This window comes from Roseateles sp. SL47 (genome assembly GCF_026625885.1).
GTDB lineage: Bacteria > Pseudomonadota > Gammaproteobacteria > Burkholderiales > Burkholderiaceae_C > Roseateles.
Window position 1 is genome coordinate 2,399,626 of sequence record NZ_CP113068.1, and the last position, 115,343, is coordinate 2,514,968.

A 115,343-nucleotide genomic window follows, 5' to 3' on the forward strand; every position below is an offset into this window, starting at 1 on the left:
AGGCCGGCCCAGACACCGGGCGCTGGATCGTGCTGCCCATCCTGATGGCGGGGGCGATGGGCGGCCTGATGTGGGCTGGGCTCACCGCCTGGCTGCGGGACCGCTTCCACGCCAATGAGATCCTGGTGAGCCTGATGCTGGTGTACGTGGCCGAGCTGCTGCTGCAATACCTGGTCTATGGGCCGTGGAAAGACCCGGCGGGCTACAACTTTCCCCAGACCATCACCTTCCTGCCTGCCACCCAGGTGCCTCGGTTGTTCCCCGGGACGCGGCTGCATATCGGGGTGTGGATCGCGCTGGCATCGGTGGTGGGGGTGTGGTGGCTGATGTTCCGCTCCATGGCGGGCTTCTCGTGGCAGGTGGGCGGGCTGGCACCCGCTGCGGCACGGTATGCGGGCTTTTCCTCGCGCGCGGCGCTGTGGGGCACCCTGGCGCTGTCCGGCGGGCTGGCCGGCCTGGCGGGCGGGCTGGAAGCGGCCGGGCCGCTGCGGCAGCTCACGCCCTATGTGCCGATGGGGTATGGGTTCGCCGCCATCATTGTTGCTTTTGTGGGGCGGCTGCATCCGGTGGGCATCGTGTTGTCCGGCATTCTGATGAGCATGTTCTACATCGGCGGTGAACTCGCCCAATCCCGGCTGGGTCTGCCCAAGGCCATCACCGGCGTGTTCCAGGGCCTGCTGCTGTTCTGCCTGCTGGCCAGCGACACCCTCATCCACTACCGCCTGCGCCGGAGTGCGCCGCAGGAGGCCCGCTGATGGACGCCCTGGCCTTGCTGGTGGCTTCCACCTTGAATGCCGGCACCCTGGTGGCGCTGGCCGCCCTGGGTCTGCTGATCAATGAACGGGCCGGGGTGGTGAACCTGGGCGCCGAGGGCCTGATGCTGATGGCCGCCATCGCCGGCTTTGCTGCCACCGTCCACACCGGCAGTGATGGCCTGGGATTCCTCGCCGGCATGGGCGCGGGTGCGTTGATGGCGCTGGCCTTCGGCGTGCTGGTGGTGATGCTCAATACCAACCAATATGCCACCGGGCTGGCGTTGAGCCTGTTTGGTGCCGGGTTTTCTGCGTTTGTCGGCCAGTCCTACACCCGGGCCACCCTGGGGCCCCGTCCGACGTTTGCGGTGCCAGGCCTTGCCGACCTGCCATGGATCGGACCGGCCTTGTTCCGCCAGCATCCCTGGGTGTATGCCGCGATGGCGCTGGCCGCAGGGCTTTCCTGGTGGCTGGCCCGGTCCCGTTCGGGGCTGGTGCTGCGAGCCGTGGGCGAATCGCCGGAGGCCGCCCATGCCTTGGGTTATCCGGTGCGGCGCATCCGGCTGCTGGCGGTGATGGCGGGCGGGGCGTTGTGCGGCCTGGCTGGCGCCTATTGCTCGGTGGTGTACACACCGCTGTGGGTGGAAGGCATGATCGCCGGCAAGGGGTGGATTGCGTTGGCACTGACCAGCTTTGCCACCTGGCGGCCCGGCCGTGTGCTGCTGGGGGCCTACTTGTTTGGTGGCGTGACCATGCTGCAATTCCACCTGCAAGGGCAGGGCGTTCAGGTGGCCAGCCAGTTCCTGAGCATGCTGCCTTACCTGGCCACCATCGTGGTGCTGGTGCTGATCTCGCGCAACGAGAGCTTCATCCGCGCCAACATGCCGGCGGCCCTGGGCAAGCCTTTCCATCCCGGCGCGTAATGTCGCAAAGCCGCAAAGCCGAAGAACCGAAGGCCCGGCTCGCCCCGTTCGGGCCGCCCCAGTTGTTGAAACCACGGAGTGTCCATGTCTGTCCCTTCCTTGAGGAGCGCTTCCACGATGATCCCCACGATGTCTGCTTGCACGATGCCCATGGCGATGATCCGCACAGGCCTGCGGCGCGCGCCGCTGCTGCTGGCCACCGCCGCTGTGGTGCTGCTGTCGGCCTGCGGCAGGAAGGATGACGCACCCGCAGGTGCTGCGAGCCCCGCCGCCGCCTCAGGCACGGCCGCCGCCAGCGCGCCCCTGCAGGTGGCCTTTGCCTACGTCGGCCCGGTGGGTGACGGCGGGTGGACCTTCGCTCACGACAACGCCCGACAAGCCGTGGAGAAGGAATTCGGGGACCGTATCAAGACCACGTTTGTGGAGAAGGTGCCGGAAGGCGCCGATGCAGCGCGGGTGTTCCGCGACCTGGTGCAGCAAGGCAACACGCTGGTGTTCGGCACCACCTTTGGCTACATGGAGCCGATGCTGCAGGTGGCCGCGGACAGCCCGGAGGTGAAGTTCGAGCATGCCACCGGCTACAAGCAGGCCGCCAACCTGCGTACCTATGACTCCCGCACCTATGAAGGCGCCTATCTCGCCGGCGTGGTGGCCGGGGCGATGACCAAGACCAACACGCTCGGCGTGGTGGGGTCCATCGCGATTCCGGAGGTCATTCGCAACATCAACAGCTTTGCGCTGGGGGCGCGTTCGAGCAATCCCAAGGCGACCGTCAAGGTGGTGTGGGTGAATGAATGGTTCAACCCGCCGCAGGAAACCAATGCGGCCCAGACGCTGATCAATGCGGGTGCGGACGTGTTGATGCAGAACACCGATTCCAGCGCGGTGCTGCAGACTGCCGAGAAGAATGGCAAGTACGCCTTCGGCTGGGATTCGGACATGAGCAGCTACGGCCCCAAGGCACACCTGGCGTCGGCGGTGGTGAACTGGGCGCCGTATTACAGCGCCAGCATCAAGGCGGCCCTGGACGGCAGTTGGAAGGCCGGCGCCGGCCAGCACAGCTGGTGGGGCGTGAAGGAAGGGGCGATTGATCTGGTGGCCGTGAACGACGTGGTGCCGGCCGACGTGAAGGCCCGGGTGGAGAAGATCAAGGCCGGGCTGAAAGATGGCAGCTTTGTGATCTGGAAGGGCCCGGTGGTGAGCCAGGACGGCAAGGAGGTGCTGGCGAAGGACCAGGTCGCGGACGACAAGTTCCTGCAAGGCATCAAGTTCTATGTGCAGGGTGTGGAAGGCCAGTTGCCGCTGAGCAAATAAGCGGCCATCTTCCCTGAAGCGGCCGATCTTCCCTGCGAGCCGCTGAGTGCCCCCGTGGGTCGGACAGACCCCGGGGGCCTTTGTTTTTTCAGCCCGGATGTCGAGCGACAGAGGGCGCTATTACCGTAGCTTTGCAATGGTCAACGGCCCTTCATATGAGGGGGAAGGCGGGTGGCGTTGCAGCGCTTACAGGCTGTTGCCCCGGTGCTGGCCAGTGAGCGCAGGATGCACTCCGTTCCCGGACGTGAGACACCCGGGACTTTCTAGTCTTTGTGAGGGGGAAGGTCACCATGCGATTTGAAGGTACTTTGAACAGTTGGTATGGGGAGCGGGGCCACGGCCTCGTCATGCCGGAGCAGGGGGGTGAAGCCCTGTTCGTGCATGTGTCCGCATTCCCGATGGATGGGCAAGCGCCTCAGGAAGGTGAGCGCGTGAGCTTCGAGGTTGTGTCCAGAAGTGACGGCAGCAAACAAGCGGTCCGTCTGCAGCGGCTCTCGGGGTTCAAGGTGCCGCCCCAATTGCGCGCAGCTCGCACGTCGTCGCGTCCACGGCCGATTGGTCGTCGCCGCCGCATCACACCGCTGATGTGGATGGTGATGGGTGTGATGGTGCTGGGGCTGAGCGCCACGTTGTGGTCCCCGTCCGGCTCGGCGATGGCCAAGCAACGGACCACGGCGATCGGCCGATAGAGCGATATGCAGCCGGGCTGGTTGCCCCGCCCCGGCTGCCCCGTGACGATTCTCGTGGGGGACCGACGCTGGTCGGTCCCGTCGCCCAGATGGATGTCGCCCTCGATGTCCGTCTTTTATGCCACCCGATGGGTGGCTTTTTTTTGCCCCCGGTTGGCTGTGCCTAGGGCACAGCCAACACGCCCCCCGAGGGGGCAGTGGGCCGCCTTGGGAGCGGCCCGGCGGCGGCCCTTTCGTGTAGCGGCAGCCCCGCTTGGACGGCGCTGCGCGCGTCCTCGCGACTAAGTGCCCCCGGTTGGCTGTGCCTAGGGCACAGCAAACACGCCCCCCGAGGGGGCTGGGGCCGCCTTGGGAGCGGCCCGGCGGCGGCCCCTTTCGGCATAGCTGCAGCCCCGCTCGGACGGCGCTGCGCGCGTCCAAGCGACTGTGTGCCCATAGGAGCACACAGCGGGGAGGCTGCTGGTTGCGGCCCGGCAGGGGTCAGATCTTCATTTCGAGGCGGACTTGCCAGAGCGTGAAGCTGCGGCCCGTGCTTTCACCTGTGATGATCTTGGCAGGACTCAGGAAAGTGCCGTCAGCAGCGTAGCGCGCGGGCACGACAGAAACACTGCCGGTGCCATAACTCAGCGGCGCCAGGTTGGTCGCAGATACACGCACCGCCGTGCTGGCAGAGAAGTTCCACATGGCGAAGATGTCAAAGACGCGCTTCTTGTCGCTCGTGATTTCCGTCAGCGTGGTCTGCTGGATGGTGTTGGACGGGGTGTAGTTGAGCGACCCCCCCAAGGTCAGCGGCAGACTGCGCAGCCGGTAGTCCGCCCCCAGGTTGGCCGTGTAGCGCGGCTGCTGGTCCAGCTTGTTGTTGGGCCCCTGGATGCCCTCCACCTCGGAATGAAAGAGTGACAGGTTGCTGCGGATGTTCACCGGCAGCGCTGTTTCAAAATACTCATCCAGCCGGAATTTGGCCTCCAGCTCCACCCCATACGTCTGCGCCGTGCCAATGTTCCGGGGCTTGGATACCCACCGCTGCTCACTGGACCAGCTCACATCCTCCAACACCGTGACCGTGCGGATCAGGTCGTTGATGTGCCGGTAGAAGAGGTTGGCACTGATCAGCCCCCCCTTGGTCATGTACTTCTCCCAGCCCAACTCCACACCCGTGGCCATCTCCGGCTTGAGCTCCGGATTGCCCATGCGGTCCGGGTAGTTGATGGCATTGGTGCCACACGGCACGCCGTTCAGGCACGGATACTGGGAGTTGACGGAGGGCCGCGCAATCAGGTCGTTGAGTTGGGGGGACCGGTAGCTGCGCGTCAGGCTGGCCCGAATCTGCTCCCGGCTCTTTTCGTCCAGCTTGTAGACCGCATGCAGCAACGGCGTCCAGACACTGGAACTGTTGCTGACGTTGTAGTTGGTGGCCTTGCTCTCCGTCTGGATGCCTTCCCACCGTAAGCCGGCATAAAAGCCCCACTGCTTGCCCACGCTCCACTCGTCCTGCGCATACGCAGCCAGCCGGCGGGTGGACGCATCCACGTCATCCCCAAAATCCAGCAGGTAGGCGCAGCTGCTGCCGTTTTGCAGGCAGTCGCGGTTCTGGGTGCGCCCCGTGCCTTCCCCTTCCAGCCCCGCCACCAGGTTGTGCTCGCCCTCCAACTGATGGCTGTATTTGCTGTTGAAGTTCCACGAGGTGTCGCGGCTCTTGGTCTGGTCGTCCTGAGTGCGGGTGAGCGTGCTGTCTTGGAACTCGCTGCGATGGCTGTTGGTGGTCATGGTCATGCGGCCCACGCCTGCACGCACCTCCAGCCGGCTGACATCACTCAGCCGCTTGTTCCACTGCGCATTCAGCCGCGCCATCACCGAATGGTTGTCGCCCAGGGTGTCCACGTGGTTGAAGTTGTAGTGGTCCGGGCCCGATTCCACTTCCGGCGTTTGTGTCTGATCGAAATAGCTGCGACTGTGCCCACTGTTGACCACCACAAAGGGCTGTACAGCCAGCGTGTCTCCCCCCTCCAGCCGGAATTGCAGGCGGCCGGTCATGTTGAGGGATTTGCGGGTGTTGCTGGTGTGGCCCAGCGTCTGCAGCACGGTCTGCTCGCCTGTGTCCGGCACCAGCGTGACGGTGCGGCTGTTCACGTCGTCCTGCTGCCGGTTCTGCATGGCATTGACGGTGAAGTTGTAGGCACTGCCCTGGTCGTCCAGCTTGTCGTTGCGGGTCCAGCTGAGGTGCGGACGGACCTGGCCGTTCTCCGACGACAGGGCCGCACGGACCTCATTCAGCCGCCGTTGCAAGGCCTCACGCAACACCACGTTGATGGTGCCGGCCACCGCTCGTGCACCAAACTCCGCCGTGGGCGCACGCATGACTTCAATGCGCTCGATCTGGTCCGGTGGCAGTTCATCCAGCGAGAAGCCCGGTGGCATGCGCTCGCCGTTGACCAGGATCTGCGTATAGCCGCTCCCCATGCCGCGCATGCGGACCTCTCCGCCTCGGCCCGGGCGCCCGCCCGTGGTCACGCCAGGCAGACGTTTGAGAACTTCGCCGATGGTGCTGTCACCATACCGCTCGATCTCTTCACGACCAATGATGATCTTGGAAGCGGTGGAGGCGCGCCGCTGCGCATCGTCGCTGGAGCGGCCCTGCACTTCCACACGGTTCAACTGCTGAGGGTCTTCGCCGGTCCGCTGCGATGGCGGGGGCGACGGCGCCTTTGCCGGGGCCGGGGTGGGTGCGGGGCCAGGGGCCTTGGCAGGCGCAGGGGCCGGAGCGGGCGCCTGCGTGGGGGCAGCGGCAGGCGCCGGAGCAGGTGCAGGTGCAGGTGCAGGTGCAGGCGCCGTTGCAGGTGCGGGGGCTGGTGGCGGAGCCGGAGGTGACGTATCGGCGCGCAACGGGCCGGTGGGCAGGGCGGACAAGCCGATCAAAAGGCCAAGGGCCAGGGGATGCAAGGCGGGGCGGCAGGTGCGTGTCATCGGGGCAGGCAAGAGCAACGGCGATGCAACGTGGTCCGGACTTGGCGGCGGCTGGGACGCGGGACGCGGCGTACTTCGTGTCAGAGTTGAAATGAGGGCGAAGGATCGCACGGCGTACGCTGACCGCCCATGTGCCGCCCTCGGGTTTCATTGTTCTTTACATGCAGTGATGGCTCTGCGCGACGCGCCGTCTAAACGTACGCGCACGACAACTTTCACAGGCCGACCGAGAAACGAACAAGCAACATCGTGCGCCATTCGGCAAAGACCCAAGAAAAAAGCCACCGGCCTGGGAGGACGGTGGCTTTCAGGAATAGGTATCCGGACGCTGGTGACGGGTTCCAGCTTTCTGCCCTATGTCGCAGCCGGTTGTTTGTCTCGGATGCCTTGCATTGTGCCCGCCATTTATGACGGTGAATTGACGAAAAGCAGGGTTCTGATCGGTCAGTCCTCACGCCACCTCGAAGACGTCAACAGAGCGCCATCGCCTCTCAGCATGCCGGGGCTCAACCGCCTGGAACGGCCCCTGCCGGACTGGCCGCAGTCCCCCTCCACCGTCGCAGGCAACGGTCCGTCAGCGCCATGCCTGGCATTTCCACAAAGCGGTGGCAGAGATGACTCAGCGCAACGGCCACGGGTGTCATCAGCCAGATCGCCACCCAGTGTTGACTGCTGCTCAGCCCTGCTGCGGCCGGGCCAATCACCCAGCGAAAGCCGATGAACAACACCACCCCATGCAGCAGATACAGGCTGTAGGTGGGTTCGCCGAAGGTGCGTGACAACTTGGCGGACAGAACACCAAACAGGTCGTTGCCAGCGGCGATCAGCACAAAGGCCAGGGCCTGGAACGCTTGTGGCAGAGGCGACAGGGCGCGCATGTCCAGCGCGAAGCCGCCAATCAGGCTCAGCAATACGGCAACAGATCCATACCGTGATCCGGACCCTCGCTGCAGACGCGGCCAGCGCGCCGCATAAGCCGCCAGCATGCCCACCGCAAACGGCACCAGGTTGCCCAGGCTGGGGCGCCAGCACACAAAGGCGATGCAGGAGACGGCAGTGACGCCCAGTGCGCCTGGGCTGGGGCGTCTTCCCGCCAGCAACGCCAGCAGCGGCAGCGCGGCATACAGCATCCATTCATAGGGAAGGGACCAGGTCACACCCGCCACCATCATTTGGGTGCCCCTCAGTCCATTGATGTCGGACGGCCCCGGGATGGTGAACAGAAGCCAGTCCCCGATCTGGCGCAGCAAGTCAGCACCGCTCACCCGCCACTGCCCCCCGGTCTGCACCCCCACCATAACGAGCAGCAGGGCCAGCATGACCAGATAAGCCGGTGTCAGGCGGAACCATCGCCCCAGAAACAATCGGGTCCAATCGATCGGTCGCTCACGGGCCTCCAGCAGGCGTCCGTAGAACAGGAACGCGGTGATCATGAAGAAGAGCGCCACGCTGCCCTTGCCGGCATTGGTGTAGAACGCGGAATCCGAGGAGGCCCACACGCCGGTGCTGCGATAGCCTTGCCAGACGGTGGCGTGATGGAGGAAGACCCCCAGCGCCAGGTACCCGCGCAGGCCGTCAATGCTGCGGTGGCGGGCGCCGTCGGTGTGGAGCGGCCACCGGCCCGCCACGCTCTGCGAGGTCATCAAGGCCAGGCCCGCAGCGACCAACGCGGGCCAGAGGTCGGTCGGGTTCATGGTTCTCCCCCAATGAGGCGGGTGCCGGGCTTGTCGGACGCCTGTGTGGTTCGGCGCCGCCAGGATGAGCGAGCAAGGCTGGACACTACACACATTGGGGCGCTCTGTGCGCGGCCGGTCCCCCAGTTGGGTGGGCCGGGGCGCTTTACCGGCCTTGCGCCAAGCTCCATTAGAGTGTGGCGTGTTGATGCATTGACCTTGTTCCCATGAGCCGCCTCCACGAAGAGTTCCAACGTCTGTTCGCCCTCCTCCCGTTACCGTCCGGTGCGGCAGGCGTGGACGACCCTCTGCGGGTTGGCGCGGACGGCAGCGTGAGGGCCCTCGTGCTGGATATCGGCCGCCCTGCGGACGGGGCGCTGGTGGCGCCGTTGTGGCAGGCCGTGCAGCAGGACCTCGGTCTGCCGGCGCCGGCGATTGCGATTTCTGGTGGGCCCAGCTTCCAGCTCTGGTGGTCGCTGGCACAGGCCATACCGGCGAAAGAGGGGGCCGATTTTTTGGCCGCCCTGCGGCATCGCTACCTTCGAGAACTGCCGGCGGGTCGGGTGCAGCTCTTCCCCTCAGCTGCTGGGGATGAGGGCACCGGAGGCCATGGAGCGCCTTCATGGACCTCTGCCGCCCCCGTGCCCGCCCAGGTGGTGCCCGATAAGTGGTCCGCTTTCGTGGCCCCCGGGCTGGTGCCAGTGTTTGAGGAGACACCGTGGTTGGACTTCCCGCCCAATGAAGAAGGTCAGGCGGAACTGCTGCGGGGGCTGAGAAGCCTGTCAGTCGCAGAGTGGCGGGAAGCGCAACTGCGGTTGGGGATCGGTGGTGACACGGGTTCCGCTGTTACCACGGGCTCGTCTCAGACGTCGGCGGAGCCTGTGGCGCTGACCACACTTCAGGCGACCGACCCAAGCCGTCTGCAGAACCCCCGTAGCTTCTTGCTGCAGGTGATGAATGACGAGCGTGTGGCGCTAGCGCTTCGCATCGAGGCTGCCAAGGCCTTGCTGCCGTATACCGTGGAGCGTTGAGGGCGCTACGGGCAAGGCCGGGGGCTGCGTCCTCAGTGCAAACCTGCGAGCACCTCGCAGAGTTCGGTGAGATGCGCAACCCGCAGATGCGGCACTGAATCAGCACCAGGGGCCGAGGCGGATGCCGACAACGACGCGGACGCGTTGGACGCTGCCGATGCCGATGCCGATGCCGATGCCGCAGCCGCCAGGTCCTCCCGCACCATCCATACGGCCTGTGCACCGGCCGCCACGGCGCCGACCACATCCAGATGCCAGTCATCCCCCACGTGCAGCACTTCGGAGGGATGGACGCCGGCCAGGGCCGCAGCGGCATGGAAAGCCTGCTGTTCCGGCTTCGCCACACCAAGCGACGCCGCGCTGAGCGCTCCCTTGAAAAAATGACCAATGCCCGCCTTGTGGATGCAGGCGTTGCCATTCGTCAGGGCCACCAAGGGCAGGCGCTCGCTCAACTGTGTCAGGGCCTGCAGCACTTCGGGGTACAGCTCCACCCGCTGCCGCTCCTCGAAGAACACCTCAAAGGCGGGCTCGACCAAGGCGATGTCCTCCTGGCTGGCTTCCAACAACGCGCGGATGGATGCTCGGCGCAGGCCGCTCAGGTCCGTACGCAGCGCTGGAAACTGTTGCTGAGCCTGCGCCCGATAGGTCATCAATGCGGACGGGTCGCTCAACAAGGGCTGCGTGCCGGGCGCATGGGTGCGGAGCCACGTCAGCAGGGCGGCTTCAGCACGCACCAGACAGGGGCGGAAGGGCCAGAGGGTGTCGTCCAGATCGAACGAAAGGGCGCGGATACGGTTCAACTGCATGCCGCATTCTGACCAATTTTGAAAGGACGGATGACCGGCCTTCTTTCGGGGGCACCCGCGCGGGCCATTATCGGCGCCAGGCCCCGGCGCCGATAATGGCCACAACCTGGAGACCCCCGATGCAAGACCCCATTCGACCGCAGCAAATCAGCAGCTTCTGGCGCTGGCTGGTGGACCATCAGGCAGACCTGAACGCCCTGGAATCCCCTGAGCATCCGTTCTGGGATGTGCTGCTGTCCCGCCTGCAGGAACTGGATGAAGGCTTGTGGTTCGAAGTGTCGATGCCCGGGGATGACGTCCGGGAACTGGTCATTACCGCCGAGGGCGACTGGGAGTTGTTCCCTCTGGTGGAGGCCATGGTGTCGGTGGCACCGGACGTCCCCGGCTGGGACTTCGTGGCGCTGAAACCGGCCATGGGTTTCGACTTCAGCATCCGTTATGAGGGCCTGGACCTGGAGCCCCGCCAGATGTGGTTTGAGCCGCTGGTGGATGAGGATGCACCCGAGGTGCTGGGGCTGCGCATTGCCATTCCCGGATTCAACGATGATCAGGAGCAGGCCTTTGCCAATGGCTTGCTGGTGATTCTGGATACGGCACTGGGGGAGAAGTCGGCAGCGACCGATGTGGATGTGGTGGAGCTCTGCGAGCTGCCGGAAGATCCCCAGGAAGAGGGTTTCCTGCCGCTGCCGGAGTTGAGCAGCTATGTGGAGTGGCGCAGGAGCCGCACCACCCACTGAGGGCGCGGGCCGCGCGTCATGCGTGAAACCGCTCTCAGGTCAACACAGGTTTTGCGAAGCTGCACCCCGGTAGTTTCGAGATGTCTGTTGGCGGGACACGGTCGTACAGTGCCCGCATGACCATCGAGCCCAATCCCAGGACGGCCGCCGCCGCAGGCGTGTGGGCAGCCATTGGCGGCATGTCCTTCGAAACCTGGCACGCCGCGCAAACCTCCTTGACGCCGCTGACCTCCAATCTGATGTGGGGCGGTTTCATGCTGATCTTCGTGCTGTTGCCGCTGTACTTCCTCGTCATCGGCCGGCAGGCGCCTTTTGGCCGTGACTGGGTGAAGGACCCGGCGGAACGGGCGCGTTACGCGGTGAGCGTGAAGCGAATGTTGGTGTGGCTGGGTTCAGGGGCCCTGGTGGCTGTCCTGTGGACCGTGGTGAGCCGCCATCTCGCCGGCTGAGCGCCGATGTGGGGGGGCTGAGCCCGAGCGGCCCGATCGCCGTGGATGAGCTGCGCGCCCTGTCCGCCCGCAGCACCACGCTGTTGAAGGGATTGATGGGCTTCAAGTTGCCGTCAGCGCGCCCCTTCGTCATGGAGGCCACGACTTCACGCTGACCTCACAGGCCTTCTCAACAATGGGCTGACCGTCAGGGCAGGCCCACGGCTTGCCGCTGACAAAGATCAAGTGATATCCGAATGTCGATCGATACATTGATCGACATCCCGTGCCACTGCCCGGCAAACGAGAAAGGCCTTTTCATGACATCGTCCGATTCCAGCCGTCCTGCCCCTCAACCCACCGACGTGCCGGTGGAGGCCGATGCTGGCCAGCGCTTCTGGCACAAGGGGCCGCAGGACACGCTGCCGCCGCCGGACATGATGGGCCCCTACATGCGCAACCACCCGGTGACCACACCGGTGGCGGGGCGCAAGGCCTGGATCATCGGCAGCGGCATTGCCGGCATGGCGGCGGCTTTCTACATGATCCGCGACGGCCGCATGAAGGGCGAGGACATCACCATCCTCGACACCATGAGCATTGCCGGCGGCTCGCTGGATGGTGCCGGCAACCCGGAGGAGGGCTACCTCATTCGCGGCGGCCGGGAAATGAACTGGAACTACGACAACTTCTGGGACCTCTTCCAGGACGTGCAGGCGCTGGAGCTTCCGAAGGGCTACAGCGTGCTGGACGAATACCGTCTGGTGAATGACCAGGACCCCAACTGGTCCAAGGCCCGCCTGATGCACCAGCAGGGCCAGATCCGCGATTTCTCCACCCTGGGCCTGAGCCGCTCGCACCAGTTGGAAATCATCAAGCTGCTGCTCAAGCGCAAGGAAGATCTGGACGACATCACGATTGAGGACTACTTCAGCAGCAGCTTCCTGGAGACCAACTTCTGGTACTTGTGGCGCTCCATGTTTGCCTTCGAGAACTGGCAGAGCCTCTTGGAGATGAAGCTCTACATGCATCGCTTCCTCGATGCCATCGATGGTCTGACCGACATGTCGGCGCTGGTGTTCCCCAAATACAACCAGTACGACAGCTTTGTGGTGCCGCTGATGCGGCATCTGAAAGAGCAGGGGGTGCAGGTGCGATTCGGCACCCGGGCCACGGACCTGGACCTGGTGGAGGAGGGCGGGCGCCGCACGGTCACCGGCATCCATTGCAAGGTGGAGGGCCGCCCGGAGCTCATTCCGGTGGGGCCGGCGGATGTGGTGTTTGCACTCACCGGCTCCATGACGGAAGGGACGGCCTATGGCGACATGGACACCGTGCCGGTGCTGGCCCGCGGCAATGAAGAGCCCGGGGAGGACAGTGACTGGATGCTGTGGAAGAACCTGGCGAAGAAATCCCCCGTGTTTGGCAAGCCGGAGAAGTTCTACGGAAATGTGGCTGGCTCCATGTGGGAGTCCGCCACACTGACCTGCCGGCCGTCGCCGCTGGTGGATCGCCTCAAGGAGCTGTCCGTCAATGACCCGTACTCCGGCAAGACCGTGACCGGCGGCATCATCACCTTCACCGATTCCAATTGGGTGCTGAGCTTCACCTGCAACCGTCAACCGCATTTCCCGACCCAGCCCAAGGATGTGCTGGTGCTGTGGGTCTACGCCTTGTTGATGGACAAGGAGGGCAACTACGTCAAGAAACCGATGCCGCAGTGCACCGGGCGCGAGGTGCTGGCGGAGCTTTGTCATCACCTGGGCATTGCGGACCAGCTCGACGCCGTGGCCGCGCAGACCCAGGTGCGGCTGGCCCTCATGCCCTACATCACCGCGCAGTTCATGCCCCGCGCCGCCGGTGACCGGCCGCACGTGGTGCCCCAAGGCTGCACCAACCTGGCGCTGCTGGGGCAGTTTGTGGAGACCAGCAACGACATCATCTTCACCATGGAGGCGTCGGTGCGCACTGCCCGCATCGGCGTCTACACGCTGCTGGGCTTGCGCAAGCAGGTGCCGGACATCAGCCCGACCCAATACGACATTCGCAACCTGCTGAAGGGGGCGCGGGCACTCAACAACAACGAGCCATTCCCGGGTGAGCGCCTGCTGCATCGGGTGCTGGGCAAGAGCTACTTTGCCCACATCCTGCCGCCTCTGCCCGACCGGGATGAATCGCTGAAGGAGCGTGCAGAGGCCGAGCTGGTTGCCTTGCTGGGCAAGGGCAGCCAGGCGCTGGGGGTGGCGTCCGGATGGCTGGATCGATGGCGTGAGGGCCTGCAGCGGCGGGGCCGTTGAGACCCGACGCAGACGCCACCGTGCCGCCGCCCGTCCCTCGCAAGACTCGGGAGCAAAGCCGGCTGGAGACGCGCCAGCGCCTGCTGGCATCGGCCCATGCGGCGATCGTGCGGGACGGCATCGGCAGTTTGTCCCTGCGCGGCCTGTGTGACCAGGCGGGGTTTTCGCAGGGCGCCTTCTACTCCAACTTCTCCAGCCGGGACGACCTGCTGCTGGCGCTGATGCAGCGCCATGTCCAGGACGAGGTGGCGGCGTTGCGGCGGCTGGTGGAGGCGTCGGAGGGACAAGCGCTGGCGCAGATGCTGGACCACCTGGCGCTGCACCTGGCGTTATTGGCCAAAGCTTCGCACTGGTCCTTGCTGGCGGCGGAGTTGCAGTTGCATGCTCAGCGGGATGCAGCGTTCGCCGAGCTCTACAACCTGGCGAAGTTGGGCTACCACAGAGAGTTTGCTCTGCTCGTGGAAGACCTCGTGCGCCGCCATGGGCTGGCACCGGTGATGGACCCTCTGCAAATTGCAGTGGGTCTGTACGGGCTCTGGCTGGGGCTGGTGATTCAGGGAACGGTGCCTGGGGCGCAGACCCGTGACGAGATCTTGCTCGGCTTCTTTCGTGCGGTCATCGGAGCCCCCGCAGCCACCAGCGCCGGCCCGTCCGCTTGATGGGGTGCCCGGATGCAGTGCTTGGCCCGTTGGCGGGATGACAGTGGCTGAGGGGCGACGACAGCAGTTGACCGGAGGCGCTGTCGGTCAACGAGCCGAAGCCGTCTTCCGTCGGGCTTGAAGACGCTCGAAGGCCGCCAGGTCTCCGTCGTCCGCGGAATCCGCATCGAATTCGACCATCTGGCGGATGCCCTCGCAGAACTGCCGGCCTTCTGCGCCGGTCACCATGGAAGATCGCCAGTTTCCGATCGCCTCCACCTTGGTTTTGAGCTCCGCCACGGTGTGAGGCAATTGCTCGGCCTTGGCGCCCCAACGTTCAGCCAGGCGTGTTGCAATCAGCTTGCCAATGGCAGAGGGCTCCAGGCGCACTGCGTCCAGCGCAAAGCCCAGACAGGCGGCGCTTCGTTCAGGGTCCGTGGAGGGGGTGGATCCACAGGCCCTGGTGAAACCTGCGGTCGAAGGCGACAACTCCAGCGAATCCAGGTGGATGGTTTTCATCAACACCGGGAACATGGCTTCGCGAGTCGCTTCGTCTGTCTGAGCCGCACGCTTGAGCCACTGGTTTCTCAGTGGAAGGGCGTGGGTCGCGGTGGAGGCGGATGTGAGCGCGCGGAATGCATCGGCCTGGTTCTGCGAAGAGGCCGCCACCATCCACCACGCGGAGGCGTTGGACTCGTCCAACTCCGCCCAGCGCTGAGGCGTCAGCGCCGTGCAACCCGGTACACGCTGTGAGGGGCAGGCACGCAGGGCCAACCCATACACCAAGGGGTCCGACGTGGTTTGTCCGACCTGGATCAGGGTGGCGTAGTCGTCGGCGAGCATGGCGCCCGTTAAACGCCCCAAGGCGTCCGGCGCCATGCGCAGGCGCGCTGCATGTTGTTCAATCACGACCTGGGCGTGCAGCGCGGACAGGCGGTTGATGTCCACTTCACTGAGGTGAGGATCCCGCAGGAAGCCGGTTTGGCAGGCGTCAGATTCTGAGGCCTTGAGCTCATCGGCTTGACGCGATGCACCATCCACCAGCGTCCACAGGTCGAAACCACGCTGTGCATGTTCGGACGGGGCCGAAGCGGCCTCGGCAATCTGCGCCTGGACCTCGGACCTGGAGGGTTCCGCCGACCGTGTCTGGTGCCAGCCGATCACCATCCCCACCATGACACCGACGGTGACTGGAAGGATGATCTTCTTGCTGAGCGAGTCAGTGGCACGCGACACGAGTCAAAGCGCGGCGCAACGAGAGGTCGGCACGCGGGAGGGCTGCAGTGGACGCGAATTCTGAACGTCATGGGCAGCCGAGAACGTTCGCGATGGTGCCAGGCGGTAAGGATTTGCGTCCGCGACTTCGGGGATGTCGGCGACTTCAGCGGGTTTGGCGGGTTCAGCAGGTTCAGCGCACCCGGCCCTGTGGCAAGGCGCGCGAGGACCGCTCCGCCAGGTGTGCTTTACTGCTCTGGCTTGGCATAACGGGTCGCCGTCCACCGATCCGACACCCCGGTGATCTTGTGATCCTTGTAGCCCAATTCCCGCATGGCCACGCGGATCCGGCTGTCGGGCAGCGGCGCGTTGGCTCCCTTTTCATGCACCAGCCAGAGGCCTCTGCACGGCATCTGGGCATGTGCCGCCACGGCCGCCTGCAGGTCGGCGATGGTGCGCACCATGGTGACCAGCACCACCGCCGCCACCGGCTGGGTGGTGGTGGTGCCTTGCAACGCTTGTGACAGTGTTTCATCCGTCACATCGCCCAGCACAAATGCCCGCTGTGAGGCGCTGATGCCCAATTTGGCGGCCAAGGACGGGGGTGGGGTCTGAATCTTCTTCAGCCATTTGTTGGCCAGCACCTCGCCCAGGTGCAGCGAGACGGTGTCGCCCTCGGTGGATTCAAACATCAAGGCGCCGCTCTGCACCCGAGGGGCCGCCATCCCGGTGATCAGGAATCTGCGGCGCAGGGCACCGCGCAGCACCAGTTCCTGCGACTCGAGAAATGCGCGAACGAGCCGACGTTCCTCGCCCAGCTCGCAGAGGACCTGTACCTCATCGCCCATGGCCACCTCCCTGTGGATGGACCCGCTCAGGCGGCTTTTTGCCGTTCAAGGCGAGTTTGATCCAGTTTAGAAACAGATGGGGTCCGCTTTCAAGCGTTAAATCATGATCCGTTCATCGCGCATGGTGGGATCAAGGCCCGGCGCCATGCCTGGGCGAGCTTCAGCACCGGCTCAAAAACCTGATGGTGGCAGCCGTCGAGAATAGGGCGGCTGCGGGCGCTTGCCTGCGATGATGATTTTTCGGAGAAACGTGAATGCCGCTGGCTCCCTACCTTGAGACCTTTCCTCAGTTGGCAGAAGGTGTCTTTGTCCATGCCTCCGCGCAGGTCATTGGCGACGTGACGCTTGGGCCCGACAGTTCCATCTGGTGCAACACCGTGCTGCGGGGCGACGTCAACCGGATCGTGGTGGGCCGATGCAGTAACGTTCAGGACATGGCCATGGGGCATGTGTCCCACCGGCATCCCGGGAAACCCGACGGTTCGCCGCTGGTGATCGGCGACTTTGTGACCATCGGTCACTCTGCCATTCTTCATGGCTGCCAAATCGGAGATGAATGCCTGATCGGCATGGGCGCGATCATCATGGACGACGTGGTGGTTCAGCCGCAGGTGATGGTGGGCGCGGGCAGCCTGGTCTCACCGGGCAAGGTGCTGGAGACGGGGTGGCTTTACATGGGTCGGCCAGCCGTTCCGGTGCGCCGCCTGACGGAGGCGGAGGTCGCGTATTTGCGCTATTCGGCAGAACATTACGTCCGGGTGAAGGACAACCACGTGAAGTCGGCCGGCGCTCCTCAATAATGGGGCTTCCACGAATTGGAGAACGTCATGCGTCTGGGCACATGGAACCTCGCCTGTAGGATCGGAGCGGCGGCATGACGGCGGGTCTGAGCATTCAGCCGCTGTCCGAAGGGGACGTTGAGGAACTGCGGCAGTTCGAGTTCCTGAATCGGACTTTTTTTGAGTCCCGCATCAATGCCCGTCCGCCGAAGTTCTACGAGGCTGGCGGGGTGGAAGCGGCCGTGGCGGAGGCGCTGCGTGAAGTGGCGGAGGACCGGGGGTATCAATACCTGATCCGCAACGCGGCCGGTCGTCTGGTGGGCCGGATCAATCTGAGCCATGTCCGCCGCCAGCATTTCCATTCCTGCGAACTGGGCTACCGGATCGGGGAATCCGAAAACGGCAAGGGGTATGCCAGTGCGGCGGTGAAGCTGATGCTGGCCCAGGCCTTTGGGCCGCTAGGCCTCATGCGCGTGGAGGCCCGCGCGCGCGCCGACAACATGGGTTCCGTCAGGGTGCTGCAACGCAACGGCTTTACTCAGTTTGGCCGGTCCCAACGCAGCTTCGAAATCGGCGGCGAGTGGTTTGACGTGCTGTGTTTCGAGGTCCACGCCCTCAACTGACCTTCCTGACGAATTCCGACTTCAATCCCATCGCTCCGATGCCGTCGATCTTGCAGTCGATGTCGTGATCGCCGTCAGCCAGACGGATGTTCTTGACCTTGGTGCCCACCTTCACCACCGAGGAGGAGCCTTTGATCTTGAGATCCTTGATGACGGTCACGGTATCGCCGTCCTGCAGCACATTGCCGACGGCGTCGCGGATGACCCGGACTTCGTCGCCCGCAGCCTTGTCGGTTCCGGCCGCGGCGGACCATTCGTGCCCGCACTCCGGGCAGACGAGTTGCGTGCCATCTTCATAGGTGAACGCGGATTGGCACTGGGGGCAAGCGGGCAGGGCGGACATCAAACACCTCAATACATTGGAAAGAACCCTGCACGCGCCCGCGTGCGAGATCTGATGGGGCCAGGGGGCTGAAGGCCCGGGCGGCCAGTTCGAGGCTGGTGGTCAGGCCAGTCTCTGCAAGCCTGCAAGAATAACGGACAGCGATCTGCGCTGCACATCATGGGAGCTCGCCAATGACGTCAAGACGCCGCCTGATGGCGCTGCTGTTGATGGTTTCGGCCACAGGGCCCGTGTGGGCCATGAGTTGCGCCCGTCAGCCTTTGCCGGGCCGGGTGGCGGACCATGAGCACATCTTTGTGGCGCAGGTGACCTCTGCCAGGCTGGTGGCCGACAAGCAGGCCATCGAAGCCACCTTCGAGGTGGAAGAGGTGCTGAAGGGCCACCCGGAGCAACTGCAGGTCATCCGGTCCAGCTTCACGGACCACAACTATGCGACGCAGGGTGCCTTGATCGCGATGTATCAGCCGGATCTGGCGCCGGGCATGCATGTCCTGGCGTTCGCCAATGGCAAGGGCCCGGTGGTGTTTGGGGCTTGCTCCGCGACGGTGCGCCTGCAGCGGCATGACGAGAAGGTCCTGCAGGAGACTCGATCACTCATCGGTCTGCCGATGCAAGGGAAGTCGGAGGACGGTGGGCGGTGAGCTCTGGTCGGCAGCATTGCCCAAACCGCCCGGACTGCCTGTATCGCCGGCCATCTACGCCGGGCGAGTCCCTGGCGACAGCATGAGCGTTGAGACGCTCAGCGCCGTGCAGCGGCCACAGCTTGCCGCCAGCGTGTGAGCGCTTCCTGGTCGGTCCAGTCCTGCGCGGCAACACCGACCGCCACTTCGACCATCGAGCCGTCGAGGGGCCGGGTGGAGGGGCTGGTCCGTGTGCCCAAGCCAGGCATGGAAGCGATTAGAGCATCCAGACGCTACCGGTGATCCGTGCCACCAGCACGGTGATTCTCAGGCGGGAGTGATCAGGGTCAACTTAGCGACGGTGTAGCGGGCCATCACTTCACCGTCCCATAAATGAAGTCCCGACAACCGCGTAATCCGTTGAAATGGGAGGGCCCTTTTTCCCTCAGGCGGATTCTGTCCAGTGCCTGCTCGCTGGAAGACGTGACCTTGAGGCTGACATGGAGACCCATGTCCGGGCAGGCTGTCAGTTCTGGCGCTTGCCCTGAGCCGCGAAGCGCCTTGTAGGCGGCCTGGGGATCCGCCGTGCAGCTTGCAACCGCTGCATCGCGCCAGATGTCAATGTACTTCTCCAGTTTGTCCGGCCGGTCGATCCGTGCACGGACTGTCGTGTTGGGCAACTGCACGAAGGTTGACCAGTTCCGGCTCGGATGCTCGATGGAGCCTTGGTAGATGGGCCGCTCTGTCGTCGTGAAGCCGACGAGATCGAGATACGACCCGGACACGGTCGTGCCGTCTGCCACGGTCTGGATGGAAAGGCTCTTCGGTGCCTGGTCACCCTCCAGTCCGTCCAAACACAGTTGCACCAGCGTCGTGTCGGTGCGTCTCCAGGACGATGCCGACAGGTCTTGGGCGACGGTGGGTGATGCGGCCGTTAATGCAGCGATGAATGCAGCGGCCGATGTGGCGGCCGATGTGGCCGTTCGTGCGGCCGGGCGGGCAGTTTTGAATGCCGTTGCCATCGGTGAGGAGCGGGTGACAGTTCGGTTCTCCATCGGCGTGTCCAGCATGGAGGAGCTCATCACCGTCTCGGAATCCACCACCCCACCACCCTTTGCATGCTTGAACTGGGGGCACCTACGCCTACGCAGCGCAAGGCTGATCAATTGATTGAACGACCGATGCTTGTTGCGTTGTCTCTGCATGCGCTTCATACAGGGCAGCGTAGCACGGTGTCCGCAGCCTCGGCGAAGGTGCCCATCGTGGCCACGAAGGTGCTGCTTCCGATCAGCTTCCGCACCCGCTGCCACAGCTGCTTCCGCAACCCCCGTCGCCCCCACATCCGGCATCTCCGCTGCCCGTGCCGCAGTCACTTCCCCCGCTGCCGCAACTGCTGCCGCCGCTGTCGCCGTCCCGTGCCGCAGCGCGCCTCTGCAGGTGGCCGGCTTCCATGGCACCGATGAGGCCGAAACCCAGCAAGGCTGCGGGCCGCAGTTCGTCGTGGCGCCATGCGTGTGGATGGGGGTGCCCCAGGGAGTCCAGGTCGTGGTGAACGATTGTTCGGTGGCGTCGTCGGGCGTAGGCCCAGCCTTCAGGCGCGCGAAGCAACTGATCGACGCGGAACAGCAGCGGCAGGGGGCCCCTGACGGGTGACCGCTGCTCCATCCGGCAGGCCCGCACCAGGCAGCGCGCCAGCGCCTCCCTGGCATCCTCGCCGGGGGCGTGCTCGCGGTGTGGCAGCGTCTGGCCGTACCGCGCTTTCTGCCAGGCCGCGAGTCCTTCGGGGTCCAGATCCAGCCAGAGATGCCACACCAGGTCAGCCGCTCGGGATGGCAAGGCGCAGGGCAGCGGTGCGGCGGCCGCGCTGGCATCGAAGAACTGCACCAGCGCGTGGCTGGCGAGCTTCCATCCTTCCTGGCCAGGGTGCCAGTGCGGATGCTCCAGGGCGACACTCTGGAGCCAGGCCCTCTGAAGGACGTCGGGGAGAGGGGGGGGAGGGGAGGCCTGGCGGCGACGCGCAAGCCAGCGCAGCCGACCCTCATGCGCGCGAAGCTGCCGCGCCCATCGAAGCTGGCGCAAGCGCCTGCAGAACCGGGTGAAAACGCCTTGGCGTTCGGGGAGGCGGCTGTGGGTCGTCGGGGACGTGCCGCTCTTGTTGCTTGGGTTGTCTCGGATGTTTGTCTCTTCTTGTTGTTTTGGTGCTTTGGAGTATGTGTCGCGTCCATGACGGAACTGTGACAGCCGAGGTGCTTTCCCATTGGCCGTCGGGTGCTCGATGACGTCCACCAAGCCTGCGTGGCGCGGCGTGACCACTGGATGGCAGCGATCCATGTGAGCGCCGCCTTTGTCCTCACCCGGCGCGATCAAGGCGGCAGTGCATGTCCGCCACAGCAGTTTTTGGCGAGCAGCAAAAGATGGGATCATCTGCCGACGCTTGAACCACCTGAACTGCCATGTCTCTGACATTCGATCCCGAAGGCTTTGCCCAACGTCAACTCGACGCCTACAACGCGCGTGACCTCGAACGTTTCGCCGCCGAGTACACGGAAAACGTTGAGGTCTACACCCTGCCGAATCCTCAACCGACCATCGTGGGGCGGGAGGCGCTCAAGAAACACTACCGGGACAATCGCTTCAACTTGCCGGAGTTGCACGCCAAGCTGGTGAACCGGATGGTGTTCGGCAACAAGGTGATTGACCAGGAGTTGATCACCGGCATCCCGGAGGCGCCCGTGCAGGCTGCCGCCATTTACGAGGTCACAGAGCAAGGGATTTCGAAGGTCTGGTTCCTGCGGGGATAGTCGGTTCGCGCGGTCCATCATCAGACCTATGTGGTTCTGCGCTTCGCCTTGTGAATGGGATCAACAGACGATCCAGCACGAGCTCGAGGTGGCTGTGACCTGCTCTGGGGCCAAGCTTGCGCAATGTTAAAGGGCGCGCGCCAAATCGTCCGCGCTCGGGCGCTGCGCTGGATCGGGATGCAGACAGGCGTCTCGCAACGCGCTGAGTCGCGCATGGTCATCGGGAGCCAGCGGTTCTCCGTGTTCCAGCAGCTCCTCGAAGAGACAGCCTAATGCCCGGACATCCAGCCGTTTGAGACGCTTCACTTGATCGAGCGGTGCCGCGCCCAGGAAGGAGGCCGCACCGAAATCGCCGAGCAAAGTCGCACCCTTGTTGTCGTGCAGGACGTTGTGGGCATACAGGTCGCCATGCAGCAGTCCGCGCGCATGCAGGTGCTGCAGCGCGGACGCCAGCCCGGCGGCCATTCGCATCACCGCCTGAGCGGGCAATCGCTGATCGTCTGAATAGACATCTCGCGTGCAGGACAAAAGGCTCGGGGGGCCGGCGAGCGTGCGAAACGACGGGCCGATCAGTGGCATCAGCAGGCCTTGCGTCTGGTTCGGATGATCGCTCAGGCGGGCCTGGACGGAGATCAGTTGCGGATGGGCACCTGCCTGCAGACACGCGGCCAGTTCGCTGTCGGGCAGGCCGTCGCTGGTCAGCCCGCCCTTGAACAGTTTGAGCGCGACGGGAGTGCCATCGTCTTGGTGGGCGCGATAGATGTGGCCGGAGGCGCCCTCACCAAGCAACTCGTCGAGCGACAGGCGAGACCACGGAACCGCCGGGATCGGCGCCTGCGCCAGCGCCGTCGCCTCTCGCTTCAAAGTCAAGGGGTTGCCTCCGAAGGCCAGCCAGGTCAGCCTTGGCATCGTGCACAGCCACTCGGGCAGGGCGTTGAGCTGATTGGCTGAGATGCGCAGCAACTCCAGCCGCTCGCATTGCGAGAGGCTGCGCGGCAATTCCCGCAGCTGGTTGCCCGCCAGCGCGAGCTTTTGCAGGCGGGAGCATTGCCCCAGCGCCTCTGGCAGCGACTCGATCTGGTTGTCCGTGAGGATGAGCCAACGCAATCGCGGCGGCAGGGCCGCCTCAGGCACGTGACGGATGTGATTCGTCTTGAAACCAATCATCTCCAACCGCGCGCAGCGCCCCAGCACGGCGGGCAGTTCGGTGAACTGGTTGTTGGAGCAGAACAGGATGCGCAACTTGTGCAGGCGCGGGAGATCTTCCGGCAGCGTGTGCAGCGCATTGCCGCTCAGGTCCAGGATCTCCAGCGATTCCGCTAAGTCGTAGATCTCGTCGGGAAAGGCGGTCAGCCCGGCGCCGGTGAGGGTGAGGCGCTGCACGCCCTTCAGGGTGCCAGCGCGCAGTTGCTCCAGAGTGTTCAAGCGATGCGTGTTGTGTGCCGCATCCGGAGGGCAATGCGGCGGTGGAAGGGGCCCGGTCCGGGGCTCTGACGCGCCAGTGTAAGACTGTGGGGAAGGCGACATTTCGAGCAACGCATGGCCTGGGATTCATCGCGCTCTCGCCGGCGGTAATCGGCATGCCGACGCAGGCGGCGCGCAGTCACTCATGACTGGATGGGTCGCCCGATCGAGACTCGACATACACGTGTAGTTCGACGAGCCAGCAGGGCACTTCTCATAACCTCGTTCTCGCCGCACCTGAAGGCGCGAGCATGTCCGCAGCCTCGGATTGAGGCCGCACAAGCCCGTTTCAGCCATCGAAGCTGGCCGCCAGGCCCCTCATCTCCCGCTTTGCGGGCTCAGCGGGCGCACCTCGCCCTTGGCGGCGCTCAATGCGCCGGCTCATGGGCGGCCAGCCACACCAGCCGCTTGACGTTGTAGGCCGCGCACTGGAGCGTCACCGCCAGTTCATTGCGAGCCAGCGTCGTGGCCCGCACGACCTTGCCACCCAACTGCTGCAGGCCCGCGAACACGTGCTCGCCTCTGGCCCGGATGCGGTTGATGGCCGTGTTGCGCGCATCCAGTCGCTGACGCTTCTGCTGCCCAGGCCGCGCTCTTCTGCCGATGCCGTCTCGCAGTTGCTGCTCTCGCAGCAGGTCCCGGTTGGCCTGGCTGTCATAGCCCCGGTCGGCCAGCACGCGTTTGCCGGTGTTGCTGGGGTCCAGCACGTCCTTCAAGGTCTGGCCGTCGTCCACATTGGCCGGCGTGACCTTGATCTTGCGGATGAGCTTGTAGCGCGCGTCGCTGTTGGCATGCACCTTGTAGCCGTAGTGGCTCTTGCCGTGCTTCTTCGTCCAGCGGGCGGCGCGGTCGGTGTGGCGCAGCTTCTTGGAGGACCAGCCCTCAGGGGCCTGCCCTTCATTGAGCGCTTCGCGCTCCTCGCTCTTGGTGTGCGTGACCGGCGCCTGCACGATGCTGGCGTCCACGATCTGCCCGCCTCGCGGGATGTAGCCGTGAGCCTGCAGTTGCTGGCTCACCGCGGCCTCGAAGATGGCCCTCCCGCCCAGGCCACCCTGGGCCAGTTGCTGCTTGAAGCGCCACAGCGTGCGTGCGTCCGGGATGTGCAGCTCGCCTGCAAGCCGGCAAAAGTGCTGGAAGCTCATGCGGCCCAGCACCTGGTACTCGCACTCCTCGTCGCTCAAGTTGTACAGCGACTGGATGAACACCAGCCGCACCATGATCTCGGTGGAGTACGGCGGGCGACCACCCTTGCTGCGGTCGGGCCGTGGGCAGGCGCCTCCACCTGAGCTGCAACTGCTGCGAAGTCCACCAGTTCGTCCATCGCCGCGAGGTTGGCGATGAAGCTGCCCATCTTCTCCTGACGTCGGTCCTGAACGAATAGGTCAGATGAAGCCTGGCGGCGCCAGAAGGCCGAGGGCTTGATGCGGGGTGTGATCATGGCCTGTATGGTGACCGATTCCGGTGTCAGGTGTGAGAGAGGTTTTGAGAAGTGCCCAGCAGGGGACATGCCTTGCTCAAGCGCGGACGGTCCATTTCCTTCCGACTCGGAAGCCAATGATCGCTCCCGCAATCAGACACACCAGCATGAAGCCCAAGGACCACATGTAGGCCTGGCTGGGCCGCATTCTCTGATTTCAGCAGTCTACTTGGTGGGGGAGCTTACGCATCGGCTAGAGCAATGCCTTGAACTCGCAGAAACCTTCTAAGCTGAGTTGTGACTTGGCAGAGGGATATGAACTGCGATTTGTCGCTATGAGAGCGCTTCTATCTGCTCTTGATCGAATCTGGTGAGACCTTGGCTGGCGTCCCAAGCCGAAGATAGAAGATCGTCGATAGGTCGGTCCGTGTTTGCAGCGAATCCCCTCGACTTCCCTATGCGTATAGCTGTTTCACGTGGAAGACCGTATTCAATCAATCGGCGCAAAGCTATCTGATACGCGCCCGATTCTATTATTCCGATGACCCCGTTTTCGGAGTCCTGAATGGCTACGAGAGGTTTGAGTATCTTTGGCAGATCGTACGCGGCCTCTTGTTGAACGCGCTTAACACGTCTATCTATTTCGCTCGCCGTTTCACTCCCACTTTTCCATGTGATGATCTCTCTTAAAGTGGATTGTGTTGCCCATTTTTGCGCGCTGGAGACAATTGATTTAACTGTGGGCTCGTGTGCTTCTTTGAAATATTTAAAATAATAATGAGTCGACCCTGAAAAACTCCGCCAACCCGCATGAATGCTGGGGTTTTGGGGTGAATGCCGATGGTGTGATTTGCAGGATTGAGGTCGAATCGATATCAATTCCTTGCAAACTGCACTGAGGTATTCATGGGTCCCAAGCCTGCCGACGAACGCGCCGATCAGGACTTGTTCCGCACTGAGTTGCTGAACCTGATCAACCAGCGTCACGAACTGGTTCGTTTGGCGGCGCTGATTGACTGGCAGGCGTTTGAAGCCGAGTGGAGTCCCCAATTTGTCTCCACCACTGGCCGCCCTGCGTTGCCCACACGGCTGATGGCCGCCCTGCTGTACCTCAAGCACATGTACGCGCTGAGCGACGAGGACGTGTGTGAGGGCTGGCGTGAGAACCCGTACTGGCAGCATTTCAGCGGTGAGCGTTATTTCCAGCACGAGTTGCCTTGCGATCCCTCCAGCCTGGTGCGCTGGCGCCAGCGCATCGGCGAGGCCGGCTGCGAATGGCTACTGGCCCACTCCATTGAAGCTGCACGCAAGGGCGGCGTGATCAAGCGCCAGAGCCTGGACCACGTGGTGCTGGACACCACGGTGCAACCCAAGGCGATTGCGCACCCGACCGATAGCCGACTGCTCAACCGCGCGCGTGAGCAACTCGTCGAGGCTGCGCAAGACGCCAGGATCGAGTTGCGCCAGAGCTACGCCCGGGTCGGCAAAGCAGCCGAGCACCAGGCCGGGCGTTACGCCCATGCCAAGCAATACCGGCGCATGCAGCGCGAGATCAGGAAGCTGAGAACTTGGCTGGGCCGTGTCATCCGCGACGTGCAACGCAAGGCTGGTGAGATCGGGCCCGAACTGAAGGCCAAACTCGACATTGCGACTCGACTGCACGCCCAAAAGCGTGGCGACAAGAACAAGCTGTATGCGCTGCACGCGCCCGAGGCGGAATGCATCGCCAAGGGCAAGGCCAGAACGCCCTACGAGTTCGGCGTGAAAGTGTCCATCGCAGTGACGGCCCAAGAAGGGCTCGTCGTGGGAATGCGATCGATGCCGGGCAATCCGTATGACGGACACACGGTGGGCAGCCAGTTGGAGCAGGTGGGCATCCTCACGGGGCAAGCACCCAAGATCGTGTTGGCGGATCGGGGCTACCGCGGCGTGGAGCCGCCCGAGGGCACGCGGCTGCTGATCAGCCACACGCGCAGACTGCCCAAGCGTTTGAAGAAGTTGCTCAAGCGCAGACAAGTCGTGGAGCCCATGATCGGGCACATGAAGTCCGACGGGCTGCTGGCCAAGAACTGGCTCAAGGGCGCGAGTGGCGATGCGCTGCACGCGATCCTGTGTGGCGCTGGGCACAACCTGAGGATGATCCTGGCGCACCTGCGGGTGCTTTATTGCGCCCTGTTGGGGCTGATCGCGACGGCGGCCACGCTGGCCCTGCGTAAGGCCGCCCCAATATCAGCACCCAAAGCCTTCATCGCACGGCGCGCCGTGCTGGCTCAGGGCTGAAAACGAGTTGTTCAGGGCCGACTAATGAGGTGCAAGATCTTGAAGCGACTGAAGTGCGGAAATTATGTTGGTTTGGAAATCGTGCGAAAACGGCGTGTTGGGAATGAGGGCAATCTCGTTCCGTGCGTGACTAAGATAAATCTTGTTGAGAACCAATGGGTCCCAATAGGGATGTTTTAGGCAAATTTCAAGGGGAATCCGGAGCGCCCTGAGACCGGCCTGAACCTGTTCTAGCTCCCGCAATGAAAGGGCTATCCCTACTGCAGCTAAGCGTTGCTGAGCTAGATCTCCGTGGCGAAGCAATGTCTGACGAATCCGCGTGATCAAATCTTGATTGCTCTCAAGGTGAGAGATGTCGGCGTTGTTTCGCAGGCCTTCAATTATCTGAGACCGTCCACTCTCAAAGCGCTCTTTGAATCCGAACTCGACATCCTTCTCCGGGAACGAGAGATCCAATTCCTCTTGTTCAAATGCGGTCTCATCTAATACAATCGCCCTGCCCACGAAATCTTTAAGCAGACGCCCGGCTCGACCTCGTAGATTGCCGAACTCGTATGGTGTCAGGCTCTTGCTATGTGCGCTCTTCTTTGTGAATAGGTTCGGATTCCTGGCAATTAAATTCTTTGCAGGAAGGTTTATTCCTTGCATCAGGGTGGTTGTGCAAACCATCAGTTTAACTGCGCGATCAGAAAAAGCCCTTTCAACGGCAACCCTAATGTGCATTGGCATTTTGCCGTGATGGTACGCCACGCCGAATTCTAACGAAGCGCACAATCCGTAGTCCGGATGCACGGTATCGGCGGCATATTTGCTTAGCTCATGCAGAATGCCGGCCTCTGCTCTCTTTTTCCTGCGACCAGCGAGATTTATGGCTGCACTCGTTGCTTCATTCGAAGTTGGCGAAAATACGAGTGTGCCATCTTGAGGATCAAGCTTGGCGATCAGCCAATGCAGGAATTCATAAAATTCATCGGAATACATCTTCTTCCCGAAGAGCGCCTTCCGGGATTCTTCCTTCAGTGAAACCTCAATCTCTCGTGTGGTGGAATCAAAGGGGTTGTATTGCCTCAGGTAAGTTTTCTTGTTGGTATGTGTAAATGAATAGGTGACATTTACTACTGGCGGCAGATCCTGCGAGATCGTTTCAGCTTCTGCACGAAAGAATCCGGCACTGATGTCCTTCAGATTGTTTAGGCGAGGGCCACTGATCACGGTTCGAGCCGGCCGCCTCTCCAAGATCAACGTCATCACCACATCAAGCAGAGTCTGAGCGCGTTCATCATCGCTATCAACAGATGCCCGCTCAATGTTTTGTACTTCGTCAACTATGACTAGGGACAGCCGACGCAGCGCCTTTTTGTCAGAGAGGGCAGAGTGGGCCCGCTCTTGGGTCAGAACGAATACGCAATTTATATCTGTGTCATGCTCATTGGTAAAGGATGGCCGTACAGCTATGTGATTTAAATTCTGCTCTGACAAGCAGGCTCTGAAATCATTGCACACTTGTTGGATGAGGCTAAGCGTAGGGACTATATATAGAACACTCCCCTGTTCCTTTGCCAGAATGTCTACTGCCTTATGCAATAGAACAAATGACTTCCCCGCTGAAGTTGGTGCTGAAATGCCGAGATTTCCTGAGCTTTGCAAAGCCATCCAGACTTTGTGCTGAAATTCTGACAAAACTACATGGTCACCATTTGGCATTCGCACCTCGAAGGCGATGGTGCGGGCCGTTGCGGCAACTTGCTGAAGCAGACTACCCCAGCCATCAAAAATGCCTTCAGAGAACTTGCTGTCGAGCATCTGCATCGACGGTGCTAAGCCTATCCGGCTTAAAAGATTCATGGCAAATGGGGGAAGTCCGTCCCATTCGTCGTCACGATGTTCCCAAAGAAGCCCACAGACTACCAAGCATAAGATGTGATCTTTGCTTGATACTGATCGGGATAATCTCTCGGAGTGATTGAGAAGTTGTGACGCAAGTTTCGAAGGCAGCGGATCTGGCTGTGATTTCAAGCCGAGTCGAGCCGCAAACGCTTGCAAATCATATTGAAGCAGCGCTTCGAACGCCTTTGAGAGGTCGCCGTCCATCATCCCCCCAATTCTTCACTGAATTCTTCGATTAACTTGGTCATTTCCTGAATTGGAAATATTATGTAGTTTAGTCGTGGAATTACATCGGCATCTACGCCGGCTAAGACGGTTTCCATCTTGATGGCCTTGGTCTCCGTCTTGAGAAAATCGATGATTGACTTGATGCGATCGTTTCTGCTTCGGCCAACCGGAACATGGTCTTGGTTGTAGCAGACGATGCAAACGAGGTGTACTTCTGCATCAACTTCTTTGCCGGCGAGGAAGTCTCTCGCCAGTGCTTCCAATTCAGGAGGGATGAAGTCCTCAAACGTGTACAAATCCAATTCATTTGCATAGTTGGAATAGTGTTTGTGAACGACATCTTGCACAGCGTCCTTGAGCGCGCTGTGAAGCGAGCCGGAAACCCTGTTATAGGTCTTTGCTTCCCCAATATAGAGAAGATACTTTCCAGGATTTCCTGCTATGTGGATCGCGTCGGCACCATTCCTCTCCATGTTTGGATTGGTGGTTATTGATGCCTTCCTTACTAACGGGGCCGCTCGAAACCGATGCTGTAATAGAATGCTTAGAATCAGTTCAGCGAGTTGACCTTGAACATGCTTGGGCCTGAACTTCTTGCGGGCTCGGACAAACAATGCACGGTGAGCGGAGGCGTCAGTGCGACCTTCTCCACGCAACGCCTCGATGAGCTCAATCTGCTTCTGAGGTGAATAGACATAAGGAACCAGCATACTCACAAGCTCGCGGACAAAGTCGGCGCGCATCTGTTGAATATCGCGGAAATTTATGAATGTCGCGAGATGCTGTTTCTGGGGTTCAAGATCGAAATGATCTTCAACGAGATGGACAGTCCTAAAAAATGCATCAGCCGTTGATAGCAGCTTTTCTATATCCATTGAGCGCCTTGTGGATATTCGTTGCTTAGTGCGACATATGCATAAGACACTACTTCTTTTCGATCAAATGTAGCTCTACGCTGTAGTTGGGGATATGAAGGCGGCTTACTACCGCTCTAAGGGCCACTTTGCTAAAAAATGGAATGTCCAACTTCCCACTACCAAAGTAGGCGCGCCGCATGACACCGAAAATTATCGGAAAATCTGTGGCGTTTGGACGCGTAGTAGCTGCTGGCAACAGCGGTAAAAATCCGGTCCGGCCATATTTACTTTGCCGTGCCTTGACTTCCTCTCTAAGTGTCCTCCTAAAACCGTCATCCTGAATGAAGCTCTCCGCAGAAACCAGGGCTTGATTCCATAGGTGGCTCAGCGAGTCAGAGCCATGCCCATCTTTTAAATGAATGAACTGCCGCGATTTTGAAAAGAAATCGCATGCCTCCAATTCGCGCTTGGCGCCCTTTGGCGCTGAATGGGTTTGGTCGAGGCAAAGCAAAGCTGGATCTTTAGAAAGCTCCGCGATCAGTTCTTTCTCATTCTTGCATGTCGTTGATGCGAGGAAACTAGTGGGCGCTAAAATCCGCTGATAGAAGTTCTCAATATCGTTAAAGTATCCATCGCTAATGCGATACCACTGGCTGTCGTAGAGAACGTAGGTCTTGCTGCGATGATTGACGTGATATACCAAGCAGCTATAGATTTTTCTTTTGTGGGGCTTGTCCCCCTCGCCATCTGTGACAACCCTAATCTCATGGCTGGAGCGAAGCGTGTGTATATCAAGCTTCGAAAAGTCGCCCTGCTGTAGTTCTTTCACGTAGTCATCGATTGCGACTTCTGGATAGGCGTCCTTGGGGCCGGAGTGCAAGCATGCACCGTAGTAACTTATTTGAAAGGAGCTTTCAGGAGTTAATATTTCTGGAATGCAGATATGGAGATCAGATGCCGACCCGGCGACCAATGAACTGAGCTCCTTAAACGCAAGATTATCCAGTTCATCTATTCGTGACGAATCCTCTTCCGGTTCTATGTGGTCGATAAATCCAAAATCTTTCTTGTACGTGTTTTCTTGGTAGAGCTTCAATGCCCTTGCACAAAACGCTGGCAGGTCTTGCGGAAATACCTTGATTCGCACGTGTAGTGCATCTTTGCCTGCCGCTGCTTTCGCAAAGGTTAGGTCGTCGGGAAGGCCTGATGCAAGCCGAAGAAGCTCTCGGTTTGAATCGACTCCGAACTCCTTGAGATCACTAACGCGACTTGCCTGCACACGCTTTTGAAATAGTGTTGCGTCCAGAGTGGCGCTATCTAGTGTGCGTAGTTGATTTCTTGAGACACTATTAAGTACAACCTTCAGACCGAATCGACGCTCGATTCTGTCGCTGTCCAGGGCATGGTGCCCTTGGCCAAAGCAAATGGCAAAAAGTCGAGGCTTCGAACCAGTGTTTTCAACGAATAGCACTGCTGAGCAGCTTTGATTGCTAAGCTTATTTTTGATCGACGGTGCTGCTGAATGGAGAAATTTGGCCCAGTCGGGTGTTTCTGCGTCCCGTTGTCCAATGTAGAGAGTTCCGATCGAGGAAGGCTCTTGTGCTAAGCCGTGATCGGGCTTCAGTGCCGAGGTGGTTGTTGTTCCTCGCTTTAGAAGCCGAATTGATACCTCAATAGTTTGAGGCTTTGGAGTTCCAGTAGACATCTGTGCTCTGTATTGGAAAATCTAATTCTTGGGTGTTATTTTTTATAACCCAAGCCTCCTGCCGCTCTTGCCTAAGGTACCAAGACGCAGCCTGTGCTCAAATATGCCATTTCATGTATCAAGTTGCAACGCCGCAAGGGCAGGTTTTGGCGCTACTCTCACGGTGGCAGATCCTTATGTCTGCATAAGCGTGGACTGAATTCGGTGGCGGGCCACTGTGCAACTGCAAAAAAATCCTCGCCCGCTTTCACGGATGAGGCTCGATCAGTTGCTGCCTGGCTGCGGAGTCGCGGGGGGGGGGGGCTGCTATTGCGTGAGGTGTGGCAGGTCAACAGGCGAGACAACGTAGGTAATGCCGTTGTTGCTCTGCTTGATGACGAAGCCGAAGTCGAACTAACTTTCAGCCGGCACCCAGAAGACGACCGGCGCAGTCCGGAAGTCGCCGTCACATCCAGCATCATGCGCGGCGTGTTGGGCGGTTTGCCAAGCACGTTCAAATGTGGATAGGTCGAAAGTATGCAACTCGGCCTCGCCGGATGAGCGCTCGGCTGTCAGCTCCGCTTTGATTTGATCGACTGTCTTCAGGCGCTCCCAGCGCAGGTCGATGGGGCCGGTCTCATGCACGTTCCACTGCATAGTTGTTCACCTCTTTACTCCGAGCATACCGGCCGGAACAGCCTCCACAATCGCCGCATCATGACGAGCGCCCCCTCCATTTCCCATGGCCCGACGCGAAGTCGGCAGCACCGAGGCGCTGCAGGTGATCAGAAGCTGTTTGCTCAGGAGTTCATTGCCGCGCGCATGGCGGGCTGCAAGAAGGGCATCGATATCTGCCTTGCGGGTGCCCCCCCGCGTCACAATACTTGTCGCCCCAATAGAACCGAGGAACCCGGGGGCGCAGTGAGAACGAGTTGGCAAGGTACGGACAAGCATTCAAGGACAGAGCGATAGCACGCATGCTGCCGCCGGAGAGCGCATCGCCCGAGTTGGTGTCGCGTGAGATTGGGATTGGCGTGGACACGCTGGAGCGCTGGCGTGCCGAGTCGTTGACCAAGCCGTTGGATCGGCGCGAGTGGACGGCTGCCGCGCGACTGGAAGCTGTGATTGCGACCGCGGCGATGGACGAGGCCACGCGCAGTGCCTGGTGCCGGGAGAACGGCGTGTATCCGCAGCAACTGCTGGACTGGCGCGCGAGTGCCATGCAGGCATTGGCGGCACCGGAAGAGGCCCGCGCGAGCCCATCGCAGACCCGGGAGGACCGCAAGCGCATCAAAGAGCTTGAGCGCGAAGTGCGGCGCAAGGACAAGGCCCTGGCGGAGACGGCAGCGCTGCTGGTGCTGTCAAAAAAATGCGAGGCGATCTTCAGAAGGAACATGGAGGGCGAGGACGAATGATCGTCCTTGAAGATCGCCAAGAGCACGCCCGAGACATCCAGGCGGCCCGCGAAGCCGGAGCCCGCTTGCACCAGGCCTGCGCGGTGGCGGGCATCACCGCACGCACCCTGCAGCGCTGGAATGCTGGCCAAGGCCTTGAATCGGGCGATGGCAGGCCTGGGGCCGTGCGGCCGACGCCCTCCCATGCGCTGACCGAATCCGAGCGCGCAGAGGTGCTGCGCGTGGCCAACGAGCCGCGCTTCGCCGATATGCCGCCGGCGCGCATCGTGCCGATGTTGGCCGACGAGGGCGTGTACATCGCCAGCGAGTCCACCTTCGCTCGCGTGCTGCGCGCCCAGGGCCAGATGCACCACCGTGGTCGCGCCAAGGCGCCTCGGCAGCTGTGGTGCTGGGACATGACGTTCCTACCCACGCAAGTTGCCGGGCGTTGGTTCTTCCTGTACCTGATCCTGGACGTCTACAGCCGCAAGATCGTGGGCTTCGAGGTGCATGAGGACGACGACAGTGATCACGCCGCCCGGCTCGTGCAGCGCACGGCGCTGTCGGAGGGCATCCATGCCCTGCCACGCGAGCAGCGGCCCGTGCTGCACGGCGACAACGGCGCCACGCTCAAGGCCACGACGGTGCTGGCGATGCTGTGGTGGCTGGGCGTGAAGCCCTCGTACTCGCGCCCTCGCGTGAGTGACGACAACGCCTTCGTGGAATCGCTTTTCCGCACGGCCAAGTACCGGCCGGAGTTCCCGGACAAGGGCTTCGCTGACCTCGGTGGCGCGCGCGAATGGGCGTGCAAGTTCGCGCATTGGTACAACCACGATCACCGCCACAGCGGCATTCGCTACGTGAGCCCGGCGCAGCGGCACGACGGCGCGGATGTCGCGATCCTGGCGGCCCGGCACGACGTGTATCTCACGGCCCGGCAGCGCAACCCGGCGCGCTGGTCACGCCATACGCGGGATTGGTCGCACGTCACGACCGTCACGCTCAACCCGGAGCGCGAATCGGTCGTCACCGCAGCCTCGCGTTGCCGAAATACTCAGCCATTGGCTGCATAAATGAGGCGACAGGTAGCTTGACGCGCACCGGTGCTGCGGCTGACATCCGTGTCGGGCGGCAAGAAAAAAGCCCCATCCGCTTACGCGAATGAGGCTTCGATTTTGGCTCCCCGACCTGGGCTCGAACCAGGGACCTACGGATTAACAGTCCGGCGCTCTACCGACTGAGCTATCGGGGAAAAGTCTTTTCAGATCCTATCGACCTGATTCTGGTGCCGCTGCCTTCGGTCGGGCATCGGCTTTAAATGAAACGAAGGTCCGAAGACCTTCGTTTACTTCATTGGGCTCCCTCTGGCTCCCCGACCTGGGCTCGAACCAGGGACCTACGGATTAACAGTCCGGCGCTCTACCGACTGAGCTATCGGGGAAGGGAGACCAAGAGTATACACAGAAATTTCAGCGCATCACAAGACCCACTCCACAGACGCACGCCATGTGCGCGGAGCGAGCGGATACAAATACACGTGCTGATATTGGTAGGGCGACTCTCGCCACGCGCGGCGGTCCGTGACGTTGTCCACACCCACGCGCCACACCAGCGTCTGGCGGCCGATGGCCTGCTCATAACGGGCGCCCAGATCCAGCCGCGTCCAGCTCGGGATGCTCAGGCTGTTGTCCGGCAGCACCATGCGGCGGCCCTCATAAATCACACCCGCCTGCAGTTCCAGCCCCGGGATCCACACCCGCTGGCGGCCCAGCAGCTTGGCCGTGGTTTCCGGCACGTTCACCGGCTTCAGCCCATTCAGGCTGGTGTCGCTGCTGCCATTGCGCCTGGCATGCAGCTTCATCGCGCTGGCCTGCAGCCCGCCGTCCTGCCACTTGAAGTCCGCCTGAGCCTCCAGCCCGCGATGATCCTGTGTGCCATCCAGCCGGCGCAGCAATTGCCCAGCCGTGCCAACCTCCACATCCCGGGTCGTGGGTTTGCTGATGTCGAAGTAATTGACCGACCAATCCACCGACCGGTGGCCCGCCTTCAGGCCCACTTCCCACTGGTGGCTGCGCATCGCAGGCAAGGACTGGCCCTGGTTTGCATAATCCGTGCGGTTGGGTACCACGTCCGATTCCACGCCTTCGCCCCAGCTGGCATAGGCCATCAGCTCCGGATCCATGGCGTAACTCAAGCCCAGCCAAGGGGTGGTGACGGACTGGCGGTAGTGGGTGCGCGCTTCTTCACCTGGCGCCACGTTGACCTGGAAGCTGCCACGGTTCAATCGGGTGTGGCGCACCCCCAGCCAGCCCTGCCACCGGGGGCTCAACTGGATGGCATCGCGCAGATACAACTCAGTGTTGTGCTCATCCCGATCGGTATTGGATCCGGTCAGGCTGGGGTCGGCCACCGTCGGCAGGGAGCCGGTGATGTCGCCCGTACCAGCGTAGTTATAAGCCTGCCCCTGAAGACGGCTGTAGAAGCGGCTGAACAACACGCCCGTCGTCACGTCGTGGCGCATGCCTGCCAGCATCACCCGGCCCTGCGCGGACAGGTCCAGGGCGGTGCTGTTGCGGTGCTCGTTGTCGCTGCGGAAGTCGTACTGGTCAAAGGTGCCGTCCGGGCAATAGCTGCTGGCCCAGTAGGTGCCGTCCGCCCCGGTGCAGCCGAATGGGTAGGCCAGGCGGTCATCGTTGACCAGCCGCTGAATGGCGCCATGCGCCTGCAATTTCCAGTCGGCATTCAGCTGATGCTGCACCCGCAGGGAGGCGGTGCGGCCCTCAAAGACAACCGGCTGGCTCCAGGATTGGTTGTTCAGATTTGTGCGCGGATCAATGCTGTGCGCATCGGGCAAGGTGGTGCCCAGCAGACTGAAAGCTGCCTGGGACGGTTGGCTCTGGCGGCTCAACTCCACTTCCGCCTCGATGGTCGTGGCCGATGTCAGGCGCCAGTCGCCGGCCACCGCCATCAACCACCGGTCGCCCTTGGCGCTGCGCACTTCAGGGTCCAGGTGGGCGGCCGCCAGATTCACACGCAGGCCGAAGGCGTTGTTATTGCCGTAGCTGTCCGCAAACCGGCGGCTCCAGTCCAGGGCACCTTCCACCGTGCCACGCTCGCTCACCCCCAAGGTGACGCTGGTGAGTTCCACCGTGGGCCGCTTCACCACCAGGTTCACCAGGCCCCCGGGGGCGCTGGTGCCGGCCTGGATGCCGCTGGTGCCTTTGAGCACTTCCAGGCTGCTCTTGTTGGCCAGGGGCAGGGCTGTTTCCGCATTGATCGGCAGCCCGTCGCGGCGATAGTTGAAGCGGTTGTCCAGGTCGTAACCGCGGATCTTCAGGTAAGAGACATAACCCTCGGAGTTGTAGCTGTCACCCACGCTGGCATCCATCGAGGCCAGGCCAGCCAGGGAATGCAGGCCTCGGTCGGCCAGTTGGTCGCTGGTGATCACGCTGGCCTGCAGCGGCAGCTTGGCGACCGGGGTGTCACCAAACCCGCCCACCGATAGGGCCGCTTGGGCGTTGCTGCCGCGCACGGTGACCTGGGGCAGGGCGGTGTTCGGTTCGGCAGCGCCGGGACTGGTGGCAGTTGTTGCGGGCGCCGAGGTGGCCGAGGTGGCGGCGGGTGTCGCGGACTTCTCAGCGGCCACCTGCGCCCAGGCGTTGGCGCACAGGCCACCAGCCAGCAGGGCCGCACACAGAGAGTTCAGCCGGGGCGTGGCGGCTGCGGGCGAAATCGAGGGAAATGGAGATGCCATCGTGAGGACACATTCGATGGCAGGTGGGCAGACCGCGCGCGTCCCGGAGGCGCCTTCAAGGCCGCCGTGGGCTGAGGGGCCCGAGGACACGAAAGACCCGAAGGTCGGTTGGCTTGCTTCCCTGCGCGAGGATTAACTCGGACTGCGGATCTCTCCGCAGCCTGGCGGCCGAAGCCACCAATCAGGTTCAAAGGGACTTTCTCAGCCGACCCGGTCTCCCGGGTCAGCACCCCTAGCGAACGTCGGTGGGATCACCACCGACCGGGCGGATTCTAGCGTGGTGGTCCCAGCAGGCATTCCTGAAGCCCGAAATCCGCAGAATGCCGATGGCGCCGACGGTGCGGGGCCATGGACACTGCCCGACCTGTTGGGGTGAGCACGTGGCTTTTGTCCGCTGGAGGATCGCGGCGACGCAGGCCACCCAATCGACCCCACGCAGGCCATGCAAGACGGAGGTGTTGTCACGATGAGGTCGCCCCTGCCAAACACCAAGTCGATCGGCGAGCCGAAGTCCGAGGGCGCGGCCGCAACCCAAGAGGCTGGGTCCGTAGGAGGGCGGGTTGAAAGCGTTTGGCAACGCTGCCTGGAGCTCAGCCCCCGACTTGCCGCGCAGCGGCGGCAGATTGAAGCCACCTTTGGCTTCTCGCACCAGCCAGAAGCGGCATTGTTGCCGCTTGCCGAATCCCCCGGGCCTCTGTCCGCCCAAGGCTACGCTGGCGGGGCGTCCGTTGAGCCCGGCCGCGTTGCACAGAGGGTGAAAGCTCCCTCGCAACGAGGAGATCCACCGCCAGTGCAACGGGTTTTCGAATACCAGACACCGATCTCAGAGCACCACCATGTCTGGATCGATAAAGACACCAATGAGCATTACCGACTTATTCGTGGGCAGTCGTCTGATGGCCGCCCGTGGTGCTGTGTCGAGCGCCTGGACGGATTCAGGCTGATCATCCGTCAAGGCTCAAACGGCCAATGGAACCACGATCCCCTCGATGATGAGGAGGAGTTCACCCGATTGAACCCCGGCAGCTATGCGCCTCCGGAACTCGAGCACGAACCGATGCTGATCACTTCCGAAGGGTTTGATCTGATGGTGGATGAGGAAGAGCCGATCAAGGAGCTCAAGTTCTCCAAGGGTGAGGTCACTGAGCCGAGCTACCAGAATCAAGCGTCGAGTCAAATCAAAAATTTCCATTCGACGCGCATTCACAACCCGCTGGTGTCGCACTTTTATCTGGTGCCGATCAAACAGGGAAGCTTTGCCGAGCAGTCCTATCGCTACCGACCTGACGCTGTCGGCATCAGAGATGCCCAGATGGGCAACGAAGACCGGACGCAGGTCGGCACGCATCTCGAACCCACCAAACGTGGATCGGCAACGCCGCAGGGGCGCCATATCGTCCCGTGGATGCTGGTGCGCCGATCCATCGAAGCACTTCGAGGGCACACGGTCGCGTCAGCGCTGAGCCACCTGAAGTCGGAAATCAACACCCTTCTTCCGCTCCTGAGCAAGGTGAAGGAGGTGCCGTTTCTACTCAAACGGATGGGCTCGCCGTCCGCGGTGGACGCATTCACCACGGCAGAGCTTCCGATGGACGTTTGGCAGGGCGTGCTTTCTGAACTGGTGAGCGTCTACATCCAGCTCTACCATCTGAGTGAAGGTGCGCTCTTCAAAGGAAAATCGGAAAACCGAGATGAGGGAGGCGCTGCAGAAGAGTTCACGTTTGCAGAGGAGCAAATGGAGACCGAAGGGAAGACGAGCGTCCCACTGGATTCGCTGAGAAGCAATGCGGAGAAACTGATCGACGCCCCGCTGGGGACGCTGCCACCAAAAACGCTTGCATATGCAGTGCGACATTGGGTGTCCATGTTGACGATCACCTGGCCGAGGCTGATGAAGGCTCACGGACAGTACATCATCGGCGGCCTGCTCGGTCAGTCATGCGCTTCATCCGAATTTCTCCCTAAGGGTGGAACCATGGCTGAGTTGCTCACGGCCGCTGGATACCCCCTTTCCGATGGGACGAAATTCGCCTCCCCTTTGAAAATCAAGGGCGAGCAGCCGGACACCGCCATTGACTTGGGTGCTCTGCGGTCCGAGTTCGTTTCGAATGTCACGGTCTACTCAACCAGCCAAGGCCAGCCGACGGACTATGTTTCGTCGCCGGGCGAATCATCGGTCACGCTCAAGGAGTTGAGTTTCGCAGTCACCCAAGTGGGTGTCAGTCGCGTGGACGTGTCGGACCGCGACCGTCCCCCGACGCAATTCCTGAACGAGGGACAGAAGTCGCACACAGTGGCCTGGACGCTTTTCCGCGCGAGCCTGATGTCCTATGCAGGCAGGCCTTTGAGCGAACTGCTGGACGACCTGGAAGTTCGCCTCACCCAGTTGAAAAAGGAAGTAAAGCTTTCTGACGCCATCAGAGTCGCTGACCATGCGATGGATCAGTTGACGGGCCGCAATGCCCTTCGGCTGACGATTTTTGACTGGCATGCGTACGCCAGCCAATTGGTGAAGCACTATGTGCACGTCCACCAAGCAGCCCCTTCCACCTCCTATGCCGACCCTCGTGCCCTCGGTCGAGCGCTACCGAATGCCGAGGGGTCCCATATGCACGTGCTTCGAATCAACGAGCATCAGCTCATGGAGACCGGCAAACTTGTCAGTGGAAGGGAGCGAGTGATTGAGGCGGCACTGGCGCTATTCGATATCTGCATCCCCAAGAAGCCGCTTGCCGAAAAAGATCTCGAGAAGACCTTCATGTACGCATACGATATTTGGAAGGAGCTACTGTCTCTCGCCTTCCCGACCGTCATGAAGGCGGGTTGGACGACGATCTTCGAAGCGGTGAAGGAGATGGACGTCGGCCACGTCGGCAAGGACGTGATTGAGATGTATCGGAATCAGGAAACGGGTTATGGCATCAGCCACCGTCTGGGGGACATCCTGAAACGCCATGGCCGGGATAATTGATCTCTCGCATGCTGCGGCACACGATGGAGATCCAGGCGCCTCGTGGCACCTCGCGAAACCTCGCGAAACCTCGTTTAGGGCTGTGACTCCAGCGTGATTTCCCCGCGCAGATCGCTCACCATCTGCACCTTGATCTCCGCCGGCGCCAGGCCCTGGGCCCGCAAATAGATCAGCTTGGCCAACGAGGCTTCAGGCGTCATGTCATAGGCTGAAATGGCCCCAGCCTTGGCCAGTCCTTCTCCGGTGGCGTAAGCGTCGATGCTCACCGTTCCGGCAAGCACCTGGGTGTTGTCCATCAGCACCACGCCGCCGGCATTGGCCCTGGACAGCGCCCCCAAAAACGCTGGATTGGATGGCCCATTGCCCGCACCGAAGGCGAGCAGAACCAGGCCGCTGACGGGGGGGCGGGTGCCGTTCACAATCGCTTCGACCGTACTGGCATTGATGCCGGGGTACAGACTCATGATGGGCACCGAAAATTCGGTCACTGCCGCAGAGAAGCGTTGGAGCTGTTCCTTCAGGGCCTGGAGGCGGCCAGGCGATGACAGGGCCTGGGCCGCTGGAGGCGGAGGCAATGCCAGTGCAGTCTGTACGGTCAACTGCGTGCCCAGCGCCGCCAGAGCTGGAAAGTTGGGCGAGTCAAATGCATGCACGGCATTGGCATTGACCTTCACCGCGCGGTTGCCCCGGAACAGCAGGAAGTCGAAGTACAGCGTCACTTCAGGAATACCAGTCTTCGCCGCCATCACCAGGGCGCCGGAAAGATTGGCCAGGGCGTCGTTCACCGTGTAGGACAGCGGTAGTTGCGAGCCGGTAATGACCACCGTCTTGTCCAGCCCTTGAAACAGGAAGGAGAGGGCGGATGCGGTGTAACCCATGGTGTCGGTGCCATGAAGCACCACGAATCCGTCGTAGTCGGCATAGACGCCAGCCAGCTGCTGCGCAATGGCCACCCAGTCGCTGGGTGTCATGTTGGAACTGTCCAGCGGCTGGGGCGTGCCGTCGATCACATATCGGATCTGCTCCCCCTGCACCAGTCCATCGCTCAGGCCTGGCATCTGGTTCACCAGGGCTCTGAATTGCGCCGTGGACATTGGCGCCAATGGATCCCCGGCGGAACCAATGGTGCCGCCGGTATAAAGCACGTAGATGGATTTCATCCCGACTCCTGTTGAGCGCTCAGATCACGGTCTCGATGCCGTGAAAGTTCTCGTAGAAAGATACTTCAAACGTCTCGCCAGCGGCCGGTTTGAACTCTTGTTCCAGCCAGGACTGCAGGCGCTCAGCCTGGGACGTTGACCCTTCCCAGCGCAGACGCGTGATTCGCTGATGGCGTTTGGGCTTGACGATGAACGTCAGGCTGCGATGGCCCCGGCGGACCCCGATCGTGACGGCTTCGGCGCGGTTGCCCACCCAGTTCAGTGCGGCAGGACTGAAGTTGAAACCATTGATCGTCGTGATGACGTCATCCGGCGCCAGTCCACTGTGTCCGGCGGGGCTGTTGTCCAGCACGTTGTAAATGGTTGGTGCGCCGTCATTGAGGAACATCAAACCCAGTTGGTATCCTTCTTCCAGCACGGGTTGAAAGCCCAATTGCTGCAGCAAGCGATCCGTGGTGAGCCCGCCGGGTAAACGTACCGTGGCGTCCAGCATGTCGCCGATGGCCGGCTGCAACTGCCGAAAATAGGCAATCGCCTCCTGGGTGCTGTAACCCTTGCCGCTGGGGCCGCCCTCAACATATTCCTCGTAGAAGCCTCGGAAGGCCTTGTCCAAGGTGCGAGCAGGTGATTCCAAGCGCAGCATTGCATCCACACCAAAAGCGATGAGCATGCCCTTGTCGTAGTAATCGATGCAATTGCAGGCACGGCCCGCATACTTGGGCGAATGATTCAGGTAGGTGGCCAGCGAGGAGTCGGCAGCGCTGACCCGCTGATAGGCCGGCGTTACCTCCAGGTGCTGCAGGTAGCCCACCAGATTGCTGAAGAACTGGGCTGGCGTGTAGACACCGGCCCGCGTGCAGGACAGAAACTCGTAATAACGGGTGAAACCTTCGGCCATCCACAGACCCTCTGTGAAACTGCCGCTGTCTAGTTGTTCAGCCACCTCCTTCAAGGGCGCAGGCCGAAGCCGACGCACATTCCAGGCATGGAACAGCTCGTGAGCGCAGACACGCACCCCAATGGCCCGCTGGTCTGGATCGGTGAAGACGTCCGGGCCCAAGCCGCACATGGTGCTGGTCAGATGCTCGAGGCCCCAGGAAGACTGCGGATTCAAGCTGAGCACAAAGGTGTAGTCGTCAAACGGAAAACTGCCGAACTGCTGCCGAAAGCCGGCGGCCACCTTGCAGACCTGGTCGACAAAACCCTGGACTTCCGCGTCAAAGCCAACCCCTCGGTCCACGAACGCAAAGAAGATGGGGGTCCCTTCCACCTCCCGGCGGATTAAGTCGTAGTGACCCATCACCACCGGGGTGTCCAGCAGCACTTCGTAGCTGGGATAACGCCATGTCAGGGGACCGATCTTCTGCGCGCCACTGGGATGATGGACCGACCCTCGCCAATCTGGCGGGAGGTCGTAGGTCACCGTGCAAGCACCCAGATACTGGCGGGTGTAGAGATAGCGAGTCCCCAACAACACGGCAAACTGGCTGTCCAGGATGCCGGAGGGCTCGCCGAGATCCGTGGCGTAGGCCCAGGCACGGTAGCTGACGGTCACATCCCCATCGCCGCCTTCGATGCGATAAGCCTGCCAGCCCTCCCGATGGACCGCCAGAGGCCGCCCGTCTTTCCGGCTGACCGCATGCACGTCAAACAGGTCGCGGCCCAACTGCGTAAAGGTGTAGTTGCCTGGCACCCAGCTGGGGGTCTGGAGATGCAGCGTGCCTTGCGCAACGGGGCCGGTCAACTGCAGCGTCACCTGCAGTTCATGCGAAACCGGGTCGACGTGAACCTGATAGCTCACCTCGGACGTCGAGGTCTTGCTCATGGCGGATGCCTCCTCGTCTTGTTGTTACATCACGGTGGGCGGAATGGCTTCAAACATGGTGGCATCGGCGCTGGCCTTGGCAGTAGGCTCGATCTCCAGCGCGGCGCGTATGCCCGATTCGATCGCGCCTTCAATCCACGCATGCCGCAAGGTGGTCCAATCCCCGGCGAAGTGCAGGTTGCCCACCGGGTTTGAGGTGAGTGGCTGAAGTTCGCTCAACTGGCCCGGAGCAAACATGGCGGCTTCGCCCATGGCAAACGGGCTTTCGTCCCAGAAGACGGACGTGCCGCTGATGAAGAGGTCGCGGATGTATTCACCATGCAGGCTGGCCAGGCCATCCAGGGCCCGTTGCACACGCTGTTCATTGGTCAATGAACCCCAGCCGCGCGCTTCGGTTTCCCAGGTGTAGCTGGCCAGGACCACGCCCGCTTTGTCACCGAAACCATGGCTGGGGTAATACACCATGCGATTGGCCAGATCCGTCACTGATCCGCCACCCCAGATGTCATCCCGCGTCTCCCAGAAGCGTTCGCTGAAGGCCAGCAACACCTTGGCGGCCGAGTCGTAATAGAGATTTCGGATCATCAAGCGCTTGTCTTGAGGCAGCATTGGAGAGAAATCAATGGTGCGCATGCAAGGGACGGGCACCGTCAGGATCACCTCGTCCGCCTCGAACTCCGGGATGAATCCGGGGCCTTTCAATTCACCACCGAACTCAACGTCGCCTTTCCAGTTCTTGTCAAAGGCCGAGAACGTCAGCTTGGCTTGCCCGCCATCCGGGGCGTAATCCACCCGGTCAATCCATTGATTGAAGTACACCTTGACGCCAGCGCTCTTCAGGGGATCGAACCAGGCCTTCACCAGGTTGTCGGTGCCGCCGGTGATCTCCCAGTAGGTGTTTCCGGAGTTGATCAAGGAGATCTCGATCAGGTTCTGAACGAAGCTCAAAGCACTCCGACTCTCCAGGTTCTGGAGAACCTCCACATACTCGATGGCGTCACGCGGGAACAACGAGAACTGACGCAGGAACCCCTGCACTGAATAGTTGTCGTAGCGATCAATGGCGATGGGCCAGTTCGCACGTGGATCCTGGTTCACAAAGTCGCGCACCGGCCCGGTGACCGTGTCCAGAAGATCGGCTGCCGTCAGCTTTTGCTGTGCTTCTGGAAGCGTGGAGATGTCATACCGCAGGCTGTGGGCGGGCAACTCCGCCGACATGTATTCCCAGGTCCGCACCTTGACCCCGTTGACATAGGTCCAGGCGTTGTAGGCCTTGGTGGTCGGTTTGGCCTTGACCGAGTCGCAGATCACCTCGTTCTGATTCTGCGAATTGATGGAGTCCTTCTTCACATCCACCTGGAAGAAGGTGTTCACCGGCACCCGGTATTTGCAGATGTAGGCGCGAAGCATCTCGTGATAAACGAGCGGCAAGCGCATGGCGCCCGCCTCGCCGTACAGATCTTCACGGCCGAAGTATTTGCTGCCGCGGAGGGTGTGAATGCGCCCCCCCACGCGCGTGTTGCCCTCGAAGATCGTCACCTGATGGCCGGCCTCGGCCAACAACTGGGCTGCTACAAAACCCGCCATGCCAGCGCCGACGATGGCCACTTTCTTGGGGTTCTGGGTCTTTGGAAGCCCCTTTCTGATGATCTCCAGGTAGTGTTGCACCACCGGGTCCTCAGACTCCGGTTGCAGGTCATGGAAGTCACTGCTCATCTTTTTAGCTCCAATAAGCGCACGCCGAATCGGCATGGTCGATGGTCAATCCCTACCGCGTGTGGTCCTTACCCCAGCTTCCATCGGGTATTGCTTGGCAGGTCGTTGCAGACATTACGGACCGCCACCAGCGTGAAGGTCGACGGTCGAACGTCAGGGGTGGCGTCGGGCGCGAACGTGCAGCACCCCGGTGCCGGGCTCCCGCTGCAGGGGCCGTTGGGCTGCGCAGGCTGCGGGGGGCCGGCCTTGATCTTCTCCAGCACATCCGCCAGTTCAGCATTGGTGGTGACCTCATAGCCCACGCCGCCAAATCCTTCTGCCAGCTTGACCCACTGCCACAGCGAGGTCTCCGGCACGCGGGTGAATGGTGCGAAAGCGGTCTTCGATTGGGGATTGAAGGCCTGGGCATTGATCAGGAACTGCTCAATGGCAAACACCCCATTCGCCATCACAAAGACCACGTTGTCCAACCCCAGGGCCGCGATGGTGCCGATGGCATTGGAGCTCTGGCTGAAGGCACCGTCGCCGGAAACGCTGATCACCCGACGCCGACTTCCGAGGGCCATTTGGGCCAGCTTCACCCCATAGCTTGCTGCCGGCGAATAGCCGATGGCGCCCCAGGCCAGCTGGGCGATGAAGCCGTTCTGTGGCACCTTGACGTTGTTGAGGTTGTAGAAGGTGAGTCCGGTGTCCGCGAGCAGTACCGGTGCGTCCTGGTTCTCATCATTGCCGAAGCTGGTCAGATAGTTGTGGTGCAGCAAGGACTTGAAGCTGTCCCAGGTGATCTGATCCCGGTATTGCTCCGGCGTGAGCTTGGGAATGCTCCAGATGTCACCGCTCAGTCCGGGGAAGGGCGCATTCGGCAACTGGCCATTCGCAGCCTGCAAGGCGGCCTGCACAGGTGCCAAGGCCGGGAATTGACTCACCAGCGACTGCATGGCGGGGCCGGAGGGTTCGCACACCACTTCCTGCAAGAGACCGACGAACGCCTCCAGCTGGATGTCGCCCCAATAGAGTTCGCCCTGATCCTGAAGCGTCAGACCGGCATTGATTCGGGCCGCCCCCATGCGCACCTCGATGCTGCCTTGAAGGGGCAGCCCAGGCGGTTGCAGAGGATTGAAATCCGCGCTCGCGACGCCGGAGAAATTGAAGTCCGTCTCCTGCACACCCAGGCTCAGGATGACGTCGGCCGCATTGACGAGATCCTGCACATTCTGCTGCGAGTTCCGGCCGTTGTAGGTGCCGCTGAAATAGGGCGTGTCGTATTCGCTCAGAATGCTTTTGCCGAGCAGGCTGGAGAGGAAAGGCGCTTTCAGCACCTTGAGCATTTGCCGGAATCGATCCTGGATCCCGAAGCGCGCCACCTCCACGCCGCCCAGCACCACCAGCCGCTTGGAATCGACCAGGATCGGCAGCACCATGCTCATCGCTTCATCCAGCGAGAGTGTGTTCTGCGGGATCGGCGATTTCTTCAGCTTCGCACGGCCAGAGACGGGGGCGACTGCATAGCCCTCCAGGGTGTTGGCGATTTCGATGTAGACCGGACGCGAGTCGGTAATGCAGGCGGTCAAGGCAGCATCGATCAAGTCTGGCGCGAGGGCCGGATTGTCGATCCGTATGGCCATCCGCGTGATTTGTTCGTAGATGCGCAGGTCGGTCAATGAGCCATCAAACATGTGATGCCACAGCACGCCTTGGTCGCGCTGGGAATTGAACTGCGCCACTGAGGGCGAGCCATTCACCAGCACCAGCGGCACATGCTCCACATAGGCACCTGCAACAGCTTGCACTGCATTGAGCGCTCCCACCCCGTAGGTGGTGGATACGCAGCCCACGGTCTTCCCACCGCCGGCGCGTCCAAATCCGTCTGCCGCATAGGTGGCGCACATTTCATTGTTGGGATGCACACGCACCAGGCCGGCATTGACTTCCGGATCGTCGAGTGTTTCCACCCAATCGCTGATGTAATCGCCGGGGATGGCCATGACGTATCGGACGCCGATCTCGGCAAGGCGCTTGTTGAGGTAGCTCGCGATGGTTTCCGTGGCTGGCCCGGCGGCAGCAGAAGCCCGCAATGGGCGGACCGCAGAGGAGGACTCGGTCCCCGGCGTGCGGAAATGGCGCCGGAACATGGATTGGGTCATGAGGCCGCTTTGAGGCATGGTGACAGCTCCGAGGCAAAGTGGGAGTGCCGTGGCACCTTGCAGGTGGTGCCACGGAACAGAGGGGCGAGGCCGGTCAGATCTGAATCTGGTTCATGACCGGAGCATTCAGATAGGCCGGGGCAGTCCACGGGCTCAAGGCGGCACTGAGGTAGTAGTAACTCAGGCTGTTGGGCGCTGGCTGAGCACCTGTCCATGAGGCCAGCCGCGCACGCTGGTTGTTGGTGATCTGGCTGTTCACCGAGTTCGACCCCGTCCAGATGGCATTCCAGAAGTTCTTCACGGCCTGCTGTTGCGCTGAACCCGCCGCGTAGGGGAACACCTGCAGCATGCCGTTGACGCTGCTGCTGTCTTGCGCGAGCGTGTCTGGCGGAACCACCACGGCGGTGCCGTTCATCACGAAGCTGATCTGGTTCTTGATCAGTGCCAGGCCATCGGCCGACTGGGGATTGGGAAGGGATGCCAGCACCGTTGCCTGCGTCACACTGGCGGCATCCGTCGGAGGCGCCAACTGCATGGCAAACGGGCCATTCGGCGTGAATCCCCAGCCATTGAGCATCGTGTCGTTCACTGCAGTGTGCTGGACGGAGCAGGTAAACAACAGATTGGTCCACGTGCTTTGCAGGGCGCTCAGTGAGGGCGTCCATGTGAAGCGGGTGGCCCCGTCGTGATTAAAAGCCGCCTGCACGGTCTTCATCCAGCCGTTCAGGCCGGCATCCGCAGCGACAGCGGCGTCGTTGGCATAGGTGGCTTGCACAACGTCTGACACAAAGGCGGAAATCGCGTTCCACCACACCAGGCCATCGTCCCGGTAGGGGTAGGTCAGCTGGGCGATCGCACCGGTTTGCAGACCCCGATTGGCCAACTGGGCAGGGAACGCGGCAGCATCGAAGCTGTAGTGGGTGAAAAGGTCACTCACCACTTGGTAAAGACCGATCCGTCCCGTGGGCAGCACGGCATCACAGAAGTTCTGGTTGGGCGCGGCTGCCTTTTGGTAGATGCCACTTTCTCCGCTGCCCGGCGCGCTGATCACCACGTTGTTGATGTCGAAGACCTGGGTCAGGAAGGGCTGAGCCAGCACCAGCATCGGGTGGGTGGGCGAGAGCTGACCCAACTGGATCTGGTTGAGCGCCGCGACACCGAACTGCATGTCGATGGTGTGGGTGTTGAAGAGGTGGGATCCGCTGAACCACCACTGCTGATCGGCGGAAGCCGTCCACAGCTTGGCGAGTAGCCAGGCGTCGCCCTTGGGATCGGCGGGATCACCAGGCGTAAAGATGTAGGACTTGGGGTCGGTCCCCTGGATCTGGATGGCCAACGGACGCAACTGGTTGCTGGAGGTGTCCACCTGGAAGAAGCAGATGGGTGCCGCCAGATATCGCCCCTTCACGACCAACTGCTGTTTCACCGCGTTGCCCAGCACGGGGGTGTAGTCGCACACATACAGCGTGCCGTTGGCCTGAGCTGCCGCCAGCGTGCTGGCCAACGCAGTCAACTGACTGCCGTTCTGCGCACTGTTGACCCATTGGTTGACGGGATAGTTGGCCGCTGTGGCCTGCCGAAGAACATCCGGATTCGCTCCGCCCAGACGCTGCCGGGCGAACTCCTGGTCGTCGTTGATCCAGTAGCCGGTGAGTGCCGTGACCTGATCGGGAGCGAAATCTGCGCTCCACATGCCCTGCGTGTACCACTGCTGGATCAATTGCGCTGTGGTGCTGCCGTTGTAGGTCTGCTTGGGAACGTTCGCGTCGATGTAGGCGTTCTCCGTGTTGACCTGGGCCACGCGCTGGGGGTTGTAGTCCCACCAGACGGAACTCCACAGCCAGGTGGAGGGAACCAGCGACAGGTCGTTCAACCACGGCGGCATGACGCCGTCAAAGCTACCGGCGACCGGATATTGAGTGGTGTCGTAGTTCAGGTCTGTGGAGCTCAGTCCGCTGTAGACATAGTCGACCACGGTGGTGCTGGTTGCGCTGGCGGCCAGTGTCGGATGCGGCACCTGCCCGGCCGTCTGATAGCGGCTGTCTGTGTGGCGGCTGAGTCCTGCCATGTAGCGCTGGATGGGCGCCGGCACGGAAGGGGAAAAGGTGGGCTGCTTGGATGTCATGATGTGTCTCCTTGTTGAATCAACCGTCGCGCGGACCCCATCGGCAGCTGCGACGCGGACGCGGCCCCTCCGTCACCAGGGGGGCGTGGATCCGCTCGCGGCAATGCCACACCAGCGATCGTGCGAGGCGGGCTTAAGCGCAGAGAAACCTGCGTGGGGGTGGAGTCATTGGCTCGGCGTCAGCAGAACGCTGTGCGCCATGTCTTCGATGTCGGCGCGGCCGAAGTAGGGAAGCATCGTCGGCAGGATCAGCCCGCCGCCGAGGGAGGAACGCAGTTGTTCCATCGTGTGGCGGTTCATGCGTCCCTCAAGGATCAGCACCTCCCACACGGTGCGGAAGGCGGAGTCATAGGCGCCCGCGATCCAGTAATGCACCATGTCCAGATGCTCACCGGCAAAGTGGAACAGCCCCTGCGGCTCGCGCGCATCCAGGAACTTCTGCAAGAACTGGCCGGGCGCGAAGAACTCGAAGCCACCCCCCGCCAAAGGGTCCTGGTTCCAGACGATGGACGCACCGTGGCCGAGGTATTCCTGCCGGGCCACCTCGCCATGAAGCCGCACAACATGCTGGAGGCAGGCGTCCAGCATCTGCTGATGCGTCAGATGGGAGAACTTGTCGGCGTCGTTCTGCCAACAGTAGCTGGCCAGAATGTAGGCAGGCCCTGGCTCACCAATTCCGAAAGATGGATACACCACGCTGCGGACCGGCAGGTCGGTGTTGCTCTGCCCGCCAGCCATCCCCTGGCTGTAGGGGCCCGCCTGCTCCCAGAACCTGGAGCGGAAGCCCAGGGACACCTTCACCGCATTGGTCATCTTCAGGAGGCGGATGGCCTCGTATTTGCGCAATGACCAGGACGAGGGGGTCTCAATGAACCTCAGGACCGAGAACGGAACGGTGATGATGACCCGGTCGAATTCGGCCGTCTTGGTGAGGTTGCCCTGTCCCATCCGGTAATGCACGATGGCCCGACCGTCCTTCTCCTCCAGGCGAAACACCGTGGCGCCCATCGTGATGCGCTCCTGTGGAATGCGCTGCTGCATTTCCTGGGCAATGCGGTCGGTGCCGCCATCCATGGCGGACCAATGTTCGGTGTCATCGAAGGAGTAGTTGTCCAGCAGAATTTCCAGGAAGGCAAGGTCGTAGACCCCGCTATAGCTGAGAACGGTCTCCATGTAATCAACGATGCGTACGGGATAGGGGCGGACCCCGTCGCCGACGAGTTGCAGATAGCTTCGGCCAGAGTAGCCGTCGTACTGCAGCAGCTTGGCCCAGGCCTCGTCCACATGCCCGCTGTTGAGCAGATCCATGAAGGGCTGGATGGCCAGGTCCAGCAAGGTCTGTGCGGGCTTGAGCTTGCCGTTGGAGTCCTTGAAGTAATCGAATTCCGGGCCTTCAAAGAGGGAATCGAATCCCAGCAGGCTGTTGTCCAGAGTCGCCTGGTTGCGGGTGACGGGGGGGCGGCCGTTGAAGCAGAGCAGGTTGCCCGCCTGGAGGTCGGTGCTGGCGTCGTAAAGGATGTAGGGAATGCGCTTGATTTCCCTGGCACCTGGAACGTTCGGCGCGGTTTCATTCAGGTAGTCCCAGAATGCAAACAGTCGTGACTGCAGCCAGGACTCGGGGAACCGCATGGCGCCCAACTCGGCGTATTGGTGCGGTTCATTGTTGAAGTAGTGGGTGCGCACTCGCCCGCCAACCCGCTCGCCAGACGCTTCGAAAATCTGGTGCTCGATGCCGAACTGGTCCAAGAGCAGTGCCGCATACATGCCCGCCATGCCGCCGCCGACAATGCCCACTCGAAGTGGCGCTGCTGCGGCGGAAGCCTTGCCCGTGATGGGCGCTGCCGTCGCGGGGGCGGGGTGGCGGAGTTCTTCCTGAGTCTTGAGGTGGGCACCGATCCGCTGCATCAACTTCACGCGTGCATCACTCACCTTCTGGTTTCTCTGGCCACGCTGAACGTGCGCGGCCTTGATCCGATCAGATGACATGACGGTCTCCCTGTTTTCAACTATGAAGCCCGAGGATTGATCTTTTGTGGCTTTGGATGAAGTGTCGGACTTGCGTCAAAAATGTGGCGAGTGGCTATCGTTGAAGTTGATGAAGAGCTGGGAATGCAGTCCTCTCGCTGTAAAAAGCTACAGTCGGTTCAGTGCAAGTTCTTTGTCATTCATCGTGAGGAATTGAAATGGTCCGTCGAGTCAAGCCGTATCTGCTTCACGCCTCCTTCAAGCCAGACGTCGAATTCGATTTCGATTCCTACCCATTCAGCGTTCCAGCCGTCCGTGAATTGGAGAACATCAAATTTCATCCGAATGTCACGTTCTTTGTCGGCGAAAACGGCTCCGGCAAGTCAACCGTGCTGGAGGCCCTGGCCGTGGCCTTGGGTTTCGGGCCGGAGGGAGGGACGAAGAATGTCCGCTTCAGCACCGTGGATTCCGTGTCTCCCCTGCATGACGCGCTGCGGATCGCCAAGGGTGTGCCGCAGCCGAAGGACGGCTACTTTCTCCGTGCTGAAAGCTTCTTCAACGTGGCGTCCTACATGGACAGCACCGGCTACGTGAGCGGCTATGGTGGGTCGCTGCACGAGCGCTCCCATGGGGAAGCCTTCATGGCGGCATTTATCTGCTCGATGAACCGGAGGCGGCACTGTCACCCAACCGGCAACTGGCGGCGCTCAGCGCCATCCACCAGCTGGTGGAGGATCAGTCGCAGTTCATCATTGCCACGCATTCACCGATTCTGCTGTCCTACCCCCATGCCAAGATCATTCAGTTCGACAGTTCCGGTTTGAGTGAGGTGGCTTATGAAGACACGGAACACTACGCCATCACGCAGGACTTCCTGAACAACTATCCGCGCCGCCTGCAGCAACTTCTTGCGGATGAAGACGATGCGTGAGGATCCTTGTCGTCTCCGCATGTGAATCACTGCGGAGACCCATCGTCTGGAATCGCCTTTCGCTTTGGCGGGCACAATCCGGAGAAATTTCCGTTCAGGTGATCGTTGATGGGAGGACGTCTGAATGTTGTTAATCCGTGCAGTGGTCTTGACCGCGCTCGAGACCTTGAATCCGAACCCAAGGGGACGGCAATGACAATCCTGTCGGCGGGGCATTTGAGTTGGGGAAGGCCGACCGTCACCATCGATACGCCAGCTTCGCCGCATACTGTCGGCCATTAAAGCCAAACGGCGAGAAGCTGCTGTAGCGCAGGATGCCCCCCACCGAATTGGCGGCCAGCACCTCGTCGGGGTAGCGATTGTTCAGGTTGTCTACTCCCAGCTGGGCCGTCCAGGGGCCCTGGCTCCATGCCACGGAGGCATCCAGCAGCCAGGCTGCACTGAAGCGCTGGTCATTGACGGCGCTGCTCTGGCGCACTTCATAACTGCCGTAGCGTGTGGCCGCCAATCGCAGGCTCCAGGCGCCCCATTGGTGCTGCGCGGACAGCAGCAGCTTGGAGGACGGCGAACTGATGGTGGCGCGGGCCAACGTCACACGGTCGATCAGCAGGAGGCTGTTCTCGGTCAGCACCGCCGGGTTGTCCGCCACCTGCCGGATGCTGTTCTTGTTGTGGTTGAAGGCCAGGGTGTAGTCGCCACGCCCGCAGGCGCCCCAGTCCTGCCGCAGGCTGCTGACCAGGTCCAGGCCACGGGTGCGGGTGTCCAGCGCATTGGTGAAATAACGCCCCGCGCTCACCAGCACGCCCTGGGCGGCCAACTGATTGCGCAGCGCCGTGGGCAGGCTGAGATTGGCGGACAGCAGAATGCGGTCGTCGATGTCGATCTGATAGAGGTCCAGCGTTGTCTGCCAATCCCGGCTGGCCTGCCATTGCAGACCCAGGCTGGCCTGGCGGGATTTCTCGGCCTTCAGCGGTTTTGCACCCAGGGCCTGCGCGGCGGCGGACGCCACCGGGAAGGTGCCGGCCTCCACCAGCGCGCCGTTGATCAGATTGGTGGAGGTGGTGGCGAAATACTGCTGGGCCAGGGAGGGCGCGCGGAATCCGCTGGACACCGTGCCCCGCACCGACAGGCTGGACGCCACCACATAACGGCCCGACAGCTTCAGGGCGGTGGCCCGGCCGAAGTCGCTGTAGTCCTCCAGGCGCAGGGCCGCCGAGGCACTCAGGTCGCGCGTCAGTTGGCTCTCCAGGCCGCTGTAGATCGACACGTTGTGGCGGCGATGGCTGCCCGCATTGCTCGGCTGGAAGCCCGGAAAGCCGGAGGCGCCGCCGTTGCTGTAGGAATCGGGCTCACCCGCCGTGATGGCGTACCGCTCCTGGCGCAGCTCTGCGCCGAGGGACCAGACCGCCGGGCTGATGCCGCCCCAGTCGATCTCGCGCGACACGTCCGCATTCAGCAGCGTTTGCTGATTGCTGAGGCCGCCGGCATCAAATCGTGTGGGGCTCGCGGCGCCGAGCGAGTAGTTGGCGGTGTTGGCCACGGCCATGTCGAAGTCATTGCGGCCATGGTTGAGGCTCAGGTCCCACTGCCAATCCAGCGCCTGGCCGCGCAGCCCCAGCACCAGGCTGGCATCCCGGCTGCGGCTGTCCTCCAGCGGCAGGAAACCTTCCGGATACAGGCTGTCCACGTTGTTGGCCACGGCGGTGGCACGGGTGCGCCAGAAGGCGGCGCTGAGCGTGTTTCGCTCGCTGTAGCTGGCCACGGTGTAGGCCTGCGCGCCGGCCACGTCGAGCTGGCCGTTGACGATCAACGCCCGTTGCGTGCTGTCCGGGTCGCCCAGGCGGTTGTTGACCAGGCCCTTGCGCGGCTCGGTGGCCGCATCCCGGGTATCCACCCCGGCCCGATTGGTGTGTTGCTGGTGGCGGGTTTCCGCTGCGAGGCGCAGCCAGCCGCCAGTGCCCAGCGCGATGCCCAGGTCGGCGGCAAGGCTGGCCCGTCCGCCGTCGCCTGCATCGGTCTGGCCCAGTTCACCGGCCACACCGCCGCCGGCCGCCCCTTTCTTCAGCACGATGTTGATCACCCCGGCAATCGCGTCGGAGCCATATTGCGCTGCCGCACCATCCCGCAGCACTTCCACCCGTTCAATCGCGGCCATCGGAATGGCATTCAGGTCCACCGGCGCGGACCCTCGCCCCTGGCTGCCATTGATGTTGACCACCGCGCTGCTGTGGCGCCGCTTGCCGTCGATCAACACCAGGGTCTGATCGGGAGACAGTCCACGCAACTGGGCCGGACGCACCGCGTCGGACGCATCGGTGAGCGAGGGCCGTGGGAAGTTGAGTGAGGGCAGCCATTGAGCCAGCGCGGTGGCGAGTTCCGTGCTGCCGCTGCGCTGGAGCTGGGCGGCACTGATGACATCCACCGGTGATTCCGATTGCGCCAGGCTGCGATCCGTGCGGCGGGTGCCGGTGACCACCACCTGTTGGAGTTGGGTGGATGTGGTGGATGTGGTGGTGGAAGGGGAGGTCGGGGATGTCTGTCCCAGTGCAGGCAGGGCCAGCGGTGCCAGGGCAGCACCGGCCAATGTCAGGACGGCGGGCTTGAACGGAGTCGGAAGCATGGGTGGGTAGCGTGATGCAGTTCAAAGCGATGAGCGTGCCCTCAGCTTCACGTGCCGGCAATGAAGCAAACTGAGGAAGTTCATAACCTGGATGAACGATTGTTAGCCCCAAGAGAACGACAGCTTTGCGAAGTGAGCGGAGAATCCCAGGCTGGTCTTTCCACCCCGCTGCCGCGGCAGACGGCTGAAGCCCCACGTCGGGTCCTGGAGTGCCTATGCAAAAACCTCTTGTGAATCTCGCGGACCTTGAGTTCACCGACATGGAAGAGAGCGGCTACTACACCTCCCGGCGTGCCCAGTTCAGCGCTGGCATCGGAGCGAAGAAGCTTGGCCACAACCTCACCGAGCTGCCGCCCGGCCGTGACGCCTGAGTCCGCGACTGGTAGTAGAGTGCAGCCCATTGATCCGGCTGTTTGAGAAGGAGCCACCATGCCCAAAGGCGTACAACGCAATGACAAGTCCAGCAAGAAGCCCAAGAAGGACACCGGGACGGTGAAGGAGTCGTCCTCCGTCTCCGACCGGCCCATTGCACCCACCACTTCGGTGCTGCCCAAGGGCAAGCTGAAGAACAAGGCCGGCTGAGCGGCCGTACCGGCATGAAAAAGGGGTCGGCAGTGTGAACTGCCGACCCCTTTCCTCTGAGGATCGCTGACGCTTACTGGCCGAGCAGCGACTTGACCGCCGCTTCCAGCTGCTGGTCTTCGCCCTTGTCCAGGCGGCTCTTGTTGTTGGGCACCACGATGTCCGGGGTGATCAGCGCGCGTTCCATGAAGTCACCGTTCTGCGCCCGGAAGCCGACCTGCGGAATGCCGAAGTAGGTGGCGCCGTCCTGCATGGTTTCCCACCACACCGCCGTGCCGGTGCCCGCCACCGGCATGCCGATCAGCTTGCCAATGCCCAGGTGCTTGTAGGTCCACGGGAACAGGTGGGCATCCGAGTAGTTGCTTTCGCTGATCAGCACCGCCGAGGGCTTGACCCATTTCGCCGTGGGTTCCCAGCCCAGGCTCTGGCCACGCGGCAGGAACTCCAGGTACTTCTTGCCTGACAGCAGCGTCGCCAACTCGTCATGCAGATTGCCGCCGCCATTAAAGCGGGTGTCCACGATCAGGGCTTCCTTGCCACTGGCACGGCCCAGGGCGTCGGCGTAGGTCTGGCGGAAACTGGCGTCATTCATGCCCCGCACGTGGACGTAGCCCAGGCGGCCGCCGGAGAGCTTGTCCACCAGCGCACGTTCACGGCGCACCCAGCGCTTGTAGAGCAACTCACGCTCCGCCCCGATGCTGATGGCCTTGAGCGACTGTTCGAAGCGCTGGCCGGACGCCGGGTCCAGCACCGACAGCACCACCTGCTTGCCGGCCTTCAGGTTGAGCAGGGAATCAAATTCCGCGCCCGCAGCAATCGTCTCGCCGTCGATGGCTTCGATCACCATGCCGGCCTTGAGCTTGTTCTGCGCCGTGTCCAGCGGGCCGCCTTCGATGACCTCGATCACCTTGATGCCGGCGCCTGACCAGGCCGGGTCGTAGAACACGCCAAGAGAGGCGGTGGCATCACCGGACGGTGCCGGGCGATAACCGCTGCCGGTGTGGGAGACGTTGAGTTCACCCAGCATTTCGCTCATCAGCTCGGCGAAGTCCACACCATCGGCCACAAAGGGCAGCTGACGTTCATAGACCTTGCGGTAGTAGGCCCAGTCGACGCCGCCCATGTCGGTGACATAGAGCTTTTCCTGGGTCTGGCGCCAGGCGTGGTCGAACATCTGCGCCCGTTCGGCCGCCCGGTCGATGCGCAGCTCGGCGGTGAAGTTCACCGGCTCGGTGCGGATGTCCCCCTTGCCGCCTTCCGGCACCTTGAACTTCTGCACCCGGCCACCGGTCATCACAAAGCCGTTGGCGCCCTTGGCGTCCAGCCACAGCGCCACCGATTCCACCCGCCCGCCCGGCAGGGGGCCGACGCGGTGGTTGTCCTTGTCGCGCAGCCGGCTGTGCCAGAGCTCGTAGCCGTCGCCTTCCTTCACCACATAGAACAGCTGCTCGCCATCCGGAGTGACCGCGAAGTCGCGGATATCGCCGGATGAGGCGGTCAGGCGGGCGACGCGGTCGTCCATGCCTTCCATCTCGAACACCACCGGCTTGGCCGGCGGCTGCTTGTCCTCGGCCTTCTTGTCCTCGGCCTTCTTGTCGTCGGACTTGGCGTCCTTCGAGTCCTTGCCGTCTTTCTTGGCGTCCTTGGCGTCGTCCTTCTTGCCTTCGTCCTTCTTGTCCTCGTCTTCCCGCTTCTTCAGCTGCGCATATTCCGCCTTGTCCAGCTTGTAGCGGTCGAAGGCTGCGCGGGTCAGGAACATCGCAAAGACGTCGGCATCCACGCGGGCACCGCCGCCGCTGCCGTGCAGGCCCTGGCGGTCGGTCAGCCACACCATCATCTGGCCCTGGCGGGCAAACAGCGGATGCAGGTCTTCATAACCGCTGTGGGTGAGGTTCACCAGCTTGCCGGAGCCATCGGCCGGCACCACACCGACTTCCTGGCTCCAGCGGTTGCGGTCCACAAACTGCACCAGCAGGCTCTTGCCGTCCGGCGCCCAGTCAAACCACTGGTCGCCATCCTCATAGGAATAGCTGTTCTCGGCCGCCATCACCACACGGGTCTTTCCGGTGGCGATGTCCAGCACATGCAGGGCCGCACGGTCCTGCAGATACGCCACCTGCTTGCCGTCCGGCGAATAGCGGGGCTGGAAGTTCTGATGGGCATTCTTCAACAGCACACGCGTCTCCACCCGCGGGGCATTGAAGAAGCTGGGCACGGCCTTTTTATCGCCCACCAGGCTGCTCTCGCACAGGCTCCACTGGCCGTCCTGCTCGCAGGCATACAGCAGCTTGCGGCCATCCGGGCTGAAGCTCACCGAGCGCTTCTGGCCCGGGCCGTTGGTGATGTGGCGGGTGTTGCCGAATTCGGCCGAGGTGACAAACACCTGGCCCCGCACCACCACCGCCACTTCGCTACCGTCCGGGCTGACCGCCATGTCGGTGGCGCCGTCGCTGAGCTTCAGGTTTTCCACGGTCGGCACCAGCGCGTCCGCCGCAATGCTCACCCCGACCTTGCGGGGCTGGGCCTCATCGCCGGCCTGGGTGTAGAGCTCACCGTCATAGCCATAGGACAAAGTGCCGTCCGCCGCGACCGAGAGGAAGCGCACCGGGTTTTTGGTGAAATGGGTGATCTGGCGGGTGGCCGACGGATTGTCCACCGGCATCTTCCACACATTGAAGGAGCCGCTCTGCTCGCTCAGGTAGTAGATGGCTGATTCGTCGGCGGACCACACCGGATTGCGGTTTTCACCGCCGCTGCTGGTGAGCTTGCGATGCTGGCCGGTTTTGGCATCCCACAGCCAGATGTCCCGGGCCACCGGCGAGAGGTGGTGTTTGCGGAACGCGTTTTCATAGCCCTTCCAGTCCTCGTAGACCAGCTGGGTGCCTGCCTTGTTGTAGCGGCCGGCCAGCGCCGGCTCACTGAAGAGCTGGGTGGGACGGCGGCCACCGTCCACGCTGACTTGATAGGTCTCGCTCAGCGCCGGGGAGGGAAAGCCGATGTTGAGGCGGGCGTCCTGCCGCTGGGCGGAGAACAGCACCGACTTGCCGTCCGGCGTGAAGGCAAAGGGCGTCTCCGGGGCCGAGTTGAAGGTCAGCCGACGGGACGGGCCGCCATCGGCAGACACCACAAACACGTCGTCATTGCCATAGACATCGGCCGCATAGGCCAGCAGCTTGCCGTCCGGCGACCACACCGGGGCGGCGTTGTGCTTGCCGTTGGACACCAGCAGCCGGGCCGTACCACCGGCCGTTGGCACCAGATAGAGATTGCCCTGGAAGGTGAAGGCGATCTGACGACCGTCCGGCGAGATGCTGGACTGGCGCAGCCACAGCGGCTGCGTCACCGGCCCCAGGCTGGGCACGGGGCCCTGGGCCTGTACTGCGGGGAAAGCCATCATCAGCGCCAGCGCGGCGCCCGCGAGTTTGAATCTCATGACATGAACCGGACGGGTTGGAAAACGCCGAGTCTAGAAGCCTTCACCCCCAGGTGTCCTTAGACACCCCGTGCCTGGGGCCCGGATCCGCTTCCATCGGTCCACAAGGTGTGCGATGCAGGGATGGCGCATCCGTTGCAGACATTGTCGAAACGGAACGGACATGGACCGGAAACGTCGTTGCACGAGGGAAGGTCTGCATGCGGTGTCTCTGGGCGACGGTTTACGATCAGGGTGACCAGGCCCCATCACAGTGAGCCGCCGGGTGCCGGTGGCCGGGCACCCCCCCAGTCATTCATGAAGCGAGGCAGCGATGAGTCCGGACAAGGTGGATCGAGCACGCGTGCGTGGATTAACGGACCTGCCGAATGTCGGGTCGGCCACCGCCAAGGATCTGGAGCGCCTGGGCATCCGGTCGCCGGAACAGCTGGTGGGGGCTGATCCTCTGGTCTTGTTCCGGCAGTTGTGCGAGGTCACCGGCGTCCGTCACGATCCCTGCACGCTGGACGTGTTCATGTCGGCCGTGTCCTTCATGGACGGCGGCCAGGCGCGCGCGTGGTGGGCGTTCACTGAGCACCGCAAGCGGTTGCTCGCGGCACGCAGCTGAGATGGGGCCATCCCCGGCCCTGCTGTGCCCCCTCAAGCGCCCCTATCCACACCCGGTCACACCCGGTCACACCCGGTGAACCCGGTGAACCCGGGCAAGAAAAAAGCCCGCCGGCAAGGCCAGGCGGGCTTGGTGCAAGGTCAGCCCGAGGGCTGCGGTGCGCTGATGCGGATGGACCTGCACCGATGGGACGGTACGCCCCTCAGTCGAAGACCGGCGTTTCCACGCCCAGCACCTTGTGCAGCTTGGGGCTGGTGGTGGTGTATTGCAGGTGGACGCGCTTGTCCGGGTTGATGATGGGCATCGCGCCGAAAGCGGCCAGAGCGGCCTCGTGGAAGCCGGAGAGAATCAGCTTCTTCTTGCCGGGGTAGGTGTTGATGTCACCCACCGCAAAGATGCCAGGCACGCTGGTCTGGAACTTCTCGGTGTCGACGACGATCTGCTTGCGTTCCAGCGCCAGACCCCATTCGGCGATCGGGCCGAGCTTGGGGGACAGGCCAAAGAACACCAGCACCTGGTCGGCCGGCACCACGCGGGTCACGCCGTCGCCGCCGGTGACCTTCACGCCCTTGAGCAGGTCGTCGCCTTCGTCAATGTCGCTGACCTGGCCGACGATGAACTGCATTTCGTAGGCGTCGCACAGTTCCTTCATCTTGGCGACCGAGGCCGGGGCGGCACGGAAGCCGTCACGGCGGTGCACCAGGATCACGCTTTCCGCCTTGTGCGGGTTGCCGTCCGCATTGCCGCCGCAGAAGTTCAGCGCCCAGTCCAGGGCCGAATCCCCACCGCCGACGATCACCAGGTTCTTGCCGGCAAACTGCGCCGGGTTGCGCACCCGGTAGTGCACCTGCGAACCCTCGTACTTGTCGATGCCCTCGACCTTCAGCGTGCGCGGCTGGAACGAGCCCACGCCGCCGGCGATGAAGATGGTCTTGGTCAGGAATTGCGTGCCCTTGCTGGTGGCGACGAAGAAACGACCGTCGTCCTGCTTTTCCACCGTGGTGACTTCCTGACCCAGATGGAAGGTCGCGCCAAAGGGCTCGATCTGCTTCATCAGGTTGTCCGTCAGTTCCTTGCCGGTCACGACCGGCAGGGCCGGGATGTCGTAGATCGGCTTGTCGGGATAGAGCTCGATGCACTGGCCACCGGGGTAGGCCAGCGAGTCGATGATGTGGGCCTTGATCTCCAGCAGGCCCAGCTCAAACACCTGGAACAGGCCCACCGGGCCAGCGCCCACGATGACGGCATCGGTTTCGATCACGCCCGCGTGCGGGGCCGAGGTCGCTTCAGTCACTTGCTTTTCCATTCAATAAGAGGGGGTGCCCGCCCGCCGGCGGCGGAAGGACGCCGGGGCGGCGAATCAGCGAATCAGCTGATCCAGCTTGCCGGTCTTGTCCTTCCACTCCTCGGCGTCGGGGAGGGAGGCTTTGCGCTTGGTGATGCTCGGCCACTTCTTGGCCAGGTCCGCATTGAGCTTGATCATCATCTGCTGATCGCCCGGGACATCTTCCTCCGGCATGATCGCGTTGACCGGGCACTCGGGAATGCAGACGGCGCAGTCAATGCACTCGTCGGGATCGATGGCCAGGAAGTTGGGGCCTTCGCGGAAGCAATCGACGGGGCAGACATCGACGCAGTCGGTGTATTTGCAGCGGATGCAGGCTTCGGTGACAACGTGGGTCATGGAGCGGCTCTTGTGGTGACGGGGCCCGCCAGGACAGACAGGCCCGTGAAAATCAGTGCGGCCAGCACGGAAATCAGGCGCGCTCTGACGGAAAACAGCGGATTTTAATCGTTCAGGGTTTGTGCCACGGGTTCGAACGCGTCAATCCCGGGGATTTGCGTCTTTCCTTGACTCGGCTCGGTGGTTGCGGCGGGGGCCTGCGTGGCGGCTGACGGCACCGGCGCGGCCCCCGCGCCGACCACCACCACGGTGGGACGGCCTCGGTGCAACATGGCGGCGGCGGCCAGGTCCTGCACCTGATGCTCGCTGGACAAAGCGTCCGGGCAGCCCGCGCGGGACACGACGCTCACCGGCGTTCCCACTGGCCAGCCGGCCTGCAGCAGCCGCCGGGAGAGGGCGGCGAGCTGGCGCCCGGCCATGTAGAACACCTCGGTGTCGGCGGTGCGGGAGGCCCGCAGTTCGCCTTCCTGGGTCATGGCGGTGGTCAGGCTGACGCTGCGGCCCTGGCCCCGGCGGGTCAGCGGCCGGCCGGTCTGGGCCGCCGCCGCCAGGGCAGCGGTGACGCCTGGCACCACCTCCCAGGCGATGTCGGCCCCGGACAAGGCCTGCAGTTCTTCCTCCAGGCGACCCAGGACGCTGGCGTCTCCGCCCTTGAGCCGCACCACCACGCCATGCTGTTGCGCTTCCCGCACCAGAATGGCATTGATGGCGGTCTGCCGGGTGGAATGGCAGAAACCGCGTTTGCCCACATCCACCCAGCGGGCCTGGGGCGCCAGTTCACGCAGGGCGGGGTCGGTCAGCGCGTCGAACAGCACCACCTCCGCCTGGGCCAGCGCGCGTGCGCCTCGCAGCGTGATGAGATCGGCGGCCCCGGGGCCCGCGCTCACAAAGATCACCTTGCCCATCGTTGTCCTTCGGCAGTTCTGGCGGGGGCCGGGTCAACGCACCAGCAAGGCACCACTGGTGCGGTTGCTGGTGGGGTCGACCACGATCAGGGCACCGCCCACGCGGTTCTCGGCATAGGGCTGCAGCGGCAGTTCGGCTTGCAGCTCCACGGTGACACGACCGATTTCATTGACGTTCAACTCACTGGCTTCAATCTCTGCCAGCGTCTGCACATCCAGGCGGTGGTCGATGGCGGTGATGCGGGCCTGCACCCAGCGGTTGCCGTGACGCACCCAATATTTGCGGCCGACCACGGCCGCTTCGGTATCCAGCCAGGCCAGTGTGGCCTGGAAACTGCGGGTGGGCTGGGCGGCGCCCGGCGCCACGATCCAGTCGCCGCGCGACACATCGATCTGCTGGTCCAGCACCACGCCCGCCGATTCCCCGGCCACGCAAGCCTGCACGGTTTCACCGGCATGGCGCAGCCCGGCCACCACGGCCGTCTGGCCGCTCGGCAGGATCTGCACCGTATCGCCCGGCCGCACCTGGCCCTGGGCAATGCGGCCCCACAAGGTGCGGGGCTGATTGCCGGTGCCTTCGCCTTCCCGGGCCACATACTGCACCGGCAGCATCAGCTGGGCTTCCACCGTTTCCTGCACCGTCGGCAGGCCTTCCAGCACCTGCAGCAGCGAGGGGCCGTCATACCAGTCGGCGTCCAGCGGCTGGGTCACGTTGTCACCCCGCAGGGCCGAAACCGGCACGATGGCGGTGACCTGGATGCCGGCCGCATCCGCAAATTGCTGCAGCGCGGCGCTGACCTTGCGGAAGGCGTCGCCCGGCTGCGCGGCCGCATCGATCTTGTTGATGGCAAACACGATGCTGGGCAGGCGCAGCAGATGGGCCAGCAGGCTGTGGCGGCGGGTCTGCGGCAGCAGCACCACATCTTCCACCGACAGGTCCAGCTTGGTCACATCCACCAGCACCACGGCGGCGTCGCTGCCGGCGGCGGCGGTGACCATGTTGCGGGTGTACTGCTCATGGCCGGGCGCATCGGCAATGATGAATTTGCGTTGCTTGGTGGCGAAGTAGCGGTAGGCCACATCAATGGTGATGCCCTGTTCACGTTCGGCCTCCAGGCCGTCGGTGAGCAGGCTCAGGTCGATGGGCTGGCCGGCCGCACGCTTGGCCAGGGTGTCGAGCTGGTCGGCCAGGATGGCGCGGCTGTCATACAGCAGCCGACCGATCAGGGTGCTTTTGCCATCGTCCACGCTGCCGGCGGTGAGGAATCGCAGCGCGCGGTGGGTGGTGTCGACATCCGACTGATGGATGGTGTGTGCGGTGGAGGTGGTCATCGGAACTCCTGGCGGGCGGCCCTGAGGCCGGCCCACGCCCCCGCAGGGGCTGATTCAATGGGGAGCAAAACCCGGCGTCTCAAGCGGCTTGCCAGTCGGCCTGCCAAGCGGTCCGGAAGCGCCAGAAAACGCCTGCGCTCTGCGCTCAGAAATAGCCTTCTTTCTTGCGACGCTCCATCGAGGCATCGGAGGTACGGTCATCCATCCGGGTGGCGCCGCGCTCGCTCACCGTCACCGTCAGGGTTTCAGCGACGATGTCGGCGGCATTGGCGGCCGGGCTTTCCACCGGGCAGGTGCAGGTCATGTCGCCCACGGTGCGGAAACGCACCTGTGCGGTCTCGATCTGTTCATCGGCCTCGGGCGGCGTGACGTCGGTCACCGGCACCAGCAGGCCCTTGCGGCGGATGACCTGACGGTCATGGGCGTAATAGAGCGAAGGCAGCGGGATGTTCTCGCGGGCGATGTAGAGCCACACATCCAGCTCGGTCCAGTTGCTGATCGGGAAGGCCCGGAAATGCTCGCCCGGACGGATGCGGGTGTTGAACAGGTTCCACAGCTCGGGACGCTGCTCCTTCGGCTGCCATTGGCCGAAGCTGTCGCGGTGGCTGAAGATGCGTTCCTTGGCCCGTGCCTTTTCTTCGTCGCGGCGGGCGCCGCCGATGAGCACATCGAAGCGATGTTCTTCGATGGTTTCCAGCAGCGTCACGGTCTGGTGCCCATTGCGGGATTCCAGCGGATGCGCCAGGCGAATGGTGCCCTTGCGCATGGAGTCTTCCAGATGGCCGACCACCAGGCGTTCACCCATTTCAGCCACGCGGCGATCGCGGAACTCGATCACTTCGGGGAAGTTGTGGCCGGTGTCCACATGCACCAGCGGGAAGGGCAGCTTGCCCTTGAACTCCTGGCTGGGGCCGGTGCCGCCGCGCGGGTCGGGTGTCACGCGCTGCTTGAAGGCCTTTTCAGCCAGGCGCAGCACCACGCAGGAATCCTTGCCGCCGGAGAACAGCAGCGCCGGGCGCTCGAATGCGGCAGCCACCTCACGCAGGATGAAGATGGCTTCTTCTTCAAGGTGGTCCAGATGGCGGTGATCGGCCAGCGGCAGCAGTTGTTCCAGGTTCACGGGGGCGTTCATGCCGGGGCTCCGGTGGTGGGGGAGGAGGAAAGGGCGGAGGCAGCGGTGTCCGAGGCGCCATGCGACTTGTGCAGTCCGCATTCTTTGGCGTCGTCGGATTCCCACCACCAGCGGCCGGCGCGGAAGTCTTCACCGACCGAGATGGCGCGGGTGCAGGGCGCGCAGCCGATGCTGGGCATGAAATGGTCATGCAGCGGGTTGTAGGCCACCTGATGCAGTTGCACGTAATGCCACACGTCCGCCCAGCTCCATTCCGCCAGCGGGTTGACCTTGGTGCGGCCCTGGCCGTCCGGTTCACGGAAGGGCACGTCCGCACGGTTGTTGCTCTGTTCACGGCGCAGGCCGGTGATCCAGGCCTGCTTGCCGGCCAGCATGCGCGACAGCGGCTCCAGCTTGCGCAGGCCACAGCAGCTCTTGCGCAACTCGATGCTGCGGTACATCGCATCCTCGCCATGGGTACGCACGAAATGCAGCACCTGCTCCTCCACTGGGCGGAACACCTCCACCTTCAATCCATAGCGGGATTCGATGGCGGGGATCAAGCCCAGAGTTTCCTCATGCAGCTTGCCGGTGTCCAGCGTGGACAGCGCGATCGGCAGCTGATGGCGGGCGATCAGGTCGGTGACGATCATGTCTTCCACCCCCAACGAGGTGGACTGCACCGCCGCCGGGCCGAAATCTGCCGCCACCTGGCGCAGCACGTCGACGGTTCGGGCCAGCCGCTCGTCAAAGCCCGCCGTGGCCCGGGCATACAGCCCGATGGCGCTGCCGTTGGCCTGGGCCGGCCCGGGGGCCGGGGGGGCACCGTCCAGTGGCAGGGCCGAGGCAGATGCAGAAGCCGGGTCGGGCCAGGAGGCGTCGCTCATGCTCAGGCTCCGGGACGCGCGAACGCCGGGCGATGCTCCTGGACATCCCCCTGGTAATGACCGGGGAAGAAGCTCAGGGCCCGTTCGGCGGCGGCCTGGGACTGGTCCGCCCGCAGCTGCACCGCATTCACGCCGCAGCGCTGCAGCAGCGGCATCATGTCCACCAGCACTTCGCCCACGGCGCGGATTTCGCCGGTGAAGTGATGGCGCACGCGCAGCAGCCGGGCCTGGGTGTAGGCCCGTCCATCCACCCATTTCGGGAACTGCACCACCACCAGCGACAGGCGCGGCAGGTCGGCGGCCAGGTCGGCGACATCGGCATCATTGGGCAGCAGGACGCCGGTGCTCAGGCCGGTCGGCCAGGTGTCCCGCACGGCGTGCCACTGTTCCAGCGTCAGCAGCTTGTGGTGGCCAGCCGCCGGATGCGGTTGAGGGCCGTCCTCGCCAGCGCACAGGTGCCAGGGGTCTTGGGCTTTGATCACGAACTTCATGGCGGTGGCGGCGGTCAGTGGGCGGCGGTGGTGCGGCGGATGGCGTTGGCAGCCTGCTTGAAGGCGTCCAGGCCGATGCGTCGCACGGTGGCGATGAAGCGTTCGCCGGCCAGGCGTTCGCGACGGTAGGTGGCGATCACGGCTTCCACAGCGTCGGCAGCTTCATCCGCTGCAAACGAAGGGCCGATGACCTTGCCGGCGACAGACGGGCCCGACAGCGTGGAGCCATCCGAGCCGCCCAGGGTGATCTGGTACCACTCGGTGCCGTCCTTGTCGACGCCCAGCACGCCGATGTGGCCGCTGTGGTGATGGCCGCAGCTGTTGATGCAGCCGCTGATGTGCAGGTCGATGTCGCCGATGTCCCAGAGTTCATCCAGATCCTGGAAGCGTTCGGTGATCTCGCTGGCCAGCGGAATGGAGCGGGCATTGGCCAGCGCGCAGAAGTCGCCGCCCGGGCAGGTGATCATGTCGGTCAGCAGGCCGATGTTGGGCGTGGCAAAGCCATGCTCCTTGGCGGCGGCATACAGCGCCGGCAAGTCGCTTTCTTTCACCCAGGGCAGCAGCAGGTTCTGGTCATGGCTGACCCGCAGCTCACCGTGGCTGAACCGGTCGGACAGGTCGGCGGCGGCGTCCATCTGCGCATCGGTGGCATCGCCCGGCGGCAGGCCCACGCGCTTGAGCGACAGGGTGACTGAACGGTAGCCGCTGACACGGTGGGGCAGCACATTGCGCTCCAGCCAGCGGCGGTAGCCCGGCTCGGCACCTGCAAAGAGGTCGGTGGCCGGCAGCGGCGTCACGCCGGCCGGTTCCACAAAGCTCGCGGCCACGCGGGCCAGTTCCGCCTCGGGAATGATCTGCTCATGGCCACCTTCGTCGGTGGACAGGATCTGCTGGTACTCCTGGTTCACCGCATCAAAGAAGGCCTGGCCTTCGGCCTTCACCAGAATCTTGATGCGGGCCTTGTACATGTTGTCCCGGCGGCCAAAGCGGTTGTAGACCCGCACGATGGCCTCGAGGTAGACGAGGATGTGCTGCCACGGCACAAAGGCATTGATCTCCTGGCCCACGATCGGCGTGCGGCCCATGCCGCCGCCGACCAGCACCTGGAAGCCGACTTCGCCAGCCTCATTGCGGCGCAATTGCAGGCCGATGTCATGCCAGCCGATGGCCGCACGGTCTTCGGCAGCGCCGGAGATGGCGATCTTGAACTTGCGGGGCAGGAAGGCGAATTCCGGATGCAAGGTGCTCCACTGGCGCAGCACTTCCGCATAGGGGCGCGGGTCCACCAGCTCGTCGGCGGCCACACCGGCCGTCACATCGCTGGTGATGTTGCGGATGCAGTTGCCGCTGGTCTGGATGCCGTGCATGTCGACATCGGCCAGCAGATCCATCACATCCGCGCCCTGGGCCAGCGGAATCCAGTTGAACTGCAGGTTCTGCCGGGTGGTGAAGTGGCCATAACCGCGGTCGTACTCGCGGGCGATACGGGCCAACTGCCGCATCTGGCGGCTGGACAACACGCCATACGGCACGGCGATGCGCAGCATGGGCGCATGGCGCTGGATATACCAGCCGTTCTGCAACCGCAGCGCACGGAAGTCGTCGTCGGGCAACTGGCCCGCGAGATGGCGTTCGAGCTGGTCCCGGAACTGGGCCGCACGGGCGTGGACGAACTGGCGGTCGAAATCGGTATAGGCGTACATGGCAGCGATGTCAGCGCCGGCCTGGGACACACACCGCTGCGTCATCTGACACCGCTGCTGGCCCAGGGCTGGCCGGGAATCGTGACTCTATGAATGCTTTATATATATGGGAACTACAAAATCGTAGATTGCTTATTCTTGAATAAGCATATGAAGAATCCTGCAAAGCGCGATGCGGCGAGGCGCGGGGGGAGGGGAGCCCCCTCTAGTCCCGCGCCAGCCGCATCAGGGCGGCCACCTGGGCCTGGATCCGATCGGGGAGGGGCACATCACCCGCCAGCATGTCCTGGATCAGCGCCGCGTTGTCGGCCGGCTCGCAGGCGGTGGACAGCGGGACGTCCAGATCTTCATTGGGGGACGGCTGGAGATCCCACACTTGCCCATCGACGAAGCCTTGCAGGTGAGCTTTGCGGCGCAGGTGGAGATAAGCCTCGCCTTCGCTGGCTCGCATCAAAAGTGCCCGGCTGCCGGCCTGGCTGAGCAGCGGCAGGGCCGTTGCCATGCTGTCCACATATTCCGGATGGGTCACGGCCACCACGCGCACGCTGCGGCCCGGCGCGGGGTCCAGCAGCTTGGCCACGCTGTGGCTGCTGTTGCGCAGGCCCATGCGGGGGCGCAAGGCCATCAAAGCGTCCAGACCGGGGTTCAGGCGAGCCAGAGGCAGCACCGTGAGCCGCCGCTCGGTGAGTTGGGCCTCGGCCTGAGCCAGGGTGTCGGCCGTGGGCAGGTGCAGGGCGTCCAGCAGTTCAAACGGGCTGATGCGGCTGTCGAAGTCGTGACGCCCGTGGATCAGCACCGGGATGCCGGCGCGCGCCAGCAGCAGCGCCACCAGCGGCATCAGATTGGCCTGCTTTCGGGCGCCGTTGAACGCGGGCAGCAGCACCAGGCGTGGGCCGGGCGGCACGGTCAGGCGTGTGGTGCGGGCCTTCATGGCGGCTTCAAAGCCCAGCAGTTCATCCAGGCTTTCCCCCTTGATACGCATCGCGATCAGGATGGCACCCAACTCCAGGTCCGGCACGGTGCCGTCCAGCAGTTGGCCGAACAGGCGCTCGGCCTGGTCACGGGTGAGGTCACGGGCGCCGCGGGTGCCGCGGCCGATCTCTTTGAGGAGCGGCGCAAAGTCCATGGGTGCAGGCAGGAGAGGAGGGGACCGGCCAACAGGCCGGCGCCCATCTTACTGACCGCTGGTGCAACCGGCTGGGTCGTGGGCGGAGGTCGCGCCGGTGGGGGGCGCGCTGGCGGGGGCACTCACCGGTGCTGCCGGAAATGGGGCCGGGGTGGCCAGCGCCTGGGTCGGCGGCGGTGCACGGCGCTCACGGGCCCATTGGGGCAGGGCGGCCGCCGGCATGGGTTTGCCGATCAGATACCCCTGCAGCACCTCGCAGCGGTGGCTGAGCAGCCACTGCGCTTGCGCCTGCGTTTCCACACCCTCGGCCACACAGATCATGCCGAGCTGGCGGCCCAGGTCCAGCATGGTGCGGGCCAGCAACTGGCCGTGGGGGCTGTCCAGCGCGCGGATGAAGCTGCGGTCCAGCTTGAGGGTACGGGCGGGCAGCGTCTGAAGGCGGGCAAAGGAGGAATAACCGGTGCCGAAGTCGTCGATGGCCATCTCGAAGCCTTCGCTCGACAGCCGCTCCACCTGGTCTGGCGCCTGGCTGTCCGGGTCCATGATGGCGGATTCGGTGATTTCCAGCTCCAGGTCGGCCGGTGTCAGGCCGACCGCATGGAGATGGGTGAGCAGGTGCTGGGTGAGCTGGGGGTCGGCCAGTTGCTGCGCCGACAGATTGATGGAGATGGTGGGCACCGACACACCCTGGCGGCGCAGCGCCACCAGATCACGGCAGGCATGGCCCACCACCGCCATCCCCAGCGTGCCGATGAGACCGGAGGACTCCGCCAGCGGGATGAACACATCGGGCGGGATCGGACCGAGCGTCGGGTGATTCCAGCGGGCCAACGCTTCCAGGCTGTGCAACTGACCACTGGCGGTCACCAGCGGCTGGTAGGCCACCTGCAGTTCGTCCCGTGCCAGCGCACTGCGCAGGTCCATGCGCAGGCGGTAGTCCTGCTGGCGGGCGACGTCCTGGCTGGCATCAAACACGGCGGCCTGGTTGCGACCCCGCCGTTTGGCTTCATACATGGCGATGTCGGCACGGCGCTGCGCTTCTGCGGCGGATAGGACGTCCAAGCCCAGCCGGGCCACGCCCACGCTACCGCCGACCTTGAGGAAGAGGCGATGCGCCGCCACAGGGGACTCCAGGGCATCAAAGACCGAGCGCACCACCGCATCCACCGGCCGCAAGGGCGTGCCGGTGACGAGGATGCCGAATTCATCGCCCCCCAGGCGGGCCACCTGGCCGTCCTGCTTGAAGGCATTCCGCAGCCGGCCGCCGACGGCCACGATCACCGCGTCCCCGATGGGATGGCCATGCTGGTCGTTGATGCTCTTGAAGCCGTCGAGGTCCAGGTAAAGGATCCAGCCATCGCGGGAGGGCGCTTGCAGCGCCTGCTCGATGATGTCGTCAAAGGCGCCGCGATTGAGCAGGCCGGTGAGGGGATCGCTGTTGGCGGCCAGCCGCAGGCGGTGCTCGGTCTCCCGCAATTGGTGGCGCTGCCGGCGCGAACTGAGCAGCCAGACCAGCATGCCGATGAACTGGGCAGCAAAGAGCACGCTGAGGTCGCGGGCCAGGTCGGCATAGACATCCCGGGGATTCAGCCGCATCTGCAGCGAAACGCCCGGTTCGCGGTCGGAATGGACTTCCACACACAGCGCCAAGGTGCTGGTGGAGCAACTCGGCCGGGGCACGATCTGGCCGGACTCGCGGCTGCAGGTCATGTTGCGGCAGAGCGTGAGACCGCCCAGCGAAGGGTAATGCTCCAGCGCCCCACGCAAGGCGGCGGGCCGGTCCGATTCTGCAGTGAAGGCCACCCGCTCGAGCAGAGCCCGGCCCATGCCCTGGGCCTGCGCCGTCTTCTCAAGAAGACCGAAGTGCAGATTGATCAGGCACATCAGCAGGCCGGCAACGGCGGTGGTGACGGAGAACTGGAGCCAGTGGCCCTTCTCCGCCGAGGGCACACCCCGAGTGTTGTTCGACATGGATGAGGGCACTCAAGCCCCGGACGGTCCGGGGCACATGCCGCATCATCAGGCGCCGCGACCAGCGCTGGCAACGACCGGTGGTCTGCGGACTCCGGCCTGTGCAAGCAATTCACGAAAAATTTGACTATTACCAAGCCGGCTGCGGGCGCGGACGATGACACGTCAGCGCCCGCAGCGGTGGCTTGAGAGGGCGCCAGAGGCCTCCAGAGTTGCCAAGAGGCCTCAAGAACCTCAAGAGGGCTTCCGTCAGTCTCGACCGGGGGCGGGCGCTCTCGACCTGGATCGTGACGTGTTATGCAGCCAGGGGGTGGCGTGGCCCGGACGCCTGACGGACGTCCTGGAGCGGGATGGCCGGCGACGTCATCGGCGTACGGTTTGGCGAACGTTCCGGCGAACGGTCCTGCGTCAGGACCTGCGCCGGGTCCAGCGTGAGTTGGCCGAACAGGTCGCGAGGGTCGTCCAGGGCCGGAATCAGCGACACGGGTTGGCCAATGCCCAGTGCCAGCGACTGCTCATTCAGCCAGCGCAGCGTGGAGAAATCTTCCAGCGCAAAACCCACGGAGTCGAAGACCGTGACCTCGTCCGCCGAGACGCGGCCTGGGGCTTCTCCGCTGAGCACCCGGTGCAGTTCGGTGACCATGAAGTCGGCCGGCATCTGCTGCAGGTCGCCTTCGATCCGTGTTTGCGGTTCGAATTCCACCACCACACGGGCGCGGGCCAGCACCTCGGCATGCAGCTCGGTCTTGCCCGGGCAGTCGCCGCCCACGCCGTTGATGTGCATGCCGGGTTCCAGCATGTCGGGCGTCAGGATGGTGGCGTTGCGTTTGTCGGCGGTGACGGTGGTCACGATGTCTGCTCCACGCACGGCCTCGGCGGTGCTGGCGCAGCGCACCAGGCGCAATCCGGGCACCGTGCGCAGATGGCGCTCCAGCTTGTTGGTGGCGACGGGGTCGATGTCGTAGAGACGGATCTCGGTGATGCCCAGCAGGTGATGGAAGGCCAGGGCCTGGAATTCGCTCTGGGCGCCATTGCCGATCAGCGCCATCACCCGCGCATCCGGGCTGGCCATGTGCCGGGCGGCCAGGGCCGAGGTGGCGGCGGTGCGCAGCGCCGTGCTGAGCGTCAATTCCGACAGCAGGGCCGGAGCGCCGGTGTCCACGTCGGCGAGCACGCCGAAAGCCATCACGGTGGGCAGACCCACCTGGTGGTTTTTGGGGTGGCCGTTGACGTATTTGAAGCTGTAGAGCTGACCGTCGGAGATGGGCATCAGCTCAATCACCCCGTCTTGGGAGTGATGGGCTACACGGGCGCTTTTGTCGAAGGCGGACCATCGACCGTAATCCCGGGCAATGGCCTGGGCCAGTTGTTCCAGCGTGGTGGCGAGGCTGTGGTGGTGGACGATGCGGGCAACGTCCCGGGGGGTGAGCAGGCGGGTCATCGGCAGACACAGGTAGTGGCGATGACTGGATCTTGAAGACGGAGGCTGCCAACCGGAAGGCAGAAACCTGATCAAGAATGCAGATAGATTGCGCAAAACGTCAGAGCAAAATATCGTTTTGCAGGGAACTAGGGGTTAACCCGGGCGCTTGGCGCGCGGACGCCCCAACTTGGGACTACGGCAGCCTATGGACACACTGGACCACCAACTCATTGCCCTGCTGCGGCAGAACGCGCGCGACAGCATTGCGACGCTGGCGCATAAGCTGAAGGTGTCGCGCGGGACGGTCACCAACCGGCTGTCCCGGCTGGAATCCAGCGGGCAGATCGTCGGCTACACGGTGCGGCTGCGGGCGGATGTGGCGCCCAAGCAGATCACTGCCTGGATGAGCATCGCCGTCGAGGGCAACCGCACCCGGGAGGTGGTGGGCATCTTGCTGGGGGAGCCCGGGGTGGTGGGCTTGTTCGACACCAACGGGCGCTGGGATCTGCTGGCAGAACTGCGGGCCGACACGCTCAACGAACTCGCCGACATCCTGGAGCGGGTGCGGCTGATCAAGGGCATCGGCGCCACTGAAACCAGCATCCATCTGCAGACCTACAAGCTGCCTTGACCGGGGTCTTCCAGCTCGAACTGTCCGTCGCGCAAGATCAGGCGCTGGCGTTGCACCCGAGGATCGGGCCGGGGGCAGCGCCCTTCGTTGAACCGCAGCACCACCTCCACCCGCGGGCCGAGGCCGGGGCTCAGCACGCTCAGGCCGGTGGCCTGGGGCGCCGCGCCGGAACCGCAGGCGGCCGGTCCCGGCTTGTCCTTGAACCCTTCATTCAGGGCCAGGCGCAATTGGTCGCCTTGTTCCAGCACCAGGCGTTCACTGCGGCTTTCCCATCCGGCGGCGCTGTCGGCGCGCCGGCTGCGCAGGGCCCAGCGGTCATCGGCCAACTGCAGCAATTGCAGGTCTTCCGGGCCTGCACCCGGCGCGCCTTCCATCAGCAATGGGCCGCGTGCCCGCAACTGCCAGCGGCCTCGCTCGTCGGCGGCGAACAGCGCCGCGCCCAGGGCCGGCACGCAGGCGGCGCACTGGAACTGCTCGCGGGGGCCTGGGGTGAGCTGATAGACCACCATCAGCTTCTCGGTGCTCAGGTCGGTGTAGCGCTGGCGCCAGACCTCGGTGACTGAAGCGCGGATGCTCACGCGCGAGCCGCCGCCAAAAAAGTCGTTGACCCTGGGATCCTGCCAGACCGCGCCCCCATACAGCAGGCGGCGCGCGGTGGCCATGTCCGGTGGTGGGGCAATGGCCACGGGGACCTGGGCGAGGGCGGAGGAGGTCAGGCTGCAGAGGCCGATCGCTGCAATGATGGTGCTGGTGCTGGCTCGGATGAACGAGCAGAAGCCGGTGAGGGCCTCGCGCGCCGCTCCTGCGACCTTGCCCCTTGGGCTCAGTGGCCGGTGCCCACGCACCAGCGTCTGCCTATCCAGCGCCCCCAATTCCAGCTCGCGCAGTTCCAGCTCGCGCAGTTCCAGCTCGCGCAGTTGCAGTGCCCGCAGCGCCAGCACATCCAGCGGCCCCGCTGGCTGCCGCTGCTGCAGATGGGTGGGAAGAAGCTGCAATCGGGTCATCGTGAATGAGGGGTGATGTCTCTCTCTTCTGGACAGTATCGGGCATGGATGGCGGCTCCTGCGAGGGTCAGGCTTCACGGGTACAGTGGCAGCCATCTCAAGACGCCAGAGGGCCGGGCATCACCGGCCTTGGAGACGACCGCATGACGGCCCCAGTGATCCGCAGCCTGCTAGAAACCGATCTCTACAAGTTCACGATGTGGCAGGCCATGCTGCATCGGCATTCCGAGGCCCAGGCCGAATATCGCTTCGCGTGCCGCAACACCCCCCAATATCCGCTGGCCGATCTGGTGCAGGATCTTTCTCGCGAGCTGGACCATCTCTGCGCGCTGAGCTTCACCGCCGACGAGCTGGCCTACCTGCGCACGCTGCGGTTCATCAAGACGGACTTCATCGACTTCCTGCGCATCTTCCGCTTCCAGCGTGATTTCGTTTCCATTTGCGCCGACGGGGACCGCCTCGACATCGTGGTGCGGGGCCCGCAGGTCCACGTGATGGGCTTTGAGATCTTCCTGCTGGCGATGGTCAACGAGCTGTATTTCCGCCGCTTCGATCCCGTGCCAGCCCTGGCGGAAGGCCGTCGGCGCCTGCACGACAAGATCGAGCTGCTGCGCAGCTTTGTGCGGGACGAGCCGCCGCGCCGCCATCCCTTCCAGTTCTTTGATTTCGGCCTGCGCCGCCGCTTCTCGGGCGATTGGCATCGCGAGGTGCTGTCCACGCTGAAGACCAAGCTGCCGACGCAGTTCCGTGGCACCTCCAACGTGCTGCTGGCCAAAGAGCTGGACCTGGTGCCCATCGGCACCATGGCCCATGAATACCTGCAGAGCTACCAGGCCACCGGCGTGCGCCTGCGGGACCACCAAAAGGCCGCGCTGGAAGACTGGGTGCAGGAGTACCGGGGCGACCTGGGCATTGCGCTGACCGATGTGATCAGCATGGATGCCTTCCTGGCCGACTTCGACCTGTATTTCGCCAAGCTGTTCGACGGCCTGCGCCACGACTCCGGTGATCCGGTGGTGTGGGGCGAAAAGGCCCTGGCGCATTACGAGAAGCTGCGCATCGACCCGCACACCAAGCGTCTGGTGTTCTCGGACGCGCTGGACATGCCCAAGGCCATCTCGCTGTATCGCCACTTCGCGGACCGCACCCAGCTGGGCTTTGGCATCGGCACCAAGCTCAGCAACGACATGGGCCTGCAGACGCTGAACATCGTGGTGAAGCTGACGCATGTGGATGGCCAGCCGGTGGCCAAGCTGTCGGACAGCCCCGGCAAGACCATGTGTGAAGACCAGACCTTCCTGGCCTATCTGCGGCAGGTGTTCAAGGTGCCGGCGGTCTGAGCCGGGGCGGCGGCCAGCCGCTCAGGGCGCAAGCGCCTTGAGCCGGTGCTGCGCCGGCCCGGCCAGCAGCGGCGTCGGCTTGCCCAGCACCCAGTCCTCATGCCCGGCCCCGTAGTAGGGCGACAGCGGATGCCCGCTCTGCCCGCCCGGCATGCTCAGCCAGCCGCGTTCCTCCCGGCCCGGTGACACCACCAGGCGCTCCGATTGGCCAAATGCCGGCCCCGCCACATGGGGCAGGTTGCTGTCCCCGCTCTGTGGCACCGACGGCATGTCCAGCCAGCGGGACAGCGGCGGAATCGCCTTGGCCAGCACATGCTGGATGTGGCTGGCGTTCACCCGTCCCCAGGTGGCCGCCTTCAGTGAACCTGGACCGCGCGTGTCCTTGGGCAGGTCCTGGGACATCTCCTTCGCTGCTTCGTCCAGTTGCGCCAGCAGCAGAGCATCCCAGTTGGCATGCTCGATGGGCAACAGATGGGCCGGTGTCTCGTCCAGGGCCTGGACCACGGCATATTCAAACTGGTTGCGCCAGCGGATGCGCTGCTTTGCATCGTCCTGGCGCTCGCCCAGGAAAGGCCGTGTCCACGACACCCACAGCAGGTTCAGCGTGTTCAGCCGGGCGGTCCGCACCAGCCGGTAGGCCGCCTGGTCCGCATCGGCACGGCCATTCCAGCCGGCCAGCAACTGCGCCAGCTCGGTTCGGTCCGGATGGGCCTTGAGCAAGGCCTGGAAGCGGACCGCCCAGGTCTTGATGAAGCGGGCCTCGTCATCGAAATGGATCTCGCCGATGCTGGCTTCGTCATGTTTGGGCCGTTCCGCCAGACGGTCGCGGATCTGCTGGCCGCGCGCGCCGAGGTCAAAACCGCCATCCCCGATCAGCTCGGCCCGGTCCCCACCCAACTGGCGGCTGTTGGCCGTCCACAGCTGGCCCTGCGCGGGCGATAGCACCTGTGGATATTGATCCGGCGTGAGCCAGGTGTGACGCATGCCGGCCACATCGGTGAAATGACCCTGGCTATTGGCGATGCCGCGCTGGGACCACAATCGGCCCGCGATGGTCCAGCCGATCTGGCCGTCTCGGTCCGCCGCCACCAGGTTCTGGTGGGGCATGCCGGCGCGCTGAGCCACGGCCAGCGCATCGCTCACATGGCGTGTCTGCAGCATCTCATCCAGCGCCAGGCTGTAGGCCTCGCCTTCATGTGCCACCCAGTGCAGCGCAAACCGGCGCTGGCCTTCGGTGACCACCACAGGGGCGCCGGCCAGCTCTTCCACCTTGAAGGGCTGCGCCGTGCCGCCGTGGACCTGCAGGGTCTCGTTGTGGGTGGTCAGCTTCGCATCGGCCGGCACTTCCACCCAGTCAAACCACTGGCCATAGGCGTTGGTGAAGCCCCAGGCCACATGGCCATTGCTGCCCACCACCAGCGCCGGAAGGCCGGGCAGGGTGACACCTGCCGCGCGCAGGGCGTTGCTGCCCTGGCCGATCTGGAACTGGGCGCGGAACCAGATGCTGGGCACGCCCAGGCCCAGGTGCATGTCGTCGGCCAGGATGGCGCCGCCATGGTGGGTCCGGCCGCCCGAGACCGCCCAGTTGTTGCTGCCGATCACCGGCGGCGCATCCAGGGCGGCCAGGCGCTCGGTGATCCAGGTGTCCATCGGGGAGAAGCTGGCTGGGGAGGTTTGCCCCTGAGCGGACGACCCCTGAGCGGACGGCCCATGAGCGGGCGGTTCATGAGCGGGCGGTTCATGTGCGGACGGCCCATGTGCGGCCGGCATCCAGGCGGCCTGTGCTTCTTGGGAGGGCTCCGTCGTCGGGGTCGCCCGTACCAACTGGCCACCCGTGGCCAGGTCCGTGGTGCCGGTGGCACCCTTGCGGCCGGCACGCAGGTCCAGGTCGGCGGGCGTGGGCAGTGGCGCCGCAGGCACCGTGCTGCCATCCAGCGGAGCATCCCAGCGGCCGCCGCGTGGATACAGCCATTCATACATCGCATCGCCGGCTTTTTCACGCACGAGGATGCGTTCCAGTCCGGCGTCGTAGCTGCCCGACTGCAGCATGAAGTACATCTCGCTGATCACCAGCAGCGAGTCCACGGGGGTCCAGTCCTCGGGCGTGGCGCGCAGCAACAGGTATTGCCAACTGCGAACCGGTAGCGCATGCAAACCGTTATTCACGCCTTCGGTATAGGCCTGCAGCAGGGCGCGCTCGGGGGCGGGCAGGGTGTTGAAGCGCTCCGTCAGACGCGCCCGCAGCCGGTGGACGCGTCGCTGGCGGTCCCGCTCCAGCGCCTTGGCGCCGAACAGGGCGGACAACTCGCCGGACGCCGAACGGCGGGTCAGGTCCATCTCGAAGAAGCGTTCCTGGGCGTGTACCCATCCCAGGCCTCGGGCCAGGTCCAGGCGGTTCTGTCCAGCGAGGGTGACAGTCCCGCGTTCGTCGCGGCTGATGTCCAGAGGGCCGGTGAGGCCGGGGAGGCGGATCTCCCCATCCAGCTGCGGCACGCTGGCACGCACCAGCATCCAGACCGCCAGCACGGCTGCCAGCAGCAACACCAGCACACCGGCCAGGCTGCGGAACACCCAGCGCCGCCAGGGACGCGCCATTGACTTGTTCATGAACTCACTTCCTCGGATGGGTTGGGCCCGGCATGGTTGCTGTTGAGAACGGCATGACGGACCGGGATTGTGCCCGCGGCCGACACCTCACATTCCGCACACAGGGCTCCCCTAGAATCGCGCGCCATGTCTTCAGTCTCTGTCGAGTCCGGCCAGCGCCGGCGGTGGCTGCGCGGGCTTGCCGCGCTGTGCGTGTCGGGCCTGTCGGCCTGTTCGGTGATGACCCCGGCCCCAACGCCCACACCGGCGCCGGTGGCGCCACCGCCCGTGGAAGCCGAGTTGCCGGCGCCGATCACCCCCAAGCCGCCCCCCAAGCCGCCACGCATCGGCCTGGCCCTGGGCGGGGGAGCCGCCCGCGGGTTTGCGCATGTTGGTGTCATCCAGGTGCTGGAGGAGCAAGGCATCAAGGTGGACCTGGTGGCCGGCACCTCGGCGGGCAGTCTGGTGGGGGCCTTGTACGCCTCCGGTCGGAACGGCAAGGAACTGGCCACGCTGGCCGAGACCATGGACGAAGGCGCCATCACTGACTGGACCTTCCCGATGCGCGGCCTCATCCGCGGCGAGGCGCTCGCGCGGTTCATCCGCGAGAAAACGGGCAACCGCAATATTGAACAACTGCCGATTCCGCTGGGCATCGTGGCGACCGACCTGGGCGATGGCACGGCCATCATGTTCCGTCAGGGCGATGTGGGCACGGCCGTGCGGGCGTCGAGCGCAGTGCCGGCGGTGTTCCAGCCGGTGAAGATCGGCACTCGTGAATATGTCGATGGCGGTCTGGTGGCGCCGGTGCCGGTGCGTTTTGCCCGGCAGATGGGCGCGGATCTTGTGATTGCGGTGGACATCAGCGAGGCGCCGGATCCCAAGGTGCCCGGTGACGCCGTGCGGATGCTGCTGCAAACCTTCTCCATCATGGGCCGGTCCATCAGCCAATATGAGCTGAAGGAGGCGGATGTGGTGCTGCGCCCGCGTCTGGAGGGTGTGAGCGGGTCGGACTTCACCGTGCGCCGCCGGGCCATCCAGGTGGGGCGAGACGCGGCGACGGCGATGCTGCCGCAGATCCGTCGGGCGATTGCGGCCAAGACCCGCTGACTCCGCTGACTCCGCTGACCCCGCTGACTCCGCTGATCCCGCTGACGGCAAGCAATGCGCTCGCGGTGCGGCGCGGGCTGAGGGCGTTCCAGCCTTTCAAAGCTGCAAGGCCGGGTGGTTCACGCCTGCCTGGGCGGCCAGCGGGTGGCATCCATGCTGCTGGCCCGCCCTGGGGTCGTCGTGTTCCCAGGCCCTAAAGCCGTTCGCCCCGGGCCGAGGCTTCGATCAGCCGGTTCAATCGGGTGATCTGGGTGTCGGCCTTTTTGGCGCTCAGCACATGCCAGATGCTGCTGCGCTGATAACTCGGCGCCTGCGCGCGAAAAAACTCCCAGGCAGCCGGATGGTGACGGAAGGCCACTTCCTGGGCGGGGGTGAACTCCACCTCGTCCTGCTCATGCGAATACACGCGGGAGCGTGCGTCGCTGCGGGCTTCAAAAGCGGCCAGACCGGCCTCGCGCACCCGTCCTTCCTTGATCAGCGCTTCCATCCTGGCGATGTTGACGGCGCTCCAGATGGAGTTCGCCTTACGCGGGCTGAAGCGGATCTTGTAGGACTTGTCATCGATGCGGGTGCGGACCCCATCGATCCATCCATGGCACAAGGCTTCGTCCACTGACTCCGGCCAGTCCAGGCTCGGCAAGCCGCTGCCCCGTTTGTAGAAACCCACCACCAGGTCGGTCGCGGTGGATGCATGTTGGTCCAGCCAGTCACGGAAATCCGCTGCGGTCGGGAAGAAGTGAGGGGTGCGAGTGGCCATGGCCCGCAAGTATGCGCTGTTGGGCCGGGGTGGATCACCGATTGCCCACTGGAAGTTGCGCATGCGTGACTCGGGTATGCCGACTGCCAGCGGTGTCGTACATGTACGGACGGAGTTTCCTCGGTGCTGAAGGCCGCCCAACCAAGGGTTGTTGAGGATTCAAAGCGGTCTTTCCATCGGGTTAACGTACAGCGACACTAAATCTGTCATCGAGTAGGCAGCATTTTTGTGCGAGTCAAGGGAGAAGATTCTGGAAGCGAATAAACAGGAAGAGCGGACGACGACGCGTCTGCGACGGGGCCCTGCAGAAATGGCGGCCTTGAAGCGCGAAATGATGGAGCGTGCGCGCAAGATCTATCGCGAAGAAGGGGTGGAGGCCTTGAGCATGCGCCGGCTGGCCAATGAGCTGGGCATTTCCACCATGGCCATCTACAGCTACTTCGCCAACAAGCAGGCCTTGTTGGACGGGTTGTGGATCGAAATCTTCGAGGCACTGACGGCCGAATTGCTGGATGCGTCCAGCGAACAGCGGGGGCCACGCAAGGTGCTGGAAGCCCATGTTCGCAGGTCGATGGATTTTTGGGAGCGGCATCCGGAGCAGTTCCGGATGATCTATCTCTCGCAGAGCAGCGCGTCGCTGGTGGAGATCGGCGAAGCCCAGCGGCCGGTGTACAACCGCCTGCTCGGGCTGGTGAGAGAGCGGGTGGCTGCTTGCGCCCCGGACGGCGTGGAGCCGGACGAGACCGCGATCCGGCTGCAGTGCGACCTGCTCACCGCCAAGACCATGGGCTATCTGCTGCTGGTGGTGGGGCTGCAGCGCTACCCCCTGCACGATCGCGAGGCATTACGCGAGCAGATCGTGCATGAGGTGGTGCGTGATGCGGTGGACGGCTTGAGTGCCGGTGCCGCAAAGGCGGCGGCCTCTACGCCGGAGGCGCGCAACGACGCGAGCACCGCGAGGTCCAGCGCCAGCGCCAGCGCCGGTTGATCGGCTTGGCCAAGCCCGCCTGAACCGCAGCGGCGGACACGGGAACCAAAAAAAAGCCCAGCATACGCTGGGCTTGAAGGGCACTTGGGAAGCCGAGCTTCCTTGGGTACCGAGGAGACAAAAGGTACGTGACCTCAGGCAGTGGCGCGCTTCGGGGCGCGGGCGGCCTGGCCGGTCTTCAACGCCGTGTTGGTCACGGTGTTGACGTTGTTCTCGACGATTTCGCTGGCTTGCTTGACGGCCTTCTGGACGCTTTCATAAGCGTTGTTGGCAGCCGCCACCGCAGACTTCACCAAAGCTACAGCATTTTCCGTGCCAGCTGGCGCGTTCTTGGTGACGTTCTCGACGGCGCTGCCGAACTTGTCTTGGGCATCGGCCACTTGGGCTTCCGCCAGCTTGCTGAATTCAGCGCCGGTGGAGGTGGCAATGTCGTACACATGGCGGCTGTAAGCCACGGCCTTTTCAGCGGTGGGCTGCAGCAGCGAGGCTTGCAGGGCCAGGAATTCCTGCGCGTCCTTCACCGACAGGGCCGCTTGCGTGGTTTCAGCGGCTTCGCTCAGCGCGGTCTTGGCGGTCTGGATGTTCAGCTCGGCCAGCTTCTCCCAGCTTTCGAAGACCTTGCCGGTCAGGCCGAACACGGCGTTCAGGTTGCTACGGTGGGCGGCCAGCAGTTGTTCAGCAGTCAGCATGCAAATCTCCTAGATATGGATGGAAGCAGTCTCAGCCACCAACGAACGGCAGGCTGAAGGCCGGTTGCGGTGCCCATTTGCTTCATGGTGCGCTGCAACATGAAATGAAGTATAGGGTGGGCCTGGAGGATTGCAAGCCCTTTTTGTTGCACTGCACAAGAAATGTGGGAATGGCAGTCAGGCGCCTAGCCATGGGGGATGTACAGGCTTGGTTGACGCCGCAGGGAGGGGCTGAAACTCACATCGGCGACAGTTGTGCTGCGCAGCAGCATGCCCCTGCGCGCGAGCGGCCCCGCTGCGGGCGGTATGGTTCAGCTCATGCTCGCCTTCCATTACGACCACCTCACGCTGGCGCTGCCGCAGGGCCATCGTTTCCCTCAGAGCAAGTACCAGATGCTGCGGGAGCGCCTGGCGCAAGACCCGGGCCGCTTGCGCCTGCAGGTGGCCACCCCGGCCACGCGTGAGGAACTGCTGGTGGTTCACACGCCGGACTATGTGGACGCCGTGCTTCACGGCACGCTCAGCGCCGCCGCCCAGCGCGAGATCGGCTTTCCGTGGGGCGAGAGCCTGCCCAGGCGTTCGTTGTTCTCCGTGGGCGCCACCGTCCAGGCCGCCCGCGCCGCACTGAAAGAGGGCGTGGCCGCCAGTCTGGCGGGCGGCACGCACCACGCCTATGCGGACAAGGGCAGTGGCTTCTGCGTCTTTAATGATGTGGCCGTGGCCGCCCGGCTGATGCAGGCTGAATACCATCGTGCGAACAACGCACGGCGCGGCTTGCGTGTGGTGGTGATCGATCTGGACGTCCACCAGGGCAACGGCACGGCCAGCATCTTTGCTGACGATGCCAGTGTGTTCACCCTGTCCCTGCATGGCGAAAAGAACTTTCCGTTCCGCAAGGAGGCCAGCGACCTGGATGTCGGGTTGGCGGACCAGTGTGGAGACGACTGTTATTTGGAGGCCCTGGAAGACGCCCTGCAGCAGGTGTGGCTGCGCACGGCCGATCATCCGCCCTCACTGGCGTTCTACCTTGCGGGGGCGGACGCGCACGAAGGAGACCGCCTGGGTCGGCTCAAGCTGAGCGCCGAGGCCTTGCATCGCCGTGACCAGATGGTGCTGGAGGCGCTGCATCGGCGGCATATTCCGGTGGCCATCAGCATGGCCGGGGGCTATGGGGAGGATCTGTCGGTGACGGTGGACATCCAGCAGCGGACCCTGGCCACAGCGGCTGAGTTCTGGAGTCGCTGGGCCGTGCAGACGGGGCCCGAGGCAGGGGCGGGTGAGGACTGAAGCCACACCTCATCAACCAAAGCGCTTCAAGGTGCCACTCATAGGCCACCACCCACAGCGGCAGGAGGCTTCGCCATGATCCCGGTTCTTCCCCCCGATCTCTGCATGCATCACACCGTCGCCATGACGGACCTTCCCCCGGCGCAGACCGTGCAGGTGCCCTTGGCGCCGATGGGTGCGGCGGCGGTCGTCACGCGTCTGGTCGATGCCACGGAGACGGTGGCAGGCAAGCCGGTGCGTTTGCCCCCGCAGCCGGAACTGGAGGTTCAGGAGGTGACACTGGCGGCGGGGGAGACCTTGCCCGTTCCACCGGGGCTGGTCCAGCGTCATGCGCTGGTGCGCAGCGGAGCGCTGGAGGTGGGTACCACCAGCGCCAGGGCGCCGCAGCGCTTCACCGCCGGGCAATGGGTGCTGGACGATGGCCTCACGCCCTGGCGGGCCCCCGGCACGCCAGGGGCCGAGCCTGCCCGCCTCCTGGTGGTCAGCCATGTTCAACGTGGGCGGGGCGGGCAGGGGGCCCAGGCGCTATTGCCAACAGCGTTGCCAACGCCGTCGCCAACGCTTTTGCCCACGCCATCGCCGACATCCTTGCAGGCATCCGTTCGGAAACCGGGGGGAGAGTCCTTGAACGAGTCCATGAAGGAGTCCCTGAAAGAACCCCTGAAGGACCCGTCGAACGAGTCTTCCCCCAGGACTTCGATTCAGCCGTTGCTTCATACCGGATCGGACTACACCGGCCACCCCATCCAGATGCCGGATGGTCCCCTTCGGGTGATGGTTCACCGTTACGAGATCCCGGAGAACGCCACGCTGCCCTGGCACTTCCACCCCTATCAACGGTATGCCTACGTGGAAAGGGGTCGTTTGCAGGTGGAGGACCGGAACGGCCTCCGCCAGGTATTTCAGGCCGCAGACGTGCTGGTGGAGCAGCGCCAGGTGGTGCATCGCGGCACGAACCTCGGTCAGGAGCCCGTGGTCCTGCTGGTCTTTGATTACCTGCCCGAGAACACCCGCAACCACACCACCCTGGCCGAACCCATCTGAGTCCATCTGAGGCGATCCAGGCGCCGCCGGGGCCATCACCGACGGCGTTGCGCAGGCGACAGCGCCGCGCCCCGGTCCGGTGGAAGAATCGCCGCATGAGCACCGACCGCCCCAGCCCCGAGCCTCGCAGCGCATACGCCTGCTTTGTCCCGGTCCCGACCCGCTGGATGGACAACGACATCTACGGCCATCTCAACAATGTCGTCTACTACAGCCTGTTCGACACGGCGGTGAACCGCTATCTCATCGAACAGGGCGCCCTGGATATCCACCAGGGCGAGGTCATCGGCCTGGTGGTGGAAACTCATTGCAACTTTTTCGCCTCTCTGGCCTTCCCGCAGCAGGTGGAGGCCGGTTTGCGGGTCGCCCACCGGGGACGGTCGAGTGTGCGTTACGACATCGGCCTGTTTGCGCAAGGCGAGCCGCTGTGCGCTGCCGCCGGCCATTTTGTGCATGTCTATGTGGACCGCGGCTCGCGCCGCCCGGTGGCGGCGCTGCCGCCGGCCTATCAACAGGCCTTGCGGCCGCTGGAGTGTTCATGAGTGTTCCGTCCTCTCTTCCGTCCTCTTTTGTGGCGCCCTCCCCGGACCAGACGGCGGCGGTGGAAGCCGCCATCCAGACCCGCCATTCCATGCGGGCCTTTCTTCCCACCCCGGTGCCACGTGAGCTGCTGGAGCGCATTCTGGAAGTGGCCGCCCGGGCACCCTCCGGCACCAACACGCAGCCCTGGCAGGTGCATGTGCTCACCGGCCAGGCCCGCGAGCGGCTGGTGCAGCGCCTGCAGGCGGCCTACAACAACCCGGAAGCACTGGCCACCCATGCCGAGGAATATGCCTACTACCCGCAGGAGTGGGTCTCGCCCTATATCGACCGCCGCCGCAAGGTGGGCTGGGATTTGTACGGGCTGCTGGGCATCACCAAGGGCGACAAGGACCGCATGCACGCCCAGCATGGCCGCAACTACCGCTTCTTTGATGCGCCCGTGGGACTGATGTTCACCATCGACCGGGTGATGCAGCAGGGCAGTTGGCTGGACTACGGCATGTTTTTGCAGAATGTGATGGTGGCGGCGCGGGCCCATGGCCTTCACACCTGCCCCCAGGCGGCCTTCACCCAATTCCACCGCCTGATCGCCGACGAGCTGAAGCTGGCACCCGAACAGATGCTGGTCTGCGGCATGGCCCTGGGTTATGCGGATCCCGAAGCCATCGAAAACACATTGGTCACCCAGCGGGAACCGGTCAGCGGATTTGTGCGCTTCCTCGATTGATGCGGCTCAAGCGGCGGCCCGTTGGCGGGCGATTGGTTGAGAATGGGCTTGAATGGCCGCCAGGTGCATCGAGCATTCTTCCAACCGCCCTGCGTCCCGATGGAGACCCGACATGAGCAAACCCCAGGTGCTGGTGGCCGTGAAGACCTTCAGCGATGTCGTCGACCGGCTTCGCCCCCACTTCGACGTCGAGACCCATGACACCGACCAGCCGCTGTCGCAGGAGGAGCTGATCCGCCGCCTGCAAGGCAAGGCCGGTGTCTACATCAGCGGCAGCAACAAGATCGACGCTGCGCTGCTGGCGGCCTGTCCGGACCTGCGGGCCATCTGCACCATGGCGGTGGGCTACAACAACATCGATGTTCCCGCCTGCACGGCCCGCAGCGTGCTGGTGAGCAATGCCCCGGATGTCCTCACCGAAACCACGGCGGACTTCGGTTTCGCGCTGATGATGGCCACGGCCCGCCGCATCACCGAAAGCGAGCAATTCCTGCGGCGCGGGGAATGGAAACACTGGTCGGTCACCCTGTTTGCGGGGGCCGACATCCATGGCGCCACCCTGGGCGTGCTGGGCATGGGGCGCATCGGTGCGGCCATTGCACGGCGCGGCCACCTGGGCTTTGGCATGCCCGTGCTTTATCACAACCGCAGCCGGTTGCCGGCGGCGCAGGAAGCGCCGCTGGGCGCGCAATGGGTGGAAAAGGACGAACTGCTGCGCCGGGCCGACCACCTGGTCATCGTCGTGCCCTACAGCCCGTCCTCGCATCACATGGTGGCCGAGCGCGAACTCGCACTGATGAAGCCGACGGCCACGCTCACCAACATCGCCCGAGGCGGCGTGGTGGACGATGCCGCCCTGGCGCGGGCGCTGCAGGCCGGCCAGCTGGCCGCTGCGGGCCTGGACGTGTTTGAAGGCGAACCCCAGGTGCATCCGGCGCTGCTGGCGTGTTCCAACGTTGTGCTGACGCCCCACATCGCCAGTGCCACCGTCGCCACCCGCCGCGCCATGAGCCATCTGGCAGTGGACAACCTGATTGCAGCGCTGACCGGCGGCACACCACCCACAGCGCTCAACCCCGAGGTGCTGAAGTCCTGAGCCGACACTGCTGACATGCGGTGGCTGCCAGACTGGCCGAGGCTGAGACAATCGACCCATGACGCTTGTTGACGCTTTGCTGATCGGCCTGGTGGCCTTGTCCCTCCTCACGCTGATCCTTCTGGTGCTGCTGTGGCGCCGCTCCACCGAGCCCGCGCTGGCACCTGAACCGGTCGGCCCTTTGATCCAGCAGTCCAGCGAACGGCTGGACCGGTCCCTGCGGGACGAACTGAACCGGGTGAACAGCGCCCTGCGGCAGGACACGCTGGCCACGCTGTCGCAATTCCAGCAGTCGCTGCTGACGCAGGGTGGCGATGTCGCCCGCACCCAGAACGAGCAGATCGACAGTTTCCGGGTGCAACTGGGCCATTTGCAGCAGTCGCTGGCCCAGCAGGCCGCCACGGCCCGGGAAGCCCAGGACACCGCTGCGGCCCGTCTGGGCAGCCTGCTCACCGAACAGCTCCAGGCTTTGGCCCAACGCAATGAAGCCGGCCTGGCCGAGACCCGCCGCACGGTGGAAGCTCGTCTGCAGAGCATCCAGCAGGACAATGAAAAGAAGCTGGAGCAGATGCGGGCCACCGTGGATGAAAAGCTTCATGCCACGCTGGAGCAGCGGCTGGGCGAAAGTTTCAAGCAGGTGGCCGAGCGGCTGGAGCAGGTCTATCGCGGCCTGGGAGAAATGCAGACGCTGGCCCGGGACGTGGGCTCACTCAACCGGGTGCTGACCAACGTCAAGACACGCGGCATCTTCGGCGAAGTGCAACTGGCCGGTTTGCTGGAGCAGGTGTTCACCCCCGAACAATATGCCTCCAACGTCGAAACGGTGCCCGGCACCGGCGCCCGTGTGGAATTCGCCCTGAAGCTGCCCGGTCAGCGTGATGACGGCCAGCCGCTGTGGCTGCCGATCGACGCGAAGTTTCCCCGGGAGGACTATGAGCGGCTGCTGGAAGCGCAGGAGCGCGCCGACGCGCCGGCCGCAGACCAGGCCGGCCGGGCCATCGAGACCCGCCTGCGGCTGGAGGCCAAGACCATCCGCGAGAAATACCTCGGCCCGCCCCACACCACCGACTTCGCCCTGCTGTTCCTGCCCACCGAGGGGCTTTATGCCGAAGCGCTCCGGCGCCCCGGCCTGACCGAATCCCTGCAGCGGGACTACAAGGTCATGCTGGTGGGCCCCACCACGCTGCTGGCGACCCTGTCCAGCCTGCAGATGGGCTTCCGCACCCTGGCGCTGGAAAAGCGCTCGGCCGAGGTCTGGGAAGTGCTGTCCGCCGTGAAGACGGAATTCGGCAAGTTTGGTGAAGTGCTGGCCAAGACCAAGAAGAAGCTGGAAGAAGCGAGCAACACCATTGATGCGGCGGAAGTGCGCACCCGTGCCATGACCCGTCGTCTCAAGACGGTGGAAGCCTTGCCGGACGACCAGATGTCCCGGGTGTTGCAACTCGGTCAGGCGGACGAGGAGGGCGCGGCCGGATGACGCCTGGGCCCGCCCCGCAGCCTGGGCCGTCGTCGAACCAACCTGGTGTGGACGGCGAGGCCGGTGTGCCCGGCCCTTCCGGCGTCAGCCGCGCCTTCCCGGCGGTGATTGCCACCCTGGTGGCGGTGCATGCCTGCATGGCGGTCACCCGGGTGACCGCCAGCCTCTGGGTGCTGGATCGCGGCTTCGGCGAATGGACCGTCGGACTGCTGCAAAGCCTGTTTGCGGTGGCCCCGGTGGGCCTGTCCCTGTGGGCCGGCCGACTGGCGGACCGGTTTGGTTTTCATCGTCCGGTGGGTGTTGGGGCCGTGATGGGCTTCGCCGGCGCGGTAGCGGCCTTGCTCGCTTCCTTGTTCCAGCTCCTGCCGCTGATGGCGCTGAGCTGCCTGCTGTGCGGCGGCGCGGTGGCGGTGGCCGCCGTGGCGATCCAGCGCGAAGCCGGGCTGATGGCGGCCGACGCCTCGCAACTGAAGCGGGTGTTCAGCTGGGTGGCCCTGGGGCCCGCGCTGTCCAATGCGGTGGCGCCGGTGGCGGCGGGGCTGCTGATGGATCATGCCGGCTTCAGTTCGGCATTTGCCTTGGGCGTGCTGCTGCCGGTCGCGGCCTGGGCCCTCGCGCTCCGCGTGCCGCGCCACACCCCCCCACCGTCGCGTTTGTCCGGTGGCAAACCGCTTCCGGCCTGGGACCTGCTGCGGGATCCGGCCCTGCGCCATCTGCTGGTCATCAACGTGGCCATGTCGGCCTGCTGGGATGCTCACAGCTTTGTGGTGCCGGTCATCGGCCATGCGAAGGCCTTGTCGGCCTCCGGCATCGGCCTGGTGCTGGGCAGCTTCGCGGCGGCCGCCACGCTGGTGCGGCTGGCCATCGTGCGCTGGGCTCACCGGCTGGATGAGATGAAGGCGCTGCGTTCGGCCATTACCGTCGCCATGGCGGTGCTGCTGATCTATGCCTGGTTGCCCGGCATGGTGGGGCTGATGGTGGGATCGGCCATTCTGGGCATGGCGCTGGGCTCGGTGCAGCCGATGGTGCTTGCCAAGCTGCATCAGGTCACCCCGCCCGACCGGCACGGTCAGGCGCTGGGCCTGAGAGGCCTGGCCAGCAACAGCGCCACGGTCGCCATGCCGATGGGCTTTGGCATGCTGGCCTCCGCCAGTGTCCCGTTTGCGCCGTTGTGGCTGATGGCGTCCATTTTGGTCGGCGCGCAATGGAGTGCGCGGCAGGTGAGCCCCTCCCTGCTGTCGGGCCCGCCGGATCAGAAATAGGCATTTGAATGCTTGCTCCCCGCATATGCGGGACCCGTGTCATTGCATTTGAAACACGGTTGCAGACAATGACCTGGGGATGGATTGGCATTGAATGCGAGCGTTGGGAAACGCGACATTGGCCACACGGAGCCTTTTTGTCCTTGTTGCTCTTTGGGCCCCATTGCAATGACACCGGGCGTTGAGGCGCTGGCCGAATAGTCTGATTTTTGTGCCGCTCCTGTCTCATTGACCGGCCATTCGGTCATCTCTCCCGCTTCTCTGTGGCACGCCTTTCAGGGGCTGTCACATTTGTGAACAAAAGACTTCTAAGGGATTTCCTTTCCTGTCAGGTCTTGCAGGTGGAGGTGCCAACTCTGTGAAGTCATTCCTACACTGCGTCACACGCCGTGAATGAATCCACAAACGGCGCGGTGTCGATCCAGGCTGCGCGTTGCAACCGGACGATGGGAATGGAAACCATGGAGATCATCAGCATGATGCGTTTGACCAAGCTCAGCCGTGCGCTTGCCCTGGGACTCTTTGCAGTTAGCTCCACCGCCTTTGCCGGCGTTCCTTCCGTCGATGTGAACAGTGCGCGTCAGGCGCAGCCCGAGCAGACGGACCGTCTGATCGTGAAGTACAAGGATGGCAGCGTGGCCGTGCAGCAAAAGCTGGGGGTGGCCGTGCAGGCGCATCCCGTGGCCAGCGATGCGCTGGGCACACGCACCCAGACCCTGCAACAGCTGGCCGCGCCCTGGGGCGCACGGGTCAGCCTGCTGCGCCAGACCGGTACCGGCGCCCACGTCTTCAAGCTGGACCGTGAGCTGAGCCTGACGCAACTGCGTGACCTCGCCACGCAGATCAAGGCGAACGACGCCAACGTGGAATATGTCGAGCCTGATCGCAAGATGTATGCGATGGCCACGCCCACCGACCCGAGCTACAGCAACCAGTGGGACCTGTTTGAAACCACCGGCGGTATCCGCGCTCCGGCGGCCTGGGACCAGGCCACCGGCACCGGTGTGGTGGTGGCGGTGATCGATACCGGTTACCGCCCCCATGCGGACCTGAGTGGCCAGTTTGCCGTCACCAGCGGCACGACCACGGTCGCGGGTTACGACTTCATCGCCGACACGGCCGTGTCGGTGGACGGCAATGGCCGAGACAACGATGCCCTGGACCCCGGTGACTATTACGCGGCCAATGCCTGCGGTTCCGGCGTTCCCGGCTCCAATTCCAGCTGGCACGGCACGCACGTGGCCGGCACGATCGCAGCCAAGGCCAACAACGGCCAGGGTATCGCGGGGATTGCCTACAACGCCAAGATCCTGCCGGTGCGGGTGCTGGGCAAGTGCGGCGGCTACACCTCCGACATTGCGGACGGCATCACCTGGGCTTCGGGCGGCACCGTGTCCGGGATTCCCGCCAACGCCAATCCGGCCAAGGTGCTGAATCTGTCGCTGGGCGGCAGCGGCAGCTGCGACACCACCACGCAGACGGCGGTGAACGGCGCCCGTTCCCGCGGGTCCAGCGTCATCGTCGCCGCCGGCAACTCGGCCGCCAATGCGGCCAACTACAGCCCGGCCAGTTGCTCCGGGGTGGTGACCGTGGCGGCGACCAACCGCAGCGGTGGCCGTGCCTCGTATTCCAACTACGGCTCCATCGTGGCGCTGGCCGCCCCAGGCGGGGACTCCGGCACCGGCAACGGCATCTACTCCACACTCAATGCCGGCACCACCACCCCGGGCGCCGACAGCTACGCCTACTACTCCGGCACCTCGATGGCCACGCCCCACGTGGCAGCCGTGGCGGCGCTGATGTATAGCGTGCAGCCTACAGCCACGCCGGACCAGATCACGGCCGCCCTCAAGAGCAGTGCCCGCGCCTTCCCGGCCACCTGCAGCCAGTGCGGCACCGGCATCCTGGACGCCAATGCCGCCATCACGGCCATCCTGAGTGGCACCGGCGGTGGCGGTGGCACAGCCATCTCCGAAACCACGGCCTCCAATGACACCCGTGCCACTGCACAAGTCATTGCCTCGCCGGGCGGCACGATCAGCGGCAGCCTGTCCACGACCACGGACACCGACTACTACGCGGTCTCCCTGCCCGCAGGGGCCACGCTGTCGGCCTCGCTGCCCAATGCCAGCGGCGTGGATTACGACCTCTATCTCTACAGCAGCACCGGCAGCACCCTGAAGTCCAGCACGCTGAGCGCAGGCAATACCGACAGCTTCACCTATTCCAACACCACCACGGCCGCAATCACCGTCTATGTACGGGTGGCCTACTACAGCGGCGGAGCAGGCACTTATGCACTGACGCTTGGGTGGTGATGGCCCTTCTTGCCAATCACCTCGCTTGGTAAGCCGGGTGCCCTGGGCCCGAACGGGGCACCTGTTGATTCCCGCCGACGCGAGTCGGCGGGTTTTTTTTCGTCCGCCCGCTACACTCGTCCCCTTATTGCATTACTGAACAGCGTCCGACCGCCGCTGCTCCGCCACGTCCATGGCCGGCCTCGACTCTTCCTCCCCGCTTCCCACCGACATCGTCGTCCACCAGCAGTCCAAGGTGCTGGAGCTGGCGTTTACGGACGGTGCGCGTTTTCGTATCCCCTTCGAGCTGATGCGCGTCTGCAGCCCCTCGGCGGAAGTGCAGGGCCATGGCCCCGGCCAGGAAGTGCTGCAGACCGGCAAACGCGACGTGCAGATCGTTGCGGTGCAGCAGGTCGGTCACTACGCCTTGCAGCCGCTGTTCTCCGACGGCCATGAAAGCGGCCTGTTCACCTGGGCCTATCTCTATCAGCTGGGGCGGGACCAGGATCAACTGATGCGCGACTATGAAGCGCGCCTGGCCGCCGCCGGCCTGGACCGTGACGCGCCCATGCCCGAGAAGAGCGGCCACGGCTGCAGCAGCCACTGATCTCCCCAGCACATTTCCAGCAGGATCCGCCATGAGCTCCACCCACTTCGGTTTCGAGACCGTTGACGAAACCCAGAAGGCCCGCCGTGTGCGCGGCGTTTTCGATTCGGTCGCGTCGCGCTACGACGTGATGAACGACCTGATGTCCATGGGCCTGCACCGCGCCTGGAAGGCCTACACCGTGGCCGTGGCCAACCTCAAGGCTGGCGACAAGGTGCTGGACATTGCCGGTGGCACCGGTGACCTGGCCCGCGCATTCGCCAAGAAGGTGGGCGAGCGCGGCATGGTGGTGCATACCGACATCAACGAGGCGATGTTGCGCACCGGTCGCGAGCGTCTGCTGGATGAAGGTCTGGTGTTGCCCACCAACCTGTGCGACGCCGAGGCGCTGCCCTACAAGGACAACACCTTCGACCTCGTCTCGGTGGCCTTCGGCCTGCGCAACATGACCCACAAGGACAAGGCCCTGGCCGAAATGTGCCGCGTGCTGCGTCCGGGGGGCCGCCTGCTGGTGCTGGAGTTCTCGCGCGTGGCCGAGCCGCTGCGCAAGCCCTACGACTGGTATTCGTTCAAGGTGCTGCCGCGCCTGGGCCAGCTCATCGCCGGTGATGCGGACAGCTACCGCTACCTGGCCGAGTCCATTCGCATGCACCCGGCCCAGGCCGAGCTCAAGGCCCTGATGAAGACGGCAGGGTTCGGGCATGTGGACGTCCACAACCTGACCGGCGGCGTGGTCGCCTTGCATGTCGGTATCAAATGCTGATGGCTTGTCGCAGTCGTAAATAAACGCGACTGCTGTTTCCTGGCGCGGGAGCGCCAGCAAGCGCCCACCACCGGTCGGCGCCATCCCCCAGAAGGCGGTCCCCGACGACATTTCGGGCGCTGTGCAACCCCCGTTCTTCCTCTTGCCCGCTCGGGCCCCCCTCGATCAAGGGGGCCTTTGGCTGGTACCCGGCGGGGGCGGGAGTCATTCTTGCTATGGACCCACCTAGTCTCGGGAGTGAGGGGGTCCGATCCGCATGGAATCAGGGTTTTCCGTCATGGCGCACGGCTACACTCGCCGCTCACGTGAGAGCGTGGGTCGCCCCGTGAGGGTCGCCGGGACTTGCATAACAACGAGAGTCGAAGCCATGAACTTGAAGAGAAAGCGGTTCAACTGCAACGGATTTCGGATGGCGGGCCTGACGGCCGCCACCGTGGTGGCGATCGGGCTCGCCGCCTGTGGCGGCGGCAGTGGCGCAAAGGCATCGCAGACCGCTGCGAAGGTGAACAAGGAAGAGATTACCGTTCATCAGATCAACTATGTTCTGCAGCGTCAGCCCAATCTGAAGAAGGAGCAGGTGGAGCCGGCTTCGCGCCAGATTCTGGAGCGTCTGATTGATCAGGAATTGCTGGTGCAAAAGGCCCAGGACCTGAAGCTCGATCGGGACCCCCGCGTGGTGCAACAGATCGAAACCGCCAAGCGCGAAATCATCGCGCGGGCCTATGCTGAACGCATCGGTGAAAAGGCGGCCAAGCCGACCGATGCGGACATCAGCAAATACTTCAATGAGAACCCGGCACTCTTTACCGAACGCCGTGTCTACAACGTCCAGGAACTGAACATCGAGGTCAAGCCGGAGCAGGTGGCGGATGTCCGCGCCCGTCTGGAAGAGGCCAAGACCCTGACCGACTTTGTGGAGTACCTCAAGAGCAGCGACATCAAGTTCGTGGGCACGCAATCGGTGCGTGCCGCCGAACAGGTGGCGGCCAACAGCCTGCGGGTGCTGTCCCAGATGAAGGATGGCCAGCACTTCGCGGCCCCCACGCCCAACGGGTTGATGGTGATCTATCTGGCGGGGTCGCGTCTGCAACCGGTCACGCTGGAGCAGGCGCGTCCGGCCATCGAGAGCTTCCTGCTGGGCCAGCGCCGCATGGAGCTGATTTCGCGCGATGTGAAGACCATGCGCGAGAACGCCAAGATTGAATACGTGGGCAAGTTCGCCGAAGCCGCCGCTTCGTCGCCGACGCCCACGCCGGCGCTGACGCCAGACCCCGTCACCGAGCCGGCCTCCAGCGCCACGGGCTTGGACCACAACAGCATTTCGAAGGGCTTGGGTATCAAATGAGCAAGATCCAGACGCGCAATTTCCTGAAGCCCCTGGCCGTCGGCACCCTGGCGGTGCTGCTGTCGGTGAGCGCCCTGGCGCAGACGGGCGGCGCCGGCCGCGTGGCGCCGGCCTCACCCGCCACAGTGCAACCGGCGCCGGTGGGCCTGGTCTCGGGCGCCACGGCGGAATACCGCCTCGGTTCCGGTGATGCCATCCGCATCAGCGTCTTCCAGAACCCGGACATGACCCTGGAGACCCGGGTGTCTGAAGCCGGCACCATTTCCTTCCCGCTGCTGGGCACGGTGCGCGTGGGGGGGCTGTCCATCAGCGAAGCCGAGAACCGCATTGCCGAAGGCCTGCGCAAGGGCAACTTCGTCAAGCAGCCGCAGGTCAGCATCCTGGTGATGAAGGTCACCGGCAACCAGGCCAGCGTGCTGGGCGCGGTGAACCAGCCGGGCCGGTATCCGCTGGAACTGGCCGACACCCGCCTGACCGACCTGCTGGCCAACGCCCGCGGCGTGGCCGCCTCGGGCGGTGACCTGCTGGTGGTGTCCGGCCAGCGCGGCGGCAAGCCCTTCCGCATGGAAGTGGACCTGCCCACGCTGTTCGGCCCGAATGGCCGCGAACAGGACATCATCATCCAGAACGGCGATGTGCTGTGGGTGGACCGCTTCCCTCTGGTCTACATCTATGGTGAAGTTCAGAAACCGGGGCAGATCCGCCTGGAGCGCGGCATGACGCTGCTGCAGGGCCTGGCCGCAGGGGGCGGCTTGACGCTGCGCGGCACCGACCGTGGCATCCGTGTGCACCGCAAGGGGCCGGACGGCAAGGTGCAGGAACTGAAGCCCGCCATGGATGAAGCGCTGAAGGACGGCGACGTCATCTTCGTGCGCGAAAGCCTGTTCTGATTCGGTGACCCGGCGAAGGAGTGAGTCGTGACGCCCAGCAAGTTGATTTCCATCATCCGGGCTCGTTGGTCGCTGGTGCTGTTGGTGGTGGTTCTGACCACGCTGACCGCGCTCGGCGTCAGCCTGTCGATGAAGCCGAAGTATGTGGCCGCTGCGTCGGTGCTCATCGACGCCAAGCCTGATCCGATTTCGGCGCTGATCTATCCCGGCCTGGCTTCGCCGTCCTACATGAACACCCAGGTGGACGTGATTGCCAGCGATCGTGTGGCGCTGCGGGTGGTGAAGGACATGAAGCTGGCCGACAACCCGGACGTGCGCCAGCAATGGATGGCGGCCACCAACGGGCAGGGCACCATCGAGCAGTGGCTGGCGGCCGGCCTGCGCGGCAACATGGAGGTCAAGCCCTCCAAAGAAAGCAACGTGCTGGAGGTGAGCTACAAGTCACCGCAGGCGGATACCGCTGCGCTGCTGGCCAATGCCTTTGTCCGGGCCTATGTGGGCACCACGCTGGAACTGCGTGTGGACCCGGCCCGTCAGTACGCCGGTTATTTCGAGCAGCAGTCCAAGGCCGCATTGGACAAGCTGGAGTCCGCCAAGACCAAGCTCTCCGCCTATGAGCGCGAGCACGGCATCCTGGCCACCGATGAGCGCATGGATATTGAAAGCAGCCGGCTCTCCGAGCTGTCCTCGCAGCTGGTGGCCGTGCAGTCGGTGACCGCCGAGTCCAACAGCCGCCAGGGCGCCGCCGCCCGAGGCAGCGACACGCTGCCGGACGTGCTGGCCAACCCGGTGGTGTCGTCGCTCAAGGGTGAACTGAGCCGTTCGGAAGCACGGCTGCAGGAACTCAGCACCCGATATGGGGACGCCCACCCGCAGGTGATCGAAGCCAAGGCGTCGGTGGCGGATCTGCGCGCCAAGATGGCGACGGAAATCCGCCGTGTCACCGGTGCCGTCGGTGTCACCAACACCATCAACCGCCAGCGGGAATCGGACATCCGCAACGCCCTGGAAGCCCAACGCCAGAAGGTGATGAAGCTCAAGGAAGCGCGTGACGAAGCCGCCGGCCTGATCCGTGAAGTCGACAGCGCCCAGCGCGCCTACGACAGCATCGCCGCCCGCCTGACCCAGACCAATCTGGAAAGCCAGAGCACGCAGAGCAATGTGAGCATCCTCACCGAGGCCACCGCACCTCTGCGGCCAGCCTCGCCCCGTGTTGGCCTGAACACCGCCCTGGCCTTTGTGGCCGGCCTGGTGCTGGCCATCGGCATGGCGCTGCTGCTGGAAATGCGTGACCGCAAGATCCGCGATGCCGACGACGTCATGGCCTTGCTGCAGATTCCGATGCTGGGTGTGCTGCCGGCGCCCAACAAGCGGCCCCACAAGGCACTGCCGGCGGCTGAACGCCGCCTGCTGGGCCATGCCACCAGCAGAGGAGCGGCTTGATGTCTGACCTGAAGGAACCCCTCCACTACGCCTCCAGCAAACCCGTGGACGCCCAGACGACCAAACCCAGCGCCGGCCTGCATGACCGGTCCATCGGCGCGATCATTGCCGAAACCCGCAACCTCAGCGCCGATCAGGTGGAACGCGTGCTGCAGTACCAGCGCGAGCGCGGCATCCGCTTCGGCGAAGCTGCCGTGGCACTGGGGTATGCAAATGCGGAAGATGTGCTGGAAGCGCTGTCCAAGCAGTTCCACTATCCCTACGCCGCCAGCGAGCGCAAGACCCGCAGCCCGGAGCTGGTGGCCCTGAACCAGCCGTTTTCGTCCCAGGCGGAAGTCTTCCGCGGCATCCGCAGCCAGATCATGATGCGGCTGTACCGGGAAGGGGAGCCGCGCCGGGCGCTGGCCGTCATCAGCCCGGACACCATGGACGGCAAGAGCTACTTCACCGCCAACCTGGCCGTCACGCTGGCGCAACTGGGTGGCCGTACGCTGCTGGTGGATGCGGACCTGCGCCGCCCCCGCCAGCATGAGATTTTTGACGTCACCAACCAGGCCGGTTTGTCGTCGATCCTGTCGGGACGCAGCGAACCTCGTGTCATCCAGCAGGTCGAGGGCATGAACAGCCTGTTCGTGCTGCCGGTGGGCGCGGTGCCGCCCAACCCGGTGGAACTGCTGGAACGTCCGGCCTTCGGCATGCTGATGCGTGAGCTGGCCGGCAAGTTCGACCATGTGGTGGTGGACACCTCCGCCGCCCTGTATGGCGCGGACGCCTCCATCGTGGCATCCCGCTGCGGCGCGGCGCTGGTGCTGGCCCGTCAGGACCGCTCGCGTGTGCTGGCCCTGCAGGAACTCACCGACAGCCTGGACGGTATCAACACCACGCTGTTGGGCACCGTCATGAACCAGTACTGATCAAGGGCCGGAGAGCCGCAACGCTTGCCGAGGGGCCTCACCCGTGGGGGGCGGTCCGGTCTTGTCGCCTTTGCAGGGATTCCAGTGAAAGTCATGTCGCGTAATGTCCTCCCCGGCGACCCGGGCCGGTTGGTGCTCCGGTTCGGGCCGTTCTGGGCTGCCAATCGCCTGGTGCTGGTGCTGCTGGCCCTGGGGCTGGCGGCCATGTATGTCCCCACCATCGTGGACTTCATGCACGGCCCCTGGCGCGGTGACCGCAACAGCCACGGGCCGATCGTGATGGCGCTGTCGGCCTGGTACTTCTACTTCCAGACCCGCCGTCTGGCGCAGCAGGGGGAGCGCTTCGAGCCGCGGCCCGCACCGGTGCTGGGCTGGCTGGTGCTGCTGAGCGGTGCGGCGCTGTATGTGCTGGGACGTTCGCAATCCCTGGCGCTGCTGGAAATGGGTTCGCTGCTGCCGGTGCTGCTGGGTGTCGCCCTGCTGCTGCTCGGGCCGGCCATTGCCAAGCGCTACTGGTTTGCGTTTTTCCTGCTGCTGTTTGCGGTGCCGCTGCCCGCGTCCATCGTGGACGTGATCACCCAGCCGATGAAGCTGGCGGCGTCCTGGGGCGCGGAACAGCTGATGTACCACCTGGGCTATCCGGTGGCGCGGTCGGGCGTGATCCTGCAGATCGGTTCTTATCAACTGATGGTGGCCGATGCCTGCGCCGGCCTGAATTCCCTGTTCACGCTGGAAGCGCTTGGCCTGCTCTACATGAATGTGGTGCGCCATGAATCGGTGTTCCGCAACTTCACGCTGGCCGTGCTGATCGTGCCGATCTCCTTTTCGTCCAACGTGATCCGCATCCTGATCCTGGCCTTGCTCACCTACTACTTCGGCGACGACGTGGGGCAGGGCTTCATGCACGAGTTCTCGGGCATGGCGCTGTTCCTGACGGCGCTGATGCTGATCGTGCTCACGGACAGCCTGCTGCGCGTGCTGTCGCAGCGGGTGGAACGCCTGCGTGGCAAGGAGGCCGCATGAACACGTCCAGCGCTCATCTGCCCGGTCCGGCCGCGCGCGTGCCGCATCTGTCGCTGTACTCGGCCCTCATGGGCCTGGTGGTGATGGTGGCGGCTGCCGCCTGCGCCTGGCTGGCCACGCCCCGTCTGCAGGCCATCAGTGCCGCTCCCAGCCTGGACGCCACCGTGCCCAAGGCCTTTGGCGACTGGCGTGTGGTGGCGGACGCCACCACCCAGGTGGATGTGTCGCAGGGTGTGGAGACGGTGCAGGAGCAGCCTTATGACCAGACGGTCATGCGCACCTATGCCAACAGCCGTGGCGACCAGATCATGGTGGCCCTGGCCTGGGGCGAACGCCAGCGCCAGGATGTGAAGGTGCACCGGCCGGAGGTCTGTTACCCCGCCCAGGGGTTTGCCATCCGCCAGATTGGCGACGGCCCTGCCATCAGCACCAGCGGCCGCGCGTCGCCGGTGCCCACGACACAGATCCTCACCGAGGCCCGGGGCGGCGGTTTCGAGGCGGTTCGTTACTGGATCCGCATCGGCAACAGGTATGGTGGCGATGGTCTGCAGGCCCGCTGGTACATCCTCCAGGAAGGCTTCCAAGGCCGCATTCCGGATGGTGTGCTGGTGCGTGTGTCGCAGCGCCTGTCGCGCGAGGATGCGGCACCGGCCTCGCAGGCCTTGATGGAAGCCTTCCTGCAGGAGATGGTGGCGGCGGTGCCGGCAGGCTCGCGCGGCCTGCTGGTGCGCTGAGGCCGGCCGGGACAGACGGATGGACGGAACGACGGGCAGTGACGGGAAGCGACGGGAAGTGAAGGATCTCTCTTTGCGTTGGTGGAACAACGGCCTGCGGATGTGGCGCAGCCTGATGTTCGGCATGGACGGCGCGGGCTTCCTGGGTCTGGTCGGCCTCAGCGTGGGCGCCGTGGGCATCGGGTGGGCCAGCGTGATGATCGGCGGCGTGGCCGGCGACAAGCCCGTGATGCTGGCGGTGATGCCGCTGGTGCTGCTCACGGCCTTCCTGTTCATCTACAGCCGCGAAGCCTTCCTGATCGTCGTGCTGCTGATCCGCGCCGGGGCCAACCCGATCTTCGAGCAGGCCCGCATGGCGGCGGTGGGCGGCCTGGGCGGGCTGCTCAATGCGCTGGTCATCCTGCTGGCGGCGCTCATCATTTCGCGGGACCCCAAGCGGATTCCCAAGGCCGCCTGGTGGGTGTGGGGGCCGTTGCTGGCCATGCAGGCCATCGGCTTGGTGTATTCGCCGGAGAAGGTCGCGGCCATCCGGCTCTACCTCGGTTACCTGTCGGTGGTGGCGCTGTTTCTGGTGAGCTTCTATCTGGTCCAGGACGAATTCGACTTCAACAAGATGCTGAAGATCATCACCTGGTCTTCGGTACCCGTGGCCCTGGTCAGCCTGGCCTACATCGCCATGGGTCGCACCGCCGGCGGCGGTGATGCGCTGGAGAACTCCGGGCTGCGTTATGGGGGGCCGTTTCCGCATGCCAACATCCTGGCCTTCTACCTGGTGATGTCGCTGGGGGTGCTGTTCTATCGCTGGAAGAGCCGGCAGATCGGCCAGACCGTGTTCACGGCCGCCGTGGTGGTGGGCTACATGCTGCTGCTGCTGGGCCTGCTCTACACCACCAAGACCCGCAGTGCCTGGATCTCGGTGCTTTTCATCTTTGCGATGTATGGGCTGGTGAAGGAGCGGCGGTATCTGCTCTATCTCGTGATGATGGGGGCGGCCGGTTTCCTGGCGCTGCCGGAGTTGCGAGAGCGGGTGATGGGCCTGACCGAAGGCAATGAGGTGGTGCAGTACGCCAAGCTCAACTCATTTGCCTGGCGCAAGCTGCTCTGGACCGATGCGCTGGCGTGGATGTCGCCCACCCGCTACCTGATGGGCTATGGGGCCGAGTCGTTTTTTGCCTTGTCTCCCACCTTCTTCTCGATGGCAGGGCCGGCCAAGTGGGGTGCCCACAGCGCGGTGGTGCAGACCTTCTTTGAACTCGGTGCGCTGGGCCTGGGGGCCTACCTGTGGCTGTACTACAGCACGGCCCGCATGATCCGCAGGCTGTTTGCGGTGAAGCCGCTGCTGGCGCTGATCGGCATGTGCCTGCTGGTGGCCAACTTCATGGTGTCCAGCTCGGACAACATGTTCGCTTATCTGATCTACAACTGGTACTTCTGGTTCTGCATGGGCTGCTTGTGTTCACTGGCCATGCGCCTGGTGCCGGATGGGGCGCTGGAAGGCCGCTATCGACGCACCTGGGGCATCCGCCCCAGCCCGCAGGCGCGAGCCCGGGGGGAGGCGTCCGCCGCAGCAGAACGGTCCATGAGTGCCACCGCCTGGCTGAACACCGTGCCCATGGGGCTCACAGCCACCGCAGGCAACTCCTCCGCCATCACCGGCTCGGGCAGCCTGAAGGGCCCTGGCCGTGGTGGCCCGCGAGGCCCCGGACGGGGGCCCGGCAAAGCGGGCGGACGAGGGACGGATGGGCGCCCGCCCGATGGCCCCCCCGATCGCCCCCCCGGAGTACCCGGTCGATGAGCGCGCCCGACGCGTCGGCTACCGGCTCCCACACGCCTTCGGAGCGTTCACCGGTCCTCGATGGAGTGCGCGCGGTCAGCATCCTGGCGGTGCTGTGGACGCACCTGATGCCGTTCCGGGTGGCGGGCGTGCCGCTGAATGAATCGCTGGGCCTGTTCGGCATGGCCCTGTTTTTCATCCTGTCCGGCTACCTCATCACCGGGCAGTTGCTGAAGCGGCCTCCCGTCACCAACTTCCTGGCCCGTCGCCTGCTGCGGGTCGTGCCGGCCGCCTGGATCGCCTTGACGGTGGTGTGGTGGTTCCGCCCGGTGGACCTGGACACCGCGCTCAGCTATTTGTTCTTCTATGCCAACCTGCCGCCGCAGCGTTTGGTGCCGCCGATCGACCATTTCTGGAGCCTGTGTGTCGAAGTGCAGTTCTACATGCTGGCCGGGCTGATGCTGTGGCTGCGGGTGCGCGCCATCTGGTGGCTGTTCCCGGTGCTGCTGCTGACCTTCACCGGCCTGCGTATCTCCCACGAGATCACTGCCTCCAGCGTGACCTGGTTCCGCGCCGACGACCTGCTGGCCGGTGCCTGCCTCGCGCTGCTGGTGCATTCGCGCTTTTGGCCGATGGCGCGGGACCTGCTGGCCCGCCGGGGCGTGGTGCCTTCGTTGCTACTGTTACTCCTTGCAGGTAGCTTCATTGGCCATGAGGTGCACAATCCTCTCACCTACCTGCGTCCTTATGCAGCGGCTGCATTTGTGGGTTCGCTTTTGGCGCAACCGCGGCATCGGCTTTCCATGGCTTTGGGAGCACCCGTATTTGCCTATATTGCTTCAATTTCCTATGCACTTTATGTGTGGCACTTGCCCCTGGCGGCCACCTGGCTGGGAAGCGGCGATGACCTCTGGACCAAGTATCTGAAGCGGCCGCTGTTGTTGCTGGTGGTCTTCGGTATTGCGCACGTCTCCACCTTCCAGGTGGAGCGGCGTTTCAACGAGCTGGCCAAGCGTGTCGGGGCAGGGCGCGGTCGGCGGTTGAAGGAGGTCTGACCATGACGTCAACATCGCTGTCATCGCTGTTTGCCTGGGCTTCACGCCCATGCCCTGCATCCCCGGTTTGCCCTGAAACGGTGGCGGGTCATGCTGCCCTGAAGCGGCGAAGCCGGAGACGGGCTTCCGTCCTGGCGGCTGGTGCGCTCGCCGGAGCCTTGTGTGTCGCAGACCTCGGTCTCATGCCCGAGGCCTGGGCCCAGACGAATCTGCCGGCCCGCACCTTCGGGACCTTTGATACGCCCTTTGCCGCGTTCTCCCCCTGGTACATGCTGCCGGTGGCGCCGGTGCTGGGCAGCTTCGCCATCCCCACGTCGACCTACTACCCCACCGTCGCGGAGGGCACCTGGTCCACGGGCGTATTCAAAGCGTTGTCCACCGACCCTGGCGTCACCGTGTATCCGCCCACCGGCAATACCAATGGCATCTGGGATCCCGATGCGGAGGCCTACCGCGCCACCGTGGTGATTCCGCGCTGGCCGGCCAATGTGGTGCCAGCCTCTGGCTCCGACGGGCATGCGGACATCATCGACGAGGCCATGGGCATCGTGCATTCGTTCTTCCAGCTCAAGCTGGAGAATGGCACCTGGCGGGCCGGCCAGTACGCCTGGGCACCGCTGGCCGGGCGCGGCTTCGGTGAGGGCGGTCACTACTACCAGGGCGCGCGCGCGGTGGGGGTGCCCGCCATCGGCGGGGTGATCCGCAAGGCGGAGGTGGATGATGGGCTGGCGTATTACCGTCATGCGCTGGCCATGTCGCTCACCTACAACGCGCTGAGTGCCGCCACCACCTATGTCTATCCGGCCACGTCGGCCGACAGCAATGCCGCCACCACCAACAGCGGCAACATCCCCGAAGGCGCGCTGCTGATGCTGCCGCCCACTTTCGACACGTCCACCATCACCAACCTCAAGCTGCGCAAGGTGGCCGAGACGCTCAAGCGCTACGGGGCTTATGTGGTGGACCGCAACACCGGCACCCCGTTTGTCATCTACGCCGAAAACGGCAGCAACTTCAACCTGATGCCCAACGGCTGGGACAACACCACCGCCAACGAGCTTCAGGCCATCCGGGCCGAGTTGCGGCAGGTGGTGAGTGTCTCGAGCTGGCTGGACGGCAATGGTGCCTCCATCGTGCCCGAGCAGCGCTTGAACATCCTGTCGCTGCGGGGCCAGTGGTATTTGCAGCGCAGTTCACCGCTGGGCACGTTCGACACCTGGAAACAGGCGGTGGTGTTTCCCAGCAACGCGGTGGATGTCATGCAGGTGAACTACAGCCTGCGCACCATCAGCAACGTTGCCTGGGCCAAGCCGGTGGCGGGCACGCCCTACAAGCTGACATCCCGTTGCAGCGGCGGCGGCCGGCTGCGTCTGGCGCTCTATGACAACAGCGGCACCAAGCTGTATGACAGCGGCGAACTGGCGGATGGCGCCGTGGCCAGCTTCAACTGGCCGGCCAACTACGGCCGGGTGGCGGTCTACGCCTACAGCGGCAATGCCGGCACCGTGTCCACCGTTGGGGGCAGCCTGATCTCTGACGCTCCTCTGAACTCGCTTTCCGGAAAGATCCTGATGAAATGACCCAAGGGCATGCGGACATCGACTGGTTGGCCGACCTGGCGCGTTGCGGCGACACACGCGCCTGGCGGCGCGAACAATCGCTCTGGGCCTTGTGGGTCTACCGCTTCGGACGGCGGGTGGACGCGATGCCCGAGGGTTTGGGCCGCCGCTGGCGGACCAAGGCCTACTGGCTGATGTTCCGGGTGGTGGAAACCGTCACCGGCATCAGCCTGCCCAAGGAATGCCGCATTGGCCCGGGATTGCGCATCTGGCATTTCGGCGGCATTTTCATCAACCCGGCCACGGTCATCGGCGCCCACTGCACCTTGCGACAAGGTGTGACGCTGGGTAACCGTGAGCCGGATGGCCCCTGCCCGGTGCTGGAAGACGGCGTTGAGCTGGGCGCCTATGCCCAGGTGCTGGGGGGCGTGCGGCTGGGGGCGGGTTGCCGCATCGGCGCGATGGCCGTGGTGTTGCAAAACGTGCCGGCCGGAGCGACCGCCGTGGGCAACCCGGCACGAATCCTGCCCTTGCCGTCAGCCAGCGCCCAAGAGGCCGGCAATGGCACCGCCGTGGTGCCGACGCCGGCGATGCCGGGGGCGGCGGCACCGGTGCCGGATGCCGCCATCACCACATCGTCGGCGTCGGTCGGCGATTAAGAAGAAACCGGGGTGGCCACCCGCATGGCCTGTGGCGACTGGCGGCATAACGGGCCGGCAGTGCGCTGGATCGAGCGAAGTACGGAAGGGAAGCCAGACATGACGATGCAGTGGGATCGACGCCAATGGTGCGGCGCCAGCCTGGGGCTGGTGGCCGGCGCAGTGGCGCCAGGCTTCGCGTCCGCACAGGCGGATCGACCGTCGGACAAGCAGGGTGACAAGCAAGATAAGCGCCCTGGTCGTGGTGGCGACCGTCCTGGTGAGGGGCCCTTCGGCACGGCGGAACGTCCGTTCTCGGCGCAGTCGCCGTGGAACTGCCGCCCGGTGGATCCGGTGCTGGATGGGTGGACGATTCCCAAGGACGCCTATTTCCCCGCCATCGAAAGCGGCAAGTATTCGGTTGGCGTGTTCCTGTGCAGCCCGGACGACAAGCCGCAGCGTGTGCTGGGCCCGCTCAACCAGAAGGGCGTCTGGGACCCGGATGCCGAAGCCATGGTGCCGGAGGTGCTGATTCCGCGCTGGCCTGCCGGCGTGTTGCCGGCCAGCGGGTCGGACGGGCACGCGGACCTGGTGGATCCGCAGGCGGGCATCATCCATTCGTTCTTCCAGCTCAAGAAGGTGGGCGACGAATGGCGGGCCCAGCAATATGCCTGGACCCGGCTGGATGGCCGCGGCTGGGGCGACCCGGCCCACTACTTCCAGGGCGCCCGCGCGGCGGCGGTGCCCACCATGGGCGGCCTGATCCGCAGCCATGAAATCGAGGACGGTGACAGTGTCTACCGCCATGCGCTGGCGCTCTCTCTCACCTTCTCCGGCCTGAGTCCGGCGCCGGGCTACATCTTCCCGGCGACTTCGGCCGACCGAGGGGTGGAGCAGAACAAGGGCCAGATTCCCGAAGGCGCGCTGCTGATGCTGCCGCCGGATTTCGAGATCCGCTCCCTGGGCGACCTGAGCATGCGCAAGATCGGCGAGACGCTCAAGCGGTATGGCGGCTATGTGGTGGACCGCAATCACGGCACGCCGTTCTGCATCTACGCCGAGATCGGCGCGCGCTTCCCGATCGTGCTCAAGAACGGCTGGAACAGCCAGGTGGGCAATGATCTGGAACGCCTGCGTGGTGCGCTGCGCCAGGTGAAATCGGTCAAGGGCTGGCTGGACGGCCATGACCGTCCGGTGGACCTGGACGCGCCGCAGAACCTGCTGTCCATGCGCGGCGATTGGCGCGTGGTGAAGGGCCATGCCCGCGCGCATTTCGACACCTGGCGCCAGGCGGTGGTGTTTGAAGAAGCCCGCGATGCGGTGCTGGCGGTGGAAGGCAACCGCCAGTTGAGCGGGGTGTACTGGGCCCGGCCCAAGGCCGGCCAGGCCTGCAAGCTCACCGCCCGCTGCTCCGGAGACGCCCGCCTGCGGGTGGAGCTCAAGGACAAAGGCGGACGCACGGTGGCGGACAGCGGCGAACTGGACAACGGCAAGAGCGCCAGCTTCGACTGGCCCGACGGTGTGGTGGCGGCGCGGACCTCGGTGCGTGCGTCCGGCAACGGCACCGCCAGTGCCGACCTGCGGGTGGTGGCGGCCGCATGAACAGCACACCCCTGACTCCGGCGGTGGCCATGATCAAGGTGACCAAGGTCATCGACCCGGCGCCCGAAGCGCCCGCACCATCCCGCCCTGGCCCGGCAACCCCCGGTTCCACCCCGTCAGGGCTGTCTGGCGCCGACCCCATCGGTCGGGGCGGTTCCGAGCCCGACGGGCGGCCCCCCGTGCCATCCCCGGTGTCCCCTGTTCCCTCTAGGAGTTCTGTGAAGGTCGCGTATCTCGTCAACCACTATCCCAAGGTGAGCCACACCTTCATCCGCCGGGAGATCCTGGCGCTGGAGAAACATGGCGTGCCGGTGCAGCGGCTGGCCGTGCGCGGATGGGACGACCCGGCCCCGGACCCGCAGGACCAGGCCGAAAAGGCCCGCACGCAATACCTGCTGCAGGGCGGCGCCTCCGCGCTGGCCGGAGCGTTCTTCGGCGAGGCCGTGCGCGCGCCCGGGCGTTTCCTGAATGCCTTGCGCCTGGCGCTGCGCATCGGCCTGCGGGCCGACCGGCCCTGGCCGCTGCATCTGGTGTACCTCGCGGAAGCGTGTGTGGCGCTGCGCATGTTGCGGGAGGCCGGCGCCACCCATGTGCATGCGCACTTCGGCACCAACTCGGCCGAGGTGGCGATGCTGGTGGAGGCCCTGGGCGGCCCCGGCTACAGCTTCACCGTGCACGGGCCGGAAGAATTCGACAAACCCGAGTTCCTGCACCTGGGCGAGAAGATCCGCCGGGCGCGGTTCGTGGTGGCCATCACCTCGTTCTGCCGCAGCCAGCTCTATCGCTGGGTGGACCGGCAGCACTGGAACAAGGTGCGGGTGGTGCATTGCGGCCTGGAGCCGGCCTTCCATCAGGTGCAGATCGCGCCGCCCACGGGCCGCCGGCTGGTGTGCGTGGGGCGCCTGTCCGAGCAGAAGGGCCATCTGCTGTTGATCGAAGCCGCCGCGCTGGTGGCCGCCCAGGAGCCGGACTTTGAGCTGGTCCTGGCCGGTGACGGTGAATTGCGCCGCGACATCGAAGAACGCATTCGTGCGCACCAGCTGGAGAAGCATGTGCGCATCACCGGCTGGATCAGCAGCGACCAGGTGCGCCAGGAGCTGCTGGAGGCCCGCGCCCTGGTGCTGGCCAGCTTTGCCGAAGGCCTGCCGGTGGTGGTGATGGAAGCCATGGCCCTGGGCCGTCCGGTGGTGAGCACCGGCATTGCCGGCATTCCCGAACTGGTACTGCCGGACGAGAATGGCTGGCTGGTGCCGGCGGGTGACGCACCGGCCTTGGCGACGGCCATGCTGGCCTGCCTGCGCACGGATGACGCAACGCTGACCCGCATGGGCCAGGCGGCACGCCAGCGGGTGCTGATGCGCCACGATGTGGATGTGGAGGCCGAGCGTCTGGCCGATCTCTTCCAGGAGTACGTCCATGCTTGAACTGCTGCAGGGCTTGCCCTGGTTGCTGGTGCTGTTGCTGAGCCTGCTGCTGGCGGTGCCGGCGCTGCTGCTGCTGGCACAGGTGGTGCTGGCCCTGCTGCCGGACCGAGAGCTCAAGGACCATCCGCGGCCGGAGCGCATTGCGGTGGTGATGCCGGCTCACAATGAGGGCCGGGGCCTGCGGCCGACGCTGATGCAGGCGCTGGCCCAGCTGGGCCCCCAGGACCGCATCCTGGTGGTGGCGGACAACTGCACCGATGACACGGCTGCGCAGGCGCGTGACTTCGATGTGACGGTGGTGGAACGCACCCACGACACCGAGCGGGGCAAAGGCTTTGCCCTGGACTTTGGGGTGCGCCATCTGGAGGCCCTGGCCATCCAGGAAGGCCAGGCGCCGGATGTGGTGGTGATCCTCGATGCCGATTGCGAGCTGGGGCCGCGCCTGCTGCCGCGCATTGCGTCGGTGGCGCAGGCCACCGGCCGGCCGGTGCAGGCCACCTACCTGATGCATGCGGCCAATGACGGCCTCAAGGCCCGAATCGCCGAATTCGCCATGCGGGTGAAGAACCTGGTGCGCCCGCGTGGCATGCATCAACTGGGGCTGCCTTGCGGCCTCTACGGCACCGGCATGGCCTTCCCCTGGGCAGTGGCCGTGCAGGCCCCCCTGGCCAGCGGGCATCTGGCGGAAGACATGCAGCTGGGCGTGCGCCTGGCCCAACTGGGGGCGCCGCCGCTGCTGTGCGAAGACGCCCTGGTGACCAGCACCTTCGCCAAGAGCCAGGAAGGCGCGGCCAGCCAGCGCACCCGCTGGGAACATGGTCATCTGGCCATGCTGGTGAGTGAGGGCCCGGGTCTGCTGTGGCGGTCGATGCGGCCCGGCCGCGGCGCCCAACTGCTGCAGGTGCTGGACATGCTGGTGCCACCGCTCACGCTGCTGGCGCTGCTGCAGGTGGCCTGGCTGCTGGTGACGCTGGTGCTGGCTACCGTGCTGGGCTGGTGGTTGCCGCTGGTGGTGGCGGTGCTCAGCCTGCTGATGCTGACGGCGGCGATTGTCATCGCCCAGCAACGTTGGGCGGATGACATCCTGAGCCTGTCCGAATTGGCCGGAGCACCGCTGCTCCTGCTGGCCAAGGTGCCCCTCTATCTGCGCTTTGTCTTCAAGCGCCAGGTGGAGTGGGTGCGGACCAAACGAGACCTGTGATGGGATCTTTCACTTCATGAGTGCGACCCTGCCGATGACCGCTCCCGCTTCTGTCCTGCCCACCATCGCGGTGGACGGACTGCCCTTTGTTGCCAGCACCGTGACGCAGCTGGCCGATCACATCGTGTCCGAGGCCCTGGCCGGTCGGGGCGGTTGGGTGGTGACCCCGAACGTCGACATCCTGCGCCGCTGGCGCCAGGAGCCCGAATTCCGCGCCCTGGTGGCCGACGCCAATGTCTTCACCGCCGATGGCCGCCCCATCGTGTGGGCCAGCCAGTTGCAGGGCACGCCGCTGCCGTCGCGGCTGACCGGCTCCGATCTATTTGTGCAGTTGATGGGCCGGGCCCATCAGGCCGGTCTGCGCATGGCGCTGATGGGCGGCAATGAAGGGACGGCTGAAGCTGCGGCGGCCCGCCTGGTGCCACAAGGGGCGGAGGCCACCGTGCGCTGCCTCTGCCCGCCCTTCGGTTTTGAGCAGAAGCCCGAAGAGATGGCACGGTTGGAACGCCTGCTGATCGACTGGCAACCGCAGGTGGTGTTCATCGGCCTGGGCTCGCCCAAGCAGGAAAAACTGATTGCCCGGCTGCGTCCGCTGGCCCCTCATGCCTGGTTCCTGGGGGTGGGTGTGAGTTTCAGCTTCGTGGCCGGGGATGTGAAACGCGCGCCCGTCTGGATGCAGCGCAGTGGCCTGGAATGGGTGCATCGGCTGGTGCAGGAGCCGGGCCGGCTGGCGCGGCGGTATCTGGTGGATGGCGTGCCGTTTGCGCTGGGGCTGCTGTGGCGGGCCTCGCGGGCAAAGAAGCGGGTGTCGCGGTGAAGCGCAGGCCTGCCAGCAACGGAAGAAGGGGCATGCATGGCCTTGTTTGATGTGCTGATGCCGGTGAAAAACGGCGAGGCCTTTCTCAGCCAGGCCCTGGCCAGCGTGCAGGCGCAGACCGAGCGCGACTGGCGTCTGCTGGTGCTGGACCATGGGTCCACCGACCGCACGGCAGAGATCGTGGCCGGTGCGGCGGCGCGGGACACGCGTATCGAGCTGCATCCATTCCCGCAGGCCCAGGGCCTGGCCGGGCTGCTGAATGAAGGCCTGGCGCTGATCGAGGCGCCCTACCTGATGCGCATGGATGCGGATGACGAGTGCCTGCCGGATCGCATGACCCTCACCCATGCCGCCTTTGAACGCGATGCGGAGGTGGTGCTGGTGGGCGGGCAGTCGGTGATGATCGATGCACAGGGCCGCGAGATCGGCGCGCTGACGCATCCGACCGACAAGGACGAACTGGCCCGTTGCGCGCTGTTCCGCAATGTGTTTGCCCATCCCACCATCAGCCTGCGCAGCCAGGCGGTGTGGGACCGGGGCATCCGCTACGGCCACTCGATGTTCCGGGACACCGACCCGCAGGCCGACATTGCCGTGCCCAATCTGGCCGAAGACTACCTGCTGTTCAGCGAAATTGCCCTGCAGCGCCAGGGCATCAACCTGCCGCAGAACGTGCTGCGTTATCGCTTCCATGCGGGCAGTGTCAGCCGCCAGAAGTACTGGGATCAGTTGCAGATGTCCGGCCGCATCTCGCGCCACCTGGGCGGCCTGCTGGCGCGCTGGGCCGGGCAGGCGGCCTTTGATCCGGTGCCGTTCTGCTCGCACGGGCAGGCGCTGATCGATGTGAAAGGCCGACGCGACTATGCCGAGGACTATGCCCGCATGGTCCATGCACTGGCCCGCGCCGGGTCCGCGTGGACCGGCGAGGCGGCCGAGCGGGAACTGCGCTGGCGTCGGACCTTTGTGGACCGGCACCCGCTGGGGTTGGCATCGCGGGCGCTGCGCTTCGGTTTTGGCGGCCGTGCGGACCCCTGGGAGATGCGCACCGCGATGAATGCCCTCAAGCAGCAGATTCGCGGGCGGGAGCGGCTGCAGATGGAGCCGGCGCCGACTTGAGAACCCCCTGGAGAGCCGTCGAGCGAGGCTTTGAATGGGCCTCCATGCCGAGCCTGGGAGCCTGGGGATTGAACACGAAACGCAACAAGAGGCACCTGTGAGCGCGGGGCTCCTGTGCTGGCCACGGGACGAGCGGTGAAGGCCGCTCCCCGGCAAGCAGCGCCGGCCACCGCAGCAGTACCGCCCCCCCCCCCCGAGCGCGGTTCACACCCTGCTGGGCCCGCAGGTCCGAAGACGAATTGAATTGAGGGACATCCGATTGAGACGAGTACTGGTTGTACGAGATGAACTGCTGCCGCTGTCCGAGACCTTCGTGCGCCAGCAGGCACTGCATCTGCGGGACTGGCAGGCCACGCTGGTGGGGCAGCGTCTATGCCCCCACGGGCTGTCGTTGCAGGGGCTGGACCATCAACTGCTGGACCTGACCCCCAGCGGCCCGCTGGATGCCATCGGCTGGCGGCTGTACCGCCGCCTGGGCTGGCCCTTGCCGCAGGCGCTGCGCCAACTGATGCAGCCGGATGCCGACGGCGAGCGGCCCTCGCTGGTCCATGTTCACTTCGCCACCGATGCGGTGCTGGCCTGGCCCTGGCTCAAGGGCCTGGGCCTGCCGACCGTGGTGACGCTGCATGGATACGACATCCACACGCGCCCCGACTGGTGGGAAAGCGGCCAGGGCGGCGACTACATGAAGGACTATCCGCGCCGGCTGCGGGAGATGGCGGCGGACCCACGCGTGTCCTTCATCGCCGTGTCCGAGGCGGTCCGCGCGCAGGCGATCTCCGCCTACGGCATCCATCCGGACCGGCTGCACACGCTGTTCATCGGCGTGGACACCCGTGACTTCGCTCCCACCGGCGTTCCCGCTGGTGAGCGGGAGCCGCACATCCTGTTTGTCGGCCGTCAGGTCGAGAAAAAGGGCCTGGAGTTTCTGATCCGCGCCATGGCCCGGGTGCATCAGCGCTTCCCGCAGGCACGGGTGAAGGTGGTGGGCGACGGCCCGCTGCGCGAGCCCATGGAGGCGCTGGCGGCCGAGCTGCAGTCCCCGGTGGACTTCCTCGGCGCCCAACCCAGCCAGCGCGTGCGTGAGCTGCTGGGGACGGCGCGCATCTTCTGCCTGCCCAGCATCGTCAGCCAGTCCGGTGATGCCGAGGGCTTGCCGATCTCCATCCTCGAAGCGCAGGCCTGCGGAGTTCCGGTGGTCACATCGGCCATGGGCGGCCGCGATGAAGGCATTGAACCGGAGCGCACCGGCCTGGCGTTTGCGGAAGGGGATGTGGACGCCCTGGCCACCCAGCTGGAACGGCTGCTGGCCGATCCCGGCCTGTGCAGCGCGATGGGCAGCGCCGCCCGTGAACTGGCCACGCGCAAATTCGACCTGCAGATCTGCCAGCGTGCGCTCGAAGCCTTCTACACCTCGCAGGCCGGAGGTGTGCGTTGAGCGGCATGATGCACAGCGTGCGCTGGCTGAGCCTGGCCCAGGCCAGCAAGGTGCTGGGGCAACTCGTCAGTGTGGTGGTGTTGTCGCGGCTGCTGCCGCCGTCCGCCTATGGGGTGATGGCGCTGGCCGGTGTGGTGCTCACCTTCGCCAGCCTGCTGCGCGACATGGGCACCGGCGCCGCCATCATCCAGCGCAAGAGCCTCACGCCCGCGCTGGCCAACACCGTGTTCTGGCTGAACGCGGGCATGGGCGTGAGCCTGGGCCTGGTGCTCGCAGCAGCGGCGTATCCCATCTCGATCTTCTTCCGTGAGCCGCAGCTGTTCCCGGTGATGCTGTTGATGTCGCTGGGCTTTCCGCTCGGGGCCATCACGGCGGTGCATCAGGCCTGGATGGAGCGCCATGCGCGCTTTCGCGAACTCGCCATCCTGGATGTGTTCACCCAGGTGGGCGGGCTGTGCCTGTCGGTGGCCTGCGCGCTGGCGGGCTGGGGTGTCTACAGCTTTGTGGTGCCAACGCTCTTCACCATCGGCGTGAACAGCACCTGGCTGTGGTTCAAGTCCGGCTTCAAGCCGGGGCGCTCGTGGAGCCGGGAGGAGTTCCGGTCCTTGTGGGGCTTCAGTGGCAGCCTCACCGCCTTCAACTTCATCAACTACTTCGCCCGCAATGCCGACAGCATGATCATCGGCCGCCTGCTGGGGGCGGGGCCGCTGGGCCAGTATGGAATGGCCTACAAGCTGATGCTGTTCCCGGTGCAGCACATGAGCTGGGTGGTGGGCCGTGCGCTGCTGCCCCGGCTGAGCGGCATCCAGGACGATCTGGGGGCCGTGCGGGACGTCTACTTCAAGGTGCTGGGGGGGATTGCGCTGCTGAGCATGCCCATCATGGTGGGGCTGTGGTCGCTGCGGGTGCCGTTCACCGAGGTGGTGCTGGGGCCGACGTGGGCCATCGTGGCACCGCTGCTGGGCTGGTTGGCACCGGTGGGCATCATGCAGTCGCTGATGAGCACCATCGGCAGCACCTTGACCTCACAAGGCCGCACTGCCGCGCTGTTCTATCTGGGCCTCTTCAACACCGCCACCGTGCTGCTCGGGTTCTTCCTCGGTGCGCAGCACGGCGTGGTCGGTGTTGCGGCAGGTTACTTCGTCGCCAATTCTGTGAACTTCATCGTGACCCTGGTGTGCATGGGACGCTGGCTGCAGGCCACCCCCGGCCCCCTGTGGCGACAGATGAAAGCACCGGTGTTGTCGTCCCTGGCCATGGGCCTTGCGCTGTATGCCGCCGGGCTGGCGCTGGGTCACACGGAGTTACCACTGAAGCTGCAACTCGGCATGCTGATTGCCGTTGGCGCCGCGGTATACCTGGGTGTGTTGGGGCTGTTCGGACTGTCTCCGAAAACATTGCTCTCCACCTTGAAAGGGAAGGCGTAAGACGGCATGAGTGAAGCAATGGCGTCGGGCACACGGTTGCCTGGAATTGATGCGCTGCGCATCTTTGGTGCGGTGCTGGTGGTGGGGCTGCATGTGGGGCTCTTTCCTGAGTGGCCACAGACAGCCATGGAGGTCAGCCGCGCCTTTGGGCGCTGGGTGGTGCCCTTCTTCTTTGTGGTGATGGGATTCTTCATCGGTCAGCGGACCAGCATCGGGGCGACGGCCCTGCTGACCGCCGGGCGTCTGATGCAGATCACGCTGGTGTGCACGGTGCTGTATGGAGTGCTCAACCTCCTTCAACTGGGTGTGCGCGGCGGTGTGGAGCGCATGATCTCGCCGGAGTTTTTCGTGCGCGGCGCCTGGGGGCATCTGTGGTTCATGCATGCCGCTCTGGCTGGAGTGCTGCTGGCGGCCGCACGACCGGACTGGTGGCAGCCGCGCGCCGCGTGGTGGGGCATCGGTGCGGTGCTGCTGGTCTGCAGCGCGCTGGATTCCCTGTTCGCCATGGGCAAGATCGACTGGCCCACGATGTTCGCGAGCCGCTTCCTGTCCGGCATTGCACTGGTGTGGCTTGGCATCAAGCTTGCGAGCGTGTCGCGCAGGACCTTGGCTCGCCAATGGCCGATGCTGCTGGGCGCCGGACTGTTGATGATGCTGTTGCAGGCGCTGGCGGTGCGTTTCAAAGGCGGCGCACCTACGGAAATGCAATTGCATGTCGGTGCGGTCCTGCTGGGTGTGGCCGCGCTCGCTTTGGGCCTGGCGCTGCCCGCCACCCCCTGGATGGAACGGCTGGCCGACTGGGGCCGGCGTTATGCCCTGGGGCTGTATCTGCTGCACCCGATGCTGATCGAGTTGCTGCGGGTGGCGGGTGTGCGGCGCAGCGACGCCTTGTGGCTGTCTGCCGCTGCCCTGACCCTGCTGCTGCTATGGACGGCGGAAAATCTGTTCCCGCGCGGCAAGGCGGTGCTGGACGGGCGTTGACAGCGTCCGGCCGCCCTTCGATCTTTGGAATGAGAGATGGATATGAGTGAATGGCCCTTGGTCTCGGTCTACATGCCGACGCAGAACCGGCTGGCATCGATGCGTGCGGCCGTGGAGTCGGTGCTGGGACAGACCTATCGGAATGTGGAGCTGGTGGTGGTGGACGACGGGTCCACCGACGAGACCCCGCTCTGGCTGGCCGAGCGGGCCCGGCAGGACCCTCGTTTGAAGGTGCTGCGCCACGACCAGGGGCGGGGCGCTTGTGCAGCCCGCAACGAGGCGATCCGCGCGAGCACCGGGGGCTTCCTCACCGGGCTGGACGACGACGATGAGTTCAAGCCGCATCACATCGAGGCCTTGCTGGCCTACTGGAAGCTGCTCACCTCGATGGGCGATCAGCCGTCGGTGCTGTATGTGCAGTACGAGTTCCGCAGCGGCGACAAGCGCTGGTACAGCGCGAAGGTGGGCCGTTGCACCGCCGAGATGATGCTGGAGGCCAATCATGTGGGCAACCAGCTGTTCGGCCCGCGTGATCGGTTTGTGTCGGCCGGCTTGTTCGATGAGGACATGCCGGCCTGGCAGGATCTGGAATTCTTCTATCGCATCCTGAAGCTGCATGGGCCCGGCCGTTTGCTGGACCTGCCGACCTACGTCTTTGATGTGGCGCCGCGGCCGGATCGGATCTCGTCAAAATCCAAGCAGAAGGTGCTGCGCGCCTGCCAGCTGATGTATGCCAAGCATGGGCAGAGCAACGGGCGCGTGATGCAATTGATGCTGTTGCAGGTGTTCTCGGAGTATTACGGCTTCCGGCCGGATACGACCGATCTGCGGCAGTTCATGAAGCAGGGCTGGTGGGCTGAAGGCTGGTATCAGATGATGCGGCGTTGGCTGCGTCAGCCGGCCAAGGTGTGAGCGGAGGCCGGTGGTGCTGCAAAGCCAGGAGCAAGGCAAGGGCAAGGTGCAAGGCCCTCTGCAGGGAGATGACCTGCGGCGCTATGCCGCACTGATCCGCACCCACGCCTGCACGCCGCTGCTGGAGCAGGTGGTCGCCGCCCTGCGGGCGCAGACATGGCCGCCCGCGCGCATCGTGTTTGTGGATTCTTCGCGGAACCCGGCCGTGCGGGAGCAGTTGCTTCGCATGGGCGAGGTGGTGGCGTATCCGGATGAAGCCTTCAACTATTCAGCCGCCATCAATATCGGCATGGCCACCATCGACGAGCCGTATGCGCTGCTGATCAGCGCGCATGTGCGGATGGAAAGCCCGACGGTGCTGGAAGAAAGCCTGACAGCGGCCCAGACCGAAGGTGTGGAAGTGGTCTACTGGCGGCATGCGCATCTGGGCGCCAACGGCCGGGCCGTCATCGGGCCGCAGACGTTTGATGGCTACAACGGGCTGTCCAATGCTTGTGCGTATCTACCGACCCGGTTGGTGAAAGAGCGTCCATTCCGCACCGATGTGTTCTCGGCCGAAGATCAGGAATGGGCGGCCTGGTATTTCCGGACTCGGCGCGGGCGGGTGATGCGCTGCGACGATCTGTCGGTGAAGTACGAAAACCCCCATGTGAATGCCCGCAAGATGATCAATGAGGAATTGGCCATCGCCTATTTCGCATATCCCCGTAACCGCTGGCCCGACCGGATTGCCTCGCGCCTGGGGCGCGCAGCCTTGGCCTTGCTGCGGGGGCGGAGGGAGCGGGCCAGGATGCATTGGGAAATCGGGCGTGGGCTTTTTTTGATGTGGTTCAGGGCGCCGAATGGGACGTCAAAGTACTTTTGAGGGTCTTCCGAGAGCGGGGGCGGCTTTTATGTGGCGCGCGCTGGCTGCCAACGGGCGGGGGGTATTGGCTTCATGTCCCTCCTGTCCCGCTCCGCGGGCCATTCCTTCCTTGACTTCCGCCAATACCCCCCGCCCGTCGGCAGCCGACACCAATGACTTCGGGGAGGGGCTGATGAGGACGCCTGGGGGAAGCGCTTGGGAGCTGCGTTTGGGAGACGCGTTTGGGGGAAGGCACCCCACTGAGGGGGGGACGGACATGAAGTGGCAAGGACATTGGGCCGAAAATGGCGGTCCCCAGAGCAGCGATCGGGAGATCTCGTGAAAGTACTCGTTACCGGCGCAGCCGGCTTCATCGGCATGCATGTCAGCCAGATCCTGCTCGCGCGTGGGGATCAGGTGGTGGGCCTGGACAATCTCAACGATTACTACGACCCGACCCTCAAACACGACCGCCTGGCCCGGCTGTCGCCGCACCCGTCGTTTTCGTTTATCGAGATGGATGTGGCTGACCGCGAAGGCATGGCGCGGGTGTTCGCCGAGCATGGGTTCGACCGCGTGGTCCATCTGGCCGCCCAGGCGGGGGTGCGGTATTCGCTGGTGAATCCGCATGCCTATATCGAGTCGAACATTTCGGGGTTCACCAACATCCTCGAAGGCTGCCGGCATCACAGCGTGGAGCATCTGGTGTATGCCTCCAGCTCCAGCGTGTACGGCGGCAATACCCTGATGCCGTTCAGCGAGCACCACGGCGTGGACCATCCGGTGAGCCTGTATGCCGCCACCAAGAAGGCCAATGAGCTGATGGCGCATACCTACAGC

The 115,343-nt window shown here is 64.3% G+C and carries 92 protein-coding genes, 2 tRNA genes and 1 pseudogene (2 of these 95 only partly in view); 55 read left to right on the forward strand and 40 right to left on the reverse strand.

The genetic code is table 11. The features are described 5' to 3' along the window. The 4 genes from OU995_RS10370 to OU995_RS10385 form a co-directional block, all read left to right on the forward strand. A protein-coding gene (locus OU995_RS10370) for an ABC transporter permease (protein WP_267835453.1) crosses the window boundary here: on the forward strand, nucleotides 1–755 show its 3' portion. 316 nt of this gene lie to the left of the window's left edge; the window shows 755 of its 1,071 coding nt (coding positions 317–1,071); the start codon falls outside the window, past its left edge; it ends in the stop codon at nucleotides 753–755. Continuing rightward, a complete protein-coding gene (locus OU995_RS10375; RefSeq protein WP_267835454.1) occupies nucleotides 755–1,675 on the forward strand; it encodes an ABC transporter permease in 921 nt (306 codons plus the stop codon). The genes OU995_RS10370 and OU995_RS10375 overlap by 1 nt, the downstream gene beginning before the upstream one ends. Before the next feature lie 156 nt (nucleotides 1,676–1,831). Continuing rightward, on the forward strand, nucleotides 1,832–2,989 hold the full coding sequence (locus OU995_RS10380) for a BMP family ABC transporter substrate-binding protein (protein WP_420714882.1): 1,158 nt from the start codon (nucleotides 1,832–1,834) through the stop codon (nucleotides 2,987–2,989). Between the two features lie 290 nt (nucleotides 2,990–3,279). Then, the gene (locus tag OU995_RS10385) at nucleotides 3,280–3,678 is read left to right on the forward strand and encodes a cold-shock protein (RefSeq protein WP_267835456.1); all 399 of its coding nucleotides are present in this window, start codon (nucleotides 3,280–3,282) and stop codon (nucleotides 3,676–3,678) included. Nucleotides 3,679–4,158: 480 nt separating this feature from the next. On the opposite strand, the gene OU995_RS10390 is transcribed toward OU995_RS10385, so the two are convergent. Both OU995_RS10390 and OU995_RS10395 read right to left on the reverse strand, forming a co-directional pair. Further along, nucleotides 4,159–6,324: a TonB-dependent receptor plug domain-containing protein gene (locus tag OU995_RS10390; protein ID WP_267836234.1), complete on the reverse strand. Its 2,166-nt coding sequence runs from the start codon at nucleotides 6,322–6,324 to the stop codon at nucleotides 4,159–4,161. An 824-nt stretch (nucleotides 6,325–7,148) separates the two neighbouring features. Beyond that, the gene (locus tag OU995_RS10395) at nucleotides 7,149–8,336 is read right to left on the reverse strand and encodes an acyltransferase family protein (protein WP_267835457.1); all 1,188 of its coding nucleotides are present in this window, start codon (nucleotides 8,334–8,336) and stop codon (nucleotides 7,149–7,151) included. Nucleotides 8,337–8,542: 206 nt separating this feature from the next. Here OU995_RS10395 and OU995_RS10400 point away from each other — a divergent pair, with 206 nt between their 5' ends. Continuing rightward, nucleotides 8,543–9,346, forward strand: coding sequence for a hypothetical protein (locus tag OU995_RS10400; RefSeq protein WP_267835458.1), 804 nt, complete (start codon nucleotides 8,543–8,545; stop codon nucleotides 9,344–9,346). A gap of 32 nt (nucleotides 9,347–9,378) precedes the next feature. Here OU995_RS10400 and OU995_RS10405 read toward each other — a convergent pair whose 3' ends face one another. After that, entirely contained in the window at nucleotides 9,379–10,152 is a 774-nt protein-coding gene (locus OU995_RS10405; protein WP_267835459.1) for an HAD-IA family hydrolase, read from the reverse strand. Nucleotides 10,153–10,271: 119 nt separating this feature from the next. On the opposite strand from OU995_RS10405, the gene OU995_RS10410 reads away from it, so the two are divergent. From OU995_RS10410 to OU995_RS10425, 4 genes are all read left to right on the forward strand, one after another. Continuing rightward, on the forward strand, nucleotides 10,272–10,889 hold the full coding sequence (locus OU995_RS10410) for a hypothetical protein (protein ID WP_267835460.1): 618 nt from the start codon (nucleotides 10,272–10,274) through the stop codon (nucleotides 10,887–10,889). A 116-nt stretch (nucleotides 10,890–11,005) separates the two neighbouring features. Beyond that, complete coding sequence (locus OU995_RS10415; RefSeq protein ID WP_267835461.1) at nucleotides 11,006–11,338, forward strand: hypothetical protein; 333 nt, start codon at nucleotides 11,006–11,008, stop codon at nucleotides 11,336–11,338. Between the two features lie 299 nt (nucleotides 11,339–11,637). After that, on the forward strand, nucleotides 11,638–13,614 hold the full coding sequence (locus OU995_RS10420) for an oleate hydratase (RefSeq protein ID WP_267835462.1): 1,977 nt from the start codon (nucleotides 11,638–11,640) through the stop codon (nucleotides 13,612–13,614). A 20-nt stretch (nucleotides 13,615–13,634) separates the two neighbouring features. Then, the gene (locus tag OU995_RS10425) at nucleotides 13,635–14,273 is read left to right on the forward strand and encodes a TetR/AcrR family transcriptional regulator (RefSeq protein WP_267835463.1); all 639 of its coding nucleotides are present in this window, start codon (nucleotides 13,635–13,637) and stop codon (nucleotides 14,271–14,273) included. Nucleotides 14,274–14,360: 87 nt separating this feature from the next. Here OU995_RS10425 and OU995_RS10430 read toward each other — a convergent pair whose 3' ends face one another. Continuing rightward, nucleotides 14,361–15,488, reverse strand: a complete 1,128-nt coding sequence (locus OU995_RS10430) for a hypothetical protein (RefSeq protein ID WP_267835464.1) — start codon at nucleotides 15,486–15,488, stop codon at nucleotides 14,361–14,363. 227 nt (nucleotides 15,489–15,715) lie between these two features. Then, nucleotides 15,716–16,315, reverse strand: coding sequence for a hypothetical protein (locus OU995_RS10435; RefSeq protein WP_267835465.1), 600 nt, complete (start codon nucleotides 16,313–16,315; stop codon nucleotides 15,716–15,718). 254 nt (nucleotides 16,316–16,569) lie between these two features. On the opposite strand from OU995_RS10435, the gene OU995_RS10440 reads away from it, so the two are divergent. Next, on the forward strand, nucleotides 16,570–17,115 hold the full coding sequence (locus OU995_RS10440; protein WP_267835466.1) for a gamma carbonic anhydrase family protein: 546 nt from the start codon (nucleotides 16,570–16,572) through the stop codon (nucleotides 17,113–17,115). 74 nt (nucleotides 17,116–17,189) lie between these two features. Further along, nucleotides 17,190–17,717 (forward strand): GNAT family N-acetyltransferase, encoded by a 528-nt coding sequence (locus OU995_RS10445; RefSeq protein ID WP_267835467.1) that lies wholly within the window; start codon nucleotides 17,190–17,192, stop codon nucleotides 17,715–17,717. Here the strand turns inward: OU995_RS10445 and OU995_RS10450 are convergent. Further along, nucleotides 17,710–18,060 carry a zinc ribbon domain-containing protein YjdM gene (locus tag OU995_RS10450; RefSeq protein WP_267835468.1) on the reverse strand — a complete coding sequence of 117 codons (351 nt, stop codon included), beginning with the start codon at nucleotides 18,058–18,060 and terminating at the stop codon, nucleotides 17,710–17,712. The genes OU995_RS10445 and OU995_RS10450 overlap by 8 nt on opposite strands. Before the next feature lie 173 nt (nucleotides 18,061–18,233). Between OU995_RS10450 and OU995_RS10455 the strand changes: the two genes are divergently transcribed. Beyond that, nucleotides 18,234–18,701 carry a hypothetical protein gene (locus OU995_RS10455; protein WP_267835469.1) on the forward strand — a complete coding sequence of 156 codons (468 nt, stop codon included), beginning with the start codon at nucleotides 18,234–18,236 and terminating at the stop codon, nucleotides 18,699–18,701. A gap of 98 nt (nucleotides 18,702–18,799) precedes the next feature. Here the strand turns inward: OU995_RS10455 and OU995_RS10460 are convergent, their stop codons facing one another. Beyond that, nucleotides 18,800–18,949, reverse strand: a complete 150-nt coding sequence (locus OU995_RS10460) for a hypothetical protein (RefSeq protein WP_267835470.1) — start codon at nucleotides 18,947–18,949, stop codon at nucleotides 18,800–18,802. Nucleotides 18,950–19,054: 105 nt separating this feature from the next. Next, on the reverse strand, nucleotides 19,055–19,750 hold the full coding sequence (locus OU995_RS10465; RefSeq protein WP_267835471.1) for a hypothetical protein: 696 nt from the start codon (nucleotides 19,748–19,750) through the stop codon (nucleotides 19,055–19,057). A gap of 1,383 nt (nucleotides 19,751–21,133) precedes the next feature. Here OU995_RS10465 and OU995_RS10470 point away from each other — a divergent pair. Beyond that, the gene (locus OU995_RS10470; RefSeq protein WP_267835472.1) at nucleotides 21,134–21,481 is read left to right on the forward strand and encodes a nuclear transport factor 2 family protein; all 348 of its coding nucleotides are present in this window, start codon (nucleotides 21,134–21,136) and stop codon (nucleotides 21,479–21,481) included. A gap of 126 nt (nucleotides 21,482–21,607) precedes the next feature. Here the strand turns inward: OU995_RS10470 and OU995_RS10475 are convergent, their stop codons facing one another. Continuing rightward, nucleotides 21,608–22,864 (reverse strand): leucine-rich repeat-containing protein kinase family protein, encoded by a 1,257-nt coding sequence (locus OU995_RS10475; protein ID WP_267835473.1) that lies wholly within the window; start codon nucleotides 22,862–22,864, stop codon nucleotides 21,608–21,610. A 449-nt stretch (nucleotides 22,865–23,313) separates the two neighbouring features. After that, on the reverse strand, nucleotides 23,314–24,162 hold the full coding sequence (locus OU995_RS10480) for an IS5 family transposase (RefSeq protein WP_267835474.1): 849 nt from the start codon (nucleotides 24,160–24,162) through the stop codon (nucleotides 23,314–23,316). Between the two features lie 1,106 nt (nucleotides 24,163–25,268). Between OU995_RS10480 and OU995_RS10485 the strand changes: the two genes are divergently transcribed. Then, nucleotides 25,269–26,642, forward strand: coding sequence for an IS5 family transposase (locus OU995_RS10485; RefSeq protein WP_267835475.1), 1,374 nt, complete (start codon nucleotides 25,269–25,271; stop codon nucleotides 26,640–26,642). Nucleotides 26,643–26,663: 21 nt separating this feature from the next. Here OU995_RS10485 and OU995_RS10490 read toward each other — a convergent pair whose 3' ends face one another. The 4 genes from OU995_RS10490 to OU995_RS10505 all read right to left on the reverse strand — a co-directional run bounded on the left by OU995_RS10490 (nucleotide 26,664) and on the right by OU995_RS10505 (nucleotide 31,955). Next, a complete protein-coding gene (locus tag OU995_RS10490) occupies nucleotides 26,664–28,736 on the reverse strand; it encodes a DEAD/DEAH box helicase (protein WP_267835476.1) in 2,073 nt (690 codons plus the stop codon). Then, a complete protein-coding gene (locus OU995_RS10495) occupies nucleotides 28,733–29,632 on the reverse strand; it encodes a DUF1837 domain-containing protein (RefSeq protein WP_267835477.1) in 900 nt (299 codons plus the stop codon). Before OU995_RS10495 ends, OU995_RS10490 begins: the two co-directional genes overlap by 4 nt. Before the next feature lie 49 nt (nucleotides 29,633–29,681). Then, the gene (locus OU995_RS10500; protein ID WP_267835478.1) at nucleotides 29,682–31,319 is read right to left on the reverse strand and encodes a DUF6119 family protein; all 1,638 of its coding nucleotides are present in this window, start codon (nucleotides 31,317–31,319) and stop codon (nucleotides 29,682–29,684) included. 393 nt (nucleotides 31,320–31,712) lie between these two features. Next, a complete protein-coding gene (locus tag OU995_RS10505; protein WP_267835479.1) occupies nucleotides 31,713–31,955 on the reverse strand; it encodes a hypothetical protein in 243 nt (80 codons plus the stop codon). A 275-nt stretch (nucleotides 31,956–32,230) separates the two neighbouring features. Here OU995_RS10505 and OU995_RS10510 point away from each other — a divergent pair. Further along, a protein-coding gene (locus tag OU995_RS10510; RefSeq protein ID WP_267835480.1) for an IS3 family transposase occupies nucleotides 32,231–33,765 on the forward strand; the annotation gives its coding sequence in 2 pieces (ribosomal slippage) (nucleotides 32,231–32,669 and nucleotides 32,669–33,765; 1,536 coding nt in all). Between the two features lie 103 nt (nucleotides 33,766–33,868). On the opposite strand, the gene OU995_RS10515 is transcribed toward OU995_RS10510, so the two are convergent. From OU995_RS10515 to OU995_RS10525, 3 genes are all read right to left on the reverse strand, one after another. Then, nucleotides 33,869–33,944, reverse strand: a tRNA-Asn gene (locus tag OU995_RS10515). 113 nt (nucleotides 33,945–34,057) lie between these two features. Next, nucleotides 34,058–34,133, reverse strand: a tRNA-Asn gene (locus OU995_RS10520). Nucleotides 34,134–34,169: 36 nt separating this feature from the next. After that, the gene (locus OU995_RS10525) at nucleotides 34,170–36,446 is read right to left on the reverse strand and encodes a TonB-dependent siderophore receptor (RefSeq protein WP_267835481.1); all 2,277 of its coding nucleotides are present in this window, start codon (nucleotides 36,444–36,446) and stop codon (nucleotides 34,170–34,172) included. A gap of 466 nt (nucleotides 36,447–36,912) precedes the next feature. Here OU995_RS10525 and OU995_RS10530 point away from each other — a divergent pair, with 466 nt between their 5' ends. Further along, nucleotides 36,913–39,417 (forward strand): hypothetical protein, encoded by a 2,505-nt coding sequence (locus OU995_RS10530; RefSeq protein WP_267835482.1) that lies wholly within the window; start codon nucleotides 36,913–36,915, stop codon nucleotides 39,415–39,417. A 74-nt stretch (nucleotides 39,418–39,491) separates the two neighbouring features. Here OU995_RS10530 and OU995_RS10535 read toward each other — a convergent pair whose 3' ends face one another. The 6 genes from OU995_RS10535 to OU995_RS10560 form a co-directional block, all read right to left on the reverse strand. Beyond that, nucleotides 39,492–40,577 (reverse strand): asparaginase domain-containing protein, encoded by a 1,086-nt coding sequence (locus OU995_RS10535; protein WP_267835483.1) that lies wholly within the window; start codon nucleotides 40,575–40,577, stop codon nucleotides 39,492–39,494. A 19-nt stretch (nucleotides 40,578–40,596) separates the two neighbouring features. After that, nucleotides 40,597–42,402: a hypothetical protein gene (locus tag OU995_RS10540; protein ID WP_267835484.1), complete on the reverse strand. Its 1,806-nt coding sequence runs from the start codon at nucleotides 42,400–42,402 to the stop codon at nucleotides 40,597–40,599. Nucleotides 42,403–42,426: 24 nt separating this feature from the next. Further along, nucleotides 42,427–44,118: a flavin monoamine oxidase family protein gene (locus OU995_RS10545; RefSeq protein ID WP_267835485.1), complete on the reverse strand. Its 1,692-nt coding sequence runs from the start codon at nucleotides 44,116–44,118 to the stop codon at nucleotides 42,427–42,429. Between the two features lie 68 nt (nucleotides 44,119–44,186). Continuing rightward, nucleotides 44,187–46,262, reverse strand: coding sequence for a thiamine pyrophosphate-binding protein (locus tag OU995_RS10550; protein ID WP_267835486.1), 2,076 nt, complete (start codon nucleotides 46,260–46,262; stop codon nucleotides 44,187–44,189). A gap of 94 nt (nucleotides 46,263–46,356) precedes the next feature. Further along, on the reverse strand, nucleotides 46,357–48,387 hold the full coding sequence (locus tag OU995_RS10555; RefSeq protein WP_267835487.1) for a lipoxygenase family protein: 2,031 nt from the start codon (nucleotides 48,385–48,387) through the stop codon (nucleotides 46,357–46,359). 165 nt (nucleotides 48,388–48,552) lie between these two features. Beyond that, nucleotides 48,553–50,373, reverse strand: coding sequence for a flavin monoamine oxidase family protein (locus tag OU995_RS10560; protein WP_267835488.1), 1,821 nt, complete (start codon nucleotides 50,371–50,373; stop codon nucleotides 48,553–48,555). Between the two features lie 197 nt (nucleotides 50,374–50,570). On the opposite strand from OU995_RS10560, the pseudogene OU995_RS10565 reads away from it, so the two are divergent. Further along, a pseudogene (locus OU995_RS10565) lies at nucleotides 50,571–51,283 on the forward strand (AAA family ATPase). A 238-nt stretch (nucleotides 51,284–51,521) separates the two neighbouring features. Here the strand turns inward: OU995_RS10565 and OU995_RS10570 are convergent. Then, complete coding sequence (locus tag OU995_RS10570) at nucleotides 51,522–53,903, reverse strand: TonB-dependent receptor plug domain-containing protein (protein ID WP_267835489.1); 2,382 nt, start codon at nucleotides 53,901–53,903, stop codon at nucleotides 51,522–51,524. A 215-nt stretch (nucleotides 53,904–54,118) separates the two neighbouring features. Between OU995_RS10570 and OU995_RS10575 the strand changes: the two genes are divergently transcribed. Together OU995_RS10575 and OU995_RS10580 are read left to right on the forward strand one after the other, a co-directional pair. Further along, the gene (locus tag OU995_RS10575) at nucleotides 54,119–54,274 is read left to right on the forward strand and encodes a hypothetical protein (protein ID WP_267835490.1); all 156 of its coding nucleotides are present in this window, start codon (nucleotides 54,119–54,121) and stop codon (nucleotides 54,272–54,274) included. A gap of 58 nt (nucleotides 54,275–54,332) precedes the next feature. Continuing rightward, the gene (locus OU995_RS10580; protein ID WP_267835491.1) at nucleotides 54,333–54,485 is read left to right on the forward strand and encodes a hypothetical protein; all 153 of its coding nucleotides are present in this window, start codon (nucleotides 54,333–54,335) and stop codon (nucleotides 54,483–54,485) included. A gap of 73 nt (nucleotides 54,486–54,558) precedes the next feature. On the opposite strand, the gene OU995_RS10585 is transcribed toward OU995_RS10580, so the two are convergent. Further along, a complete protein-coding gene (locus tag OU995_RS10585; RefSeq protein WP_267835492.1) occupies nucleotides 54,559–57,918 on the reverse strand; it encodes a S41 family peptidase in 3,360 nt (1,119 codons plus the stop codon). 313 nt (nucleotides 57,919–58,231) lie between these two features. Here OU995_RS10585 and OU995_RS10590 point away from each other — a divergent pair, with 313 nt between their 5' ends. Then, nucleotides 58,232–58,525 carry a helix-hairpin-helix domain-containing protein gene (locus tag OU995_RS10590; protein ID WP_267835493.1) on the forward strand — a complete coding sequence of 98 codons (294 nt, stop codon included), beginning with the start codon at nucleotides 58,232–58,234 and terminating at the stop codon, nucleotides 58,523–58,525. A 202-nt stretch (nucleotides 58,526–58,727) separates the two neighbouring features. Here OU995_RS10590 and OU995_RS10595 read toward each other — a convergent pair whose 3' ends face one another. The 11 genes from OU995_RS10595 to OU995_RS10645 all read right to left on the reverse strand — a co-directional run bounded on the left by OU995_RS10595 (nucleotide 58,728) and on the right by OU995_RS10645 (nucleotide 71,176). Continuing rightward, nucleotides 58,728–59,819 carry an NAD(P)/FAD-dependent oxidoreductase gene (locus OU995_RS10595; RefSeq protein ID WP_420714848.1) on the reverse strand — a complete coding sequence of 364 codons (1,092 nt, stop codon included), beginning with the start codon at nucleotides 59,817–59,819 and terminating at the stop codon, nucleotides 58,728–58,730. Nucleotides 59,820–59,885: 66 nt separating this feature from the next. Next, nucleotides 59,886–60,209 (reverse strand): ferredoxin FdxA, encoded by a 324-nt coding sequence (gene fdxA / locus OU995_RS10600; RefSeq protein ID WP_267835495.1) that lies wholly within the window; start codon nucleotides 60,207–60,209, stop codon nucleotides 59,886–59,888. Nucleotides 60,210–60,313: 104 nt separating this feature from the next. Further along, nucleotides 60,314–61,114, reverse strand: a complete 801-nt coding sequence (gene cobA, locus OU995_RS10605; RefSeq protein ID WP_267835497.1) for a uroporphyrinogen-III C-methyltransferase — start codon at nucleotides 61,112–61,114, stop codon at nucleotides 60,314–60,316. A gap of 33 nt (nucleotides 61,115–61,147) precedes the next feature. Next, nucleotides 61,148–62,446 carry a sulfate adenylyltransferase subunit 1 gene (locus tag OU995_RS10610; RefSeq protein ID WP_267835498.1) on the reverse strand — a complete coding sequence of 433 codons (1,299 nt, stop codon included), beginning with the start codon at nucleotides 62,444–62,446 and terminating at the stop codon, nucleotides 61,148–61,150. A gap of 145 nt (nucleotides 62,447–62,591) precedes the next feature. After that, the gene (gene cysD, locus OU995_RS10615) at nucleotides 62,592–63,578 is read right to left on the reverse strand and encodes a sulfate adenylyltransferase subunit CysD (protein ID WP_267835499.1); all 987 of its coding nucleotides are present in this window, start codon (nucleotides 63,576–63,578) and stop codon (nucleotides 62,592–62,594) included. Continuing rightward, the gene (locus tag OU995_RS10620) at nucleotides 63,575–64,444 is read right to left on the reverse strand and encodes a phosphoadenylyl-sulfate reductase (protein ID WP_267835500.1); all 870 of its coding nucleotides are present in this window, start codon (nucleotides 64,442–64,444) and stop codon (nucleotides 63,575–63,577) included. Before OU995_RS10620 ends, cysD begins: the two co-directional genes overlap by 4 nt. A 2-nt stretch (nucleotides 64,445–64,446) precedes the next feature. After that, nucleotides 64,447–64,935 (reverse strand): DUF934 domain-containing protein, encoded by a 489-nt coding sequence (locus OU995_RS10625; protein ID WP_267835501.1) that lies wholly within the window; start codon nucleotides 64,933–64,935, stop codon nucleotides 64,447–64,449. A gap of 14 nt (nucleotides 64,936–64,949) precedes the next feature. Next, nucleotides 64,950–66,638 carry a nitrite/sulfite reductase gene (locus tag OU995_RS10630; RefSeq protein WP_267836235.1) on the reverse strand — a complete coding sequence of 563 codons (1,689 nt, stop codon included), beginning with the start codon at nucleotides 66,636–66,638 and terminating at the stop codon, nucleotides 64,950–64,952. Nucleotides 66,639–66,843: 205 nt separating this feature from the next. Next, nucleotides 66,844–67,764 carry a DNA-binding protein YbiB gene (ybiB, locus tag OU995_RS10635; protein WP_267835502.1) on the reverse strand — a complete coding sequence of 307 codons (921 nt, stop codon included), beginning with the start codon at nucleotides 67,762–67,764 and terminating at the stop codon, nucleotides 66,844–66,846. A 48-nt stretch (nucleotides 67,765–67,812) separates the two neighbouring features. Continuing rightward, nucleotides 67,813–69,735, reverse strand: coding sequence for a putative bifunctional diguanylate cyclase/phosphodiesterase (locus tag OU995_RS10640; RefSeq protein ID WP_267835504.1), 1,923 nt, complete (start codon nucleotides 69,733–69,735; stop codon nucleotides 67,813–67,815). A 295-nt stretch (nucleotides 69,736–70,030) separates the two neighbouring features. Next, complete coding sequence (locus OU995_RS10645) at nucleotides 70,031–71,176, reverse strand: ornithine cyclodeaminase (protein ID WP_267835505.1); 1,146 nt, start codon at nucleotides 71,174–71,176, stop codon at nucleotides 70,031–70,033. A 187-nt stretch (nucleotides 71,177–71,363) separates the two neighbouring features. On the opposite strand from OU995_RS10645, the gene OU995_RS10650 reads away from it, so the two are divergent. After that, the gene (locus OU995_RS10650; RefSeq protein WP_267835506.1) at nucleotides 71,364–71,789 is read left to right on the forward strand and encodes an Lrp/AsnC family transcriptional regulator; all 426 of its coding nucleotides are present in this window, start codon (nucleotides 71,364–71,366) and stop codon (nucleotides 71,787–71,789) included. Here the strand turns inward: OU995_RS10650 and OU995_RS10655 are convergent. Further along, nucleotides 71,774–72,793 carry a hypothetical protein gene (locus OU995_RS10655; RefSeq protein ID WP_267835507.1) on the reverse strand — a complete coding sequence of 340 codons (1,020 nt, stop codon included), beginning with the start codon at nucleotides 72,791–72,793 and terminating at the stop codon, nucleotides 71,774–71,776. The genes OU995_RS10650 and OU995_RS10655 overlap by 16 nt on opposite strands. Before the next feature lie 143 nt (nucleotides 72,794–72,936). Here OU995_RS10655 and pncB point away from each other — a divergent pair, with 143 nt between their 5' ends. Then, complete coding sequence (gene pncB / locus OU995_RS10660) at nucleotides 72,937–74,133, forward strand: nicotinate phosphoribosyltransferase (RefSeq protein WP_267835508.1); 1,197 nt, start codon at nucleotides 72,937–72,939, stop codon at nucleotides 74,131–74,133. A gap of 21 nt (nucleotides 74,134–74,154) precedes the next feature. On the opposite strand, the gene OU995_RS10665 is transcribed toward pncB, so the two are convergent. Next, entirely contained in the window at nucleotides 74,155–76,740 is a 2,586-nt protein-coding gene (locus tag OU995_RS10665) for a penicillin acylase family protein (protein WP_267835509.1), read from the reverse strand. Between the two features lie 126 nt (nucleotides 76,741–76,866). Here OU995_RS10665 and OU995_RS10670 point away from each other — a divergent pair, with 126 nt between their 5' ends. Then, the gene (locus OU995_RS10670) at nucleotides 76,867–77,829 is read left to right on the forward strand and encodes a patatin-like phospholipase family protein (protein ID WP_267835510.1); all 963 of its coding nucleotides are present in this window, start codon (nucleotides 76,867–76,869) and stop codon (nucleotides 77,827–77,829) included. Between the two features lie 193 nt (nucleotides 77,830–78,022). On the opposite strand, the gene OU995_RS10675 is transcribed toward OU995_RS10670, so the two are convergent. Further along, the gene (locus tag OU995_RS10675) at nucleotides 78,023–78,586 is read right to left on the reverse strand and encodes a YdeI/OmpD-associated family protein (RefSeq protein WP_267835511.1); all 564 of its coding nucleotides are present in this window, start codon (nucleotides 78,584–78,586) and stop codon (nucleotides 78,023–78,025) included. A gap of 319 nt (nucleotides 78,587–78,905) precedes the next feature. Between OU995_RS10675 and OU995_RS10680 the strand changes: the two genes are divergently transcribed. Next, nucleotides 78,906–79,574 carry a TetR/AcrR family transcriptional regulator gene (locus OU995_RS10680; RefSeq protein ID WP_267835512.1) on the forward strand — a complete coding sequence of 223 codons (669 nt, stop codon included), beginning with the start codon at nucleotides 78,906–78,908 and terminating at the stop codon, nucleotides 79,572–79,574. A gap of 134 nt (nucleotides 79,575–79,708) precedes the next feature. Here the strand turns inward: OU995_RS10680 and OU995_RS10685 are convergent, their stop codons facing one another. Continuing rightward, nucleotides 79,709–80,263 carry a phasin family protein gene (locus OU995_RS10685; RefSeq protein WP_267835513.1) on the reverse strand — a complete coding sequence of 185 codons (555 nt, stop codon included), beginning with the start codon at nucleotides 80,261–80,263 and terminating at the stop codon, nucleotides 79,709–79,711. Between the two features lie 318 nt (nucleotides 80,264–80,581). On the opposite strand from OU995_RS10685, the gene OU995_RS10690 reads away from it, so the two are divergent. The 31 genes from OU995_RS10690 to OU995_RS10840 form a co-directional block, all read left to right on the forward strand. Next, complete coding sequence (locus OU995_RS10690) at nucleotides 80,582–81,550, forward strand: histone deacetylase (RefSeq protein WP_267835514.1); 969 nt, start codon at nucleotides 80,582–80,584, stop codon at nucleotides 81,548–81,550. A 75-nt stretch (nucleotides 81,551–81,625) separates the two neighbouring features. Continuing rightward, nucleotides 81,626–82,594: a cupin domain-containing protein gene (locus tag OU995_RS10695; RefSeq protein ID WP_267835515.1), complete on the forward strand. Its 969-nt coding sequence runs from the start codon at nucleotides 81,626–81,628 to the stop codon at nucleotides 82,592–82,594. Nucleotides 82,595–82,689: 95 nt separating this feature from the next. Next, nucleotides 82,690–83,136: an acyl-CoA thioesterase gene (locus OU995_RS10700; RefSeq protein WP_267835516.1), complete on the forward strand. Its 447-nt coding sequence runs from the start codon at nucleotides 82,690–82,692 to the stop codon at nucleotides 83,134–83,136. After that, nucleotides 83,133–83,864 (forward strand): nitroreductase, encoded by a 732-nt coding sequence (locus OU995_RS10705; RefSeq protein ID WP_267835517.1) that lies wholly within the window; start codon nucleotides 83,133–83,135, stop codon nucleotides 83,862–83,864. The genes OU995_RS10700 and OU995_RS10705 overlap by 4 nt, the downstream gene beginning before the upstream one ends. Nucleotides 83,865–83,976: 112 nt before the next feature. Next, the gene (locus OU995_RS10710) at nucleotides 83,977–84,960 is read left to right on the forward strand and encodes a 2-hydroxyacid dehydrogenase (RefSeq protein WP_267835518.1); all 984 of its coding nucleotides are present in this window, start codon (nucleotides 83,977–83,979) and stop codon (nucleotides 84,958–84,960) included. Between the two features lie 58 nt (nucleotides 84,961–85,018). Then, on the forward strand, nucleotides 85,019–86,437 hold the full coding sequence (rmuC, locus tag OU995_RS10715; protein ID WP_267835519.1) for a DNA recombination protein RmuC: 1,419 nt from the start codon (nucleotides 85,019–85,021) through the stop codon (nucleotides 86,435–86,437). Continuing rightward, nucleotides 86,434–87,699, forward strand: a complete 1,266-nt coding sequence (locus OU995_RS10720; protein WP_267835520.1) for an MFS transporter — start codon at nucleotides 86,434–86,436, stop codon at nucleotides 87,697–87,699. The genes rmuC and OU995_RS10720 overlap by 4 nt, the downstream gene beginning before the upstream one ends. Nucleotides 87,700–88,175: 476 nt before the next feature. After that, entirely contained in the window at nucleotides 88,176–90,017 is a 1,842-nt protein-coding gene (locus OU995_RS10725) for a S8 family peptidase (protein WP_267835521.1), read from the forward strand. Nucleotides 90,018–90,189: 172 nt separating this feature from the next. Further along, nucleotides 90,190–90,603 carry a DUF971 domain-containing protein gene (locus OU995_RS10730; protein WP_267835522.1) on the forward strand — a complete coding sequence of 138 codons (414 nt, stop codon included), beginning with the start codon at nucleotides 90,190–90,192 and terminating at the stop codon, nucleotides 90,601–90,603. A gap of 31 nt (nucleotides 90,604–90,634) precedes the next feature. Then, on the forward strand, nucleotides 90,635–91,366 hold the full coding sequence (gene ubiE, locus OU995_RS10735) for a bifunctional demethylmenaquinone methyltransferase/2-methoxy-6-polyprenyl-1,4-benzoquinol methylase UbiE (RefSeq protein WP_267835523.1): 732 nt from the start codon (nucleotides 90,635–90,637) through the stop codon (nucleotides 91,364–91,366). A gap of 367 nt (nucleotides 91,367–91,733) precedes the next feature. Continuing rightward, nucleotides 91,734–92,711 carry an EpsD family peptidyl-prolyl cis-trans isomerase gene (locus OU995_RS10740; RefSeq protein WP_267835524.1) on the forward strand — a complete coding sequence of 326 codons (978 nt, stop codon included), beginning with the start codon at nucleotides 91,734–91,736 and terminating at the stop codon, nucleotides 92,709–92,711. Then, on the forward strand, nucleotides 92,708–93,601 hold the full coding sequence (epsE, locus tag OU995_RS10745) for a polysaccharide export protein EpsE (RefSeq protein WP_267835525.1): 894 nt from the start codon (nucleotides 92,708–92,710) through the stop codon (nucleotides 93,599–93,601). Before OU995_RS10740 ends, epsE begins: the two co-directional genes overlap by 4 nt. Nucleotides 93,602–93,628: 27 nt before the next feature. Next, nucleotides 93,629–95,044 carry a chain length determinant protein EpsF gene (gene epsF / locus OU995_RS10750; protein ID WP_267835526.1) on the forward strand — a complete coding sequence of 472 codons (1,416 nt, stop codon included), beginning with the start codon at nucleotides 93,629–93,631 and terminating at the stop codon, nucleotides 95,042–95,044. Then, the gene (locus OU995_RS10755; protein WP_267835527.1) at nucleotides 95,044–95,958 is read left to right on the forward strand and encodes a polysaccharide biosynthesis tyrosine autokinase; all 915 of its coding nucleotides are present in this window, start codon (nucleotides 95,044–95,046) and stop codon (nucleotides 95,956–95,958) included. Before epsF ends, OU995_RS10755 begins: the two co-directional genes overlap by 1 nt. 93 nt (nucleotides 95,959–96,051) lie before the next feature. Then, nucleotides 96,052–96,981 (forward strand): exosortase B, encoded by a 930-nt coding sequence (gene xrtB / locus OU995_RS10760; RefSeq protein WP_267835528.1) that lies wholly within the window; start codon nucleotides 96,052–96,054, stop codon nucleotides 96,979–96,981. Further along, nucleotides 96,978–97,715, forward strand: a complete 738-nt coding sequence (locus OU995_RS10765; protein ID WP_267835529.1) for an exosortase C-terminal domain/associated protein EpsI — start codon at nucleotides 96,978–96,980, stop codon at nucleotides 97,713–97,715. The genes xrtB and OU995_RS10765 overlap by 4 nt, the downstream gene beginning before the upstream one ends. Before the next feature lie 73 nt (nucleotides 97,716–97,788). Beyond that, on the forward strand, nucleotides 97,789–99,510 hold the full coding sequence (locus tag OU995_RS10770) for an O-antigen ligase family protein (RefSeq protein WP_267835530.1): 1,722 nt from the start codon (nucleotides 97,789–97,791) through the stop codon (nucleotides 99,508–99,510). After that, nucleotides 99,507–100,544, forward strand: coding sequence for an acyltransferase family protein (locus OU995_RS10775; protein WP_267835531.1), 1,038 nt, complete (start codon nucleotides 99,507–99,509; stop codon nucleotides 100,542–100,544). Before OU995_RS10770 ends, OU995_RS10775 begins: the two co-directional genes overlap by 4 nt. A 182-nt stretch (nucleotides 100,545–100,726) precedes the next feature. Beyond that, the gene (locus OU995_RS10780) at nucleotides 100,727–102,124 is read left to right on the forward strand and encodes an Atrophin-1 multi-domain protein (protein ID WP_267835532.1); all 1,398 of its coding nucleotides are present in this window, start codon (nucleotides 100,727–100,729) and stop codon (nucleotides 102,122–102,124) included. Next, a complete protein-coding gene (locus OU995_RS10785) occupies nucleotides 102,121–102,762 on the forward strand; it encodes a serine acetyltransferase (RefSeq protein WP_324288734.1) in 642 nt (213 codons plus the stop codon). Before OU995_RS10780 ends, OU995_RS10785 begins: the two co-directional genes overlap by 4 nt. A gap of 99 nt (nucleotides 102,763–102,861) precedes the next feature. Beyond that, nucleotides 102,862–104,343, forward strand: coding sequence for an Atrophin-1 multi-domain protein (locus OU995_RS10790; protein WP_267835533.1), 1,482 nt, complete (start codon nucleotides 102,862–102,864; stop codon nucleotides 104,341–104,343). A gap of 218 nt (nucleotides 104,344–104,561) precedes the next feature. After that, nucleotides 104,562–105,767 carry a glycosyltransferase family 4 protein gene (locus tag OU995_RS10795; protein WP_267835534.1) on the forward strand — a complete coding sequence of 402 codons (1,206 nt, stop codon included), beginning with the start codon at nucleotides 104,562–104,564 and terminating at the stop codon, nucleotides 105,765–105,767. Beyond that, nucleotides 105,760–106,968 (forward strand): glycosyltransferase family 2 protein, encoded by a 1,209-nt coding sequence (locus OU995_RS10800; RefSeq protein WP_267835535.1) that lies wholly within the window; start codon nucleotides 105,760–105,762, stop codon nucleotides 106,966–106,968. Before OU995_RS10795 ends, OU995_RS10800 begins: the two co-directional genes overlap by 8 nt. A 16-nt stretch (nucleotides 106,969–106,984) precedes the next feature. Beyond that, the gene (locus tag OU995_RS10805; protein WP_267835536.1) at nucleotides 106,985–107,785 is read left to right on the forward strand and encodes a WecB/TagA/CpsF family glycosyltransferase; all 801 of its coding nucleotides are present in this window, start codon (nucleotides 106,985–106,987) and stop codon (nucleotides 107,783–107,785) included. Between the two features lie 36 nt (nucleotides 107,786–107,821). Continuing rightward, nucleotides 107,822–108,901, forward strand: coding sequence for a glycosyltransferase (locus tag OU995_RS10810; protein ID WP_267835537.1), 1,080 nt, complete (start codon nucleotides 107,822–107,824; stop codon nucleotides 108,899–108,901). Between the two features lie 259 nt (nucleotides 108,902–109,160). Then, on the forward strand, nucleotides 109,161–110,339 hold the full coding sequence (locus tag OU995_RS10815; RefSeq protein WP_267835538.1) for a glycosyltransferase: 1,179 nt from the start codon (nucleotides 109,161–109,163) through the stop codon (nucleotides 110,337–110,339). Between the two features lie 5 nt (nucleotides 110,340–110,344). Then, nucleotides 110,345–111,766, forward strand: a complete 1,422-nt coding sequence (locus OU995_RS10820; protein ID WP_267835539.1) for a lipopolysaccharide biosynthesis protein — start codon at nucleotides 110,345–110,347, stop codon at nucleotides 111,764–111,766. A 6-nt stretch (nucleotides 111,767–111,772) separates the two neighbouring features. Continuing rightward, nucleotides 111,773–112,747 carry an acyltransferase family protein gene (locus tag OU995_RS10825; protein WP_267835540.1) on the forward strand — a complete coding sequence of 325 codons (975 nt, stop codon included), beginning with the start codon at nucleotides 111,773–111,775 and terminating at the stop codon, nucleotides 112,745–112,747. Between the two features lie 42 nt (nucleotides 112,748–112,789). Then, nucleotides 112,790–113,659: a glycosyltransferase family 2 protein gene (locus OU995_RS10830; protein WP_267835541.1), complete on the forward strand. Its 870-nt coding sequence runs from the start codon at nucleotides 112,790–112,792 to the stop codon at nucleotides 113,657–113,659. Between the two features lie 13 nt (nucleotides 113,660–113,672). Further along, on the forward strand, nucleotides 113,673–114,524 hold the full coding sequence (locus OU995_RS10835; protein ID WP_267835542.1) for a glycosyltransferase family 2 protein: 852 nt from the start codon (nucleotides 113,673–113,675) through the stop codon (nucleotides 114,522–114,524). 318 nt (nucleotides 114,525–114,842) lie between these two features. After that, nucleotides 114,843–115,343: the 5' portion of an NAD-dependent epimerase gene (locus OU995_RS10840; RefSeq protein ID WP_267835544.1), read on the forward strand. 507 nt of this gene lie beyond the right edge of the window; only the first 501 of its 1,008 coding nucleotides appear in the window; its start codon is at nucleotides 114,843–114,845; its stop codon lies beyond the right edge, outside the window.

Coding starts and splice junctions, on each gene's coding strand:
- OU995_RS10375 (WP_267835454.1), top strand. CDS start 755: ATGGACGCCCTGGCCTTGCTGGTGGCTTCCACCTTGAATGCCGGCACC.
- OU995_RS10380 (WP_420714882.1), top strand. CDS start 1,832: ATGATCCGCACAGGCCTGCGGCGCGCGCCGCTGCTGCTGGCCACCGCC.
- OU995_RS10385 (WP_267835456.1), top strand. CDS start 3,280: ATGCGATTTGAAGGTACTTTGAACAGTTGGTATGGGGAGCGGGGCCAC.
- OU995_RS10395 (WP_267835457.1), bottom strand. CDS start 8,336: ATGAACCCGACCGACCTCTGGCCCGCGTTGGTCGCTGCGGGCCTGGCC.
- OU995_RS10400 (WP_267835458.1), top strand. CDS start 8,543: ATGAGCCGCCTCCACGAAGAGTTCCAACGTCTGTTCGCCCTCCTCCCG.
- OU995_RS10405 (WP_267835459.1), bottom strand. CDS start 10,152: ATGCAGTTGAACCGTATCCGCGCCCTTTCGTTCGATCTGGACGACACC.
- OU995_RS10410 (WP_267835460.1), top strand. CDS start 10,272: ATGCAAGACCCCATTCGACCGCAGCAAATCAGCAGCTTCTGGCGCTGG.
- OU995_RS10415 (WP_267835461.1), top strand. CDS start 11,006: ATGACCATCGAGCCCAATCCCAGGACGGCCGCCGCCGCAGGCGTGTGG.
- OU995_RS10420 (WP_267835462.1), top strand. CDS start 11,638: ATGACATCGTCCGATTCCAGCCGTCCTGCCCCTCAACCCACCGACGTG.
- OU995_RS10435 (WP_267835465.1), bottom strand. CDS start 16,315: ATGGGCGATGAGGTACAGGTCCTCTGCGAGCTGGGCGAGGAACGTCGG.
- OU995_RS10440 (WP_267835466.1), top strand. CDS start 16,570: ATGCCGCTGGCTCCCTACCTTGAGACCTTTCCTCAGTTGGCAGAAGGT.
- OU995_RS10445 (WP_267835467.1), top strand. CDS start 17,190: ATGACGGCGGGTCTGAGCATTCAGCCGCTGTCCGAAGGGGACGTTGAG.
- OU995_RS10450 (WP_267835468.1), bottom strand. CDS start 18,060: ATGTCCGCCCTGCCCGCTTGCCCCCAGTGCCAATCCGCGTTCACCTAT.
- OU995_RS10455 (WP_267835469.1), top strand. CDS start 18,234: ATGACGTCAAGACGCCGCCTGATGGCGCTGCTGTTGATGGTTTCGGCC.
- OU995_RS10460 (WP_267835470.1), bottom strand. CDS start 18,949: ATGCCTGGCTTGGGCACACGGACCAGCCCCTCCACCCGGCCCCTCGAC.
- OU995_RS10465 (WP_267835471.1), bottom strand. CDS start 19,750: ATGCTGGACACGCCGATGGAGAACCGAACTGTCACCCGCTCCTCACCG.
- OU995_RS10470 (WP_267835472.1), top strand. CDS start 21,134: ATGTCTCTGACATTCGATCCCGAAGGCTTTGCCCAACGTCAACTCGAC.
- OU995_RS10480 (WP_267835474.1), bottom strand. CDS start 24,162: ATGGTGCGGCTGGTGTTCATCCAGTCGCTGTACAACTTGAGCGACGAG.
- OU995_RS10485 (WP_267835475.1), top strand. CDS start 25,269: ATGGGTCCCAAGCCTGCCGACGAACGCGCCGATCAGGACTTGTTCCGC.
- OU995_RS10490 (WP_267835476.1), bottom strand. CDS start 28,736: ATGATGGACGGCGACCTCTCAAAGGCGTTCGAAGCGCTGCTTCAATAT.
- OU995_RS10495 (WP_267835477.1), bottom strand. CDS start 29,632: ATGGATATAGAAAAGCTGCTATCAACGGCTGATGCATTTTTTAGGACT.
- OU995_RS10500 (WP_267835478.1), bottom strand. CDS start 31,319: ATGTCTACTGGAACTCCAAAGCCTCAAACTATTGAGGTATCAATTCGG.
- OU995_RS10505 (WP_267835479.1), bottom strand. CDS start 31,955: ATGCAGTGGAACGTGCATGAGACCGGCCCCATCGACCTGCGCTGGGAG.
- OU995_RS10525 (WP_267835481.1), bottom strand. CDS start 36,446: ATGGCATCTCCATTTCCCTCGATTTCGCCCGCAGCCGCCACGCCCCGG.
- OU995_RS10530 (WP_267835482.1), top strand. CDS start 36,913: ATGAGGTCGCCCCTGCCAAACACCAAGTCGATCGGCGAGCCGAAGTCC.
- OU995_RS10535 (WP_267835483.1), bottom strand. CDS start 40,577: ATGAAATCCATCTACGTGCTTTATACCGGCGGCACCATTGGTTCCGCC.
- OU995_RS10540 (WP_267835484.1), bottom strand. CDS start 42,402: ATGAGCAAGACCTCGACGTCCGAGGTGAGCTATCAGGTTCACGTCGAC.
- OU995_RS10545 (WP_267835485.1), bottom strand. CDS start 44,118: ATGAGCAGTGACTTCCATGACCTGCAACCGGAGTCTGAGGACCCGGTG.
- OU995_RS10550 (WP_267835486.1), bottom strand. CDS start 46,262: ATGACCCAATCCATGTTCCGGCGCCATTTCCGCACGCCGGGGACCGAG.
- OU995_RS10555 (WP_267835487.1), bottom strand. CDS start 48,387: ATGACATCCAAGCAGCCCACCTTTTCCCCTTCCGTGCCGGCGCCCATC.
- OU995_RS10560 (WP_267835488.1), bottom strand. CDS start 50,373: ATGTCATCTGATCGGATCAAGGCCGCGCACGTTCAGCGTGGCCAGAGA.
- OU995_RS10570 (WP_267835489.1), bottom strand. CDS start 53,903: ATGCTTCCGACTCCGTTCAAGCCCGCCGTCCTGACATTGGCCGGTGCT.
- OU995_RS10575 (WP_267835490.1), top strand. CDS start 54,119: ATGCAAAAACCTCTTGTGAATCTCGCGGACCTTGAGTTCACCGACATG.
- OU995_RS10580 (WP_267835491.1), top strand. CDS start 54,333: ATGCCCAAAGGCGTACAACGCAATGACAAGTCCAGCAAGAAGCCCAAG.
- OU995_RS10585 (WP_267835492.1), bottom strand. CDS start 57,918: ATGAGATTCAAACTCGCGGGCGCCGCGCTGGCGCTGATGATGGCTTTC.
- OU995_RS10590 (WP_267835493.1), top strand. CDS start 58,232: ATGAGTCCGGACAAGGTGGATCGAGCACGCGTGCGTGGATTAACGGAC.
- fdxA (WP_267835495.1), bottom strand. CDS start 60,209: ATGACCCACGTTGTCACCGAAGCCTGCATCCGCTGCAAATACACCGAC.
- cobA (WP_267835497.1), bottom strand. CDS start 61,114: ATGGGCAAGGTGATCTTTGTGAGCGCGGGCCCCGGGGCCGCCGATCTC.
- OU995_RS10610 (WP_267835498.1), bottom strand. CDS start 62,446: ATGACCACCTCCACCGCACACACCATCCATCAGTCGGATGTCGACACC.
- cysD (WP_267835499.1), bottom strand. CDS start 63,578: ATGAACGCCCCCGTGAACCTGGAACAACTGCTGCCGCTGGCCGATCAC.
- OU995_RS10620 (WP_267835500.1), bottom strand. CDS start 64,444: ATGAGCGACGCCTCCTGGCCCGACCCGGCTTCTGCATCTGCCTCGGCC.
- OU995_RS10625 (WP_267835501.1), bottom strand. CDS start 64,935: ATGAAGTTCGTGATCAAAGCCCAAGACCCCTGGCACCTGTGCGCTGGC.
- OU995_RS10630 (WP_267836235.1), bottom strand. CDS start 66,638: ATGTACGCCTATACCGATTTCGACCGCCAGTTCGTCCACGCCCGTGCG.
- ybiB (WP_267835502.1), bottom strand. CDS start 67,764: ATGGACTTTGCGCCGCTCCTCAAAGAGATCGGCCGCGGCACCCGCGGC.
- OU995_RS10640 (WP_267835504.1), bottom strand. CDS start 69,735: ATGTCGAACAACACTCGGGGTGTGCCCTCGGCGGAGAAGGGCCACTGG.
- OU995_RS10645 (WP_267835505.1), bottom strand. CDS start 71,176: ATGACCCGCCTGCTCACCCCCCGGGACGTTGCCCGCATCGTCCACCAC.
- OU995_RS10650 (WP_267835506.1), top strand. CDS start 71,364: ATGGACACACTGGACCACCAACTCATTGCCCTGCTGCGGCAGAACGCG.
- OU995_RS10655 (WP_267835507.1), bottom strand. CDS start 72,793: ATGACCCGATTGCAGCTTCTTCCCACCCATCTGCAGCAGCGGCAGCCA.
- pncB (WP_267835508.1), top strand. CDS start 72,937: ATGACGGCCCCAGTGATCCGCAGCCTGCTAGAAACCGATCTCTACAAG.
- OU995_RS10665 (WP_267835509.1), bottom strand. CDS start 76,740: ATGAACAAGTCAATGGCGCGTCCCTGGCGGCGCTGGGTGTTCCGCAGC.
- OU995_RS10670 (WP_267835510.1), top strand. CDS start 76,867: ATGTCTTCAGTCTCTGTCGAGTCCGGCCAGCGCCGGCGGTGGCTGCGC.
- OU995_RS10675 (WP_267835511.1), bottom strand. CDS start 78,586: ATGGCCACTCGCACCCCTCACTTCTTCCCGACCGCAGCGGATTTCCGT.
- OU995_RS10685 (WP_267835513.1), bottom strand. CDS start 80,263: ATGCTGACTGCTGAACAACTGCTGGCCGCCCACCGTAGCAACCTGAAC.
- OU995_RS10690 (WP_267835514.1), top strand. CDS start 80,582: ATGCTCGCCTTCCATTACGACCACCTCACGCTGGCGCTGCCGCAGGGC.
- OU995_RS10695 (WP_267835515.1), top strand. CDS start 81,626: ATGATCCCGGTTCTTCCCCCCGATCTCTGCATGCATCACACCGTCGCC.
- OU995_RS10700 (WP_267835516.1), top strand. CDS start 82,690: ATGAGCACCGACCGCCCCAGCCCCGAGCCTCGCAGCGCATACGCCTGC.
- OU995_RS10705 (WP_267835517.1), top strand. CDS start 83,133: ATGAGTGTTCCGTCCTCTCTTCCGTCCTCTTTTGTGGCGCCCTCCCCG.
- OU995_RS10710 (WP_267835518.1), top strand. CDS start 83,977: ATGAGCAAACCCCAGGTGCTGGTGGCCGTGAAGACCTTCAGCGATGTC.
- rmuC (WP_267835519.1), top strand. CDS start 85,019: ATGACGCTTGTTGACGCTTTGCTGATCGGCCTGGTGGCCTTGTCCCTC.
- OU995_RS10720 (WP_267835520.1), top strand. CDS start 86,434: ATGACGCCTGGGCCCGCCCCGCAGCCTGGGCCGTCGTCGAACCAACCT.
- OU995_RS10725 (WP_267835521.1), top strand. CDS start 88,176: ATGATGCGTTTGACCAAGCTCAGCCGTGCGCTTGCCCTGGGACTCTTT.
- OU995_RS10730 (WP_267835522.1), top strand. CDS start 90,190: ATGGCCGGCCTCGACTCTTCCTCCCCGCTTCCCACCGACATCGTCGTC.
- ubiE (WP_267835523.1), top strand. CDS start 90,635: ATGAGCTCCACCCACTTCGGTTTCGAGACCGTTGACGAAACCCAGAAG.
- OU995_RS10740 (WP_267835524.1), top strand. CDS start 91,734: ATGAACTTGAAGAGAAAGCGGTTCAACTGCAACGGATTTCGGATGGCG.
- epsE (WP_267835525.1), top strand. CDS start 92,708: ATGAGCAAGATCCAGACGCGCAATTTCCTGAAGCCCCTGGCCGTCGGC.
- OU995_RS10755 (WP_267835527.1), top strand. CDS start 95,044: ATGTCTGACCTGAAGGAACCCCTCCACTACGCCTCCAGCAAACCCGTG.
- xrtB (WP_267835528.1), top strand. CDS start 96,052: ATGTCGCGTAATGTCCTCCCCGGCGACCCGGGCCGGTTGGTGCTCCGG.
- OU995_RS10765 (WP_267835529.1), top strand. CDS start 96,978: ATGAACACGTCCAGCGCTCATCTGCCCGGTCCGGCCGCGCGCGTGCCG.
- OU995_RS10775 (WP_267835531.1), top strand. CDS start 99,507: ATGAGCGCGCCCGACGCGTCGGCTACCGGCTCCCACACGCCTTCGGAG.
- OU995_RS10780 (WP_267835532.1), top strand. CDS start 100,727: ATGCCCGAGGCCTGGGCCCAGACGAATCTGCCGGCCCGCACCTTCGGG.
- OU995_RS10785 (WP_324288734.1), top strand. CDS start 102,121: ATGACCCAAGGGCATGCGGACATCGACTGGTTGGCCGACCTGGCGCGT.
- OU995_RS10790 (WP_267835533.1), top strand. CDS start 102,862: ATGACGATGCAGTGGGATCGACGCCAATGGTGCGGCGCCAGCCTGGGG.
- OU995_RS10800 (WP_267835535.1), top strand. CDS start 105,760: ATGCTTGAACTGCTGCAGGGCTTGCCCTGGTTGCTGGTGCTGTTGCTG.
- OU995_RS10805 (WP_267835536.1), top strand. CDS start 106,985: ATGAGTGCGACCCTGCCGATGACCGCTCCCGCTTCTGTCCTGCCCACC.
- OU995_RS10810 (WP_267835537.1), top strand. CDS start 107,822: ATGGCCTTGTTTGATGTGCTGATGCCGGTGAAAAACGGCGAGGCCTTT.
- OU995_RS10820 (WP_267835539.1), top strand. CDS start 110,345: ATGATGCACAGCGTGCGCTGGCTGAGCCTGGCCCAGGCCAGCAAGGTG.
- OU995_RS10825 (WP_267835540.1), top strand. CDS start 111,773: ATGAGTGAAGCAATGGCGTCGGGCACACGGTTGCCTGGAATTGATGCG.
- OU995_RS10830 (WP_267835541.1), top strand. CDS start 112,790: ATGAGTGAATGGCCCTTGGTCTCGGTCTACATGCCGACGCAGAACCGG.